Raw genomic sequence first — 111,894 nt, forward strand, 5'->3', positions numbered from 1 at the left:
GCAACTGCTCCTCACGACTCGAGGGACCGGCCTTACCGCCCTCGGCAACCCCGGCCCGGCCGCCCTCGAGGAACTGGGCCTTCCACCGCGACACCGACTGCTCCGAGACCTTGTTCCGCCGAGCGGCCTCGGCGATCGTCATCTCCCCGGACAGCACGCTCAGCACGATCCGGATCTTGTCCTCCACCGGGAACACCGGGGGACGGCTCATCGTCATACCTCCTGCTCAGGAACCTACATAACCCCTGAGCCACAAAGTCTGACGCGCGACACCAAGAACCAAGGAGTCCTCGTGTCCTCGACCCCCGAAGTGCTGTTCGTCTGCGTGCACAATGCGGGCCGATCCCAGATGGCCGCCGCGCTGCTGCACCACCGTGCCCAAGGTCGGGTCACCGTCCGTTCCGCCGGCTCGGCACCGGCCGAGACGATCAACCCGGCGGTGGTGCTCGCGATGGCCGAACTCGGCCTTGACCTCTCCCAGGAGTTCCCCAAGCCCCTGACGACCGAGGCGGTCGAGGCCGCCGACGTCGTGATCACGATGGGCTGCGGGGATGCCTGCCCGGTCTTCCCCGGCAAGCGCTACCTCGACTGGGAACTCGACGACCCCGCCGGGAAGTCGGTCGAGGAGGTCCGCGCCATCCGCGACGAGATCGACCGCCGCGTGACCAGCCTGCTCGCCGAACTGGCACCGGAGGCCGCGCGGTGACGAGCGAGATCCGCAACCTGATCATCGTCGGCTCCGGCCCGGCCGGATACACCGCCGCCGTGTATGCCGCTCGGGCCGAACTCGAACCGCTCGTGTTCGAGGGCACTCAGTTCGGTGGCGCGTTGATGACCACCACCGAGGTCGAGAACTACCCGGGCTTCCGTGACGGCATCATGGGTCCAGACCTCATGGAGCAGATGCGCAACCAAGCCCAGCGCTTCGGTGCCGAACTGAGAACCGAGGACGTCGAGAACATCGACCTCAGCGGCGAGACGAAAACGGTCCTCGCCAATGGCGTCGAGTACCGGGCCAAGGCCATCATCCTCGCGATGGGCGCCGCCGCCCGCTACGTCGGAGTGCCCGGCGAGGAACGACTGCTCGGGCGCGGCGTTTCTTCCTGCGCCACCTGTGACGGGTTCTTCTTCCGTGACCAGGACATCGCCGTCGTGGGTGGCGGGGACTCGGCGATGGAGGAAGCGACCTTCCTGACCCGCTTCGCCCGCTCGGTGACGATCATCCACCGCCGTGAGGAGTTCCGTGCCTCCAAGATCATGCTCGAACGCGCCCGCGCGAACGAGAAGATCAAGTGGCGCACCAACGCCGTCGTCACCGAGGTCGTCGGCGACACCGCGGTCACCGGGTTGAAGCTGCAGGACACAGTCACCGGTGCCGATTCCGAGCTTCCGGTCAGCGGCATGTTCGTCGCGATCGGGCATGACCCCCGCAGCGAACTGGTCCGCGACCAACTCGACGTCGACGACGAGAACTACGTCCTCGTACAACAGCCCACCACGCACACCGGAATCCCCGGCGTCTTCGCAGCGGGCGACCTGGTCGACAAGACCTACCGCCAGGCCATCACCGCGGCCGGCTCCGGCTGTGCGGCAGCCATCGACGCCGAACGCTGGCTCGCCGAAGAAGAAGCGACCAACGCTGCGCACATTGCGCCCGAGCACACAGGCGGCGGATACATCACCGAGGTCGGCGCCGCCGCGCGTTGACCTCCCGCCTCTCGTGGCCCTGATCCGGTCGGACCTTGATCCGTGCCGGGTCAGGGCCACGATTCGTCTATTCGGCTGTCGGTTTGCTGCCCTGCCAGCAATGAGGTTCCGCTGCTCGTGGATGACGTCGGTCGTTAGCGGACGGGCAGGAGCCGGGGGATGGCTCTGACGTAGATCACCATGCCGATGACCTCGACGAGGGTCTGGGTGACCACGACGACCGCGGCGATGGCGAGCCTGTCCGGCAGTGCCAGCGCCAGCGGAAGGACAACTAGGGAGTTGCGCGTCGCGCCGGTGAACACGATGGCGCGGCCGTCGGGTCTGTTCAGGCGGAATAGGCGGTTGACGGCGAGACCTACGAAGGCCATGACGAGCAGGAAGAGCACGTAGAAGGGGACCACCTGGGCAACCTTGCCCAGGTGGTTGCCCAGCTTCGGCACCTGGGAGGCGACAACGGTCAGCAGGGTCGCGGCCATGAGCGGCACCATCGCCGTGCCCATCGCGTCGGCGGCTTTCCGGCCGACCGAGCGGCGGGCGGCCCAGGCTTGGGTGAGCCAGGCCAGCGTCAGCGGAATGACGATCAGCACGAGGAACGCCTCGATGAACGGTCCGGGTTCGACGATGTCGGCCAGTTTCGAGCCCATGAACAGGTAGAGGTATCCCGGCAGGAGCACCATCTGGGCGAGCAGCAGCGGGGTGGCAGCCAGGAGCCGCTGACTGCTGCCGCCGGCCAGGGAACTGAACACGATCACGTAATCGACGCAGGGGGTGAGCAGCACCAACAGCACGCCCATCCGCACGGCTTGATCAGCAGGTAGGAAGGCAAACATCGCGGCGACGACCAGCGGCACGACGAGGAAGTTGACCACCAGCACGGCCGTAAGAAACCGGCCGGCCCGCAGCGAGCGACCCAGTTCGGCGACGGGCACCTGCAAGAACGTCACGTACAGCAGAGCCGCGAGCACTGGGTTGATCGCGTGTTCCAGGCCCGGCCCGACGGTTGGGAGGGTCAAGCCCACGAGCGCTCCGGTCGCCATCGCCGCCACGTAGACCGCGACCTGGTGGCGCTCCATCGCCGCGACCAGACCGTGTGCTTGCTCCGACACTGCGTTCTCTCCTGGCATATTCGGTCCTACCGGGGGGCCTGGACTGCATCTGGGTTCTGCTGTGTGTGAGCCCGCTGTCCTCCAGCCAGTCACAGCGTGCCGATGCGCCGCGCGATGGTCTCGACGTGGGGTGAGTGGGAATGCCGTGGCGATCAGGTAGCTGGGCCGAACAGTTCGGCCAGCAGGTCTGCCGCCTCGGCTGGCGCGCGGACCTCTAGGTGGAGGTCAGGGCCGTCGAGGTGGAGACGGAAGTCGAAGAAGGGGCAGCACTGCTGCTCGGCGACGGCTAGTTCGGCGATGCGCGCGATGCGTTCGGCGGGCAAGGTCATTCGGAGCCCGTCGGCGATTGGTGTGCGTGTAGCGCCGTCCAGGGCCGCGTGCCAGGTGGCGGCCCGTGCGGTCATGTCGTCTCCAGTGAGTGAGCAGGCTACGGGCGCGGTCTGCCATCGCTCGGTTTCCTGCTCGGGAGTACGCCGGTTGAAGGTGATCGCACCGCCTGTCGGCCCGGCGGGTCGGGGGCCGGTGAGGAACCCGCAGTGTGGATCGCATGGCTGGTCGCGGTCGGGCAGCGCGTCCAGGTGGTCCAGGGCGGCGTGCAGCGAGGCGGTGAAGACGGTCAGCTCGGCGACGCGCTGCTGAGCTTCGTCCAGACGCGCAGCGATCCGGGGCCGTAGATCAGCCTTGACCTCTTTGCAGGAGCCGGTCTCCCACACGGTGAGCATTTCGCTGATCTCCTCCAGCGGCAGCCCGAGGTGTTTGGCGGCGCCGATGAACGCCAGGCGTTCGACGGCGTCCTCGCCGTACAAGCGGTAGCCAGCCGGGGTCCTCTCGGCGGGCAACAGCCCTGCGCCTTCATAAAAACGCAGCGTGGTCGCCGGGACGCCGCAGCGCTCGGCGAGCTGAGAGATCCGCATCGTGCTCACGCTCTTGACGGTAAACCTTCAAGCCGACTCGAAGGTCAAGCGCGAGCGCTCGCCAGCCCCCTTCAGGCGATCGCGGCCCAAGGCGTTGGCCCGGCGCCTGCGGTCCGATAAGACCGCAGGCCAGGCGTCCGGTCGCGATCGGTTGATGGGCGTGACCCGGTCGGCTAGCTCCCTATTCCACCGCTGCCAGCGCCGCTCCGGGTTGGCGGTACTGGCGGATGTGGTGGGTGAGGGCGCGGGCTCGTGTTGAGCCGATGCTGAGCTTCCGGCGGAGAGTGTCGGCTGAGATCGGACGCTGGTGCAGGTTCCAGTGTTCGGCGTCGAGCCGGTATGCCTCCTCGCGCAGCGGATCATCATCCTCACCGTGCGGTACCTCTGAGCCAGCGTCGGCACTGTCGGCGCTGTGACCAGGCACGTTGTTCACCACTGTGCGCAGCGCTGGCACATCCTCAGCCTCGTCGGGAGCCTCCAGTGCCGGACTGTCCTTGCCCGAGTCCGCCGAATCCGGCTGCGCTGATCCGGCTTCGTCGGACTCGGGAACGGTCCCACTCGTCGTCTCCGCGCGGCGGCGCTTGAGTGCCTGGTTGAGGAGTTCGACTGACAGCAGCAGTGCCAGGGGTGGGCAGGCGGCTACGGCGATGGAGAAGGCGTTCAGCTCGGGTGCGGAGGCGATGTTGGCGCACAGCGACAACCCGATCCCGAGGGCAAACGAAAGCCACGCCTTCCACTGCCCGGTGGCGCAATGACGGTGACCAGCCTTCCACAGCTCGATAGTGGCCATCGTCAACAAGCCATCAACGATAAGCGGCCAGAGGGTGGCGGTGGTCTCGTCGGCGCCAAACCGCAGGGCGAACTCACGGCCGTGCCGATAGGAGACGTAGGCCGCCGCCACGGCCACCAGCAGCGTGCACGCGCACTGCAGACGTAGTGATCGATCGGGGGGAGGCTGGAATGTGGCTGGCTCGGTGCGCATCAGACCTCACCTGCCCGAGGCTGTCCCTGGGTGTCGCGCATCATGACGCCCCGTTCGTGGAGGCGTTGGCGGACGGTGCCGGCGGCGACGCCCATGCGGTCGCCGATCCGGGCCAGCGACCACCTCTGGTTGTAGAGCCGGACGGCGTCGTCGATCTGTTCCTCGGACAGGCCGCGGCGACGCATCGGGACACCGTGGCGATGCAGGATCGCGCTGACAGTGCGGCGCTCGATGCCGAACTGATCACCCAGCTCGTAGACGGTGGCGCCCGACTTGTAGCCCTCGATCAGTTGCTGCACCTGGTCGTCGGGGAGGCGCCGGGTGCGGCCGGGCTTTGCCCGCTTCGGTGTCGGTTGGGGCGGTGTAGCCAGGTCCGGCAGCTTCGTTCGCAGCGTTTCCAGGGCGCTGACCTGGGCCTTTGTGTTCGAGTAAGCTCCCCTAACCTCCACCCGAACAAGCCTGATGAACGAGGCCATCCGCGGTTCGCGGGTGGCCTTTTTCGTTCCTGGAGCCATCCGGTGCGATCTGCCGGCTGGGCGGCTCACTGATCATTCCGGCGCCACCCGAGCATCGACGTGGAAATCCAATTGACGTCCGTCGGGATGCGACGGTCGAATGACCGCGATGAGCACGACGCAGATGCACCCTGATCAGCTGTCCATCGACGAGGGGCTCGTCCAGCGCCTGATCGCCGCGCAGTTCCCGCAATGGGCGGACCTGTCCGTGGAGCGGGTTCCGTCCGGGGGCACGGTCAATGCTCTGTATCGGCTGGGCGACACCATGGTGGTGCGACTGCCGTTGGTGACGGATGCCGCGGCGGATCTGGCGCGGGAGCTGGAGTGGCTGCCGCGTCTTGCGCCCCACCTGCCCGTCACCATCCCGCACGTGCTGGCGGTCGGGGAACCGACCGACGACTATCCCGCGCAGTGGGCGGTGTACCGCTGGCTGGACGGAAAGAACCCCGACCCGGACGCGCTGAGCAAACCGGCACAGCTGGCCAGGGACCTGGGCGAGTTCGTCGTCGCCATGCGCAGTGTCACCCTGCCGGGCGCGCCGCGGGCCCACCGGGGCGGGCCACTCGCCTTGCTCGACGAAGAGACACGGTCGGCCATCGAGGAGCTTCGTGGTCTTCCAGAGGAAAGCATCGACTGCGATGCGGCGACCGCGGCCTGGGAGCAGGCGCTGCGCGCCCCGGAATGGGACGGCCCACCGGTGTGGCTGCACGCCGACCTGCTGCCGGCCAACGTGCTCATCGCCGACGGCCGGTTGACGGCCGTGATCGATTTCGGCACCACGGGGGCAGGCGACCCGGCCTGCGATCTCTTCCCGGCATGGACCCTGTTGCCCGCCGAGGCGCGGCAGACCTTTCGCCAGGTAGTGAACGTGGACGACGCCACCTGGACCAGAGGCCGCGGCCGGGCGCTCTCCCAAGCCTTGATCGCGCTGCCCTACTACCGCGTCACCAACCCGGCGATGGCGCACAACGCCCGTCACGTGATCCGAGCGGTGCTGGAAGAGCTCTGACAGCGCCCCGGACCGCCCACGACGGCGCCGACGACGAAGCCTTGCTGCCTCTGAAATTTCGCGCGGCTTGTGTGCGCATTTATTCGAGCCGAGGAAAAACGACAGGAAAGGCCCGACGAGGCCGGAACCCGAACACGGTGACCAGTCCGGCCACTCATCGGTCATACACAAAGTAGACGTCAGTCACCCTGAGTCGCCCATTGCGGTACTTCTCGGTGAGAGATCACCACAAAGCGCCGGAGGCCGGTAACTGTCGGCGGAAAAGCGGCGAATAAGTGGATGCGTCTCGATCCAGAGGAGAACCTGTTCCACGATGACCTATCCGCCGGGCCAGCACGGGCTGCCGCATCAGTCACACGGGCAGCCGAACCATCACCAATACGACCAGCAGAGCCAGCCACAGCAACCACCTGGATGGCAGCTACCACCTCCGCAGCAGCCACCCGGATGGCAGGCAGCACCCCCTCCGCCGCCGCAGCAATACGGATGGCAGCCCGCCCCACCACCAAGTCCGCAACCGGCCAACAAGGGCGGTAAAGCCGGAGGTGCCGTCGGCACGATCCTCGCCATCGTCGCGGCCGTCTGGCTCATCGGCCAAGCAGGCTCCGACTCCGACTCTTCATCGGCCGGCCCGGGCCAGGACACCGCCGCCGTCGACGAAGCATCCACGGACAGCTCCGGACCTGCTCCGAAAGGCAGCGCGGTCCGCGACGGCAAATTCGAGTTCACCGCACGCAAGGTCGACTGTGGCAAACGTCGAATCGGCTCCGAATACCTCGACAAGCGGGCACAGGGTCAGTTCTGTCTCGTGCATGTCAAGGTCGCCAACATCGGGTCGGAGCCACAGCTGTTCGACGACTCCAACCAGAAAGCTCTCGACGCTTCCGGTAACGAGTACGCCGCGGACACCGAAGCCGGGATCTACCTGGAGAATTCAGAAGCGTTTCTGAACGAGATCAACCCTGGGAACAGCGTGAACGGCATCCTGGTGTTCGACGTGCCAAAGGGCACGAAGCTGACTGCGATGGAGTTTCACGACTCGCCTTTCAGCGGCGGCGCGCAAGTATTGCTGCGCTAGCTGACCGGTATTCTGCGGAGATCCCGGAACCGGCCTTCGATCTGCGAACATCGCGAGTCGAGGGCCGGGCCTCTGCCCCGACGACCACGTCGTCTGAACGGCATCGCGCGTCGGCGAGGCGGCAGGATCTGGCGCCTCACCCCGGGAAACCCGGCTGGGCCCGGACACTCCCGCGCGTGAGAACTTTCAGCATCGTCGTGTCCCCGCGGCGAACGCCCTCTGACCGCGACCGGGTCAGAGGGCGTTCGTCGGGACGCTCAGCCGGCGTGCGAGTCCACCTTCGGCCGGGCGAACTTGCGCACCAGCCGCGCGATGAGCGGCCACAGCAAAATCGCCGCGATCACGCAATAGACCACGACGGAGAACGTGGTGTTCACCAGCCCACCGAGGTCACCGCCGGACAACTGCAACGCCCGCCGCAACTGGTTCTCCACGCTCGGGCCGAGGATCACCGCGATGATCGCGGGCAGCACCGGCAGCCCGAACCGGCGCATCATCAACCCGATCAGGCCGATGACCAGCAGCATCACCAGGTCCACCACGTCCGAGCTCACCGCGTAGGCACCCACACTGGCGAAGAACAGGATCCCGGCGTACAGGTACGGCCGCGGGATCCGCAGCAGCCTGGCCCACAGCGGCGCCAACGGCAGGTTCAGCAGCAGCAACAGCGTCAGCCCGATGAACAGGCTGGCGATCAACGCCCACACCAGCTCCGACTCCCGCTCGAACAACAGCGGACCGGGCTGGATGCCGTACTGCTGGAACGCGGCCAGCATCACCGCGGCCACCGCCGTGGTCGGCAGGCCGAGCGTGAGCATCGCGGTCAGTGTGCCCGCCGCCGACGCGCTGGCCGTCGACTCCGGGCCCGCCACACCTTCGATCGCGCCCTTGCCGAACTCGTCCTTGCGCCGCGACAGCCGCTTCTCCGTCACATACGACAGGAAGGTCGGGATCTCCGCCCCACCCGCGGGCACCGCACCGAACGGGAACCCGATCACCGGACCGCGCAGCCACGGTTTCCACGAGCGCCGCACGTCGTCCCGGTTCAGCCACGGCCGCCCCACCGGGATCGGCTTGCCCGCGGTGCGCCGCAGATTCGCGGCGACCCACAGCGCCTCCCCCACGGCGAACAACCCGACGGCCACGACCACGACGTCGATGCCGTCGACCAGATGCAGCGACCCGAACGTCAGGCGCTGCTGCCCGGTGACCGGGTCGAGCCCGATCAATCCGATCGTCAGCCCGATGGCCAGCGAGGCGAACCCGCGCACCCGGGACTTGCCCAGCACCGACGTCACGGCGATGAACGCCAGCAGCATCACCGCGACGAAGTCCGGCGCGCCGATGTTCACCGCGAAGTCGGCGACCAACGGCGCCAGCGCGACCAGCAAAATCGTTCCGACCATGCCGCCGACGAAATGTCCGATGGCCGCCGTGGCCAGCGCCTGCGCGCCGCGGCCTTTCTTCGCCATCGGATGGCCTTCGATGGCCGTCACCACCGCGGCCGTCTCCCCCGGCGTGTTCAACAGGATCGACGTGGTCGAACCGCCGAACATGCCGCCGTAGTAGATGCCGGCGAACATGATGAACGCGCCGGTCGCCTCGATGCTGTAGGTGATCGGCAGCAGCAGCGCCACCGCCATAGCGGGCCCGATGCCGGGCAGCACCCCGATCGCCGTGCCGAGCAGCACGCCCAGCGCGGCCAGCAGCAGGTGCTCGACAGTCAGCGCGGTGGCGAATCCGTCGAGCAGGTTGCTGAGCACGTCCACTCAGATCACCCCGTCCAGCGGCCCGAGCGGCAGCGGAACGCCCAGCGAGTAGGCGAACAGCAGGTAGGTCAGCACCGTGACGGCGACCGCGATCAGGCCGTCACGCAGGTACCGGCGGCTACCCAGCGCGTAGACCGAACCCCAGAAGAGCACGGTCCCGGACACCAGGAAACCCGCCGTGTCGATCAGCACGATGTTCGCGGCGAACGCGGCGGCCAGCAGCAACACCGTGCGCCACTCCGGTGGGACCGACAGGTCGATGTCCTCACCGGACTCGGCCTCTCCGCGGCCACCCCGCAGCACGTCGACGGCCAGCAACCCGGCGGTCACCAGCAGCAGTCCGCCCACGATGTAGGGCACGACGTCCGGCCCGATCGGCCCGAACTGCCCGATCGCCGGGGGCAGGCTCGCCGCTTCGACGATGACCAGGACGCCCAGCACCGCCAGGAATCCTGCGACCCCCAGCTCCGACTTCCCGGCCAGCCGTCCGGTCAGGTTCCGCGTACTCATGACGACGACAGCCCCAGATCGCTCAGCACCGTCTCGACCTGCTCGTTCTGTTCCTTCAGGAACGCGCCGAACTGCTCACCGATCTGGAACGCGTCGGTCCAGCCGTTGTTCTCCAGCGCCTGCTTCCACTCCTTCGAGTCGTGCATGCGCTGCACGGTGTCGATCAGCTTCTTGCGGTCGGAGTCGCTGATCCCCGGAGGCGCCACGATCCCGCGCCAGTTGGTGAACTGGACGTCCAGCCCCGCCTCCTTCAGCGTCGGCGCGTCGATGCCCTCGACTCGCTGGTCGCTGGTCACCGCCAGCACCCGCAGCTGACCGGCGTCGATCTGGTCGCGCCATTCGCTGACGCCGGACACACCGAAGGCGAGCTTGTCACCGAGGATGGCCGCGAGCAGGTCACCACCGCCGTCGTAGGAGACGAAGTTGACCTTCTTCGGCTGGACGCCAGCTCCCTTGGCGGTCAGCATGGCCGCCAGGTGGTCCGGCCCACCGCGCGACGAGCCACCGCCGACGGCCAGGCCGGCGGGATCGGCCTTCCAGTCCGCCAACAGCTGCTCGATGTTCTTGTACTTCGACTTGGCCGACACCGCGATGATGTCCGGCTCCTCGATGAGCTTGGCGATCGGCGTGGTGTCCTGCAGCGTGGCGGGCGACTTGTTGGTGAAGACGCTGCCGACCACGCCAAGCCCCATGGACATCAGCAGCTTGCCGTTGCCCTTCTCGCCGACCAGCCTGCCGAGACCGACCGTGCCACCCGCGCCGGGCAGGTTGAACACCTCGACGTTGCGCGCCAGCCCGGACTCCTCGAGCACCTTCGCGGCCGTGCGTGCGGTGATGTCGTACCCACCGCCGGGCGAGTTGGGCACCATGATCCGCATACCGGAGAGCTTGTCGCCGGACCCGGCGTTCGCTCCGCACCCGGCAAGCAGGAGCAGCGCCACGATCACGGCAGCCGCGCTGCGTACCTTGCCGCGCACCTTCATGTCATCCCTGCCTTTCGTCAGACTGCCTGGCATGGTGGGGGCTGACGCGATGTGTCGTCTGCGTTACGTCCGCTGCGGTCGTTGTGGTCGTTTTGTTCACAGCGCACTGTCTTCCGGGCTCGTTCCCGGCACGCCACACTGAAACATCCCCCTGATCGGCCAGGAGGTGCACGCGGGTGGGCAAGAAAGGCTCGCTCGGCCGAAAGGTGCTGGCGCTGCAGCTGCTCATCGTGCTCGGGCTGCTCGCGGCGGTGGTGGCGGTCAGCGTCGCGCAGTCGCGGGACACGTTCCGCCGGACCGAGGGCCGGAAACTGCTGAGCATCGCAGAAAGCGTGGCCGCCAACGCCTCCGTCGGGCAGACGTTGAGCGCTCCGGCGGCGGCGCAGGACGTCGCGCCGTTCGCGGAGAACGCGCGGGCGTTGTCCGGGGTGAGCGCGGTGGTCATCGCCGACCGCGACGGACGTGTGCTGACGTCCCCGGACCCTGACGCGGTGGGCCGCCCGCTCCCCCGCGGCGAGTCGACGGTGTTCGACGGCCGCGCGTGGGTCGGGGAGATCGACGGCGACATCGTCGCGCACGTCCCGGTGATCAACGACGATCAGCAGCTCGTCGGGTACGTGGCCGCCCACCAGGCGCAGCCTTCGGTGTGGCAGGCGATCACCGAGTCGCCCGCGGAGATGCTGGCCATGCTGGGGATCGCCACCGGCTTGGGTGCGGCCGCGTCGGTGTGGCTGGCGTGGTGGGTGAAGAAGCAGACGCTCGGCCTCGAGCCGGTGGAGATCGTCGGACTGGTCGAGCACCGTGAGGCGATGCTGCACGGCATCAAGGAGGGCGTGGTCGGCCTGGATCAGCAGCACCGGGTGACGTTGCTCAACGACCAGGCGGCCAAGCTGCTGTCGCTGACGTCCGAGGCGGTCGGCAGGCGGGTCGACGAACTGGGACTCAACGAACGGCTGGTCGACGTGCTCACCGGTCGCGCGGAAGGCGCCAACCAGATCGGTTTGCGGCGCGGGCGCGTGCTGGTCATGAACCGGATGCCGATCACCAGGGACGGCACGCAAATCGGCTCGGTGGTGACGTTGCGCGATCACACCGAGCTCGAGCAACTGCGCGATCAGCTCGACGCCACCCGCACCACGACGGAGACCCTGCGGGCGCAGGCGCACGAGTTCAGCAACACGCTGCACACCATCGCCGGGCTGATCGAACTGGGCGAGTACGACGACGTGAAACGGTTCGTGACGCGGGTGTCCGACGCGCGCGGGCAGCTGCAGTCCGAAGTCACCGGCAAGATACGCAACTCCGCGGTCGCCGCGTTGCTGGTCGCCAAGGCGAGCCAGGCGGCCGAGCACAACGTGGCACTCCGGCTTACCCCGGACAGTCGGCTGGACGAGGTCGACGAGCACCTCACCGCCGACCTGGTCACCGTGCTGGGCAATCTGATCGACAACGCGTTGGAGGTGCTGCGCGGACAGGCCGCCGCGGACCAGAGCATCGAGGTCGACCTCCGCACGGTCGCCGACGAGGTGGTGGTGACGGTGCGCGACAACGGTCCGGGCGTGGCGCCGGAGATCGCGCAGGAGGTGTTCCGGCACGGGTTCACCACCAACGTGGCCGAGCAGGACGGACAGCGTGGGCTCGGGTTGGCCATCACCCGGCAGACGTGCGTCCGCCGCGGCGGAAGGGTCGACGTCACCAACGCCGACGGGGCGGTGTTCACCGCCCAGCTCCCGATCCGCCCGGAGGTGCCGGCGTGATCGACGTGCTGGTGGTCGACGACGACTTCATGGTGGCCAAGGTGCACAGCGGCTACGTGCAGAAGACGCCTGGGTTCCGGGTGGTGGGGATGGCGCACACGGGCGCGGACGCCCTTCGTCAAGTGCGTTCGCTGCGGCCCGACCTGGTGCTGCTGGACATCTACCTGCCGGACATCGACGGCGTCAACGTGCTGCGCAACATCCGGGCCGACCCGTACCACGAGATCGACGTCATCGTGATCAGCGCGGCGACCGACGTCGAGACAGTCCGGCAAGCCATGCGCGGTGGCGTGCTGCACTACTTGATCAAGCCGTTCAACTACGGCGCTCTGTACGACCAGTTGCAGCACTTCGCGGCCATGCGGGCCAAGCTGGGCACGATGTCCGAAGCCACGCAGGCCGACGTCGACAAGGTGTTCGGCACCCGCCCGCCGGTCACCGCGAACCTGCCCAAGGGGTTCAGCGCCGAGACGTCCACGGTGGTCGAGCGCACGCTGCGGGAAGCGGACACCGACCTGTCCGCCACCGAGTGCGCCGAACGCACCGCGCTGTCACGGGTCAGCGCGCGGCGCTACCTGGAGCATTTCGTGGCCACCGGGCGCGCCGAGGTGCGGCTGCGGTACGGCGGCAGCGGACGCCCGGAGCGGCGCTACCGCTGGACCGGCTAGCCCAGGAAATACGTAGCGCGCTGTATGTCGCGCTGGCTACGTACCGGCGGAGGATGGCCTTATGCCGGAGGGGAGTCAGCGATGACGGCGCAACGCAGCGAAGCCACCGACGTGCTCGTTCCATTGACCAAGGCGACCGACCCTGACGTGGTCGGCACCAAGGCCGCAACACTGGCCGCGCTCAAGGCGGCCGGATTGCCGGTGCCGGACGGTGTGGTCATTCCGGCCGGGAGCGACGACGTTTCCACCAGCGCCCTGACCGAGGCGATCGGCCGTTGGGGGAACGTGCCGGTCGCGGTGCGTTCGTCCGGGGTCGCCGAGGACCTTCCTGATGCCTCCTACGCAGGCATGTACACGACCGTTTTGAACGTGCGGGGCGAGTCCGCACTGCACGCGGCGGTGGCCAAATGCCGGTCCTCGGCCAGCGCCCCCGGTGTGCTGTCGTATTCGGGCGATGTCGAGCCCGCGGGTGTGGCGGTGCTGATCCAGCCGATGGTGGACGCGGCAGCCGCCGGGGTGGCGTTCACCGCCGACCCGGTGAGTGGGGACCGCGACGTGGTGGTCATCGACGCGGTTCGCGGTCTGGGAGATCAGCTGGTGTCCGGCGCGGTCACGCCCGAGCGTTGGGAGGTCCGCACCCGGGCCGGCCGGAGGACGCCGGACGCCGACCAGGTGATCGACGCAGGTACCGCGGACGAGATCGCCGGCTTGGCGCGGCGCATCGCGGACGTGCAGGGCGGCCCGCAAGACGTGGAGTGGGCCCTGACCGCCGACGGCGAGCTGGTCGTCCTGCAGGCGCGGCCGATCACCTCGCTCGCCGACGAGGGCATCCCGGTGCCGATCGAGGTGCCGGAAGGCCGCTGGATCCACGAGGCCAGCCACGCTCCGTTGTCCGGCGTGCCCGTCGCGGTCGTGACCCTCGCGGCCGAAGCGTGGCAGGCGGCGGGAATGTCCCCGGAAGCGCTGACGATCGCGGACACGCCGGCGGCCATGGGGCCGGCCGCGCCCTACCCGGCGGCGATGGCGGACCGGATTCGTGGATCGGTCGAGTCCGACCCGACGCTCCTGCGAGCCGCCGCGGACAGGTTGCTCGAGCTGGGGTTCATCTACGAGGCTGCCGTCGCCTGTGTCGATCTCGCCGAACTGGATGCGACGCAGCCCGGCGAGATCGAGGACAGCCTGCGCGTCTTCGAACGGCTCGGGGCACAGCCTCAGGTCAACCGCGCCCGTAGACTGCTGCGTCGGCGTGGTCAGCGAGTGCCCGGCACCGCCAGGCAGCGTGGGACGCGGCCGCTCAGCGCGCGGGAAGAAGAGGTGGCGAGGTTGGCCGCGGCCGGGTTGTCCAATTCGGAGATCGCGCAGAAGCTCTACCTGAGCCCGCGCACGATCACCACGCACCTGCACAACATTTATCGACGGCTCGGGCTGACGTCGCGCATCGCGTTGGTTCGTTTTGTGCTGGAGGAATTGCCACCGGAAGGGGCGTAGTCCCGCAGGCGCTCCATGATCGCCGGGCAGTCCGACTTCTGCTGGTCGGTTAGGGCTTTTTGCGCAGACCACGCGTCGGTGACCCGGTACGGTCTGTGTTCATGGAAGAGGGCGTGCCGGTCGTCCGGGACCGTTGGGAGACGACCACCACAGCCAAAGCTGCCATCACCAGCGCGATGCAGCGACTTGACGCGACGTCCCTCTCCGGGCCGGAGCCCGAGCAGCACTGCCGGGCCGTGCTCGCGGAGCTGGCGGAGACCGTCGCGCCGATCAAGCAGCGGTGGGCCGAATTCGCGGTCGCTCAACTGCCGGAGTCCGGCGATCTGCACGCCGCGCTGGAAGCACTGGCCAAGGCGGAGAAGGTCGCGAACGGACCGGTCACTCCCGGCTCGGATGACGAGCCGGGCACGGTGGCCCAAGTCGTGGACCTGATTTCCGAAGCCCACGCGGCCGTGACGAACGCACTGCGGCACATCGGCCGGCCCGCCGAAGCGATCGACGACGATGCGTCATCACGACGGCTCGGAGCGGAGCTCGACGAGATGCTTGCCGAGCGAGCCTCGGGACCGTCCGGGCCGGAGAGTCCACCGTGGAGTCTTCCGCGCGGCGTGCCGCCTGGCCCGAAGATCGCCGAACCGCCGCCGATGTACGACCGGCCGCCGGGGCCGGGGTTCGACCACCCGCTTGCGGCTCCGGAGAGCCGGTCGGCCGGCCCTGCCCCGAAGCGCAAGCCTGCGCCACCCGGTCCACCGATGCTGTCGCAGCAGCCGAACTCAGCTCCGCCGCCGGGCCCTGCGGTCAGTTCGCCGGACCCGCAGGCCGCGCCGCTCCCACCCGGCCCGGTCATCAACCCACCTGCACCGCCGCACACCGACACCGCGGCACCCCCACCCGGCGCCGGCACTCGCCCGCCAGGCCCGCGAGCCCTGTCCGGCGCAGACGCCTCCCCCACGCCGAGCCCACCCGACACCGCATCACCACACCCGGTTCCTCGGCCGTACCCGGATCTCCGCTTGCCCTGGTACCGACGGCTTTTCCGCCGCACGCCGCGTAATCCGGGGGGCTCGGCATGACCGGCATCCTGCAGGGCGCTCTCGGGGGCGGGAGGGCGCTGCTGGTCGGCTGGATCCTGCCCAGCCTGATCAACGTGTTGATCTTCGCGTTCGTGCTGGCGCCCGGACTCGACGAACTCCGCCTCGACGGCAGGACGGCGGTCGTCGTCCTGGTCGCCACGGCGGTGCTCGGGCTCGTTCTGGCCGCCCTGCAAACCCCGCTCTACCGCATCCTCGAGGGCTACCTTCTCTGGCCCGAACGGCTCGTCCAGGCCGCCCGACGTCGTCACCTGGCCGAAAAGCACCTGCTGCAGAACCGCCTGGACGCCGTCGCACTGGTCGCCCGTGAACAAGCGGGCACGTTGACCGATGCCGAGCGAGCGGCACTGGCGGAATTCCGTGCACACCCCGTCACCAGCCATTACGTGGACAGGGACTTCCGTAAGGGCGCGGTGTGGATCGCTTTGCTCGACGAGCGACTGCACCGCTATCCGGTGGACGATCGCCAGGTCGCGGCGACCCGGCTCGGCAACGCGATCCGCCGGTTCGAGGAATACGGCTTCAACCGATTCCGCCTCGATTCGCAGGCGCTGTGGCACGAACTGAATGCCGCGGCCGGGGAGTCCGCCCGGAAACAAACCGACGACGCCCGCATGAGCGTGGACTTCTTCATCAGCCTGCTGTACGGCCATCTGCTCGTTGCCGGCGCGTTCGCTGTCTCGCTCGTCTTCGGCGCCGTCAGCCGCGCGTGGCTGGTGATCCCGGTCGTGCTGTTTCTGCTCGCGCTGTCCGCGCTCTGGTATCGCCTGGCCGTGGTGGCCACCGACGAATGGGCAGGAGCCGTCCGCGCCCTGGTCAACCTCGGCCGGGTCCCGCTGGCCACCTCGCTCGGCCTTGCCCTGCCGGACAAGCTGGACCAGGAACGGGCGATGTGGCGGCTGGTCAGCGAGCTGGTGAGCGACAAGTACCACGCCGGCCTGAGCGCGCTCGACCCCTACCGCGCGCCGCCGGAATTGCTCGCCAGGGCGTTCACCCCGGTCCACGACGGCCAGGGCGCGCCCTCGACCGAGAGCAATTAGCCGAGCGAGCGCACAGCGACGAGTTCGACCGGTCACGGTGAAGAGCGGCCGCCGCAGTGCCCGGGCAGCCAGAGCACTGCGGCCCGCCGCACCCGATCAGAACTTCATGTACGTGGTGCGAATCTGCGTGTACTCGAGCAACCCGTGCATCCCGTCCTCGCCACCGACCCCGGACTGCCGGCGCCCGGAGTGGAACGCCTGCACCGCCGAGCCGTGTGTGCGGTTGACGTACAGCGCCCCCGACTTGATCCGCCGGTTCACCTCGTTGATCACCGGGTAGCTCTGCGAGAACACGAACGCGGTCAGCCCTCGGTCGGTGTCGTTGGCCAGTTCGAGCGCCTGGTCGAGCGTGTCGACGGCGACCACCGGAAGGATCGGGCCGAACACTTCCTCCCGCATCACGCGCATGTCCGGCGAGGCCCCGCCAGCAGCATCGGTTTCTGCCAGTAGCCGCCGTTGGTCGGCATCGTCGCCTGGATCCGTCGGCGCCTACCCGTCAGGTGGTCGCACACCCGCGTACAGGTCGCCGATCCGTTCCCGGTCGATCGAGCTCATCGGGCCTTCCCAGACGATCTCGCCGCCGTTGAGCACATAGGCCCGCTCACACGTCCGCTCCACCACCGAGACGTTCTGCTCCACCAGCAGCACCGTGAAACCCCGGTCGTTCATCTCCCGGATGGCGGTGCACAGCTCGCTGATCAACTTGGGCGACAGGCCCGCGGTCGGTTCGTCCAGCAGCAAGATCTCGCAGCCGGCCATCAGCCCCCGGCCGACCGCCAGCATCTGCCGCTGACCACCGGACATGCCGGAGTTGAGAGAGCAGGCGGGCAACGTGATGGCGAGTGCGGCGACCGCGGCGATGCTCGCGGCGCGGCGGCTACGTCCGGTGGCTGGTCGCGGCATCAGACCTCCTTCGGTGAACCCTCCGTTGTGGTCTGGCCGCCTGGCTTCGGACGTGAGCGGACGCGCACCAAGCCAGAAACGGTCAGTCTTTGTCAGCCAGCTCGATCTCCCTGCGTGATCCGCCCGAACGGGCCGTGCGACGTCGACTTGTCGTCCCGGGCGCGGCCGGACTCCGGGTCGGTTCCGACCTCGGCGCGCCGGGAGCGCCCGCGTTGCTGACAGCGGCTGAGGTGTAGGCAATGTCAACGGATGGGCCACCACGGCGCTTGCCACTGTCGGGCACCGCGCGACTGCCGATCGCACGCGCCGACAGCGTGCGAAGCACGTGGAAGGCGCCGTTGGCTCCGTTTGTGGTCATCACCACACTCCCCTGCCGATAAGCGCAAATTGTGGCTCGGGGTGTTGAGAAAATCAATACCTGATGCGCTACGCGACCACTCCGCTGCCGACCGTGGTGAGCTGTCCGCCCGCCGAGGTGGTGTAAAGCCGCAGCGCACCGTCGGTTTCCGCGTCCGGGTCGGGCTCGGCCCAGACCGTCACGTCCTCGCCGACGAGGTCCATCCCGCGGTACGACACCGACAACTCGCGCACCGTGGCGCCTTCGCCTGCGAACTCCAGCGCGCCCCTGGCGAGCCAGGCCATCTTCAGCAGGCCGTGCACGATCGTGCCGGGCAAGCCGCTGGCCTTGGCGAACTCCAGGTCGTAGTGCGCCTCGTAGAGGTCCTCGGTCGCGACCGCGTAGCGCACCGTCTGTCGCGGGGTGGCCCTGGTGGTGAACACCTGCTTCGCGCCTTCCGGGACGCCCGCGGACGATCCACCACCGGACGAGGAGCCGGCGCCCTCGAGCGGATAGCGCCGAATCGGCGTGTAGCCCAGCCGCGCCACCTCTTCGTGGGTGTCGACCCGGCGGTAGACGGTCTCGACCGTGTAGACCTGCAACCGCCCGGTCCTGCCCTCCTTCACCTTCACGTCGGTCACCTCGGAGCGACGCTCCAGCCGGTCGCCGACGTGCACGTCGGCCAACCACTGCACGCTGTTGCCGCCGTTGAGCCGCGCGGGGGCGTCCGGAATGCCGAGCGCGAACGCGTCCACGTATTGCGCGCTGAGGAAGGACGGCGGAACGAGCGCACCCTCCGGGCCGTCCGGGCCGTCGAGCCGATAGTGCTTCGCGGTGAGCCCGGATGCGTCCAGCACGCGCTCCACGCGCCACTGGGCACACTCGAACGGCTCCCAGCCGATGCTGTTGCCGATCACCGCTGCCGGATCACTCATCGGACTCTCCCTCGTCGAGCCAGCTCGCCTGACGCAGCGCCCGCCGCACCTCCGGGGTGATCGGGTGCGCCATCTCTTCGCCGATGTGCGCGACCAACCCGGCCGCGCGGCTGATCATGGCCAACCCGCGATGCAACTGCCACGGCACGCCGACGGCCAGCAGGATCGCCGCCGAGGCCCCGGTGGCGTTGACCATCAGGTCGCGCCCGGTCACCTCCTTGGCCACCGCGCCGACCTCCTTCAGCCAGGCCGTCTCGGTGCCCGCGACACCCAGCTCGTCGGCGACCCGCAGCAGCCTCGAGGCCCGCGGATCGCCCGCGCGGTGCAGGTTGTGGCCGAAACCCGGGATCTTCTTGCCCGCGGCGAGGATGCGGTTCACCACGGTGCGCGCCGCCTCGTTCGCCGTCGCTCCGTCGGCGACGACTTCGGCGACCTCGTGCAGCATCTTGCCCGCCTGCTCCATCGAGCCCAGCAGTTCGCTACCCGCGCCGAGCAGGCCTGCGGCCACCGCGCCCTGGATCGCGTCCGGCGCCGCGTGGTAGGTCATCCGCGCCGCCAGCGCGCTCGGCTGCATGCCGTGGTCGATCAGGCTGACCAACACGGCGTCCACCGCGGCGACTTCCTTGTCGCCGGGTAGCTCGCCGGTGATGGCCAGCAGCAGGGCCTGGGTGTAGGTGAGGTGGCCGAGCAGGTCGTCCACCAGGTCGCGCCCGCGCAGGTGCACCCGCTGGGCGTTGGCGTGGCCGATCGACGTGGACAGCTGCAGCGGCTGCCCGTCGGGGCGGCCGGTGCGCGTGGACGAGTTGCGTTGTTCGTTCATGGCTTGTCCTCACCGAAGGCCAGCGCGTCGAGCACCACGAAACCGTCGGGGCCGACCCGCACCGGGTTACATTCGATTTCTCGGATCCCGCCCCGCCGGATCGCGGCGTCCAGCGCGGTGAGCACCTTGGCGGTGGCGACGGCGACGGTGCGGAGGTCCGCCGTCTCGGCCAGTCGCGCGGCGAGCTTGAGGCGGCGTAGTTCGTGCTCGACGTAGGCGGCGCCGAACGGCGGGACGAGCGTGCGAGCGTCGTCCACCTCGTTGGCCCACACCCCGCCCGCACCGATGACGGCTCGCGTGCCGAAGGTGCGATCGGACAGCACGCCCACGATCAGCTCGGCGCCGGGCGGCACCTGCTCGACGACCAGCGCCCTGGTCATCCCGAACTCGCTGACCATCTTGTCGTAGGCGGCTTCCAGTTGTGCCTGGTCCGCCAGACCGGTGACGACCGCACCGACCTTGGCGCGATGTGCCATGAACGGCTCCACGAGCTTCAGCACGCACGGATAGCCGACCTGCTCGGCAGCGGAAACCGCTTCGTCGCGACTGGTCACCGAGGCGCGCCGCGGGGTGGGGAGGCCGAGCTGGTCCAGCAGGGCCATCGTCGTCTCCTCGCCGAGCCCTGCTCCCGCGGGGATCTCCAGCGCCGCGGCGTCGACCTGCTCCGGGGGAGGACCGAAACCGGGGGCCTCGGTGATGGTCCGCCGCCCCTTCCTGGCCAGCCCGAGACCCCGTAGCACTCGCGCCGGATCCGCGGCGACGACGAGCCCCGCTTCGGCGGCCGCCACGCGAACCCGGTCGCTCACGCCCAGCCACGACAGCACGAGCGGTTTGCGGAGCTCTTTGCTGGTCCGCGCGAGGATCGAGGTCAGCTGGGGGCTGATGTCACCCATGCTGCCGAGGAACACCAACAGCGTGTCCACGGCCTCGCTGGCGTCGAGGATCCGCACGGTGTCGCCCAGCAGCTCGTGGTCGGTCAGCACCTGCGGCGTGAAGTCGACCGGGTTGACCAGGCCGGCGAACGACGGCAACCGCTCGGCCAGCGCCTTGGTCGTCTCCTCGGGCAGGTCGGCCAGCAGCACGCCGTGCCGCTCACACATGTCCGACTGGTAGACGGCCGAACCGCCCGAGTTCGTCGCCACCGCGATGCCCTCCGCGGGCGTGTTCAGCGTGAGCGCGCGGGCGACGTCCACGACGTCGTCCATGGTGTCGATCCGGACGACGCCGAAGCGGTCGAACAACGCGTCGAAAGCACTGTCGTCACCGGAGAACTGAGCGGTGTGCGAGGCAACCGAACGACTGCCCCGCTCGGAGGCGCCGACCTTGAGCATGAACACCGGTTTGCCCGCGTCCTGCAGCGCGGCGAGCGCCTCGGCCATGTCCGAGCCGTCGGCAATGCCTTCCATGTAGCCGATGACCGCCGACGTCGCGTCGTCCGTGGCCAGGTACCGCAGGTAGTCCGGGAACGTCGTGCCTGCTTCGTTGCCGGTGGCGATGATGTGCGAGAACCGGGCGCCCGTCCAGTACGCCTCGGTGAGCAGGTTGAACGCGGTACCGCCGCTTTGCGAGACCAGCGCGATGGATCCGGCCTCGATCGGCGGCATGGTCGCCAACGTCGTGGCGAACGTCCCGTAGGCGCGATTGGCGAACGAGGCGACGCCCAGGCTGTTCGGACCGACCAGCGCCATGCCCGCGTCACGGGCGATGTCGCGCATGCGCCGCTGGAGCCGGGCGCCCTCCTCGCCTGTCTCGGCGAAGCCGCCCGCGAACACCACGGCGGCTTTCGCGCCACGCTCGGCCGCCTGCTCGAGGGCGTCGACCGCCGCTTGCGCAGCCACCGCGATCACGTACATCTCGACACCGTCGGGCAACGAGGCGATGTCCGGGTAAGCGGTCGCGCCCTGGACGGTCCGGTACTTGGGGTTGACCGGGTAGACCGGGCCGGTGAAGCCACGCTCGGCGAGGATGCGCAGCGGACGGCCGCCGATGCGTTCCGGGTTGTCGGATGCACCAACCACCGCGATGCTGGCGGGGTCGAGCAGCGAGCGAACCGAGGTGTACCGGCTGGACTGCATGCGAACTCCGTTCCTGCTCCCAGATGCCGCCAGCCGCTGAAGCAGCGGGGCGGCGGTGATGGGAAGTATTCGCCACAGGTGTTGTTATTGTCAAGACTTGGTGTTGCGGCACCCCGGCGCGGTGATTCACTGAACTACTTCAAGACCAGCAGATCAAGTGCGCAGAGGACGGCGAATCATGGCGGAACAGGCGAACGGCCGCGGTGCCGACTCTGAGGACTTGGTCATCACCGAGCTGCTGTCGTACCGGCTGCACCGGGTGGCCAGCGCGTTCGCCAGAGGTGCCGCGCTGGCGTTCCGTCGCGAGTTCGACGTCAGCATCGGCGAGTGGCGCGCGCTCGCGCTGGTGGGCGGCGGGCGGGCCAACACCCTGAACCGGATCGCCAAGCTGGCGGGTATCGACCCGGCGCAGATGAGCCGGGTGGTGGCCAAGCTCGCCGAGCGCGGGCTGGTGACGCGCTCGTCCGGCCCGGGCAACAGCTCGGTGATCGCACTCACCGAGGAAGGGCAAGCCACCTACGACGGGCTGATCGCCGCGGCCCGGGCACGCAACGCGGCATTCCTGTCCGCACTGTCCCGCGAGCAGGTGCGGTACGTGGACGACGCGCTGGAGAAGCTGGCGACCGTAGCGATCGCCATGGAGCGCGCCGAACGCAGTCGCGCAGCACCCCGGACGGTTCTCACTCCGCCGGAGTCGTGACACAGCCCTGCTGAGCAGGGCGGAGCTGCACACACCACGGCGATCGGCGAACACCGCGCCCGGCTCCCCGCCGCAACGGCGACCGCACCAGGCGGCCGGCGCGCCGCAACGGCGACCGCACCGGGCGGCCGGACGGCCCGGGCAGTGCGCCTAGGCCCCGTCCTCAGCCCGCCGGATCCGTGAACGCCGCGGCCAGCTCGCCGTGCCCCATGGTGCGCAACACCTGCAGCACCCGGTCGCGTTCCATCGGGATCGGATTGCCCGGGCGCGGATAGTCGTTCACGCACGTCGCCGCGATCTCCTCGTAGCGCTCGTCCGGGATTCCCGCGTCGACCAGCGTCGTCGGCAGGCCGAGCCGCTCGGTCAGGCCGCGGATGACCTCGGCGGCGTCGAGCAGACCGGCGTCGGGACGGTTCGTGATCGTGCCGGCCACCAGCGACGCACGCTCGGGATCGACGCTCCGGTTGTATGCCAGGCACAACGGCAGTGCCAGCGCTCCGGTTGTATGCCAGGCACAACGGCAGTGCCAGCGCGCACGAGACGCCGTGCGCCATCGGCGTCGGTGATTCGTGGGCGAAGCAGTACGCGAGCGAGTGGCCGATGATGACGCCCGCGTTGAGCGACATGCCTGCCAGGTGCGACGCCCACAGCATGGTGGCCCTGGCATCGAGGTCACCGTTCACCGCGGGCTCGATCCACCTGGTGACCATGCCGATCGCCGCGGTCGCACACAGGTCCGACATCGGCGATCGCAGCGTGGACAGCAGCGACTCGGTCGCGTGCGACAACGCATCCATGCCGGTCTCCGCAAGCACCGCAGGCGGCAGGAAATCGAGCAGCGACGGATCCAGCACCGCGGCGTCCGGAACGTACTCCGGGCTGGCGGACGCTCGTTTGTGCCCGTCCACGGTCACCATGGCATACGGGGTGACCTCCGACCCGGTGCCGCACGTGGTGGGGATCAACACCAGCGGCGGTCGTGCGACCGGCCACGTGGTGGGTCCGACCGCGTCGGCGGAGCTGCCGGTGTTGCGCGTCAGGAACGCGATCAACTTGGCCGCGTCGAGGACCGAACCGCCGCCGACCCCGACCACGACGTCCGCGCTCGCCGAGCGCGCGATCGCCACCAGACGGTCGACCTCGACCGAATCCGGCTCGGGCCCGGACACCGCACCGAACACCACGTCGTAACCGGCGGCCGCGACCGCGCTGCGCAGCTCGCCGAACTCCGCCAGCTCACCGACGATGCGATCGGTCAGCAGGAACACCGTCGCGCCATCGGCGACCCGCAGTTCGTCACGCAGCAACGCGGGAACCTCACGCACCGCCCCGCGGCCCATGACGAGCTTTCCGGGAGTCCGGAACGTGCTGGTGCTCTTCGGATTCAGCCAGGTCATGTCGGGCATGGCTCAACTCCAGGTGATCACGGTCGACGGCAAGACCCGCTTCACGACGCGGCCGACAGCGTGCGATCGCTTGCCCGCACGGTCACCGCCGGCACGCAAGCTACCCTGACAGTAGGTTTTCTTACTGTCAAGTAAAGTCGTCTACCGGCAGGTAAGCTGCCCCGTGCGGCCCGGTGTCCGGTGGCCGGTTTTGTCGTCATACGCTCGTCGCGAAGCCCGAACCGACCGGCAAGTGGGTGAACCCGCGCCGCGGGAAGACCCACCCTGCCCCCGCGAGGATGAGATGCCGAGACACGTACTGAAGTTGAGCGACCTGGCCCCCGACGAGCTGCGGGAGATCCTGCAGCTGGCGCGCCGGATCAAGGAAAACCCTGCTCAGTATGAGTCGGCCGCGCACCGTCGCGGGCTGCTGTTGCTGTTCGAGAAGACCTCGACCCGTACCGCGCTGTCCTATCAGTCGGCCATCGCCCGCCTCGGCGGGTACTCGGTCGTGCTGGAGTGGCACAAGACGAACTACGCCATCACCTCGGTCGAGTACGAGACGCAGTACGTGTCGCGCAATTGCGACGTGATCATGGCGCGGGTGAAGTCCAACCGCACGCTCAAGACCATGGCCGACAACAGTCAGGTCCCGGTCATCAACGGCTGCGACGACCAGCACCACCCGTCGCAGGCGCTCGCCGACTTCCTGACCATCGCGGAAGTCAACGGCAAGCTCGAGGGCAGCACCTTGTGCTATGTCGGCGTGCACAACAACGTGGCGAACAGCCTGATCGAAGGCTGCGCAGCGCTGGGGGTCCGGCTGCTGCTGGTCACGCCGATGGCGAACGAACAGGCCGTCGCCGCGGGCGTCGAGGCGCGCGTTGCGGACAGCGGGCTGATCGAGCACCGGGACAGCCTGGCCGAGGCCGCGGCGGAAGCCGACTTCGTCTACACCGACACGTGGGTGGACATGGAGTTCTTCTCCGACCCGGCGTTCGAGGAGGAAAAGCGGCGGCGCGTCGAGCTGATGCAGCCGTTCCAGCTCAACCGGGAGAACCTGGGCGGTGCCCAGCCGTGGATCATGCACGACATGCCGATCCACGCGGGCTACGAGATCTCCGCGGACCTGGTGGACAGTGAGCGGTCGATCATCTACCAGCAGGCGGAGAACCGGATGTGGGCGCAGGCGGCGCTGTTGCTGCACCTGCTGGGCGGGAAGAGCTAGGCGACACGAAGAACAGGGGCGGACAGCGTGGTGCTGTCCGCCCCTGTTGTTGTCACCCCTGCTGATGGGTGTGCTTACGGGCAGTGGGTCTTGCGAGCCAGCGTGGTCTTGCCCCAATAGGTCGGGTTGCCGTCCTTGAATTTGGCCTTGACCGCGCTACCGTTCACCTTCTGCTCGTAGTGCAGGTGCGGGCCGGTGGAACCACCGGTGCTGCCGACCCGGCCGATGAACGTCTTCTCGGTGACCTTCTGGCCGACCTTGACGTTCTGCGCGCTCAGGTGCGCGTACAGGGTCTGCTTGCCGCCACCGTGGTCGATGACGATGTAGCGACCGTAGGAGGTGTTACCGAGGTTGGCCACCTTGGACACCGTGCCCGGAGCCGAGGCGTACACCTTCCACCCCTGGTCCTGCGGGTAGTGGTTGAAGTCCACCGAGTTCTGCGGGTTGTGGTTGGTGCGGGTGCCCGCTTCCCACTTCTCCCCGCATGGGAACGGCAGCCAGTAGCCGCTGGAGCCGGAGCCGCCACCACCGATGCGGTGGCTGGCGTTGTCGTTCTTCAGCGTCGCGTTCAGGTTGACCTTCTGGCCCGGCTTGATCTTCTGGCTGGCGCCGCCGTAGCCGCTGTTGTAGAACACCCACACGGTCTTGCCGGTGCGGTTCCACACCGAGGCGGCGTTGTTCTTGACGCACTTGCCCTTGCCGTTGCCCGCGCCCTTGAACTCGTAGCAGCTCGGCTGCTTGGCGCCCAGGTCCGGCACCGACTTGGTGTGGTCGGAGATCGAACCCTTGTTGTTGGAGTTGTAGTAGTAGCAGAACTCGCCCTTGTCACACTTGCCGTCCCGCTCGGCGGCCGATGCCGGCTGCGCGACGAGCGTCATGGTGACGGCGCTGGCGGCTACCGCGAACGCTCCCAGAGCGGCTGCCGACCGCCTGCGGCTCTTCCGGTCTCCACGGATGTTCATCGGATTTCCTTTCCCCTCGTGGGTGTCGTGTGGTTGCCGACGTCTTGTGCTCAGCGGTGTGCGCGCTGGTACTCCTCCCAGGTGGTCTTGGCGACCTTGGGCCCGTCGTCCGGCCCGTTGTTGGCCAGCCCGTTGCGGCCGAGGAAGTAGTCACCGACCTGTTCCTGCGCCTGCCGCGCCAGGTCCGTGTCGTTGATCGCAACCGCGTGGATGTGCAGCGGCCAGTCGCCTTGCGACGGCGTGCGCAGCCACGCGGCGAAACCGACCTTGCGCAGCGCCCGGACGGCCGCGGTCCGCTGCTTGGCGGTCAACTCCTCGGCGTCCAGGTCGACCGCACCGCCACCGTCGTGGGTGCCTGCCGAGGTCGGGTCGGCTCCCGGCGAGTACGAGCCCTGCTCGACGACGAACCGCACGCCGGACAGCCGCTGAGCTTCCTTGAGCATGGCCAGCGTCCGGGCGTTGAACGGCCAGTCCTGCCACTCCGTGCGCGCCCCCGGGCCGATCACCCGCGTGACGGTGAAGCGGCCCTTGCCCAAGGCGGCCAGCGAGGCCTTGCCGGGCATGCCGTTGGCGGCCAGCCCGGTGTAGCCGAGCGACTTCTGCCACTTGCTGTAGGCCGTCCTGGTCACGGTGCCGAAGTGGCCGTCGACGTACTCGGTGTCGAGCAGGCCTTCCGCCTGAAGTGCCTGCTCGACCAACCGCACGCTCTCGGCCGCGCCCGGCGTGACGTCGGTGTTGTCCTTGACCGGGTCGAGCTGGGCGGCCAGCACCAGCTTCTCCATGTTGACCTTGGGCACCGCGGCAACGCCCGTCTGGGGGAGGGCCGCCACGGCCGCGGTGGCCGCGGCGACCCCTGCCAGTCCGGCGATGAACCGGCGCCGGTGCATCTGTGCGGACATGCTCACCCTCACTTGACGTTGCTCAGCGTCATGTTGCTGTACCAGTGCTTGAGAATTCGCTGGTAGTTCCAACCGCGCTTGGCCTGGTCCTGCGAGCCGTGCTGGGACATCCAGTCACCGTCCACCCAGGCGCCGCACGCCGTGGTGGTCGCGCAGTAGTGCGCCTGCAGGATCTTGCCGCCGCGGGTCATCCGCTTGTTCCACGTGTCGTTGACGGCCTTGTTGGTGGCCGCGACGGCCGAATTCGGCTTGTAGACCTGGCTGTTGGTGTTGTCGTAGACGTCGAAGCACTCACCGGACTTGGTCTTGCGAGTGGAGTGCAGCGCCCAGTACCAACCGAAGTGCTTGACGGCCATCGCGCCTGCCCGCAGCGAGGCGGGCTTCCAGCTCGTGATCCACTCGTTCGGCAGGACGTTCTTGACGTAGTCCTTGAAGTTGACCCGGTCGACCCGGTTCAGCTTCACCCGGTACACCAGGATGTAGGTCGGCAGCTTGCTGTGCGTGCCGTCGGTCTTGCAGTCGGAGTTCGACTTGACGATGCGGTGCGAGGCGTTCTCGTTGTAGACCGTCGTCAGCTGGCCCTTGTAGCCGGGAGCGATCTTCTGCGCCTTACCGCCGAAGTTGCTGTTGTAGTACACGTACACGGTCCGCCCGGTGCGGTTCCACACCGACGCCGCGTTGTTCTTGATGCACTGGCCCTTGCCGTTGCCTGCGCCCTTGAACTCGTAGCAGCTCGGCTGCTTGGTGCCATAGTTGTCGATCGATTCCGTGAAGTCGGAAATCGAACCCTTGTTGTTGCTGTTGTAGAAGTAACAGAATTCGCCCTTGTCGCATTTGCCGTCACGGCCCGCCGCTTCGGCGCGCGGCGCGGAGGCGACCGAGGCAACGGTCATCCCGACCGCGACCGCGGCCAATGCGAGCAGCGCCGCGAGCACTGTTCGGAACCTGTTCATGTCAATCCCCTTCAATTTCTGAAGTTCTCGTTCGCAGCGCTGCCCCGGCCGTTGTTGACAGCGTTGGACTGTTCGGTCTAATCCGCGGTTCCACGCGGATTAGACCGACGTCGGTGGCCGCTGGTAACTATTTGCCGAGGCGAATGCTGCTGCCGCTCGGCCGGTTTCGGCCCCTCGTCGCGGGCGGGAAGCCGATCGCGAAGCGGCCGGAAGGACGCTCGTACGCCGCCACGGCAGATGCCGCGGTCGGCACGTCACCGCTCGCCGCGGCACACTCGCCGGAAGCGCTCTGACGAGCATCGGTCCTCCCACTTCCCGGTCTTGCTTTCCTGCCCGCCGCGAGGGAACCTGACCCCCCACCACTGCGGTGCGAAGCCAGAGTGGCGAATTTGTCGAGTGTCAGAGCCGCCTTGACCGCGAGTGTTGACTGTCAAGACCTGTCAAACCCGCTCTGACCAGGTCTTTTGTCGCGCATGTCAAACCTGTGTCACCCCACATTCGGGTGCACGTGGCTTTGACAATCCGAGCGTTTTCTGACGATTCCGCACCGCCGCCCCAACCTTTCCGGGCAAGCGCCGGGTCCGGATGAGCGTCATTCCCGGCGAGCAGGAGAGGCCTCATGCGGTTCGTGATCATGCGCGGCGCCATGGCCGTCGTGGCGGCCTGTTTCATCGGTTACGGCATCAGCCTGCTGACCGACGGAGTCGTGACGTGCCACGGCGAAGTGATGACGGAAGACGCGATCTGTCGCCAATCGATGCCCAAAGGACCAGAACTGGTCAACAATGTGCAGGAGCAAGCCGCCTTCAACGTACTCCAGGCTTGCTTGATGATCGGGCTCGGTGGCATGGTCGTGGTCGGCAACCTCCGCGAGATCCTGAACGGACCACCGCCGCAGAACCTGAACGAACCACTGCCGCGGAACCGGAAGAAATCCGCGGCTCGCTAGCTCGGACAAGCATCGGAACGCAGATTCCTTTGCCATTCGGCGTCGCCACTATCGCTGAGTTCGAACGAGATCGCCTCTTTCGCACTGCGGGTTCACGACAACCGCAGGGTCGTATCCGGGTCGCTACCGCCCGCAAGCGAGTCCGCCGAAGAAGTCCCGAGGATTTCGGTCCACTCCCCCCAACCTCCCGGGCCGGCCTCGGGTCTGCGTCGACGTCATCCCCGACAAGTGACTGGAGAAGCCCGATGTGGTCCGTGATCAAGTGGTTCGCCGGGGCGATCGTGGCCGGCCTCATCACCGTCTACGGCATCGCGATGCTCACCGACGAAGCCGTGACGTGCGGTGGCGAAGTGATGCACGAAGGGGACACCTGCTTCACCTCCACGCGCCGCTCGTCCTCCGTCAACGACTTCGACGAGCAGGCTGCGGCCAACGAACGACAAGCCTGGTTCATGATCGTCGTCGGCAGTATCGGCACGGTGGGTTCCTTGGCCGGCTGTGTGAGTGCGGGCCGTCGACGCTTCGCCGGCCGGGAGTCCGTTGCCCTTTAGCTCCGAACTTTGTCTGTGGTTGCCTGGTGGGGGCGAGACTTGCGACGTCGGCATGTCTCGCCCCCACGAACGACGTGCGCCGCATTTGAGCATGTCAAGAGCCGTGCTTGCCGGCCTTGGCGCCTGATGCTTGACTGACTCGCGGCGACATCGACCAGATCGACACTTGCGAGGACGGCGGTACATGGAGGGTTCGGCACCCGCGCGCACCACGAATGCCAAGGACTTGGTCATCACCGACCTGTTGTCGTACCGGCTGCACCGGGTCGCGAGCGCGTTCGAGCGTGGGGCCGCGTTGCAGTTTCGTCGCGAGTTCGACGTCAGCCTCGGCGAGTGGCGCGCGCTCGCGCTGGTGGCGGCGGGCAAGGCCAACACCCTCAACCGCATCGCGAAGATGGCCAACATCGACCCGGCGCAGATGAGCCGGGTGGTCTCCAAGCTGGTCGACCGCGGTTTCGTCACGCGCTCGTCCGGCCCCGGCAACAGCTCGCCGATCGCGTTGACCGAGCAGGGCCGGGCCACCTACGAAGGGTTGATCTCGGCGGCCCGCGCCCGGAATGCGGCATTCCTGTCGGTGCTGTCGCGCGAGGAGATCCAGCACCTGGACGCGGCACTGGAGAAGCTCGCCACGATCGCCATCGCGATGGAGAAAGCGGAGCGTACGCGCGCAGCCGGAGCGCGGGAGACGAACGCGTCCGCGAACTCGAACGGTTCGTAACCGCTCCGGCCGAGGGCGGCACGCACGGGCTGAACCCGCCGTGGCAGCTCGGCTACGTGCCGGCGGGTGTCCTCAGCGACGCGGGCTTGCCTTCCTGGCCGCGGCTCATCGCCGTGGCCGGCCGGCCGGTGCCGCGCGAGGCGGGCTGAGCCGGCCGGCCCGCCGGTGCCGCGCGAGACGTCCTACCTCACCCGGCGTCAGGCGACCTCTTTGCCGAGCAGCTCCTTGGCGATCACCATGCGCTGCACCTCCGAGGCGCCCTCCCCGATCCGGAACACCCGCAGGTCGCGGAAGATCCGCCCGATCACCGAGTCCGACGTGACCCCGTTGGCGCCGAAGATCTGCACCGCGCGGTCGGCCACGCGCCCGGCCATCTCACTGCTGAACAGTTTCGCCGCGCTGGCATTGGCCGGTGCCTGCGCACCGTGCTCGATGTCCTCGATGGTCGCCCGGATCAGCGCCCGCGCCGCGGCGATCTCGGTGACCGAGTCGGCCAGCATGAAGCGAATCGCCTGCCTGCTGGCCAGCGGCGCTCCGAACGTGGTGCGCGCCTTGGCGTGCTCAGCGGCCGCTTCCACCAGGTAGCTCGCCCCGCCCAGGCAAATGCTCGCCACGCTCAGTCGTCCTTCGTTGAGCGACGACAGCGCCACCTTCAACCCCTGACCGAGCTCACCGAGCAGGCTCTCCTGAGGCACGACGCAGTCGTCGAACCGCAACTCCGCGAGCGTCCACGCGGGCGAGCCGAATGCGTGGTCGATCCGGGTCACTTGAAAGCCCGGCGTGTCCCGGCCGACCAAGAACGCGGACAGCCCGCGACCCCGCTTCGCCGGGTCGGTCGACGCGATCACCAGGAACAGGTCCGCGGACTCGGCGCCGGAGATGAACTGCTTGCTGCCGTTGATCCGCCAGCCGTCCGCGGTGCGCTCCGCCCGCGTGGTGATGGCCGCCGCGTCCGAGCCCGCTTCCGCCTCGGTCAGCGCGAACGAGGTGCGCGACTGGCCGGTCGTCAGCGGTGGCAGGTACTTCTCCTTCTGCTCCGGCGTGCCGAACCGGTTGATGGCCGTCGGCGCCAGGCCGCCGGTCGACGACAACAGGATCGACAGCACCGGATGACTGCGGGACACCGCCTCCTGCGCAGCGCAGTACTCCGCCAGCCCCAGCCCGGCGCCGCCGAAATCGCCGGGCACGGTCAGACCCAGCAGGCCGTGCTCGGCGAACACCTCGACGATCTCGTCCGGCGTCCGCCCCTCGGCGTCCATCGTCCGCAGCCACTCGGGCTTGACCTTCTTCTCCATCAGGCCCCGGACGAACGCCCTGGTCTCCTCCATACGAGTCCGGACATCGGTGGTCTGCCCGCTCGTCACTGTCGTCGTCATCAACTCTCCTGCCGGACTAGTTCCCACTGGATCGGCTGTTTGGCCAGCCGTGCTTGCATCGCCGCGATCGCCTCGGGCGAGCTGCGGACGTCCACGACCCGGGAGGCGATCGACGGCAGATCGGCCTCGGACATCACGGCCCCGCGCGTGGCGGCCAGGAAGCGTTTCGTCTCCGCCAAGGCCCGCGGGCCGCCGAGGTGCAGCTGCGCGAGGTAGTTCTCGGCGACTCGGACGGCGTCAGTGCGATCGGTGGCGATGGCGTGCACCAACCCGAACCGGAGCGCGGTCTCGGCGTCGATCCGATCGCCCACCAGCAGCAACCGCTTCGCCGTCCGGTAGCCGACCGCTTCGATCAACAGTGGTGCGACCACGCCGGCGATCAAGCCGACTCGCACCTCCGGAACGGCGAACACGGCGCTTTCCACGGCGACCGCGACATCGCAGGCGGCCACCAACCCCAGACCGGCACCTGCGGCGACACCGTTGACCACCGCCACGGTCGGCTTGACGAGGTCACGCAACTGCTGCAGCACCCGCGCCCCGAGCAGCACCTGCTGCCGTGCCGTCACCGGGTCCGCGGAGGTGCTCACCATCGCGTTCAGGTTCATGCCCGCGCAGAACGCCGTCCCGCTTCCGGTCAGCGCGACCGCACGAATCGTGCTGTCCCGCTCCGCCTGCTGCAGCTCGTGCGCCATAGCGCGGTACACGTCGTCGTCCACCGCGTTGCGCACGCGCTCGCCGTCCAACGTCAACCACAAGGTCCCGGCGTCGCGGTACGTCCGCAGCGTGGTGGCTCGACCGTCGCTCGTCATGCTTATTACCCTGACAGTAGGTTTTTCTTACTGTCAAGTAAGACTATTTACTGTAGGGTAGGCCACACCCCGAGAGCGGATCCGCACATGCACCGGCGGGCCCGTCTACGCTGAAGCTGTCTTCGAGCAGGGCTGGACGTGAGGAAAGGCGTGACGAAATCGGCATTGGCGGCGTTCGACCGCGACCGCCAGCACCAGAACAAGCGAGAAGTGATCCTGCACGCGGCCGCGTCCCTGTTCCGGACCAAGGGGTTCGCGCACACCTCGCTCGAGGACATCGCGGCCGCGCTCGGCGTGACGAAGCCGACCATCTACTACTACTTCGCCAGCAAGCAGGAAATCCTCTACCGATGCCTGCTGGCCGTGTTCGATGCCGCCGACCAGGCGCTGACCGAGTCGATCGAGTCGGCCGAGACCGGGCGGGAAGCGCTGGAGACGTACTTCCACCGCTACCTGCTCATGCAGCTACAAGGATCGGTGCCAGCGGTTCCGCTCGACGACGCGAGAGCGTTGAGTGCGGACTACTTCGAGCACATCACCAAGCGCCGCAAGGAACGCCGGGACCGGCTGCGCGCGGTGGTCGCGGACGGCATCAAGGACGGCTCGATCGTCGACTGCGATCCCAAGGTCGTGGTCAGCACCTGGGCGGGCGCGACGACGTGGGTCGTGGACGCCTACAGCGGCAACCCGGAGGACGCAGCGCGTATCGCTGATGACGTGCGACGCATCTTCCTGTGGGGTCTGACGCCACCGGACGCCAGCGACGACTGACTTCGACGGGGTCGGTACGCCGCCTCGAAATGACCGGCCGAGACCTGGTCGAGCCGCCGTTCCATCGAGCTCATGCGCCCAGCTCCGGGCACTGCCACCTTCGGTGATACTTGCCACCAGCGGGCCTCGGCTAACTGAATAGCCACTAGAATCCCTCCCCAAGGAGGGGCAATGACTTCACTGTTGGCTCAACCCGACGACTGGACGGAACCCGGCGCGTATCCGGTGGTTCCCGGCGTGTATCGGGTGCCGTTGCCCCTGCCGATGGACGGCCTGACGGCGGTCAACGCCTATGTGATGGAAGGCCGCGACGGGCTCGTCGTGATCGACCCGGGCTGGGCGTCACCGGAGACCCAGCAGACCATGCAGGCCGCGCTGCGACAGCTCGGCCACAAGCCGTCCGACGTCCGGCTGTGTCTGGCCACGCACCACCACTGGGACCACTACACGCAGGCCTACCAGTGGCGCGACGAACTGCGGATCAACCTCTTGCTGGGATGGGAGGAGCGGCACAGCATCGAGTCGTTCTTCCGCAGCACCAGCCGGTTCCCCAACCACGCCCAGCGGCTCGTGCGCTGCGGCGCCGGTGACCTGGCGCAGCGCATCAGCGGGACGGCAGTGCCCGACGACGAAGCCGAGATGCCGTACGGGTTGCCCGACGAATGGCTGCACGACGGGGACGTCGTCGAACTCGCCGAGGGCACGTTGCAGGCGGTGCACACGCCGGGCCACACCCGCGGGCACATCGTCTTCCGGCACGACGAGGCGCAGGTCTTGTTCTCCGGCGACCACATCCTTCCGCGCATCACGCCGTCGCTCGGCTTCGAGTGGGCGCCGGAGGAGCAGCCACTGCGGTCGTTCCTGCGCTCGCTGAAGCTGATCCGGTCTCAGCCGGACGCGGCCCTGCTCCCGGCGCACGGCCCGGTGACGGAAAGCGCGCACCGCCGGGTCGACGAGCTGCTCGACCACCATCGCGAGCGGCTTGAGGTGGTGCTCAACGAGCTGCACGCCGGCGCGCGGACGGCGTACGATGTGGCGCGGGCGATGCCGTGGACGCGGAAGGGTCGGCGGCTCGAGGAGCTGGAGACCGAACATCAGATGTCCGCGGTGGTCGAGGTCGACGCTCACCTCGACGTGCTGAACCTGCTCGGCCGGGTCAAGGTCGAGGACCGCGACCGGACCCGACGGTACGTGCCGGTCAAGAAGTCGGCCTGAGGCGCGGCGGCCCGTCGACCCCGGCGCTGCCCTCCCCCCGGGTCAGCCGAAGCGTCCGGAGATGTAGTCCTCCGTCGCCTTGTTCGACGGCGCGGAGAAGATCGTCGCGGTGTCGCCGATCTCCACCAGGTGCCCTGGCTGACCGACACCGCGCAGGTTGAAGAACCCGGTGACGTCGCTGACCCTGGCCGCCTGCTGCATGTTGTGGGTGACGATGACGATCGTGTAGTCGGCCTTCAGCTCCCCGATGAGGTCCTCGATCTTCTGGGTGGAGATCGGGTCCAGCGCCGAGCACGGCTCGTCCATCAGCAGGATGTCCGGCTGCACCGCGATGGCGCGCGCGATGCACAGCCTTTGCTGCTGTCCGCCGGACAGGCCCGAGCCCGGCTTGTGCAGGCGGTCGGCGACCTCGTCCCACAGGTTCGCCTGGCGCAACGAGCGCTCCACGATGTCGTCGAGTTCGCTCTTGGGCATCCGCTTCGCGTTGAGTTTGATGCCGGCGGCGACGTTGTCGTAGATCGACATGGTCGGGAACGGGTTGGGCCGCTGGAACACCATGCCGATGTGGCTGCGCACGGTGACCGGGTCCACGTCCGGCGCATACAGGTCCTGGCCGTCCACCATGACCTTGCCTTCCACCCTGGCCCGGGGAATCAGCTCGTGCATGCGATTGAGCGAGCGCAGGAACGTGGACTTCCCGCACCCGGACGGCCCGATCAACGCGGTCACCGACCGCGGCTCGATCGACAGCGAGACGTCCTGCACGGCCAGGGTCTTGTCGTAGTAGATGTTCAAGTCGGCGACGTCGATGCGCTTAGCCACTGCAGTCCTTCCTCGTGGTGGTCACGCGCGGGATCTCGGGGCGAACAGTCGGGAGAAGAGCCGGGCGGCCAGATTCAGCAGCATGACGACGGCGATCAGCACCAACGCCGCGGTCCATGCCCGGTCGATCGCAGGCTCCGGCGGAATTCCGGGGCTGGAGAATTGCCGGTAGGCGAACACCGGAAGCGTGGCCATGCGATCGTCGAACGGATTCATGTTCACACCGGTGGTGATGCCGACGGTGACCAGTAGTGGTGCGGTTTCCCCGATCACCCGCGCAATGGCCAGCGTGACCCCGGTCGCGATACCGGCCATCGCCGTGGGCAGGACGACTTTGAGAATCGTCCGCCATTTCGGCACACCGAGCGCATAGGCCGCCTCGCGCAATTCGTTGGGCACCAGCCGGAGCATTTCCTCTGCCGACCGCACCACGATCGGAATCATCAGCACGCTCAACGCGACGGCACCCATCACACCCATGCGCACGCCCGGCCCGAAGAACAGCGCGAACAACGCGTAGGCGAACAGCCCCGCGACGATCGACGGGATACCGGTCATCACGTCGACGAAGAACGTGATCGCCCGGCCGAGCCTGCCCGTGGCGTACTCGACCAGGTAGATCGCACACAGCAGGCCGATGGGCACCGAGATCACAGTGGCCACGGCCGTGATCAACAACGTCCCCGTGATCGCGTGATAGACGCCGCCACCCTCGCCGACGATGCCGTGCATCGAGTAGGTGAAGAACTCCGCGTCCAGCCGGTTGACACCGTTGCTGATCACGGTGACCACCACGGAGATCAGCGGCGCCAACGCGAGCAGGAACGCCGAGGTCACGGCCGCGGCGACCACCCTGTCCTTGGCCTTGCGGGGCCCCTCGACGGCCAGCGACCAGGCAAAGATCGTGACGCCGTACAGCACCGCGGTGACCAGTGCCGCCAAGCCGGTCGCCACGCCGAAGCTGGTCAGGACCAGGCCGATGACGATCGCGGCGGCCAGCGTGATCCACGGCGCGCGTCGCGGCAGTGAGCCCTGGGTGAGCGGCCGGTCGGACAACGCGGCCTCAAGGTCTGTCCTGGTCGACGGATTCATCAGTTGGCTCCGGAGAAGTCGCGCCGCCGGTTGATCACGACCCTGGCCAGCATGTTCACCGCCAGCGTGACGGCGAACAGCACCAGACCGGAGGCGATGAGGGTGTTCACCGCGATGCCGGTGGATTCCGGGAAGTCGAGGGCGATGTTGGCCGCGATGGTCGACGGATTGCTCCGGCTGATCAGGTTGATGCTCACCCCGCCGGAGACGGACAGCACCATGGCCACGGCCATCGTCTCGCCCAGCGCGCGGCCCAGGCCGAGCATCGACGCGCCGATGATCGCCGACCGGCCGAACGGCAGCACGGTCATCCTGATCATTTCCCAGTGCGTCGCGCCCAGCGCCAGCGCCGCCTCCTCGTGCAGGCGCGGGGTCTGCAGAAACGCCTCACGGACGACCGCGGTGATGATCGGCAGCACCATGACGGCGAGCACCAGCGCGGCCACCAGCATCGTGCGCCCGGTCGACGACGGCGGCCCGGCGAACAACGGGATCCAGCCGAGGTTCTGGTACAGCCACGTGCTCGCCTCGACCGTGGCCGGCGCCAGGACCGCCAACCCCCACAGCCCGTAGACGATGCTGGGCACGGCGGCGAGCAGATCGATCAGATAACCCAGGCCCTGGGCCAGCCGCCGCGGCGCGTAGTGCGTGATGAACAAGGCGATGGCCACGGCCAGCGGCGCCGCGATCAGCAACGCCAGCACGGCGGAGAGCACCGTGCCGAACAGCAGTGGCCAGATGTAGACGGTGATGCCCTGGCCGCCGGGGATGTCCGCGGACGGCGCCACGACGGCGGGCCACGCCTCGACCAGCAAGAACGTGGCCACCCCCGCCAGGACGGCGAGGATCAATGCACCTGCGCCGGTGGACAGGCCTGCGAAGACCCGGTCGCCGGCGCGGACGCGGGAGCGCGAGGTTCGCTCGCTGACGGGCACCAGGAATCCTTTCTCACGGGCGGGGCGGGTGAGTTCGGGGCGGCGGAGTGGCCCGCGGGTCGGTGGCGGGTAAGTCACCGGCGGGTCTGCGGTACGGGCCGCGGACTCGTCACCGACAGGTCCGCGGACTCGTCACCGGCAGGTCCGCGGGCTCGTCACCGGCGGGCCCGCGGGCAAGTCACCGGCAGGTCCGCGGGCAGAGCACCGGGGGTCCGCGGGCGGGCCGGTCGCCCCCTGCTTTCGACCGGCCCGCCCGCAGACGTGGCTCAGCTCGCGGAGATGCCGTCGATCGCCGACTGCACCTGCGCGCGCAGTTCGTCGGATATCGGCGCGGATCCGGCGTTCTCCGCCGCGGTCTTCTGCCCCTCCTCGCTGACCACGTAGGACAGGTACGCCTTCACCAGTTCGGCTTTGGCCTTGTCGTCGTACTCGGCGCACGCCACCAGGTAGGAGACCAGGACGATCGGGTACGCGCCCGCGTCCTTGGTGTCCCTGGCGATGTCGAACGCGAAGCTGGTGTCACCACGGCCCTCGACTCGTTCGGACGCGTCCACGATCGCGGCGGCAGCCTCCGGCGAGTACTCGACGAATTCGTCCCCGACGCCGACCTTGGCGGTGTCGAGCTCGCCTGCCTGGCTGGCGTCGGCGTAGCCGATGGTGCCGTTGCCGCCCTGCACCGCCTTGACCACGCCGGCCGTCTGACCGGCAGCTTCGCCGCCGGCCACCGGCCAGTCACCGCTCGGCTCGTACGGCCAGTCCTCGCCCGCCGCGGCCTTGAGGTACTCCTGGAAGTTCTCCGTGGTACCGGACTCGTCGGACCGGTTCACCGGCGTGATGTCCAGCGCGGGAAGCTGCACGCCCGGGTTGTCCTTGGCGATCTCCGGGTCGTTCCACTTGGTGATCTTCTGGTTGAAGATCTTCGCGATGGTGCTCGGCCGCAGGTTCAGCTCGTCGACGCCCTCGACGTGGTAGATGATCGCGACCGGCGAGATGTAGGCCGGGATCTCCAGGACCTTGCCGCCGCAGCGCTTCTCGGCCGCGGCCAGCTCGTCGTCGTCCAGATACGCGTCGGTGCCGCCGAAGTCGGTGCCGCCCGCGACGAACTGCTCACGACCGCCACCGGAACCGACCGGGTCGTAGTTGACCGTCACGTCCGGGTTGGCCTTGGTGAACCCGGCGACCCACGCCTGCTGCGCGGCTTCCTGCGAACTGGCTCCCGCGCCGTTGATCGTTCCGGACAGTTCCGATTTCCCGCCGCCGGAGGAAGACGGCTCGTTCGCAGCACCGCATGCCGCCACCCCGACGACGAGCGCGATGACCGCAGGCAACACCATGGCGCGGCCCAGGCTGGTGCGATTCACGTTGACCTCTTTCGCAGATCGGGTCCGACAGACCGACACGACTCGGGTGTCGTGATGCCGAGATGTCATTGGTTCTGACAGCGCCGACGCTAGGGCCGCGAAATGAACGTGCCAGGACCGCAGAAATGAATGCTGGGTGAACGAAAGGGGACGGGAATCCTGCCGCGGCCGACTGGCACTTCGAGCTTACGAAGACGACTGCTCACGCACTATCCCCGGGCAGAAGGATTGTCGCCGACGGAAAGTAGCCGACGCGCGGATGAACGGGTGTCGGCGAGCTCAATCGGCCGGTATGCCGAACAAATACCCGTGCCCGCGAATGGCGCGGATCCACTCCCCTTCGGCCAGATCGGCCAGCCGTTTCCGCAGCCGCATGATGTGGACCGTGAGCGAATTGCTGCTCGGTGCCTGCGTTCCCCACAGGGCTTCGATCAGCTCGGTTCGGGGCACCACCTGGCCCGCTCGTTCGGCGAGGTAGCGCAGCAGCCGGTATTCCATCTGCGGCAGGGTGACGATCGTGCCGTCGATCCACATGCGCGGCAACGAGCCGTCGACGCGTAGCCTGCCGAGTTCGATCGGCGGCTGGATCGGGGCGTGCTCCGGTCCGGTCAGCCCGCTCAGCAGCGCGAACAGCTCCGTCGCTCGGTACGGCCTGCGGAGAACGACCGTCGCACCGGAGGCGGCGGCGCGCGCGGCGAACGTGTCCGCGCCATCGGCTCCGGCCACGATCGGCAGCGCGGGGTCGTCGGCGCGCACGATACGCAGGAAGTCGGTGGCGTCCAGCCGCCCGGCGACCGGGCCGAGCAGCACGACGTCCGGGTTCATCCGTCCGACGGCAAGCAGCGCGCGGGCGACGTCGTCGCAGGTGACGACGGTGATCGGCTGCCCGGCGAAGATCTCGGCAAGGTCGGCCCGCACGCGCGCACGTTGCTCCACCACGAGCACGACCAGCCGGTGCGTGCAGCGGGCACGCATCACCGGCGGCCGGGCCATCACCGCTTCGGCCATCAGCCCACCTCACTGTCTCGGTCCGGCCGACGGGACGACCCGCACCCTAGGAAGCCGTAGTAGCCGGCGGCCGGAGTCGAGGTGAACGGAAGGCAAAAACCTGGCGGCTGGTCACCGATGCCGCGCTGCACGTCGGCGGTGCGGTGTCACCGATCTACCGCGAACGCCGCCACCGCGGTCGGCTTGAAGCCTTTGACCAGCAGGTAGATGCCGACCGACAGTTCCCAGAAGAAGATCGGCGCAACCGCGACATCGGACAGGACCGTGCCGGGCTCGTTGACCCCGAGGATGGACAGCGACGCCGCCGTCGCCAACAGGGGGGCGCCGATGAGTCCCAGGGTCGGGATGATGCGCGGTACCAGATCGGCCCGGTACAGCACCGACGCGAACAGCGCGGCGTTGAGCGCCGGGATCAGGCCCGGGCCCAGAATCAGCGTCCAGTCATGGACGGCGAGCAGGGTTTGCCCGAGCGCTGCCGATGAAGCGTCCAGATCCTGCCGGACCACGACCAAGGACAGCAGGCTGAGAACACCGACGAGGATGACCGTCGCCTCGATGACCCGGGGCGTGACGAATCCCAGCGCCGCGGCTTCGCCGAAGCGGACACGGCATCGTCGCAGCACCGGGAACAGCACCACGGCCGTGCCGACACAGGCGAGTGCGTTGATCACGTCGAGGAAGGCGCCCCAGCGGATGCCGCTGTTCGTGCTCGCCGTCAGCGCGTCGGCCCCGTCGGCCATGAGGTCGCTGTAGAGGAACAGCGCGGGCGGGATGCCCGCGATGAACGTGACCAGATGCAGCGCACCGGCGACCCGGGCGGCGCTCCGCGCATCGCGCGCCGTCAGCCCCACAACGGTTTCGGTCCGGGCTCGTGCCATGCGTCTCCGATCGGGTCGTTGCCCTCGGAAGATGTTCGTCGCACCGTCGCGGCCCATTACTCGACCGCCCCCGACAGCCAGGTCCGGGCCGTCCAAACCACGGCCCCGCCGCCCAGCGCGAAGGACGGCCCTCTCCCGCCACATCCACGCAAACCACGGCCCCCACCGCCCGCGCGAAGGACAGCCCGGTCCCGCCGCCCAGCGCGAGGCCCGGCTGTCGGGCCAAGCCGCTCGACACGTGCTCAGCGCGGGCGGCCCGGCACCCCCGGCCTGGTCTGCCACGGCCGGGGCCCCTCGAGCGGCCGGTACTCGACCCCGAGCGCGTCCAGCCGGGGCAGGTGGTGCCGCACCAGTCTCCGTTCGAACTCGTCGTACTCCCGTTCCGGTGGCGACCACACCACCTCGGCGAACGCGGCCAGCCGTGGGAAGGCGGCGTAGTCGACCCGGCGCGGGTTGTCCAGGTGCTCGGTCCACACCTGCGCCTGCGCACCCAGCACCCGCTCACGGACCGTCTCCGGCATTCCGTCGGGAATCGGCTCGTACTGGTACACCTTCCGCAGCGGCACCAGGTACCCCACCGGGATCGGCTCGTCGGGACGGTCCGACTGCCGGTGATCGAGGTAGACGTGCTGCTCCGGGCACATCACCACGTCGTGCCCGGCCTGCGCCGCCGCGATCCCACCGTGCTCGCCGCGCCACGAGGCGACGATCGTGTCCGGAGGCAGCGGACCGGCGTCGACCGCCTCGTCCCAGGCCAGCGGTCGGCGTCCCAGACCCGCCACATGCCCGGCGATCTGCGCGATCCACCAGCCGTGCAAGTCGTCCGGCGACGACAACCCCAGTTCGGCGGCCCGCGCAGCGGCGTGTTCGCGCCACTCGACCGTCGGCACCTCGTCGCCGCCCACCGCGATCACCGGGCCGTCGAAGATGTCGACGAGGTGCTCGAACACACGGCGGTAGAAGGCCACCGTGGACTCCTCCGCGTTGAGCACGTGCTCGCTGATGCCCCATGCGGTCCGCACGGGGAGCGCTGCCCCGGTGTTGCCCAGCTCGGGGTAAGCGGCGATCGCGGCTTGGCTGTGCCCGGGGATGTCCACCTCGGGAACCACGGTGACCGCACGCTCGCGCGCGTACGCCACGATCTCGCGCAGGTCGCCGGTGGTGTAGTACCCGCCGTGCGGGCGTCCGTCGTGTTCCTCGGTGCCGTCCGGCGGCCGCCCGACCCACGAACCTTCCCGCCACCCACCGACCTCGGTCAGCCGCGGGTATTCCGGCACCTCGATCCGCCAGCCCTGGTCGTCGGTCAGGTGCAGGTGCAGCACGTTGAGCTTGTGCGCAGCCAGCAGATCGATGAACCGCAGCACGGCCGCCTTCGGCTGGAAATGCCGCGCCACGTCCAGCAGACATCCGCGCCAGGCGAACCGCGGATGATCCACGATCTCGCCGCACGGCAACACCCACCGTCCACTGTGGATGTTCGCGGCACGGAACGTCTCCGGTCCGGCGAGCTGCCGCAGGGTCTGCTCGGCGTGCTGCTTGCCCGCCTCGTCGGCGGCGACCGCGTGCACCCCGCTCGGCGCGATGCGGATGCGATACCCCTCGGCGGGCAGCCCGGCGGCCGGATCCACGACCACGGGCACCACGAGATCGTCCAGCTCGCACACGCCCGGCGCCGGGTCGACCCGGACCGGTCGCGGCACCAACCCATCCATCGGCGTCATCCCTTCACCGCCCCGGCGAGTCCGCTCACCAAGTGGCGCTGCACCAGCACGAAAAAGATCAACACCGGGATGGTCATCAGCGTCGAGCCGGCCATGATCGCGCCCCAGTCCTGCTCGTCCGGCTGGTAGAAGACCAACAGTGCCTGCGGCAGCGTGCGGTTGTCCGTGCTGGAGTAGATCAGCGTCTTGGCGAACAGGAAGTCGTTCCACGAGTGGATGAACGACAGCACGCTCGTCGCCACCAAACCGGGTGCGACCAGTGGAAACAGCACTCGCCACACGTACTGGAAGCGGCTGGCGCCATCCAGCGTCGCGGCCTCGTCGAGCTCGCGCGGCACCGCGGCGACGAAGCCGCGCAGCATCCAGATCGCGAACGGCAGGCTGAACGCCAGGTTGACCAGCACCAGCGGCGCGAGCTGGTTGAGCCCGAACGCCGGGGCCACCTCGCCGACGGACTGCACCAGGAAGAACAGCGGAATGGTCAGCGCCTCCACCGGCACCATCTGCGCCACCAGCAGCATCACCAGCAGCACGGTCCGCCCCTTGAACGCGAACCGGGTCAGCGCCACCGCGGACAGGAACGACAGCACGATCGACCCGCCGACCACCAGCAACGCCACCATCGCGCTGTTGAGGAAGTACCGGCCGAAGCCCTCCACGTCGAGCACGCGCCGGAACGCATCCAGCGTGGGTTCCAGCGTCCACGGGCGCGGCGAATCCGAGCGGATCTCCCCCTCGGGCTTCAACGCCGACAGCACCATCCAGTACAGCGGGACGGCGACCAGGATCGCCGCGATCACGCAGATCGCATCGGAGATCCGCGACTTCACGCCGACCACCCGGCCTTTTGCTGCGCGCGCAGGTACAGCACGGTGATCATCAGCAACAACGCGGTCATCACCACACCGATGGCGGCGCCCATGCCGTACTCCTCACCGGCGAACGCCTTCTGATACGCGTAGACGTTCAGCACCAGGTTCCGGCCCGCCACACCACCGCCGTTGGTCATCACGTAGATCTGGGTGAACACCTTGAAGTCCCAGATGATCGACTGGATCGTGGCGATCACGATGAGCGGTCGCAGCATCGGCAGGATGATCTGGGTCGCGATGCGCCGCCACGAGGCGCCGTCCAGCTGGGCGGCGTCGATCACCTCGGCCGGGATGCCCTTGATGCCCGCGTACATGGTCACCATGACGAACGGGAACGAACACCAGATGATCTCCAGCGCCACGACGGCGAACGCCGAGTACCGCTGGTACATCCACGAGTGACCCTCCATGCCGGTGAACCCGAGGCCGCTGAGCACCTCGTTGACCAGGCCGAGGTCGGCGTCGAACAGGAACAACCAGACGTAGGAACCCGCCATCGCCGGGGTGGCCCACGCGCCGAGCGCGGCCAGGAACAGCATCGCGCGCGGAATCGGCCGGGCCCGGCTGGCGACGACGGCCAGCGCGGTGCCGACCAGCAGGCTGCCCGCCACGCAGACGGCGGCGAAGACCACCGTGGCCAGCAGGACACTCCAGAACTGCGGGTCGCCCAGCAGCTCGCCGTAATTGTCCAGGCCGAGGAACCGCAGCGGCGCGGCACCGCTGGCCTGCGGCTGGTTGTAGTCGTACAGCGAGATCTGGACCAGCTGATACAGCGGATACGCCAGCACCGCCAACAGCAGCACCCCGGCAGGCAGCAGGTAACGCACCGCCGCGCGGCCGTCGCCGACCCGCTCGGTGGCCTTGCTCGTCACCGGGCCGGCGGGCCGCCGCTCACCGACGACCGTCATCAGCCACCGAAGGCCTTGTTCATCTCGGCGGCCGCCGCCTTGGTGGCTTCGTCGACGCTCTGCTCGCCGGTGGCGATCTGCTGGATCGCGGTCGGCAGGATGCCCTGCGCGTCGATCTTCGTCCACGCCGGGGTGGCCGGCACGAACTTCGTGCCCGCCTTGACCGAGGCGACGAACGGCTCGAGCGACTTGTCCGAGGCCACCAGCTTCGACTGGACATCGCCGAACGTCGGCAGCGTGCCCATCGCGTCGTACATCTTCTGCTGGTACTTCTTGCCGGCCAGCAGCTTGGCGAACTCGACCGCCAGCCCGTATTTCTTGCTGGCGCGGAAGACGCCGATGAGGTTGCCGCCGGCGAACGGCGGAGCGATCGAGCCGGTTTCCGTGCCGGGCAGTGGGACGACCTTGTACTTGCCCTTCACCGCCCCGGCGTCGATCGCGGGCAGGTTGAAGTCACCGCCGATGACCATGCCCGCCTTTCCCGCGGCGAACGCGGCAACCGCGTCGCTGCCGGTCATCTGCGCGCACGCCGACGGCGGGCAGATGTCGTCGGAGATCAGCTCGGCGTAGCGCTCGAGCCCTTCCTTGGCCTCCGGTGCGGTCAGCGTGGCCGTCCACTTGCCGTCCTTCTGCTCGGCGATGTCGCCGCCGTAGGCCCAGACGTAGGGCAGCGCGGAGTACAGCGACTTGCCGCCCGTGGCGATGCCGTACATCGTCGGCTTCGCCTTCCGGATCGCCCTGGCCACCTCGGCCACCTCCGGCAGCGTCGTCGGCGGCTCGAGGTCGAGCTCGTCGAACACGTCCGTGCGGTAGAACAGCGCGCGGGTGCCGGTGAACCACGGGATGCCGTACACCTTGCCGTCGACCTTGGCGGTGTCGAGCACGCTCGGCACCAGGTCCTTGGCCTCCGGCCACTTCGCCAGCTCGTCGGTCAGGTCGGCGAACCCGTTCGAGGCGACGTAGCCCGCCAGGTCGGTGTTGCCGAACTCGGCGACGTCCGGCGAGCTGTTGCTGTCGTTGAACGCGCCGTTGAACCGGTTGGCGCGGCCGTCGACCGGCAGGTACTCGACCTTGACCGTCACGCCGTCGTGGGCCGCCTCGAACTCCTTCTTCGCCTCCGCGACGACCTTCTCCTTCGGCTCGTCGTTGGGCTCGGCGAACAGCCACACCTGTAGTTCGCCCGTCTTCTCCCCCGCTCCTTGCGGCTGATCGTGGGAAGCCTGCGGTGGCGCGCAGCCGATGGCCAGCGCACCGACGAGGGCCAGCAGGGCCGCACGTTTCATCTCGAGCTCCTTTCGAACAGCACGAAACAGGCGGAATCGACGGCCGCGGTGCCCGCGGGTGCGGCGAGCCGGCCGGTGTTCGGGTCGCGGGGCAGCCAGGCGACGACGTGCTCCCGCTGGTTGGCCACGTAGATCCAGCGGCCAGTGGGGTCGATGGTCAGGTGCCGCGGCCACGAGCCGCCGCACGGTGTGGTGTCGACGAAGGCGAGGTCGCCGTCGTCGGTGATGTCGAACGTGGCGATGCTGTCGTGGCCGCGGTTGGACGCGTAGACGAAGCGCCCGTCCGCCGATACCTGCAGCTCGGCGGGATAGTTCTCCGGCGGCCGCGCATCCCCGAGGGTGGAGACGACCTGCCCGGCGGTGAACGTCCCGGCTCGGGCGTCCCACGCCGCCACGGTGATCTCCGAGCGGAGTTCGCCCAGGATGTAGGCGCGCTCGCCGTCGGGGTGGAAGGCCAGATGTCGCGGGCCGTACTTCTCGGGCATCCGCAGCTGGGAGTGCCTGTGCAGCTTCCCGGTGTCGGTGTCGAGGCCGTAGACGTACACCGAGTCGGCGCCGAGGTCGACCGCCACCACCCAGCGGCCGCTGGGATCGGGCAGCACCTGGTGCGCGTGCGGCTCCGGGCCGTCGTGGGTCTGGACGTCGGTGGCCTCGCCGATCCGGCCGTCGTCGAGCAGCGGGTGCACGACCACCGACCCGGATCCGTAGTTGGCGGTGAGCAGGAACTGCCCGTGCACGCTGGTATGGGTCGGGGCCTCCCCGTGCGTCGGCTGCGTGTTCCGCACCGCGCCGCTTGCCACGTCGACCGCGGCGATCCGGCCGTCCGTGAGTTCGTTGGTGACGTAGAGGACGTGGCCGTCATGGGAGAAGACGGACCAGGAGGCGTCCGGCAGCCCTGGGATCGTGTCGCCGACGTCGAGCCTGCCCGACACGGGATCGGCCACCGCGCGCTGCAACCCCGCGCCCGGACGGTCCCCGGACGTGAAACTGCCCAGGTAGACGGTGAGCTCGCGACGAGCGTTCGCGGCCCCACCGACCAGGGCAGCGCTCGCGGAAGCGCCCAGGAACGTTCGCCTGGCCATACCGTGCACACCATCCCCCTCAGACCACGGTGATCAGGATCGCCGCGATGACGAACGCCACCACGGACAAGATCGTTTCCAGCACTGTCCAGGACTTGAGCGTGTCCTTGACGGTGAGTCCGAAGTAGCGCGAGACGATCCAGAAACCGCCGTCGTTGACGTGCGAGGCGACGATCGAGCCGGCACAGATCGCGGCGACGATCAGGGCCAGCTGCGGCTGTGACATGTTCAGTTCCGCCACCGTCGGGCCGATGATGCCTGCGGTGGTGGCGATCGCGGCGGTGGCCGAGCCCTGGGCGATCCGCAGTCCGCAGCTGATCACGTACGCGGCGAAGATGACCGGCAGGCCCGCGGCGGCCAGCGTGTCGGCCAGCGCGGTGCCGATGCCGGTGGCCTTGAGCACCGTGCCGTAGAACGCGCCCGCGCCCACGACCAGCAGGATCATCGCCACCGGTCGCAGCGACACCGACGCGATCTCGGCGATCTGGTCCTTGGTCATCCCACGCCGGTGGCCGAGTAACCAGAACGCCAGCAGTACGGCGATGGTCAGCGCGATGGCGGGTGTCCCGACGAACGTGGCCATCCCGGCCGCGGTCGAGCCTTCCGGCAGCAGGATGCTGCCGAACGTGCCCGCCAGGATCAGCACCAGCGGGATGGCGATGATCGCCACGACCAGGCCGAGGCTCGGCTCGTCCGAGTCGCCGGACTCGCCGGTGTCGCCGGTCGCACCGTCACCGGTCCGGCCACCGGACGACCGCACCTTCTCCTTGACGAGCTGCGCAGCGGCCAGCATCTCCTCCGGGACGTCGACGTGGATGCGCTTGCCGATCCACGACGAGAACAACACGCCGCCGACATACCAGGCGGGGATCGCGCAAACCGCGCCCATCACGATGACCCAGCCGAGTTCGACTTCCAGCAGCCCCGCGGCGGCCACCGGCCCCGGGTGCGGCGGGAGGAACGCGTGCGTGACGGACAACCCGGCCAGCAGCGGCAGGCAGTACAGCAGGATCGACCTGCCGCCCTGCTTGGCCGCCACGTACACCAGTGGGGCCAGCACGAAGATGCCCACGTCGAAGAACACCGGGACGCCGAAGATCAGCCCGGCGAGCCCCATCGCCAACGGTGCCCGCTTCTCCCCGAGCAGCCGCAGCAGCTTCCCGGTGAGCACCTGGGCGCCGCCGGAGGCTTCGAGCATCGCGCCGAGGATCGTGCCGAGACCGATGATCGCGGCGATGTGTCCGAGGATCCCGGCGAAGCCGGACTCCAGCAGCGAATCACCCGAGTCCTGCGCGGAGCCGACGAGTTCGCCGACCGGCACGCCCGCGGCGAGTGCGGTGAGCACACCGATCACCAGCAACGCGATGAACGGCTCGAGCTTGAACCGCACGATGAACAGCAGTAACAAGGCGATGCCGGCCGCGGCGAGCAGCAGCAGTCCGCCCGTGGTGTCCTGTAACCAGCTCACCGCGTTCATGCCTCCGCCCCTCGATTGACCGCTGCCACGAATTCCGCTGCCCGCTCGCCTACTTCCGCCGGGCGCAACTGTCCACGGCCCACGACCGCCGACCCCGCGGTCACCGCGAGCGCGCCCGCCGCGAGGTAGTCGGCGGCGTTCTTGGCGCTGACCCCGCCACTGGCCACCAACGGCGCTTTCGGATACGGGCCCAGCAGGTCGGAGAAGTAGGCCGGGCCCATGCGTGCGGCCGGGAAGACCTTCACCGCGGTCGCGCCGGACTCCATCGCGTCGGCGACTTCGGTCGGCGTGAGCGCGCCGGGCACGAACGGCACGCCGAGCCGGGCCGCTTCCTCCGCCACGCGTGGCCGGAGCCCGGGCGCGAGCAGGTACTGCGCTCCTGCGTTGACGGCGTCGCGGGCCAGCTCGGGCGTCAGCACCGTGCCCGCGCCGACGATCGCACCGTCCACAGTGGACGCCTGTTCGATCACCCGCAGGCTTTCCGGGGTCATCAACGCGTACTCGACCAGGGGCAGACCGGCGTCGACCAGCGCGCGGGTCAGCCCAACGGGATCCGGCAGGTGGTCGGCCCGCACGATGCACAGCGCGCGGCGCTTGCCGAGTTCGGTGAGCAAGTCCATCAGTTCCTCCGGTTACGCAGCGAGTGCCCGGGCAGGGCTCCGGTCGGCCTGCCGTCGTCGATCACCGGCACGCCGTTGACCAGCACGTACGGGATGCCGCGCGCCGGGCTGCGAGGTTCGTCGAACGTGGCGGTGTCGGTGACCGTGTCGGGGTCGAACAGCACCAGGTCGGCGGCGTAGCCGGGCCGGACGAGCCCGCGGTCGGTCAGCCGCAGCCGCTTGGCCGCACGGCTCGTCAGATGCGCCACGCACTCCTCCAGGCCGAGCACGCCCAGCTCGCGCACGTAGCGGGCGAGGTAGCGCGGGAAGGTTCCCCACGCCCGCGGGTGCGGTTTGGCGCCGACCAGCAGGCCGTCACTGCCGCCGGTGTGCACCGGGTGGCGCATGATCGCCTGCACGTTGTCCTCGTGGCCGACGTGCATCAGGCACGACGTACCGAGGCGTTCGGAGATCAGGGTGCGGAAGTACAACTCGGCGGGCGGCACGCCGGCGATCCGAGCGGACTCGGCGACACTGCGGCCGAGCAGGTGCGCGTTCTCCTCGTTGCGCACGCCGTTGATCTCGATGGTCTCCCAGTCGACCGGCACACCGTGGCAGCCGTCGGAACCGACCTCCTCGATGTCGCGGCGGATACGTTCCCGGGTCTCCGGATCGGACAACCGGTCGAGCGTGGCCTCCAGCCCGCCCTCGGCGGCCCAGCTGGGCAGCAGCGCGGACAGATAGGTGGCGCCGGGCAGGTACGGGTAGGTGTCGAGCGAGATGTCCACGCCGTCGGCGATCGCGTCGTCCACCAGCGACAGCAACTCACCCGCGCGGCCGGCGTTGACCGGGAAGTTCATCGTGGCGTGTGCCAGGTGAAGAGGGCAGCCGGACCGCCGGGAGACCTCGATCATCTCGGCGTACGCCTCCAGCGCACCGGCGCCGTAGCTGCGGTGGTGCGGGCTGTAGTAGCCGCCACCGGATGCGACGACCTCGCACAGCGCGACCAACTCGTCGGTGTCGGCGTACGAGCCCGGCGTGTAGGTCAGCCCGGACGACATGCCCATGGCCCCCTCCGCCAGACCGGTCGCGACGAGCCGGCGCATCCGGTTCAGCTCGTCGCGGGTCGCGGGCCGGTCCTCCCAGCCGACGACCAGCATCCGGATCGTGCCTTGCGGTAGCAGGTACGCCGCGTTGACCGCGATGCCCCGGTCGAGCCGGTCCAGGTACTCGCCGACGGTGCGCCAGTTCCAGTCGAAGCCCGGCGGGTCGTCGTTCCAGCCGGCGAGCTGTGCGCGCAGGGCTTCCAGCACCCTGTCGTCGACCGGGGCGTAGGACAGTCCGTCCTGGCCGAGGACCTCGGTGGTCACCCCTTGCGACACCTTCGCCAGGTGGTCCGGGTCGGCGAGGATCTGGATGTCGGAGTGCGAGTGCATGTCGATGAAGCCCGGAGCCAGCACGAGACCGTCGGCGTCGACGACGCGCGTGCCGCTCAGCCGGGCGCGCTCGATGGCGGCGATCCTGCCGTCGGTGATCCCCACATCGGCGACGTAGCCCGGCTCGCCGCTGCCGTCCACCACCCGGGCACCGCGGAAAACGATGTCCATCGCCAGCCCTTTCAGAAGTACGTGCGGATCAGATCGATGACGGTTTCGCCGTCGCTGTCGACGACCGGGATCAGCTGCCACTTGTCGAACGTGGTGCACGGGTGCGACAGGCCGAGCCCGATCCAGTCGCCGACCCGGACCTGGTTCGCGGGCTTGAGGAACGCGTGCTGGTCGTTCACCGCGGTGATTGCGCAGTCGGACAACTCGGTGACCGCCCCGTCACGGCGGAGGAGCCGGGGTATCGGCAGACCCTCGTCGAACGGCACATCGCGCTTGCCCGCGGTGAGCAGCGCCAACTCGTCCGACGGACGCGAGGTGACTTGTGCCCAGGCGCGCAGCGCGGACCGGAAGCCCGGCATGCCCGCGATGCGCGGCTCGTGTCCCAGCGGGGAGATTTCGCGGTAGAAGCCGTCGTCGTGCGTGATGTAGGCGCCCGAGCGGAGCACCGGCAGCACGTCGATCGACCCCGGCCACGGCGCTGTCAGCGCGCCGGCAACCTGATCGAAATAGGCACTGCCGCCCACCGTCACGATCACTTGCGGGGTTTCGAACCGATCCGCCAGCGCGATGGTGAGTTCCCGGATGTCCGCCAGGTAGGCGTCGACCTTCGCGCGGGACTCCGGCGTGGCGTCGTGGGCCAGCGCTCCTTCGTAGCCGCCTACGCCGACCAGGCGCAGCCGCGGACTTTTCGCCGCCGCCTCGGCGACGTGCACGGCCGCGTCCAGACCGCGCGCTCCGGTTCGTCCGCCGTCGGCGCCGAGCTCGACCAGGACATCCACCCGCTCGCCTGCCTCGAGGGCGTCGGTCATGAGCTCGACGGCCGCCACCGAGTCGACCCAGCAACAGAACTCCAGGTTCGGATCGCGGCGGAGCTCCGCGGCCAGCCAGCGCAGCGCGGCACGATCGACCAGCTGATTGGCCAGCAGGATGCGTTGCACCCCGAAGGCGCGGTAGACCCTGGCCTGGCCGGCGTTCGCCGCGGTGATTCCCCACGCCCCGTGCTCGAGCTGCCGCGCGAACAACTGCGGCGCCATGGTCGTCTTGCCGTGCGGGGCCAGCGCCACGCCTTGCGCCGCACACCACCGCGCCATCGTGGTGAGGTTGTGCTCGACGGCTTCGTCGGACAGCACGAGCAACGGCCCGAGGAAGCCGTCGCGGAACAGGTTCGGCCGGCGACGCAGTGCCTCGTCGATGGTGTGGCCGACCAACGACTCCGGCATGCCCTTGAAGCGCCAGTCGATCACCTCGGTCCGGATCGCCGCGACGCGGTCGTGATCAATTCCTGCCGCTTGGCTCATCGCTTCCCGCCTCATTGCATATTTTGCAACGCCAGTTGCACAATGTGGTGTGGGATTGTGTACCATCCGGGCGACGGCAGGTCAACGGATCGGAGGGATATGGGTACCGAGGTGCTGTGCCTCGGCGAGTCGATGGCCCTGTTCGTGCCCGCCGAACCCGGCGCGATCGAGCAGGTACGCACCTGGACGCGGACGGTCGGCGGCGCGGAGTCGAACGTGGCCTGCCACCTCGCCGCCCTGGGACGGCGGACGAGCTGGGTCAGCGCGGTGGGCGACGACGCGTTCGGGCGTGCCGTGGTGGCAGAGATCGCCGCGGCCGGGGTCGACGTGTCGCAGGTCGAGGTGGACCCGCATCGCCCGACCGGCCTGTACGTCAAGGAGAGCAACGCCGCGGGCAGCGCCGTGCGGTACTACCGCGCCGGATCGGCCGCCTCGGCCATGGGTCCGGAGCTGCTGAACGAACTCCAGCTCGACGGCGTGCGGATCGTGCACGTCAGCGGCATCACGGCCGCACTGTCGGACAGCTGCCTCGAGTTGCTGCGCGCGCTCGCGGCCGCACCACGAAAGACGCACCGGTTGTCGTTCGACGTCAACTGGCGGGCCGCGCTGTGGGCGGGTCGCGACCCGTCGGTGCTCCGCGAGCTGGCCGACGCGGCCGACATCGTGCTGGTCGGCGACGACGAGGCCGACCAGGTGTGGGGCGAGTCGGCCCCGCACGCCATCCGTGAGCTGCTGCCCCGCCCTGAGTCACTGGTCGTCAAGCACGGCGAGCGTGGAGCGACCCTGATCGAACGCGATCGGGACACCGCAATCGATCGGCCTGCGATCTTCGAACCCGCATTGCAGGTCGACGTGGTCGAACCGGTCGGCGCCGGCGACGCGTTCGCCGCCGGCTTCCTGGCAGCCACGCTCGCCGGCGACGAACCGCAGCGCCGCCTGCGCGCCGGACACCTGCGCGCGGCGGGGGCCCTGCGCACTCACGGGGATCTGGGCGACCCCTTGCCTGCCGGACTGGTCGCGAAACTGCTGGACGCCGACGAACGAACCTGGGCCCAGACGCGGATCACCAGGAACGAAGGGCCGAGGATGGGTTCATGAGCCAGAGTCTGGATCGCGCCCTCACGCTGGTGGAGCACCTCGCGGGCGGCAGGAAAACGCTCGACGAGCTGGCCGAGGCGGTCGGCGTGCACAAGTCGACCGTGCTCCGCCTGCTACGCACCCTGGAAGCGCATCGGTTCGTGCAGCGCGAGGGCCCGCACCACTACCGGCTGGGCACGGCGTTGTTCGACCTGGCGCAGCAGTCGCTGGACGAACTGGACGTCCGGCGGTGCGCCGAGCCTGCACTCCGCGAACTGAATCAGCGCACCGGCCACACCGTGCACCTGGCCAGCTACGAGGACGGCGAGGCCGTCTACATCGACAAGTTCGAGAGCAAACACGCGGTGCGGATGTACTCACGGATCGGCAAGCGCGCTCCGCTGCACTGCACCGCGGTGGGCAAGGTGTTGGTCGCGGCGATGCCGCCGCAGCGCCGTCAGGCGATCGCGGAGAGCCTCGAGTACCAGAAGATGACCGAGAACACGATCACCTCGGCGGAGAGATACCTCGCCGAGCTGGAATTGGTCGCCGAACGCGGCTATGCGATCGACAACGCCGAACACGAGGACTTCATTCACTGCATCGCCGCGCCGATCAGCGGGCCGGGCGGGGTACTCGCGGCCGCGTCGTTGTCCGTGCCGACTTTCCTCGCCGACCTGGACACGTTGTTGTCGCTGTTGCCCGACCTGCTGACCGCGACGGAAAAAGCATCCATCGAGTGCGGCGCCCCGACGCCGAGAAAGGACAGCCGATGACCCGCATCGCCTATCACCCGGAAGGTGCCACGAAGCCGGCCGCTCCGCTCTCTCCGGCGGTCCGCAAGGGCAATTTCGTGCAGGTCTCCGGCCAGATCGCGGCCGACCCGGCCACCGGAGAGGTGGTCGGCTCGACCGTCACCGAACAGACCCGGCAGGCCATGCGCAACGTGCTCGCGGCGCTCGCGGCGGCAGGCGCGGACGAGACCGACGTGATCATGTTTCGGGTCTATCTGACCGACGTCGCCCATTTCGCCGAAATGAACGCGGTGTACGAGGAATTTCTTTCCGATCCGTATCCGGCACGGACAACCGTTTACGTAGGGTTGCCGAAGAACTTGCTGGTCGAGATCGATGCATTGGCCGTCGTCGACTGATTTCCGCCACCGCGGCATCACCGTCGGTAACCTTTTCGGGGTATTTGTGTTGCGTTCCCTTGATTCGCCACGAGCGCAGCTACGGTTATGGGGTGCCCCCTGACGCGTCCGGTGTCGACAACCGCGCCGAGCAACTCGCGGTCGTCGCCGACACGGCTCTGTCGCAGTTCGATCTGGAGCGCACACTGGGCGACCTGCTCGCCCGGGTGCGTGAGCTGCTGGCTGCCGACACGGCGGTCATCCTGCTCATGGACGACGACGCCGACGAATTGCGGGCAGCGGCCGCGGTCGGACTCGAGGAAGAGGTCCGGCAGGGCGTGCGGATACCGATCGGCGCCGGTTTCGCCGGACGGGTCGCGGCCGAGCGCAAACCGATCCATCTGCGGCACGTCGATCGGTCGAACGTGGTCAACCCGCTGCTGTGGGAAAAGGGCCTCACCTCGATGTTGGGCGTGCCGCTGCTGACGGACGACCGGATGGTCGGCGTGCTGCACGTCGGCTCGTTGGCGCAACGCGAGTTCAGCGACAACGACGTTCACGTGCTGCAGTTGGCGGCCGACTGGACCGCATTGACCACCCGCGCGCAGATGATGGCCATCGACCGGGCGGCCGCGGCGGCCCTGCAACGCAGCCTGCTGCCGCCTCGTCTTCCGCACGTTCCCGGATTCGAACTCGCCGCGCGCTACGTGCCGGGTTCCCGCACCGGGGTGGGCGGCGACTGGTACGACGTGTTCGGCCTGCTCGACGGCCGGTGGGGTGTAGCGATCGGTGACGTCGCCGGGCACGGGCTCGGCGCCGCGACGGTGATGGGCCGGGTGCGCAGCGCGTTGCGCGCCTACGCCATCGAGAGCGCCGACCCGGCCGACACGCTGGCCAGGCTCAGCCGCAACATCTTCCACTTCGAGTCCAGCGGGATGGCCACGGTCGGGTACGCAGTGCTGGACGCGGCGCACGGCCGGGTGTCGCTGTCCAGCGCGGGGCATCTGCCCCCACTGCTGGCCACGCCGCACGGGTCGACCGCGCCGGTGAAGATCGCGGTCGACCCGCCGCTGCACGCCGACTTGCGGCCGACCGCGCGACGCACCGTCACGGTGGATCTCGAACCCGGCGCCGTGCTGGTCAGCTTCACCGACGGCCTCATCGAGCGACGTGGTGAGTCGATCGACCACGGCATCCACCGGCTGTGCCAGCTGGTCACGCCGGATCACCCGGAAGCGGTGTGCGCGCGGATCATGGCGGATCTGGTGGGCAGCGAAACCCCGGACGACGACATCGCGGTGCTGGTTCTCCGCCGCATGCCGTAGGTCGGCCGATCCGCCGCACGGCGATCGCTCCCTGTGCGGCCGGCAAGGACCCGCACCCAGAGCCGACCCGAGCAGCCGCGTGGGTCCTCCCATCACACGTCGCAGATCAGCCGATCCGCCGCGCGGGTCCTCCCGTCACACTCGCTAGGTCAGCCGATCCGCCGTGCGGCGATCGCTCCGTGCGGCCGGGCGCCGGGATCCACCCTCCTGTCGCGGTCGGTGACCACGAACCCGGCGTCGCCGACCATGCGTTCAAGGGTGTCCACCGGCCAGAAATGAGCCGTGGTCACGGCGTGGTCGAACGCCTCGATCTCCGGCCCGGTGAAGAAGCCGAGCAGCAGCCCGCCGCCCGGTTCGATCACCCGCGCACATTCGGTGAGCACTCCCGGCACGGCGTCCGGCGGCAGGTGGATCAGCGAGTACCACGCGAGAATCCCGGCGACGCCGGCATCCTCGACGTCCAGGTTCTCGGCTCGCCCCGAGCGAAAGCTCACCTCGGGATAGCGCTGCCGGGCGTGGGCGACGAACTCCGGCGTGGGATCGATCCCGACGACGGTCATCCCCTGCTGGTGCAACCAGTTCGTCCAGTGCCCCGGCCCGCACCCGACGTCGAGAATCCGTCCTTCGGGAAGAGTCCGCGCCCACGCGCCGACGAAGCGGCGATCGGCTTCCGCCGTAGCACTCATGTCCCCCAGCAGTGCGATGTACTCGGCCGACCGCCGTCCGTACGCCTCCGGCACGCTACCCACCGGGCGATTATCGCAGCCTCATGACTTCCCGTAGTACTCCGCCACGGCGTCGAAGACAGCCTTGGGCTCCCACGCCATGTCCGGATACCGCTCACCCCGCCCGTTCTCCAGGACCTTGACCATGCTCAAGCTGGCCAGGTCCAGGTCCCGCTGCGGGTCGTCGGGGCGATGAGGGTAGGACTCCAGCGCGAACAGGTAGATGAACGCCCCCTCGGCCCCCGCCTCGTCGAAGATCTCGAGCATCTCCCGCACGTAGGCAGCCTGCCCCGCCTCGTCCCGGATGTACGAGCCGTTCAACGCGATCGGTTGCTCGTACTCGTCGACGTGCACGATCTCCATGCTGCGCGGCGCGACGTCACCGGCGCCCTTCCAGGTGGCCGCGCCGAACCCCGTCATCACCACCGGCTTGGGCTGCGCGACGAGCTGGCGGACGCCGTCGCGGAAGCGTTCGGCGACCTCGGCGGTGCGCATCATCTCGACCGCGACGATGTCGAACAACGACCAGTCGATCCGTTCGAACGGGATGCACGCATAGCTGACCGGCCCGCCGAAGCGCGCACGGACCACGGCCACCGCTTCGGCGAAGAACTCGTTGAGCCGCGCACTGACGTCGGCGAACCGCTGGCTCGCGTCCCCCGGTCGACCGATCAGCGCCGCGACCCGCTCGGCGGTGTTGTTGCCCTCGACGAAGCCGGGGTTCATGACGCTCATCTCGACGCCGGTCACGAACACGACCTCCGCGCCCTGTCGACGAATCCGCTCGGCGCGCACCGCGCAGTCGGCGAACAACGCGAGCATCTCCTCGCGGCTCAGCTCCAGCGGGTACGGCGAGAACCACACGACGAGGCCCAGCTCGGCCGCGATCTGCACGGCCAGCTCGAGCCGCTGCGGATCTCCGCCGACCAGGTGCACCGCGTTGCAGTGCAGGTCGTCGCTGATGATCTCGAGCTCGCGGCGGACCGTGGCCGGGTCGAAATGCTGCCGCGAGATGTGGCCGTTGCGGACGAAGCCGGTTTCGTAGGCGATCCCTTTGAGTCGCACGACTGATTCCTTTCTGCTTGCGGAAATCGCCGGCAACACTACGCACAAAGTTGCGTGCACGTAAGTTTGCGCATTCGCAAGATCCATGTAAGACTGGCCGCCGTGGCGAGTCGGTCCGGAGGTCTTCGGGAGCGCAAGAAGCAGGCCACGCGCAAAGCACTGCGTGAGGCGGCGCTGAAGCTGGCGCTGGAACGCGGTGTGGACCAGGTGCGGGTGGAAGAGATCGCCGACGCCGCCGGAGTCTCTCCGCGGACGTACAACAACTACTTCGCCAGTCGCGAGCAAGCGATCGTGGCCGCGGTGACCGCCGAACGAGAGCAACGGGTCGCGGAGGCGTTGACCAAGCAACCGCCGTCGGTCAACCTCGCCGACGCGGTCGTCACGGCCGTGGTCGAACACTTCACCGCACCATCCGACGAACACCGCGACGCGTTGATCATGATCACCAGCCATCCGGGCCTGCGGCGCGCCTACCTCGACTCCGCGACCTCGATCGAGCAGCCGCTGAGCACCGCGATCGCCACCCGGCTCGGCGCGACCGACCGCACACTGACCTCCGACGTGCTGGCCGCCGGTGTCGCGGCCGCCGTCCGGGTCGCGCTTCGGCGGTGGACACAACCCGCTCGCAGCAGCGCGTTGGTCGTGCCCACCGGCTCGCTGGCCGACCTGCTCACCGAGGCCTTGCAGCCGCTCGCCGCCGCATTCGCCGAAGCTGAACGATCCGCGGGGACAGCCTCCTCCGTGTGACGGGTACCGGGACTTCACCGAAACCATGCACCCTGCTGTCGCAGTATGGGTGTGATCGAGTTCGTCAGGGAGTGAACAGCCCATGCCCGCGCAGTCGCGTCGCCCGCCCAATCCGCTGACCGGTCCGCGTCGACCGTCGCTCAACGTGGTGCTCACCGCCGTCGTGGTGGTCCTCGCGGCCGTGATATTCGGCGGCATCCTGATCTTCGGCGGCGATGACGAGAAGCCGGCCGATCAGGCGGCCGTCTCCAAGACCCTCGTCCCCGACGACGCCAACGCCTTGACACAGGCACCGGCCGACGGACGGCAGGTCACGCTGGTGGAGTTCCTCGACTACCAGTGCCCGGCGTGCGCGGCGTTCTACCAGAACGTCACCAGCAAGATCGAGAAGGACTACGCCGACCGCATCACGTTCGTCACGCGGAACTTCCCGTTGGATTCGCACCCGCTGGCACAGCTGGCGGCCCGCGCGGCCGAGGCAGCGGCCAAGCAGGACAAGTACGTCGAGATGTACACGCAGCTGTATCAGAACTGGAACGACTGGGCGGTGCAGGGCGACTCGGTCCGCTCCGACGTTCGCGCGGCCACTCGCCAGTTCGAGGGCTACGCCAAGGCCATCGGACTGGACATCAAGCAGTTCCGAGCCGATATCGACTCCGCGGAAGTGCGCAAGAAGGTGCAGCGCGACATGGCGGACGGTGAGAAGCTCGGCGTCGACAGTACGCCGACGTTCTTCCTCAACGGGGAGCGCTTCGAACCCGAAGGCGACAGCTTCGCCGACGTCGAGCGTCAGCTGCGTGCCGAGCTGGACGAGGCGCTGGACCAATGACGACACAGAACGAAGCCCCGGCACGGGGCCTGGCCTGGCTGTACGTCGTCGCGGGCGCCATCGGTCTGCTGGCCGCGGTGGCGCTGACGCTGGAGAAGATCGCCACGCTGAGCAATCCGGACTACATCCCCACCTGCTCGTTCAATCCGGTGTTGTCCTGCGGCTCGGTGATGGAAAGCGCGCAGGCGTCGGTGTTCGGCTTCCCCAACCCGCTGCTGGGTATCGGCGGGTTCAGCGTGGTGGTCACGACCGGGATCGCGATGCTCGCCGGCTTCCGGCCACCGCGCTGGTACCAGCTCGGCATGGCCGCAGGCACCACGCTGGCCGTGCTGTTCATCCACTTCCTGATCGTCAGCAGTCTGTACGACATCGGCGCGCTGTGCCCGTACTGCATGGTCGTGTGGGCCGTGACGATCCCGCTGTTCTGGTACACCGCGCTGGCGACATGGCCGGCGCTGGCGCCGCTGCGCCGGGTACACAGCGCCATCCTGGCGTTGTGGTTCGTGGTGATCATCGCGCTGATCGTGCAGCGGTTCTGGTCGTACTGGACCAGCGTGCTCTGACCATCGGCGGCGCGCTCACGCCTGCCGCACCGGCTGCCGCAAGATCGTCCGCAGCTTGTTCGGCGCGGTCCGTCGCAGATCCGACAGATAGATCTCGTGGTGCTTGCCGGTCAGCGCCAGCCCCTGCGCCGGAATGACGTCGTGGTGCATCGTGGCCAGCGTCTCGGCCTCCTCGTCGAACGGGCCGAGGTGCAACGTCTGCACGCACCGCCCCTCTTCGAGCGTTTCCAACCGCACGTCATCCAGCCGAGGCGGCGCGCCTTTCGCGGCGACCTTCTCCTTCGCCGCCTCGACCATGTCGCCGGTGATCCACTCCGGCTGCATGATCATCACGGTGAAGTACCACTTCGACTTGTCCCTGGCTGAGGTGAAGCTGTCCATGTCGTCGGCCCACCACAAGCCCTCCAGCGGCATCACCACGTAGTCGCGGCCGAGCTCCAGTTTGCTGGCGAACTTCAGCTTGTACGCCAGCGGGAACAGCGTCTCGACCGCTTCCCGGAACGACGCGCTGGTATTCGGATCGCCGTACCCGTCGATCATCAAGTACTGCAGGGGCGGCACGTCGACAAGACGGAACTCACCGCTGCGCGCGCGATAGCAGTCAAGCTTCTTGTGGTCGACCTTCGGCACGCCCGGAATCTATCGCGGCGGACCGACAATCACTCCAATCCGAACACGCGGATGGCCTCTTCCCGGCGCCGCGGGACCAGCTCGGTGGGCAACTCGTCCTCCGGCACGTCGTACCCGCGCAACACGTGCCGGGCGACCACCTGGCGGTGCACCTCGTCCGGACCGTCGTAGAAGCGCGCGGCGCGAGCCCGGCGATACATGTCCTCCAGCGGCAGGTCGGACGAGTAGCCGAGCGACCCGTGTGCCTGCAACGCCCGGTCGATGACGTCGTGCAGCACCTTGGCGCCCCAGAACTTGATCGAGCTGATGTGCGTGCGGGCCGCCTTGACGCCCTGGGTGTCGATGATCCACGCCGCCTGCAACGTCATCAGCCGCAGCGCGTTCAGCTCGGTCCAGGAGTCGGCGATCCAGTTCTGGATCGTCTGCTTGTCGGCCAGCACCGAGCCGTGGGTGAACCGGTACTTCGCCCGCTCGCACAGCATGTCCAACGCGCGCTGGGCCTGGCCGACCCACCGCATGCAGTGGTGGATCCGCCCCGGGCCGAGACGGCTCTGCGCGATGGCGAACCCGGCGCCGCGCTCCCCCAGCATCGCCGACGCAGGCACTCGCACGTCGGTGAAGGTGACCTCGGCGTGGTTGTCCAGCCTGCCCGGCCGGGGACGCGGGTCCTCCATCGTGCCGAGGTCTCGCTCCACCACCAGCCCTGGCGTGCCGGCAGGAACAATGAACTGGGTCGCCCGCTCCCGTGGCGGCGCATCCGGATCGGTCACCGTCATGACGATGAAGAAGTCCGCCACCGAGGCGTTGGTGATGAACCATTTCTTGCCGTTGATCACCCAGTCGTCGCCGTCCTGCACCGCCCGAGTGCTCAGCAACGTGGGGTCGGCGCCCGCCCCTGGCTCGGTCATCACGTACGCCGAGCGCACCTGGCCGGCCAGCAACGGCTCCAGGTAGGTCTTGCGCTGCTCGGCGGTGCCGAAGCGGGCCAGGATCTCCGAGTTGCCCGAGTCCGGCGCCTGGTTGCCGAACACGTACGGCGCGATGCGGCTGCGGCCGATGATCTCGTGCATCAGCCCCAGCTTGACCTGGCCGAAGCCCTGCCCGCCGAGTTCCGGGTCCAGGTGCGCCGCCCACAGGCCGCGCTGCTTGACCTCCTGCTGCAGTGGCGCGATCGCGGCGCGGAACTCGTCGTCGTCCAGATCGACGGTCTCCAACAGCGACACCCGGTTGTCGACGAACTCCCGCATCCACTTCAGCTGCTCGGCGAACTCCGGCTCGGTGGAGAATTCCCAGGTCATGACGGCAGCAGCTCCTTAACACGGAATTTCTGGACCTTGCCGGACGTGGTGCGCGGCAACGGCTGTTCGGTCAACGTGATGCGCTTGGGGACCTTGTAGTTGGCCAGCTCGTCCTTCAGGTAGGCCAGCAGCTCCTCGGAGGTGACGGTGGCCCCGGCGCGCACCACGACGAGCGCGTCGCCGACCTCGCCCCAGTCCTTGTCCGGCTTGCCCACCACCGCGGCCTCCACGACGTCGTCGTGCTGCGCCAGCACGCGCTCCACCTCGGCCGGGTAGACGTTCAGGCCACCGGAGATGATCATGTCCTTGGCCCGGCCGGAGATGTAGATGTAACCCTCGTCGTCGTACTGCGCCAGGTCGCCGGTGTGCAGCCACCCGCCGGCCAGTGCCGTCTCCGTGGCGTCCGGCCGGTTGTAGTAGCCGACCATGTTCGCCGGGGACCGGCAGATGATCTCGCCGACCTCGCCGGGCGCGACGTCGTTGCCCTCGCCGTCCACGATCCGGATCTCCGCCGCGCTGCACGCCCGCCCGGCGGAGCCGATCTTGCGGATGGCGTCGGCCGCGGGCAGGAACGTCATCATGGTCGGGAACTCGCTCATCCCGTAGACCTGCAGGATCGCGCAGTTCGGCAGCTTGCGCGCCGCTTCCTCGATCGAGGTGACCGGGACCGGCTCGCCACCGCTGGCGATCAGCCGCAGCGACGACGTGTCGTAGTCGTCGAACGTCGGCTCGGCCAGCACGCGCTTGAGCACGGTCGGCACCAGCAGGACGGCGGTGACGCGCTCCCGCTGCACGGTCTCCAGCCACCGCGCTGGGCTGAACCCGGTGCTCGGGTTGAGCACGACCCGTCCGCCGCGCCACAGGGTGGCCAGCGCGATGTCGTGCAGGCCGGCCGCCCAGCACAGCGCGGGCACGATGAGATAGACGTCGTCGGCGGTGATCTCGTAGTCGACGATCTGGTGGAAGCTGTTCCACAGCACCGTCGAGTGCGTGTGCATGGCACCCTTCGGGGTCCCGGTGGTCCCGGAGGTGTACTGCAACAGGACGAGGTCGTCCGCCTTGGCTGCGTCGCGCGGAGCGGTCGCCGGATCGGCCTGCATCAGCTCCTCGTAGTCCAACGCGCCCTCGGCCGAGGTGTCGAGCACGATGGTGCGCCGCGAGTCGCTCAGTGGCGCCACGTCGGTCAGCGCCTTCTCGAACACCAGCCAACTGGCCCCGCAGTCGTCGAGGATGAACTCGACTTCCTTGTCCTTGAGCAGGTAGTTGATCGGCACGACCACCCCGCCCAGCTTGGCCACGGCGAAGAACAGCTCCAGCCATTCGAGCCGGTTGTACAGCAACACGCCGACCCGGTCACCGTGCTGGAAGCCGTGCGCGTGCAGCCCCGCGGCCAGCCGGTCGGAACGCTCGTCGAGTTCGTCGTAGGTCATCGTGACGCCCTCGAACGTCACGGCCGCCCTGCCCTCGTTGATGCTTCCCGCGGTGCGGTGCTTGCGCAGCACCTCCGCCAACGTGTAGGTGTCCATCCCTCGCTCCGATCTCGGCTCACCGAATCCGCTTCAACTGCAAGTCCAAATCGGCCCGCAGCACACCACGCACGTCTGCCAGCAGTGCGCTGTCGGCTTCGCCGCGCCAGATCTTGGTGATCAACTGTGCGCTGACGTCCAGCAAGCTCTTGCGATATTCGCGCAGGTCGGCCACCTCCGGCGGTGGGTCGACCGGCCATCGCCGCACTCCGTCGGCCAGTACCCGCACCGACTCGGTCAGCCACGAGTCGTCCTCACGGATCTGCCGCGCGAGCACGCCGAGGATGCCCATCGCCGCGATCACCGACGAGCGCGCCCGGTCGTCGGTCATCGTCGGCAGTACCGAAGTGGCCAGGTCCTTGCGGATCGCCAGGACCATCTGTGTCGGGGTGATCATGCGTATTCGAGGCAATCGGCGACCATGGCCCGCATGGTCGGCATCGTGTAGTACATCCGGGCCAGACGCAGGTCGCCGGTGTCCGCCACGGCCCTGCCCGCGTCCAGCCACATGATCGCGTGCCGCACCTGGTGGAACGTGATCCAGAAGTGCAACGCCTCCTTGGTCACCGTGCGCCCGGCGTACCGCTGGTAGCGGGCCAGGAAGTCCTCCAGGGGCAGCAGCATGCACACCAGGTCGCTGTCCATCCGGTTGGAGGGACAGCACACCCAGCCCAGGTCGTAGAGCGGATCGCCGAGCCGGGCGAACTCCCAGTCGATGACCGCGCTGATGCGCTCGTCGTCGAACAGCAGGTTGCCGGTGCGGTAATCGCCGTGGATCAGCGCGATCCGCTCGGTGGGCGGGATGTTGGCGCGCAGCCAACCGATCCCGTCGACGACGATCGGTTCCGGTTCGTCGGCCACCCGCCGCAGATAGTCCTCCAGCCGGTCGATCTCCGCTTCCGCGAACGCGGTGCCCGGCTCGGGCGCGGGCAGGAAACCGAGATCGGCGGTGGTCCGGTCGACGGCGTGGATCTCGGCAAGGATGCGGCAGAAGTCCTCACCGATCGGCCCTTGTCCGGCCTCGGCCAGGAACGCGCGCCCTTCCGGGGACCACTGCACCAGCGCAGCGCCCGGCACCCACGACACCACCGTGTAGGGCTGACCGAACACCGAGGCGTCCGGGTCGTACCACAGCGGAGTGGGCACCGGCACCGGCGTGTCGGTCAACGCCACCAGCAGCTGGTGCAAGCGCTGCGGGTCCACCTCGTGCCGCGCCATCGCGCCCGGCCGGAACAGCCGGACCACCAGTTTCCGCTCGCCTTCGCCCTCGACGTCCACGGTGACGATGGCGGTTTCGTCGGACAATCCTTCCCCGGCGATCTTGCGGTCGACCAACCGCACCGGCTTACCGAGTCGTTCGCCGAACCGCCGCTCGACCGCGTCGACAGGTGCGTGAAGTATTCCCATCACAACACCTCAGAAGATCGCCGCGTACATGATCTTTTCCTGGGTGGCCTCCTCGGCGCTGAACTCGGCGACCGCCCGGCCGAACCGGGTGACCAGGATGCGGTCGGACACCGACAGCACCTCGGGCAGATAGGACGAGATCACGATCACCGCTTTGCCCTCGTCGGCCAGCTGCCGGATGAGCTGGTGGATCTCCTCGATCGCGCCGACGTCCACACCGCGGGTCGGCTCGTCGAAGATCACCACTTCCGGATCGGCCACCAGCGACTTGCCCACCACGACCTTCTGCTGGTTGCCGCCGGACAGCTCGATGATCTTGGCGTCGGAGTTGATCGCCTTGATCCGCAGCTTCTGCGTCCACTCGCGGGCGATCTTCTCCCTGCTCCTGCGCGACAGCAGCCACCGCTTGCGGCCGCTGCGCGCCGCGAGGTGCCCGAGATACAGGTTCTCCGCGATCGTCATCGTCTCGAAGAACCCGTCCGCCTTGCGGTCCTCGGTGATGTAGACGATGCCGTCCTTGATGGCCTGCTTCGGCACCCGATAGCGCACCGGTTTGCCGTTCAGCAGCACGCGGCCGCCGTGGATCCGGTTCCGCTTCAGCGCGCCGGCGACGATCTTGGCCGTCTCCGTCCGCCCACTGCCGATCAGGCCGGCGATGCCGAGCACCTCGCCCGCGTAGGCGGAGAACGACATGTTGCGCACCACGTTGCCCATGATGAGGTTCTCCACCTCGAGCACCTTGCGCTTGCGCTGCGGCTTGTCGTCGCCGGTCGCCGCGCGCCGGTTGCTGCCGGTCAGCGCCCTGCCGACCATGTGCTTGACGATCTCGTCGCGGTTGGTCTCCTTGGCGTTGAGCGTGACCACCCGCTCGCCGTCCCGCAGCACGGTGACCCGGTCGGCGATCTTGAGCGACTCCTCCAGCATGTGCGACACGTAGATGACACCCATGCCCGCCGACCGCAGCTTCTCGATCACGTCGAACAGGTGCAGCGTCTCTTCCGGCGTCAACGACGCGGTCGGCTCGTCGAAGATGACGATGCGCGCGTTCGACCGCAAGGCACGGGCGATCTCCACCATCTGCTTCTGCGCCGCACCCAGCGTCGACACGTACGCCGTCGGGTCGACGTGGAAGTTCATCGACAGCAGCAGCGTCTGCGCGTTGATGTTGAGCGAGCGGAAGCGGGTCAGCAGCTTCTCGTGCCCGAGTTCGATGTTCTGCGCCGCGGTCATGGTCGGCACCAGGCTGGTTTCCTGATAGACCATGGCGACGCCGGCCTCGAGCGCGTCGTGCGGCCGCCGGAACGACACCTCCTTGCCCGCGATCTCCATCGTCCCGGACGTCGGCTGCACGGCACCGGCGAGGATCTTGCACAGCGTCGACTTGCCCGCGCCGTTCTCCCCGACCAGTGCGTGCACCTCACCGGCGTACAGGCTGAAGTCGATGTCCTTGATGGCGTGCACACCGCGGTACGCCTTGGTCATCCGGCGGATGTCGACGAGCTTGGCGTCTCGTTCCTCCGGCGCGATGTCGACCAGGTCGACCAGTGACTGGCTCATCGGTCGTTCACCTCCACCACGCAGTCGCCGCCGCGCACCGCGACCAGCACCCGATCACCGAACTGCCGCACCGACGTCACGCCGTGCCGGGTGCCGCCGCCCCTGCTGTGCAGGCTGCTGGACGGGTGGCCGTCGGCGTCGAGCCGCACCACCAGCCCGTACGACCGCGGCGGCGCCCACGGTTTGATCACCCCGAGCTTGCGGATCTGGCCGCCCTGCAGCGGCTCCAGGCCACTGTTCAGGCTGCGCAGGGCCGGCCTGATCCAGTAGTCCGGCTCGATGGTGCGCATCATTTCCCGCACGTAGTCGCGCTGCGTCAGGGTGAACTCGACCAGCTGGGTGCGCAGCGCGAACATGGCCAGCCAGAAACCGCCACCGGCCGCGGGCTCCAGCCTGCCGGGGTAACCGGGCAGGTTGCTCTTCAGCGGCGTGGGCTCTCCCTGACCGGTGAGCGAGATCGTGCTGATCCGGTGCGACCACGCTTGGCTGACCGCCGCCGACCCGTCCTCGGTGAGCGCGACCCCGCTGGCGTAGGCGAGCCCGTCGGCCAGCACCGTCGCCGTGCCGCCCGGCTCGAACCGCAGCAGCCTGCCCAGGCTGTTGCGCTCCATCAGGTCGTAGACCCACTTCTGCCCGAAGTGCTTGCTCGACCCGTCGGTGACCAGCACCGATCCGTCGTCGAGCACCGCGAAGTCGGTCGGGCAGTGCACCGGCAGCCCGCCCGCTTCGCTGAGCACCACCCGGGTGCGGCCCTCCTCGGTCATCGACGCCACACCGACACCGGCCACCGCGACCAGGATCTGCCCGTCCGGCAGCCGCGTCAGCGCTCCGGTCTCACCGTCGAACTCGGCGACCGTGACCGGGGAACCGCCGGCGGCGGGAACCCGCAGCACCGCGTTGCGACTGCTGATGTAGAGGCTGTCGCCGACCAGCAGGACGTCGTCCGGCTCGGGCAGCTCGACGACGTCGTCGGCGTTCTCCAACGCGTCGTTCGGGGTCAGCCCACCGTCCAGCGGCGGGATCGCCGTGCCACTGTGGCGGCCCGGGAACAAGAACTCCTTGACCAGCTGCAAAGCTTCGAATGCCATCGTCGGCTCCCTGTCAGCTCGCGGCCGTACCGGCGACGGATGGGGCACCGGCACCGACCGACTCGGCGGGAGAGTTGTCGAGCTTGATCCGGCCGACGCGGTTGTTCTCCAGGCCACCGATGTAGAGGTAGCCGTCGTGTTCCCGCATCGACGTGATCGTGGCGTGGGCCGTGCCGCCCGGATCCCACAACGTCTCGAGCACTTCGCCGCTCTCGGACACCTTCACCACGCACCCGTGGTTCATGCTCGGGTAGAGCCACTCGTCGCGCGGGATGCGTTTCATCATCCGGCGGCGGAACACCGGCATCCGCATGGCCAGGTCGTACGCGGGCGAGCGCATGCCGTTCAGCGCCACCCAGTACGTGCCGTCCGACGCGCGGTTGATGTTGTCCAGATAGCCGGGGAAGTTCTCCATGAACACTTCGATCCGGCCCTTGTTCGGCCCGTCGATCCAGTACCGCAGGATCCGGCACAGCCACGTCTGCGCGATCAGGAACGACTTGCCGTCGTGGCTGCAGCACACGCCGTTGGGGAAGACCAGGTCACGGATGACCGTCCTGGTCTTGCCGGTCTCCGGGTCGTAGCACAGGAGCCTGCCGTTCGGGCGGCCTTCGACGCCGTCGAGGATCCAGTCCGCCATCTCGAAGCGGGTCGTGCCCTCGCTGAAGTAGATCTTGCCGTCCGGGGCGATGTCCAGGTCGTCGGCCAGCCGCAGCCGGCTGTCGTCACGCAGCCGCGTCCACGTCCGGTTCGACTCGTCGGTCAGCTTGCGCACCTCGCCGTCCGGGGTGACCGCGTACAACCCCATGCCCGCGACGCAGACGACGAGGTTGTCGTCGGCGTCGAACGCCAGACCGAGCGGGTGGCCACCGATGCGGGCGAAGATCTCCGCGTTCTCGAAGTTCTCCCCGGAGAACCGCATGATCCAGCCCTGCCGGGTGCCGCAGTAGAGCCGTCCTTGCTTGTCGAGGATGACGTCCTCGGGGCCTTCCACCTTGCCGACACCGATGCTTTCCGCGCCGACCAGCCGGTCGTTCATCTCGAACGCGCTGCCGGAACCCGGGCGGCAGTCGGGCAGGTCGCCGTACTGCACGATGGTCGGGTTGACGTAGGTCTTCTGGATCGCCTTGCCGCGGTTCTTGCCCCACTTCAGGTCGAGGCCGACCGCGAGGATCAGCACGCCGGCCAGCACGGTCTGGAACACCTCGCCGCCGACGTTCATCAGCAGCAGGCCCTTGCCGAGCAGGCTGATGGTGGCGGCACCGATGAACGCCCGCCACACCGTGCCCTTACCGCCGGAGAGGCTGATGCCGCCCAGGATGACCGCGGTGAGCACGGTCAGCTCCATGCCCTCTCCGACCCGGGCACTGGCACTGGACAGTCGCGCGGCGTAGAAGATGCCGGCGAGCGCGCACAGCAGCCCGGAGAACACGTAGCTGAGCAGCAGCACCCGCTCGACGCGGATACCGGCGTGCCGGGCTGCACGCCTGCTGGCGCCGACCGCGGTGATGTGCCAGCCCAGCCGGGAGCGGCTGAGCACGATGTGCCCGATCAGCAGCACCACGACGAGCGTGATGAAGCTGAACGGAATCCCGGCGACCTTGCCGGTGCTGAACCACTCCCAGATCGGGTCGAGGACGAACGCGGTGGCGGTCTGCGCGGAGAAGTTCAGGTCCAGCAGGTTCAGCACACCGCGGAAAATGATCAAGGTGACCAACGTGGTCAAGAACGGCCGCGCCTTCAGGTAGGCGACGATGCTGCCGTTGATCGCGCCGAGCAACGCACCGATCAGCAGGCCGAGCCCGATCGCGGCGATCACCGGCAGGCCGCTGAGGGTGACCAGCAGCAGCACGACCATGTTGCACAGGCCGAACATCGACCCGACGGACAGGTCGATACCGCCGGAGATCAGCACCACCGCCATGCCGAGGCACACCAGGGCCAGTTCGGCCAGCTCGGCGGAGCTGGACAGCAGGTTCTGCTCGGTGGCGAAGCCGGGCGCGGCGATGGAGAAGAACACCACCACGCCGACCAGCAGCGCCAGCGGGATGGCCGGCTCCATCCAACGCTTGGCGAACAGCTCGGCGAACACCTGTTGCAGGGCGATACGCCTGCGCAGATGACGCAGCTTCATGCCGAGGGTCTCGTCGGCCGGCACGTTGCGTTCCGGGGGCCGCCGAGACGTCACGCGGCGCGGGGTCACGCTTTCGGTCATCGAACTCTCGCTCTCTGCTAGGCACCGGACACGGCGGCCTGGACAGCGGGGTTGTTGATCAGCGACGAGTGGGAAGGCTCCGGGGCGTCCGCGGGGACAGTCGGCAAACGGACGCCCCGGAGCAGGAGGGGGAGCGACGGATCAGGACACGGTCAGACCGTCGGTCTTGCCGTCGTAACACATGTTCTGCTTGTTCCAGTTGGAACGATCGATCTTCACCAGCGGGGTGTAGTCGGCGATCCGCGACGACCCCGGCGGCTTACCCGACTGCAGCAGCTGCTTGGCGATCGCCACGATGTCCGTGCCCTGCGTCGGCACCGAGTAGCCGTAGGACTGGAAGAACAGCTTGTCCCGCAGTGCCTCGCAGGTGATCGCGGAGTGGTCGGAGGTGAACACCTTGACCTTGTCGATCTTGCCCGCTTCCTTGATCGCGGTGGCCGCGCCGTACTGCATCTGGTCCCAGAAGCCCCAGCTCGCACACAGGTCCGGGTGCTGCTGAATCACCGTGGAGGTGATGTCGTGCGCCTTGGTCCGGTCCCAGTTCGCCGCCTGGGTGGAGACGATCTTGATCTCCTTGTGCTTGTCGAACACCGACTTGGCGCCGGCCATCACGTCGAGCGTGAAGCCGGAGGTCGCGTCACCCTGCACGATCTGCACCTTGTGCGAGGTGTTGGTGCCCGCGCCGCACTCCTTGACGATGTCGGTGGCGATCCGCCTGCCCAGGTCGATGGTGTCCGCGCCGACGAACGCGTCGGACTTGTAGTTGGACACCATGTTGATCTGGATGACGTAGATGCCCGCCTTCTCCGCCTGCTGGATCAGCTTGGCCAACACCTGCACGTCGAAGTTGTGCACCACCAGCACCGCGGGCTTGTCGTTGATCAGCGACTGCACCGCCTCGGCCTGGCGTGCGGTGTCCCAGTTCGGGTCGCGCAGCACGAACTTCATGCCGGCGGCCTCGAACCCGCGCTTCATCTGCCGCGCCCACTCCTCGGTCAGCGGCGTGCCGAGACCCACCGGGACGAAAGCCGCGGTCTTGCCCTTCAGGCTGCCGACGGCGTGCTCGCGAAGCTTCTCGGCGGAGACGGTGGGCGCCAGCCCTTCCCCGCCACCGTTGGCGTCCGACTCCGAGCCGCCGCCAGTCGAACACCCGGTCAGCGCGATCATCGTCGCGGCGGCCAGCGCGGCTGTCCGCCGTCCTATTCGGCGCATCAGGACCTCCCTGTCCTTTTCGTTTCCGGTGGATGAATGCGTGGTCGAGCTTCAATCGCCTTGGCGGACCGTTTCCTCGTCCCTGGGGTGCAGCCGGTTGTCCAACACCAGCGCGGCGAGCAGGATCAACCCCTTGACGATGTCCTTCTCGTGGGTGTTCATGTTCAAGATCGTCATTCCGTTGAGCATCACGCCGATCAGCGCGGTACCTGCGACGACGGACAGCACACCGCCGCGGCCGCCGACCAGGCTGATGCCGCCGACGACGACCACCAGCAGCACGTCGTAGATCAGTGAGCCGTCGATGATCTGCGTGTTGAAACCGCCGACCGATCCGGCCATCACCAGGCCACCGACCAGGCCGATGGCCCCGGTGATCATGTATTCGGTGACGGTCAGCGGGCGGACCGGAATGCCGGTCAGGCCGGCGGCGCCGCTGTTGTCACCGTGCGCGTAGATGAAGCGGCCGGTGCGGGTCCGGCTGAGCAGGAAGTGGGCCACCACGGCCACGACGACGAAGATGATGATCGGCGCGGGGATGCCGAACACCACGCCCTGACCGAGCCAGCGGACGAAGTCGCGGTCCGGCGGCAGCTCGACGATCAGGCCGTCCAGGATCACCGTGCGCGCCAGCCCGTAGATCAGCAGGCCGGAGGCCAGGGTGGCGAACAGCGGCGGGATTTCCACGAACGCGATCAAAAAGCCGTTGATCGCACCCATCAGCAGCACGATGCCGAGACCGACCAGCAGGGCCATCGGGGTACCGAGATCGGTGCGCATGAGCTGAATCGAGATCGCGGTGGCCACGCCCATCGAGGCGACCAGCGACAAGTCCATGCCGCGCGCGATCACCACGACCGCCATCGCGACGCTGAGGATGCCCAGTGACGAGACGCTGCGGAGCAGGTTCAGCAGGTTCTCCGCGGTGAAGAACCCGTTCAGCAGGAGGCTGAACACCACGAACAGCGACGCAACGACGAGCAAGATGATCTGCTCCTGCGACAGCCGAAGCTGACCACCGGGCCGCACCTTTGCCAGAACCGCTCCCATTTCGCTCTCCTAGGCGATCCACGGAGACTCGATTTGTACTGACCGAACGGTACACTACGACGACACTTCGTCAAGACCGGCGAGTTCACCCACATCGGTTACTGATGCCAAGGAGGCGGCTATGTCGCGCACCGAGGAACCCCCGCACCCCACCGGCCCGCTCCGCGGTGTGCGAGCGATCGAGCTGGCCGGCCTCGGCCCCGCACCGTTCGGCGCGATGTTGCTGGCCGACCTGGGCGCCGAGGTCATCCGTGTCGATCGTCCCGGCGAGCGAGCAGCGGGAAATCCCCTCGATCCGACCCACGACCTGCTGGCTCGCGGGCGGCGTTCGGTCGCGCTCGACCTGAAGAAGCCGGCCGCCGTGGAAGCGCTACTTCGCCTGGTCGAGGGCGCGGACGTGCTCATCGAGGGCTTCCGTCCCGGCGTCACGGAACGGCTGGGTATCGGCCCTGACGTGTGCTTGGCGCGCAACCCGCGACTGGTCTACGGGCGGATGACCGGCTGGGGCCAGTCCGGGCCGCTGGCAGCGCGCGCGGGCCACGACATCAACTACATCGCGGTGGCGGGCGGCCTCGATCCGATCGGCCACCAGGACGGGCCGCCCGTGCCCCCGGTCAACCTGCTCGGCGATTTCGGCGGCGGTGGAATGCTGCTTGCGCTGGGCGTCGTCGCCGCTGTGCTCCGGGCCCGGGAATCGGGATATGGCCAGGTCGTGGACGCTTCGATCGTCGACGGGACCGCGGTGTTGACGACCATCCTGCACGCGCTGCGCGCGCAGGGTGAGTGGGTGGACCGGCGCGGCTCGAACCTGCTCGACGGGGGCGCCCACTTCTACGGGGTCTACGCCTGCGCGGACGGTCGCTACCTGGCCGTCGGGGCGATCGAGCCGCAGTTCTACCAGCGGCTGCTCCAGCTGCTCGGACTGGCCGACGACCCGGATTTCGTCGCCGGGCACAGCGATCGGACGTACTGGCCGAAGCTGCGGAAACGGCTTGCCGACACATTCGCCACCCGGCCGCAGGCGGAGTGGCTCGAGCTGCTCGGCGACGAGGACACGTGTGTGGCTCCGGTGCTGTCGCTCGGCGAGTCCCCTGCCCACCCGCACAACCGTGAGCGAGGCACGTTCACCGAGGTCAACGGCATCGTGCAGCCAGCGGCCGCGCCTCGGTTCAGCATGGATCAGCCCGGGCCGCCGCAGCCGCCGCCACTGCCGGGCGAGCACAGCAGGGACGTCCTCGCCGAGGCCGGACTGAGCGCCGCGGAGATCGAGGCCGCACTCGCGGGGTGAGCCTGGAGACGGACGCGGCGGCCCGCCAGGAACCCCGGCGGCGTCCGCCCGTCCAGTCCTGGTGACGGCCGCGGAACGGTTCGACCTGGCCGTACGACGCCGCGAGCGGCTGCTGCGCCCGGCACCCTGTCTCACCGCCGAATTGGCGCGCCCCCGAGACCGTCGCTCACGAGCGCGCTCGACGTCACCGTCCCCCGTCATCTCACCGTGGGACAACTCACGGGTTGGACAGATCGGTCAGTATGTTGGCGTAGGGTGGTACTCGCGTTCCGGTCCGTCGGGACGGCTTTGGCGGAACGGCGGCGAAGGCGCACACGGCGTCGGTACCGTGGATCAAGGAAGCAGCGGCCAGCGGCCGTGCAATGCGGAAGGTGATGGGCACATGCCGAAACAGCAGGGGGTAGACACCGCCGAATCAACCGCCGCCGTCACTGCTGAGCCATCGTCGGATCGCGCCGAGTCCGGTGAGCCGGACGTGGAAAACGGAGCACCCCCGGAGGAGTCGACGCAGGAGCGGATCCTGCGCGTGGCCGCCGAGGTCTTCGCCCGCAAGGGTTACCACGGAACGGGGGTTGCCGAGCTGGGCGACGCGGCCGGCTTGAAGCGCGGCGCGCTCTACTACCACATAGGCTCGAAGGAAGACCTGCTTTACAACCTGTCCAAGCGGCACGTCGAGGAAGCGCTCGCCAGGGGCAAGCGCGTGGTCGAGTCGGATCTGCATCCCATCGACAAGTTGCGCGCGCTGGCCCGCGAGCACGTGCAGACCATCGCCGCCCGGCAGGACGAAGTGACCGTGGTGCTACGGGAGCAACACGCGCTGAGCGGCACGCGGGCACGGGCACTGTCGAAACTGCGCCACCAGCATCAGGACCTGTTCGCGCAGGTATTGCAGGAGGGCGTGGACGCCGGGGTCTTCCGGTCCGCGGACTCGGTGACCGTACTGGGGGTGCTCGGCCTGTTCAACTGGACCTACGTGTGGTTCGACCACGCCAAAGGCCCGCTGACCCCGGAGCAGGTCGCGGACAAGCTCACCGACCTGGTGCTGTACGGGCAGCTGGTGCCGCCGTCCCGCAAGTCGAACGGCAAGAGCGAGAGCGCCACGCGGTAGCCGAGACGACGCTGCGGGCCCGCGCGGCCGAGGTTCGGCGTGGGATGAGCCGGGCGCGGGCTCGTGTCTCGCGGTTCGGGCCGGCCGCGCCGACCAGGCCCGGCTCACGACTCGACTTGGCCCGGCCGCGCTGACCAGGTCCCGCTCACAACTCGACTCGAGCCGGCCGCGCAGACCCCGCCCGCGGAGCACGGAGTGGCAGCGCACGCCTCCGCCTGCCCCCCACGACTCGCCGGCCGACTCGGGCAGCGGTGACCGACGCGCCGGACCGCCCGCGTTCCTGCCCTAGCGGTAGCTGATCACCACGCGAACGGACCCACCCTTCTTGTCCCGGGTCTCGGCCAGCGCGGCCGCGAACCGCTCGGGCGGAAGGCTGTCGCTGACACCGCCGGAAAGATCCAGCCGTCCGGCGGCGACCAGCTGCGCAAGCTCGGCGATCTCCGCCGCGGTGGCACCGAAACTGCCGATCACCGACAGCTCTCGCGCCACCACGGTCTCCTGTCGCATCCGCAGGCCCAAGCGGTCCGGCGAGATGCCGACGACCACGCAACTCCCCTGCGGGCGCAAGCACCGCAGCGCGGTGTCCACCAACGACGGCGCGCCGACCATCTCGAACACCGCATCCACCCCGGCCTGTCCGTTCCGGACCTGGTCGACGAGCGTTTCGGCGCTCTCCAGCACGTCGTGCGCTCCGTGCTGCGTGGCGATCCGGCGCGCTTCGGGCCGGGGGTCGACGCCGATGACCTCGCATCCGACGACCTCGGCGAGCAACTGCACGGCGTGCATGCCGAGGCCGCCGAGGCCCAGCACCACTGCGCGATCGCCTGCGGCCACTCCGCTGCGACGGATCGCGTGCCACGGCGTTGCCACCGCGTCGGTGAGGATGGCACCGACTTCGCTGGTCACGGCGTCCGGCAGCGGCACGACACAGCCCGCAGGGACCACCAGCAGGTCGGCCTGGGCGCCGTCGCGATCCACGCCGAGCACGTCTCGCGTGGCACACGACTGCGCCTGCCCGGCGGCACACAGCTTGCAGTCGCCACAGCCGACGTAGGGCACGACGGCCACCCGGGTGCCTTCCTCGACGCTGCTCACCTCCGCACCACGGGCGACCACGCGACCAGCGGCTTCGTGGCCGAGCACCACCGGGTACCGCGCGGCCGTGCTGCCCTCCACCAGGTGCACATCGGACCCACAGACGCCGCAGGCGTCGATCGCGACCAGGACGTCGCCGGGGCCCGGCTCCGGGGCCGCCAGGTCGACCAGCTCATACCGTTCTGGGCCGTGCAAAACCACCGCGCGCATACCCGCAGCCTCTCCGTGCTTGACAACGCTTCGTCGAGATCGAATTATTGTACCGATCAGTCGGTACTGTTGGAGTGAATGTGTCTGAACGCCGTACAGCCCTGGTCACGGGCGGTTCGCGCGGCATCGGAGCCGCGATCACCCGCGCGCTCGCCAAGCGGGGACTGAACGTCGCGTGTACCTATCGGAACAGTCGCGAGGAAGCCGAGCGAATCTGCGCCGACTATCCGGACCAGGCTGTGGCGCTGTCGTTCGACCTGGGCAATGCCGAGTCGGCCACCCAGTTGGTGGAGTCGGTGCTCGCCACGTGGGGCCGGCTCGACACGGTCGTGCTGAACGCCGGGATGTGGCGCGGTGGCCGCATCGACTCGCTCGACCCGACCGAGTGGTGGCGCGTCCTCGAAGCCAACGTCGGTGGCAACGCGCAGCTCATTCGCGCCGTCCTGCCGGCGCTGCGCAAGGGAGAGAACGCCAGCGTCACGTTCGTCTCCTCGGTGGTCGGACTGCAAGGCTTCCCCGGCGACACCGCCTATGCCAGCGCCAAGTCGGCCCTGTTCGGTTTCGCCCGGTCGCTGGCCAAGGAAGTCGGCAAGGACGGCATCCGGGCCAACGTCGTCGCACCCGGGTTCGTGGAGACCGACATGACGGCGGACATCCCCGACGTGTCCCGCGAGCACATCGCCAAGCGCGCCGTCCTCCGTCGCTTCGGCACGACCGAGGAAATCGCGGCGGCCACCGCCTTCCTGGCCGAAGACGCGACCTACTGCACCGGCACGGTTCTCACCGTCGACGGCGGCTGGTCCCTGTGACGTAACGCCCCGCGACCGACGGCCGTACCTGCTTCGGCCGTCCGGCCGTGCGGCCGGTCGACCCGCAACCTCGCCGTTCGCTGAGCGACATACCTCGGGAGGGCCCACGGACGAGGAGTGAGGAAGACGCCATGACCGACACGGTCACCTTCGAGGAGATCAAGGCCAAACAGCAGAAGATCTGGAGCAGCGGGGACTACGGCAAGATCGCCTGGATCACCGTCCCGGTCGCCGAGACCCTGGCCGAAGTGGTCGACCTGCGTCCGGGCTCGCGCGTGCTCGACGTCGCGACCGGCACCGGGCACGTCGCGCTGGCGGCCGCCCGCAGGTTCTGCGACGTCTCGGGCATCGACTACGTGCCCGCCCTCGTCGATTCGGCGCATCGACGCGCGGCCGCCGAAGACCTGGACATCGACTTTCGCGAAGCGGACGCCGAAGACCTTCCGTTCGACGACGCCACGTTCGACTACACGTTGTCGGCAATCGGCGTCATGTTCACCGCCGACCACCAGCGCGCCGCCAACGAACTGGTCCGGGTCACCAGACCAGGCGGCCGCGTCGGCATCGCCAGCTGGACGGCGACCGGGTTCGTCGGGCAGTTGCTGAAGACCGTGGGCAAGCACGCCGCACCCCCGCCCGGATCACTGCCCCCGGTGCGCTGGGGCGATGAAGCCACCGTGCGGGAGATGCTCGGCGAGCACGTCTCCGACACCGCCTTCAGCAAGACCAGGGTCACGCAGCGATTCCTCAGCCCGGAGCACTTCGCGGACTTCTTCCTCACCCACTACGGCCCCACCCACATGGCGGCGGCCCGGCTGGACGACGACGGCCGCGCGGCCTTCCGGGCGGACATGATCGCCCTGGCCGCCGAGTCGAACAAGGCCACCGACGGCACGCTGGTCTCCGACTGGGAGTACTTGATCACGATCGCCACGAAGGCCTGAGCGCCGAGGCGGGTTTCACCGCTGTTCACGTGCGGGTAGGCGGGTGTAGTCCCGTTGCCTATTGCGCGCTGGAGTGATGATGTCCGCGTCCACGAGTGTCGAGCCGATCCACACCGACTTGCTGATCAACGGCGAGGAGGTGCACGCAGGCGACCGGCAACCGGTGCACAATCCCGCCGCGCCCGACGAGATCGTCGGCTACATCTCCGCCGCGACGGTCGACCAGGCCACCGCGGCCGTGGACGCCGCAGCCGGGGCGTGGCCGATGTGGAGCGCGATGGCGCCGACCAAGCGGGCCGAAGTCCTCACCACGGCACTGCGTGGGCTCGACCAGACCGAAGCGAGGGCCGCGCTGCTGACTCGCGAGAACGGCAAGATCCTGCAGGAAGCGAAGACCGAACTCGGCGTCTTCGTCTCGCGTTGCCAGCTTGCCGCGGCGTTGGCCGACCAGCTCGGTAGGACCGAGGACCTTCCGGTTCCGTCCGCGCCCGAGGCCGCCGAGGCGCCGACACCTTCGCTGCCGCCGTTCCGCTCGCGGGTCAACGCCTTACCGGTCGGGGTCACCACGATCATCGTGCCGTACAACTGGCCGCTGGCGATCTTGGCGGCGAGCCTCCCGTATGCGCTGGTCGCCGGCAACCCGGTGATCGTCAAGCCACCGCCGACCAGCCCACTGGCCGTGGTCGAGACACTGCGCCTGCTCGCCCGCGGCCTTCCTCCGGGCGTGCTGAACGTGGTGACCGGAGACAACGAGTCGGTCGCGCCGGTGATCGAGGACCGCCGGGTGCAGAAGATCGTCTTCACCGGAAGCACCTCCGCCGGGCAGTACATGATGACCACCGCGGCGAAGAACCTGACGCGAGTCACGCTGGAGCTGGGCGGCAACGACCCCGCCGTCGTCCTCGACGACGCCACGCTCGATCAGGACGCATTGCAGCGACTGGTCACCGGCTCCTTCCTGACCACGGGGCAGGTGTGCATGGGGATCAAACGCCTCTACGTGCACCGCAGCCGCTATGCCGAAGTGGTCGACGGGATGTCGGACATCCTGTCGCGCTACCGCATCGGCAACGGGCTGGACGCCGACATCTCCATGGGCCCGCTGAACAACGCACAACAGCGCGACAAGGTCCGCCAGTTGTGCGACGAGGCGCGGTCTGCCGGTCACGAGGTCCGCGAACTGGGCACGATCGATCCGGACGCCCAGAGCGCGGGCGGCTACTTCCTGCCTGCGACGGTGGTGCTCGACCCGGCTCCGGACAGCAAGATCGTCACCACCGAGCAGTTCGGGCCCGCATTGCCGATCGCTCCGTTCGACGACGAGAACGCGTTGATCGACCAGCTCAACGACGAGTGGGCCGGCTTGTGTTCGTCGGTGTGGTCCGCCGATCCCGAGCGCGCCGCCGACGCGGCCGACCGGTTACGCACCGGCACGGTGTGGATCAACAACCACAACGCCGTGGCGCAGGACGACCGGGCACCGTTCGGCGGCTTCCGGCAGAGCGGCATCGGCCGCGAACTCGGCGTCGACGGGCTGCTCGACTTCACCGAGCCGCACACAGTGACCTACTCCGTGCCAGGAGAGACCGGCGCGCAAAGCTGACTGCTGTCGGCCTGCCGCCGAACGGCGTAACGAGAGTTTGCCCGCCGCGCACGCCGCGCAAGCCGATCCGACGGTCACCGCGATCGTCGGCGGGACCGACGTGCAGCACGCTGTCGTCGCCGGTGCCGGAGCGCGGCCGGTGGACAGCAACGGCAACCCGTGGCATACAAGCCCGGCATGGACCGACGGCGTCGCCGGCCGGTCGACCTCGCACGGCCCGGAGTGGGTTTCGCCGCCCGCCGGTGGCGGTAACCCCGGCCATGGGTCGACACGAGGGTCACGAAGCCGACACGGGCGTGTCGGAACGGCACGTGCGGGATCTGCTCGAAGCCGGAAGTGCGAGCAGCAGGCTCCTGTTGGTCGAGGGTCAGGTTCGCCTCGACCGCGACGGCAGCGAGCAACCCGGCATCGTGATCGCCGAGTACGACGAAGTGGTGTCGCGGTTGGGCACCCGGCCCGATGCCGCGCAGCTGCAAGCGGAAGCCGCACAGTTGAACGTGCAACTCACCCAGCTCGGCGGCTGAGCGCACCGGCAACCCGCCCAGCTCGGCGACTGAGCTCAGTCCCGCGCGAAGTTCACCCCGAGCGTGCGGCCGGCCAGCTCGACCAGCAGCCGTTCCAGCGCCCGGATACCGAGCGTGCTGCGGTGGAAGGCGATGCAGTTCATCGTGCCGAACGCGGCCACCACGGTGGTCCGCGCTTCTCCTTCGGAGACGTCCGGGACGACCTGCTGCAGCGTGCTGGTCCACATCGCCAGGTAGTCGCGCAGCACCTGCCGGAAGCGGCGCCGTTCCTGGGGCGGCAGGATCGACTCCTCGCGCTGGTAGATCGGGATCATCGCCGGTTCCCGCAGGGCGATGCCCACGTGGAACCGCACCAAGGCCTCCAGCACGTCCCGCGGCGACCCGGCTCTCGACGCCTCCCGCATGCCCGCGGTCAGCTGGTCGCTCAGCCGATCGAACAGGCCGATGAGCAGGGCCTCCTTGCTCGGGAAGTGCCGGTAGATGCCGGTCGCGCTCAAATTGCACGCGGCAGCGACGTCACGCATGCCGACGGCGTCATAGCTACGCCTGGCGAACAGATCGAGCGCGGCGGACAGAATGGCTTCACGGCGTACCGGACCCGGCAAGCGCTTGCGCGGCACCGTGTCGGTCATGAACAAGCCTCCCGCTGACAGCACGACGAGCGTACGACCCTACGCTAGGCAATGATCACCGCTGGTCAGGCATCGCTCACGAACCGGCCGCCTCAGCACGCAGCTTCGCCTTGGCGATTTTGCCCGCGGGCGTCAGCGGAAGCTCGTCGGCGAACACGATGCGCCGCGGCACCTTGTAGTCGGCCAGTCGAGCCGCGCAGAACTCTCGCAATTCCTCCTCGGTCGCGGTGGTGCCGGGCTTGAGCACGATGTGGTACTGGCCGACCTCGCCGAGCACGGGGTCCGGGACGCCGATGCCTGCCACCATCGCCACCGCGGGATGCGCGGCGAGCACGTTCTCCACCTCGACCGGGTAGACGTTGTAGCCGCCCTGCACGAACATCTCCTTGCGCCTGCCGCGCAGGACGACGTGACCGTCCGGCTCGATGGTCACCATGTCACCGGTGGCCACCCACCCGTCGGGCAGGAACGTCGCGGCCGTCGCCTCGGGGTTGTCCCAGTAGCCCGCCGCCCGGCCCGGCCCGCGAACCTGCAGCTCGCCGTCGGTGCCCGGCTCCACCTCGCGACCGTCGGCGTCCACCGCGCGGAGCTCGACCCCCGGCAGCGCCACTCCGATCGAGCGCGCCACGGTTGCTTGGTCGTCGTCCGGCGGGGAGATGACGCACGCGCCGGAGACCTCGGACAGTCCGTACAGGTTGTGCAGCCGCGCGTTGGGGAACGCCTCGCAGATCGCCGCGCACAACGGCGGGTCGGCGTTCGCGCCACCGATCACCGCCAGCCGCAGCGAGCTGGTGTCGTGTCGTTGCCGCGACTCGTCCGCCAGCATCAACGTCCACATCGTCGGCACGCCTGCGAAGATCGTGGCGCGGTTGCTCGCGATGGCTTCCAGCGCCTTGCTCGGCGAGAACGCCGCTTGCAGCGCGACGGTCGACCGGGTCAGCAGGGCCGCCGTGATGGTGCACGTGATGCCGCCGACGTGGTTGAGCGGCATCACCGCGGCGTAGACGTCGTCGTGGCGGACCTGGAAGTGCTGCACCTGGGCCCTGGCGGCACCGATGATGCTGCCGTGGGTCAGCGTGGCGCCTTTCGGGGTGCCGGTGGTGCCCGACGTGTACAGGATCATCGCCGGATCGTCAGGCGCCACATCGGCCGGTTCGCCGTCGCCGTCGCTGCTGGTCAACCGACTCCAGTCGTCGCCTGCACCGAGGAAGAACACGTGCTCGAGGTTCGGCAGGCCGGGCTTGATCTTGTCGTAGATCGCGGTCAGGTCGGTGTCGCCGTCCGTCGCGGAGGACACCACCAGGCGCGCCCCGGACTGCGCCAGCATGAAGGAGAGCTCGTTCTCCCGGTACCGCACGTTCAGCGTCACGGTGATCGCGCCGATGCCGGCCGCGCCGAAGAAGAACTCCAGCCACTCGGCCTGGTTCGACGCCGCGATCGCGACGCGGTCACCACGCCCGATCCCCAGGTTGCGCAGCCCGGCGGCCACCCGCCTGCTGCGCTGCTCGAGCTCGGCGAACGAGATCTCGACCGGCCCGGACTCGGACCGGCATCGCAAGAACGGCTTGCCCGGATTCTCGGCCGCCGCACCGGCCACCAACGCGGGAAATGTCTGCGTCATCGCCACCCCTTCGCACGTCTACGCGAGCCGGGCAACCGGCCCTGCGCTGGTAGCCGCCGACCGTATTGACCGACCGCATAGCCGGTCAATCCCCTGGACAGCGGTAAGGCGGACGTCGGGGAACGCGGCATGCTCGGTCGGAACAGACGGCGCTACGGAGCGGACGCGAGGTCCTCGGCCACATCGTCGAAGCACTGCCGCACCGTGTGCGCGATGGCGCCGTCCGGGTCGGCCAGCTCGCCGACGGCGGACCGATCCACCAGCAGGCTGCCCAGGATCAGGTCGACGAACGTCGCACCGACCTGCTCGGCACTCTGCTCACCGTCCGGCCGGAACCACGTCCACGCCCAGTGGCTCGCCCCGAAGATCAACAGCGTGCGGACGTCCATGTCACCCGAGCGGAACACGCCCTCGGCGACGCCTCGCCGGATGACGTCCCGCACCAGCCCGAAATACTCGTCGCGCAGGCGTTCCCCGTCCGTGCCCGCGATCCGAGCGACCTCCCGCTGGAACGCGACGGTCGCATCGCGCTCGTGCACCTGGTACAGGATCGACGCGAACAGCAACCCGGCCAGCTGCCGCTGCGGCGTCTCCAGTCGCCGGCAGATCAGCCGTGCTTCCTCCAGCCGCGCCCGCATGTACTTCTCGTGCAGCGTGGCGAGCAGCCGATGCTTGGTGCCGTAGTGGTGGACGATCGTGCCTTTGGAAATGCCCAGTTCGTGGCCGATCTCGCTGAAATTCGCCGCGTCGTAGCCGCGCACCGCCACATTGCGGGTGAAAGCCGCCAGGATGTCGGATGCTCGACCCCGCCGCTTGGCGCCCCCTGCCGTCACCACACACTCCCCTACTTCGACCGATTCGGCCCCACATTCTCACGTGGCCTCACCGGACCTCGCCACGCAAACGTGGTGCGCAGACGAATCTAATGCCCTCGGCGAATCCACTCCTCGCGCTGCGGCGCCTCTGCCCCGATCGTGGTGCTGTCACCGTGCCCCGGGTGCACCACCGTCTCCGGCGGCATGCTCAGCAGCCGCTTGGTGATCGAGTCGATGATCGTCGGGAAGTCGCTGAACGACCGTCCCGTCGCGCCCGGGCCGCCCTTGAACAACGTGTCCCCGGTGAACACGACCCCGAGGTCGGGCACCGCGAAGCAACACGCACCCGGCGCATGCCCGGGCGTGTGCAGCACATCGATCGTGGTGCCGCCCAGCCGCATCCGGGCACCGTCCACCAAGTCGGCGTCCGGCTCGAGCTCGGGGTGGGTCAGCCGCCACAACGGCAGGTCGTCCGGATGCAGCCACAGCTCCGCGCCGGTACGTCCGGCCAGCTCCGGCGCCACCCGCACATGGTCGTCGTGCGCGTGCGTCAGCAGGATCGCCTCGACCGTGCGATCGCCGACCACCTGCATGATCGCGTCCACATCGTGTGGCGCATCGATCACCACACACCGCTCGTCGTCCCCGATCACCCAGATGTTGTTGTCGACGTCGAACGTCTGGCCGTCCAAGCTGAACGTGCCGGAGACGACGGCGTGATCGATTCGCGGGCTCACAGCACCACCACCGAACGCAACACGGACCCGGAATGCATCTTGCCGAACGCCTGCTCCACGTCGCCCAACCCGATCTTTTCGGTGACGAACGCGTCCAGGTTCAGCCGCCCCTGCAGGTACAGGTCGATCAGCATCGGGAAGTCGCGCGACGGCAGGCAGTCGCCGTACCACGACGACTTCGCCGCGCCGCCGCGCGAGAACACGTCGATCAGCGGCAGCTCGAACGTCATGTCCGGCGTCGGCACACCAACCAGGACGGCCGTGCCTGCCAGGTCGCGCGCGTAGAAGGCCTGCCGCCAGGTCTCCGGGGTCCCGACCGCGTCGATCACCACGTCGGCGCCGAAGCTGTCGGTCAGCTCCCGGATGGCCTCGACCGGGTCGGTCTCCTTCGCGTTGAGCGTGTGCGTGGCGCCGAGCGAGCGCGCCCACTCCAGCTTGGTGTCGTCGATGTCCACCGCGATGACCTTCGTGGCACCTGCCAGCACGGACCCGGCCACCGCGGCACTGCCGACCCCGCCACAGCCGATCACCGCCACCGAGTCGCCGCGGCTCACCCCGCCGGTGTTGATGGCCGCACCGATCCCGGCCATCACGCCACAGCCGAGCAGGCCGGCCACCGCGGGATCGGCCGCCGGATCGACCTTCGTGCACTGCCCGCTGTGCACCAGCGTCTTCTCGACGAAGGCCCCGATGCCCAGCGCGGGCGTCAACGGCGTGCCGTCCGCCAGCGTCATGGGCTGGGACGCGTTGTGCGTGTCGAAGCAGTAGTGCGGCTTGCCCTTGCGGCACGCCCGACACTCGCCGCACACCGCGCGCCAGTTCAGGATGACGAAGTCGCCCTCGGCGATCGTGCTGACGCCTTCACCGACCGACTCGACGATGCCCGCCGCTTCATGGCCGAGCAGGAACGGGAACTCGTCGTTGATCCCGCCTTCCCGGTAGTGCAGGTCGGTGTGGCACACCCCGCACGCCTGGATCCGCACCACGGCCTCACCCGGTCCGGGATCCGGCACCACGACGGTCTCCATCGTGACCGGCTCACCCTTGCGACGAGCGACGATGCCACGAACCTGTTGCGACATGGGCGGCCTCCCTCTCGGATCTGCTGACCCGGCGACGTGTCGATGATCACAGTCGGGTTGACCTTACGACGTCTCGCGCCACAACGGGATGCTCCGAAAGAGTCGCGCTGGGCGGGTGTGGCCGATGCCCGGCACCGGCCACACCCGCACCGCATCAGCTGGTCGGCGCCTCCTGGGTGGAGCGCTGCCGCAGCTTGAAGCGCTGAATCTTGCCGCTCGGCGTCTTCGGCAACGAGTCGACGACGTGCACCCGTCGCGGGTAGGCGTGCGCCGCGAATTCCTTCTTGACCAGCTGCTGCAGCTCGCTCACCAGCTCGTCGTCGGCTTGCCGCCCTTCGGCGAGCACCACGTACGCCTCGAGCACCTCGCCGCGCAGCTCGTCCGGTGCACCGACGACCGCGGCTTCCACCACCGCCGGGTGCGTAACCAGCACGCTTTCCACGTCGAACGGCCCGATCCGGTAGCCGGCCATGATGATCACGTCGTCGTCCCGCGACGAGAAGTACAGCCTGCCGTCGGCGTCCTGGGTGACCGTGTCACCGGTGAGGCACCAGCGGCCGTCGGCGGTGAACCGCTCGGCGGTGCGCTCGGGGGCGTTCACGTAGCCCGGGAACCACATCAGCGGGCTGTTGCCGGTGTCGATGGCCAGGCGACCGACCGTGCCGGGCGGCACCACCTCGTCGGATTCGTCGGCCAGCACCGCACACGACCAGCCGGGCAGCGGGTATCCCATGGAGCCCTCGACCACGTCAGCCCGCAGGTCGTCCCGCCACGAGTTGGCCACCACCATCCCGTGTTCGGTCTGCCCGTAGTGGTCGCGCACCTCGATGCCGAACGTCTCACGAGCCCAGCTGATCACTTCGGGGGTCAGCGGTTCACCCGCGGAGGAGGCACAGCGCAGCGGGATGGACACCGCACGGCCCGGCGGGTTGGCCCGCAGGGCCCGGTAGACGGTGGGCGCCGCGGCGAAGTTCGTCACCTGGAACCGCTCGAGCACGTCCCACGCCAGCGCAGGCGCGAAACCGGCGTGCAGCAACATGCTGGTCTGCCCGAGCGCCATCGGCCCGAGGATCGCGTAGTACAGGCCGTACGCCCAACCCGGGTCGGCGGCGTTGAAGAACACGTCGTCCGGGCGCAGGTCGATCGCGTCCAGCAGATACCTGGTCATCGAGGCCAGCGCCTTCACCGGGACCGGCACCGCCTTCGGCGTTCCGGTCGTGCCACTGGTGAACAACTGGATGAGCACGCCGTCGGCGCCCACGCGAGCCGACTCGGGCACCGGCCGCTGCTCGGCTTCCAGCTCCGACAGCAACGTCCAGCCGGGTGCCGCAGGCTGCTCGCCGCCGACCTGGACGACCTCCCACGGCTTGCCCTCCAGCGACAGCAGTTTGCTCGCCTGGTCCACGTCGGTGATGACCAGCTTGGCGTCGCTGCCCGTCAGCCGCAGCTCGATCGCCGGCGTGGCGAACGCGGTGAACAACGGGACGTGGATCGCCCCGAGCCGCCAGATGGCCAGCAGCACCGCAGGCAGGTCCACCGACTTGGCCATCAGCACACCGACCGCGTCGCCCTGCTTGATGCCCCGCTCGGCCAGCGCCGCGGCGAGCTGCTGCGAGCGCTTGCCGAGTTCGCCGTAGGTCAGCTCGGTCGTCGACAGGTCGGGTTCGATCACCCGGAACGCCACCGCGTCGCCGGGATGCCGGTCGCACAGCAGTTCCGCGGCGCACGCGTCCGCCGCCGTGTACTCCGCCGCCGGCTGCACGGTCACGTCGCCCGTCACATCAGTCACCGCCTTGGCCCCTTTCGCCCACGTCATCGTGTTCGTCGGATGCCTGGCAGCCTGACCGCACACGGCGCAGCGCACTACGTTCCTTTGTGGGTAACGGCCGGGCATGTGCGACCATGTCGCCATGTCGGGCATGGCCAGTACCTCGGAGAACGAGGTCGACCAGATGCTGCAGAGCGCCGTCCGGCAGATGCGCTCGGCGTGCGGTGTCGACCTGACGTTCGGCGGTCCCCGCAGTCTGAGCGCACCGAACGCCATCACGATCCGGCACTTGGACGGCAACCTCGCACAGAGCCTGCGGCACCTGCGGGTGCGCGCCGGTTCCGGGCTGGGCGGCAAGGCACTGGCGAGCGGCAAGCCCGCCATGGTGCGCGACTACTTCAACGCCGACGAGATCGTGCACACCTACGACCAGGCGGTCGCGCCCGAGAAGATCTACACCGCGCTGGCCATCCCGGTGATGCTCGACCGCGCCCCGGCCGGCCTGCTCTACCTCGCGCATCGCTCGACCGTGGTGCTCGGCGACCGGACGGTCGCGCGGGCGATGACCGTGGTGCGCCGGCTCGAGCGGGATCTGCTCGTCAACCAGGAGGTTCGGCGGCGGGTCGCCGAGCAGCTGACGCACACCCGGATGGAGTTGGTCGGCGAGCTGCGTGACGAACTCGAGTCCATCATCGACCTGGTGCACGACCCCGTGGCCCGCCGACGGTTGTCGAGCATGTCGGACCGGCTCCGGCGCCTGGCTCCCGACCGCGCAGCGTCCGCGGGCGGCCCGTTGTCGAAGCGGGAGGCGGACGTGCTCCGGCTCGTCGCGCTGGGTGCCAAGAACAACGACATCGCGGCGGACCTCGGCTTGCGGCCGAACACGGTGAAGGCGTACCTGCGCAGCATCAACCGCAAGCTCGGCGCGACCAACCGCACGCACGCGGTGCGGCTCGCCCGGCAAGCAGGCCTGCTCGATTAGTCAGCTCCGGACGATGACGTCGTCGACGGCCCGCCGTGGGGTGGGCGCGACGGGATAGCCGTAGCCGACGCGGAGCAGCGTGTGGATCTCGTGCGGTTTGAACAGCTCGGTCAGCTGCGCGCGGGTCTGCGGCACCTCGAACGGCTGGGTGAGGAACGACGAACTCAACCCCAGATCGCTCGCGGTGAGCAGCACCCGCTGCATCGCCATCCCGGCGATGACGTCCGCGTCGATGCCACGGCTGTAGGTGAGCACGGCGACCAGCAGCGGCTGTTGTTCGAACTCGCGGCGCGGTGGCGGGGCCGTCTCGCGCGGGAAGCTGCGCAGCTTCAACACCCGGTCGCCGTCCGGTTCCGGGCCGAACGCCGTCGCGGGCACACCGTCCCGTCGCTCCGACGGGCCGCCCGACCATCGCTGGGACTCCCACTGGTACCGCGGGTCGTTCTGCTGCACGGTGTCGGCCTGCCGGACCAAGTCGGCGATGATCCGGTAGCGCGGGGCCGTGCGCCCGCTCGCGTCGACCAGTTCCACCAGCGCGTTCTCCGCCCGCGCTGCCGCTTTCAGCCCGCTGCGCAGCGGCAGCTCCACCGGACGGTCCAAGAACGGCCGTCGGTTGGTGTGCCTGCGTTCGATGGCCCTGGCCAGCCGGTCCTCGGTGATCGTCTTCGGCTGGACGCCGCCGATGCGCACGGTGGCCAGCAGGTCGGGCCGGCCGGGATCCGGAGCGATCTCGACCAGTGCGGCCCGTCCGTGCGCCCGGATGCCGAGCCGCAGGTTGAACAGGGCCGCGCCGCACGACAAGCGGGCTTGCCGACCCTCGGGGTCGGAGGTGTGCAGCACGCGCTCCGGATCGAGGTAGAGGTCGATCCGGTTCTCGTCGACGACGAACCGCCACGGTTGCGTGTTGTAGGGCGACGGGGCCCGCACGGCCATGCCCAGCGCCTCGCTCAGTTCTGGTGCGAGAGGGCTCATCTCTGCCTCCACGACGTGCTACCCCGGCACTGTCGATGCTGCCGATGACCACCGGGACATCGGCACGGCTGGAAGTCACCGGTCAACGGGACCTTCGGCAACTTCCGGGTCGTTCGGTGCCGTCACCGACCTGGCCAGCGCGACCGGGCACGCCGCCTTGTGCAGCAGCGCATGACCCACCGAGCCGAGCGCGATACCGGCGAGCGCCCCCCTGCCACGCGTCCCGACCACGATCAGCTGCGCGTTGTGGCTGAGCTCGACCAGCAGCGGCTGCGGCCGCCCGGTGCGGACCGCGATCCGCACGGCGACCTTCGGGTACTTGTCGGTCCACGGACGCAGTTGCTCCGCGATCGCTGTGCGCACGCTTTCCTCCGCCGCTTCGCGCGCCTCCTCGCTGCGGTCGCCCCGGCCGGAACGGACGTGCACCACGAGCAGGTCGGAGTCGTGGATGGCGGCGGTCTCGAAGGCGAAGTCGACGGCAGGGTCGGACAGCGATGTGCCGTCCACGCCGACGACGATCGGCCGCTCGACCCTCTGCGGTTCGTCGTCGCCACGGACCACCACGACCGGGCATTTGCTGTGCGCTGCGGTGGCGAGCGCGACCGAGCCGATGAACAGCCCGGCGACGCCACCCAACCCACTCGAACCGACCACGACCAGCTGCGCGCGATGCGATGCCGCGATCAACGCCGGGGCTGCGGCTGTCACCTGCAGGTCGCGACTGACCTCGAGGCCCTCGGCCTGCTCGGTGGCTGCGCGTTCGGCGTCCAGCAGCGTCTGCCGAGCCTGGTCGAGCAGGGCGTTGTGGGCGTCCGGCGCCAACATGGCCTCGAACCGGTTCGGGCGCGGCAGCGCGCGGGCCATCAGCAAGCGCAACGGGACGTTGCGGCGTGCCGCCTCGGCAGCGGCCCAGCGCACTGCCTGTAGTGATGAGGCCGAGCCATCGACCCCCGCCACGATGGGTTTACTACCGTCCATACCGACCTCCTGCACTGTGCGGCCGACGTCCCGGCCGCCGCCCTCGCCCGTCGGCGGCCGCGCGTAGGCAGCGTGCCTGACACACGCGATCAACCGGGGCTCATGACCGGGTTCGCCACCCGGAGCCGGGCCGTTACCTTTCGCGCACAGCGCTCAGGGGGACTGTCTGGGACGCCACACCTTCGGCGACGCCGAGCGCGCGCAGCAACCCGGCACCTGACGTGCACAGTAGTCCAGGACATCGCCTACCGCGCGGCAGCCTTGCCCGCCACCGATCGCGCACGGCAGCACTGGCCCACTACCCGCGTGCACAGCACAACGCCGGCGCCGCTGGAAAGCGGCACCGGCGCTTGTTCGTCGCGGTGATCAGGCCGTGGTGTGGCCGCCCGCGTAGCGCGGACGCAGGGCCAGGGCGAGGCCGATCATGCCGACGCCCAACACCAGGTGCAGCCAGTTGTCCGCCGCGTTCAGCGGCACGAAGTTGGCCGCACTGGCTTCGTCGATGATCAGGCCGTACAGCACCAACCCGAGGTAGATGATCCCGCCGACCAGCAGGAACGCGTTCGCTCCCGCCGCCGAGCGCGCCAGAACCAGGCCGACCACACCGAAGGCCAGGTGAACCAGGTTGTGCAGCACGGACACGTTGAAGATGCCGAGCAACATGGCACCGGACTCGTGACCGGCGAAGGTCATCGTGTCGAAGTCGCTGGTGATGCCGGGGATGAACCCCAGGATGCCCACCAGCAGAAACACCGCCGCCACGACCATGGCGACGAGCCGCACGGGTTCTTGTTTCTCGCGTGGCGTGACGTTTTGAGGGGGAATGCGCTCTGCCATGGGTACCTCCGCAAATAGGCGCGCAACTAGTACGTCGACACGACGTGATCCGCGGTTACCCCGCTTCGGCCCGGTCGACACCCGCCGTAACACGTCCGTTTCCTGCGCGTCACATCCGCGTCAAGGTTCGTCGGTTGCGTCGGATGGGTACCCAACCGTGACGCGAGCTGGCGCGCCCGGCGGATACGGCCTTGTCGCGGTGGACAAGGCGAGCCGGGCCGGCTCGACGCGCACGCGAAACGAAAGGACGACCATGACTTCTCCGTCCCCGATCACCGGGCCGCTCAACGACGCCGACCAGGAGATCACCGGCAAGTACTTGCAGCAGATCCTGGTCGACCTCATTCAGCTGCACCTGCTGGCCAAGCAGGCGCACTGGACCGTGGTCGGCCGGTTCTTCCGCGACGTGCATCTGCACCTGGACGAGTTGGTGACGACGGCCCGCGAGTACGCCGATCAGGTTGCCGAGCGCGCCGCGACCCTGGGCGTGCCGCCGGACGGTCGCGCCCGCACGGTGGCGGAAAGCTCCGGCCTCGCCGACCTCGAGGCGCGCTGGACGACCGACAAGGAAGCGATCGAGATCGTCGTCTCCGCGCTGGGCACGGCGATCGGCCACGCCAGGGAGGCCATCGAGCCGCTGGACAAGGCGGATCCGGTGAGCCAGGACCTGGTCATCGAGATCACCTCGAAGCTGGAAGAAGCCCACTGGATGTGGCAGGCGAAGCTCGCCACGTCCTGACCCGGGCGAGCCCAGCCGCGGAGGTGCTCGCGTGACCACGTCGGCGAGCACCGACCGGCTGGCGCGGTATCGCGCCAAGCGCGATTTCGACCGGACGTCCGAACCGTCCGGTCGCTCGCGCGTGCCGTCCGGTGCCCCGAGTGCGCCACCGGACGGCACGCTGCGGTTCGTGGTGCAACGCCACCGAGCCGGCCGCCTGCACTACGACCTGCGCCTGGAGATGTCCGGTGTGCTGGCCAGCTGGGCCGTGCCGAAGGGCCCCACGCTGGACCCGAAGGCCCGCCACCTGGCCGTGCACGTCGAAGACCACCCGCTGGACTACTTCGATTTCGAAGGTGTCATCCCGCGCGGCGAGTACGGCGGCGGGGACGTCATCGTGTGGGACTGGGGAACCTGGCAGCTGGGCAAAGGCGACGATCCGCAGCAGGCGGTCGACGACGGCGACCTGCACTTCGACCTCAACGGGGAGAAGCTGCGCGGCCGATTCGTGCTCACCCGCCGGGAGGACAGCCAGTGGCTGTTGCTGCACAAGAACGACGAGTACGCCGAGCCCGGGTGGGACCCCGAGGAATGGCCGCGCTCGGTCAAGTCCGGCCACACCAACAGCGAGATCGCGCTCGCCCCGCCTGCCACGTGGAACAGTGACGCGTCCAGTGACGCGGCGGAACGACGGCTGACCGGCCCGGCGCGCGACGAATGGCAGGGGCCGGACGACAAGCAGCTCGACGCGCTCGCCGGCATGACCGGCGACGGCCAGTGGTCGATCGGCGGGCGCCGGGTACGGCTGTCCAATCTGGACAAGACGCTCTTCCCCGGCGCGCGTGCCACGGACCCGCTGACCAAGCGCGACGTGATCGCGTATTACGCCACGATGGCGCCGTACCTGCTGCCCTACCTGGCCGACCGGCCGGTGAACTTCCACCGGTTTCCCGACGGGCTCGCGCGGCAGGGCTTCTGGCACAAAGAGGTCCCCGGGCACGCGCCGCAGTGGTTGACCCGCTGGGATCATCCCGATCCGGAACCCGGCACCACGCAGACCTACCCGATCCTGGACAGCACGCCCGCGCTGGTGTGGGCGGCCAACTTCGCCGCGCTCGAACTCCACCCGTGGACGTCGACCGCCGCCGATCCACACCAGCCCAGCTGGGCCTTGATCGACATCGACCCCGGCGAGAGCACCGGCTTCGCCGACGTGCTCGTCCTGGCCCGGCTGTACCGGGCTGCGCTGGAACACCTGCGGGTGGCAGGCATGCCGAAGGTCACCGGACAACGCGGCGTGCAGATCTGGATCCCGGTGCGTGACGGGTACACGTTCGACCAGACTCGCGACTGGGTGCACGGCCTCTCCCGCGCGGTCGGCGCCACCGTGCCCGAGTTGATCAGCTGGGAGTGGGAACGCGGCAAACGCAAGGGTCTGGCGCGCTTGGACTACACGCAGAACGCGATCAATCGCACGTTGGTGGCGCCGTTCAGCCTTCGGCCACGTCCGGGCGCGCCGGTTTCGGTGCCGATCACCTGGGACGAACTGGACGACGACGACCTGGCGCCGGACGGCTGGACGGCGCACACGGTGATCGATCGGGTGCAGCAGGTCGGCGACCCGCTGGCGCCGCTCATCGGGTATCAGCAGGACCTGCCGAAGCTGTAGACCTCGCCTCCGACGTGCACGTTCGCGCGGTCGTCGTCGCCCGGATAACCAGCTCGGGGGTTTCTTCCCGGCAATCGTCAGGCACGCAGTAGACAAACTTGTCTGTCTCAGCCTATGGTGGGATCCGCCGGTTGAGAAGACAGCCGTTCATGACGACCTGAGGCTGCGTGCAGCTCGGCGGCCTCCAGCTGGAGGGACGCCATGACCACAACCAGCGCCACCGCACCGCGCACCAGCGTGATCACCGCACTCGGGGACTCACCGGCGATCAGTGCCGACGAGGCGGCCGAGCAGACCACGAGTCCGGCCCGGTCGACCCGCCGTGGCGAGTACGACGAGTACGAGCCGTTGTTCTGCCAGTTGCAGGACATGGCGGACGACGACCCGCGGCGCGAGCAGCTGCGGGAGCGGTTGATCGCCGCGCATCTCCCGGTGGCCGAGCACATCGCACAGGTCTACCGGCATCGCGGGGAGCCGAGCCAGGACTTGCGCCAGGTGGCCACGATCGGGCTGATCAACGCCGTCGACCGCTATCAGCCCGAGTACGGACGCGGCTTCCTGCCGTTCGCCATCCCGACGATTCGCGGCGAACTGCAGCGGCACTTCCGGGATTCGACGTGGGCGCTGCGGGTGCCGCGCAGGCTCAAGGAGCTGCGCCAGGCGCTGAACGAGGCCGCCACCGAGCTCACCGAGAACCTCGGTCGGTCCCCGCGGCCGAGCGAGCTGGCCGACCATCTCGGGCTGAGCACCGAGGAGGTCTACGAGGGCCTGTCGGCGTCCGCGGCCTACCGGCCCGAGTCACTGAACCGGTCCATGGGGCAGAGCGATTCCGATACCGAGCTCGGCGAGCTGATCGGCGAGTCCGACGGCGAGTTCACCACGGTGGAGAACGCGGCGGTGCTGCGCCGCGCCATGCGCCTGCTTCCGCCGCGCGAGCAGCGCATCGTCGCGCTGCGGTTCTTCCACGACATGACGCAGAGCCAGATCGCGCAGGCCGTCGGTGTCTCCCAGATGCACGTCAGCAGGCTGCTCGCCGCATCACTGGCCCAGCTGCGCGAGGCGCTCACCGACTCCTAGCACCGGCCCCTGTTCGCGGGGTCCCTCTTCCTTTCTCTCACTCACTCTTCTCAGGGACTTGTGATGACGACTGCGCCGATCCTTCCTGGGGTCGGCCCGCTGGGCGACGAACCCACTCCCTTCATGGTCGAACGGGGCCTGCGTGCCTACGTGCGCCTGGTTGCCGCGCTCGTGGGCGCGGGGCCGTCGGCGCAGTGGTGCGAGTGGGCCGATTCCGCCAACGCGTACATCGCACTCGAGGATCGGCTGCCGGACAGGCCGACCAGGGATCTGGCCCTGATGTGGGACGACGAGCGCGGCTGGGCGGTCGGCATGGAGACCGGGTCCGGCGAGGACCTGTTGATCCTGGCCTGGTACACCGAGGATCTGCTGCCACCGCCGGCCACGGTCGCGGAGTTCGTCCGGCACGTCGTGAGCGGGTATCCCGTCGACGCCGGTCTGGTCGGCAGTGTGCGCGGCGCCGAGCGTGGTGAGATCGCCGCGCGGCTCGCGGCGTACGCCTAGGACACGAACGCGAGCACCGCGACCAATCCGCACAGCGCGATGGCCACTCCGGTGATCAGTGCGGGCAGCCTGCCGTCGCTGAGCACCGCCAGGCCCCGCGGGGGTGCCGCGGAGGCTCGCCGCCAGGGACGGGCTCGGTAAGTCAGCCAGAAGACCAGCAGTGCGACTGGGACGACCGCCAGGCTCAACGCCACGATCACCGGCTGTTCCGCCACCACCCCAGCACGCATGATCAGCACGCTGACCAGCACGAACCCCAGTGCGCTGCGCCGCCAGGCAAGCGCTGTGCGCTCCTGCTGCAAACCGTCCGGCCGGTACCCCACGCTGGGTTACCCCCACACGCTCAGCACGGCCAGGCCCGCGGCCACCACGACCACGACGCCCACCACCACGATGCTGATCCGGCTGGACGGCAGGGGGCGCTGTTCTCGGAGAGCACGCTCGGTCTTCGACCACCCTCGCCACGCTTCGGCCGCACACGCCAGTCCGGTCAACGCCAGCAGGGCGGCCGCGATCTTCGGGATCGTGTCGTCGACGTCGAAGTCGATCAGGTGGACGGCCACCGAGCCGGCGAGCAGGCCGAGCGAAGTGCGGATCCAGGCGAGGAACGTTCGTTCGTTGGCCAACGAGAAACGCGGATCGGGTTCGTCACCGTGGCCGTACACCGAGCGCGGCCAGCGCCGATCCTCGGCCACCGAATCGTCAGCACTCATCGCCAGCAGTATGCCCGACGCCGTCCGTTGTGGCCGGTGACGTGCGTCAACCCCGCGTACCGTGAGCGTATGGCGAGCAAGCCGAAGTCACCGGCGGTCGAACTCGAGGTCGGCGACCACATCGTCCGACTGTCCAATCCGGACCGGGTCTACTTCCCGAAGACCGGAGCGACCAAGCTCGACCTGGCCAACTACTACATCAGCGTCGGCGACGGCATCGTGCGCGCCTTGCGCGAGCGGCCGTGCATGCTGCATCGCTTCCCGGACGGCGTGGCAGGCGAGAAGGTGCACCAGAAGCGCGTCCCGCACGGCGCGCCGGAGTGGCTCGAGACCGTCCGGCTGCACTTCCCCCGGTACAACCGGCACGCCGACGAACTGTGCGTGACCAAGCTGGCCGACGTGATTTGGGCGGTGCAGATGTCCACCGTCGAGTTCCATCCGTGGAACTCCCGGCGTGCCGACACCGAGAAGCCCGACGAGTGGCGGATCGACCTCGACCCGATGCCCGAGTGCCCGTTCGACACCGTACGGCGGGTCGCGGGATCCGCGCGCGAGGTGCTGGACGAGCTGGGCATCACCGGCTATCCGAAGACGTCCGGCGGTCATGGGCTGCACATCTACGTCCGCATCACGCCGGACTGGGAGTTCAGCGACGTTCGGCGGGCTGCGCACGCGTTCGCCAAAGAACTCGAGCGGCGGAATCCGGACGACGTGACGACGGCGTGGTGGCGCAAGGACCGCAGCCCCCGCGACCTGTTCGTGGACTTCAACCAGAACGCCCGCGACCACACCATGGCATGCGCGTACTCGGTCCGCGGAACCCCGGATGCGACGGTGTCCACCCCGTTCACCTGGGACGAACTGGACGACATCGACCCGCGGGACTGCACGATGGCGACCGTGCCGAAACGGTTCGCCGAACTCGGCGACGTGCACGAAGGCATCGACGACGAGGCGTTCTCGCTCGCGCCGCTGCTGGAGTGGGCCGAGCGTGACGAAGCGGAAGGCGACGGGCTCGGCGAGTGAACAACGCGCCGTTTCTTCCGGGGTGACCGGTGGCGCCCCGGCTGGTAGGTTCCCGCTTCGGCGAAGCGAGGGACCGACCGCAGGGAGGGCGTCGATGGCAACCGAGTCGCGACACGACGGGGACGACCAGCCGACCATCTCGAGGGCGACGCTGCTACGCGGCGGACTGGCGGCCACGGCCGCGGTCGCGGGCACCGCACTGATCGGTCAGGGCGCCGCGGCGGCCGACGAAGTCGGCGGGTCACCGGTGCAGAAGATCCGCAGGGTCTACCAGCGCGAGACGCGGCGCGCGGGCGGCCAGTGGCTGTCCTACGTCACGCTGCACAGCGGCGAGAACGAGCCGACCGTGGTGATCGACGAGAACCGCGACACCGAGATCCACGCCGCCAGCGTGAACAAGCTGGCCATGGCGCTGGCCGTGATGGACAAGGTGGACCGCGGTGAACTGGCGCTCGACCAGCGCCTGGAGCTCACCGCGAGCGACATCGAGAACGACCCCGACACCAGCGGAACCTGGCACCTGCAGAAGGTGTACGGCGACCGGCTGACGTTGGCCAACATCCTGGTCAACCTGCTCATCGCGTCGGAGAACTCCGCGCTGCCGCTGATCGCTCGGGTGTGCCCGCGCGACGAGCTGAACGGGATCCTGGCCGACAAGGGCTTCTCCGTCACCCGGGTGGCGGAGAACGAGGAGGACCCGGACCTGTTCTTCCACGGCAACACCACGCCCGCGGAGATGCACCGCCTGCTCACCGGGCTCGCCGGGCACACGCTGCTGTCTCCGGAATCGTGCGACTTCCTGCTGTCGATCATGCGGTGGACCGAGCCCGGCTACACCGACGGCATCCGGCGCGTGATGTCCTCGCAGGAGCGCATCCGGGTCGCGGCGAAATACGGCGCCTACGAGGACCGGCGCCACGAGGTCGGCGTCATCTACGACCACGACGGCGCGCCGACGTTGATCTTCTCGCTGTTCGCAGGTCAGCTCGGCGACACCGAGAACTACGGAGCCACCCACCCCGCGGTCCAGGCCCGTTCGGTCATCGGGCGCACGATGCTGGACGCCGTCGACGAGCTGTGAGCAGCTACGTCTCGTCACGGCCGCGCTGGGACGCGCGGTAGACCGGCCCGCGCAGCCGGTTGAGCCAGCCGACCGGCTGCAGCTGCGGCAACGAATTGCGTACCACGTCGAAGTGCGGGTCGTCGCCGACCGCCGCGGTCAACGTCAGCAGGCCGATGTCGACCCAGGGACCGCGCGGCTCGGCGACCAGGATCCGGAACACCAGCGGCGCGGCGTGCAGCAGTTCGTTGACGTCCGCCGGGACATCGTGCGAGCCGTGTTCGGCCTGGGCGCCGATGAGCATGCGTCGCTCGCCGATCCGGTACGGCAGCAGCGACGAGTAGAACGCATGCGTGAAGCTGCCACTGGGCACCAGCATGTGGCGCGCGACCGGGGGACGTTTGGCGGTCGCCAGCGCGACGTCCAGCGGCGTCTCGCCGACGCCGTGCACCCGGAACGCCAGGCCGAGGATGTCCGGGAACTGCCCGGGCGTGGATACGGCTTTGGACAGCCTGGCTTGCGCGCGGTAGGCGCACGCACCGATGGCTCCCTCGATGCGTGCGGGCCGCACGAGGTCGAACTCCGCCTCGAACGTCCGGCCGCGAGGGTGGAAGGCACGCGCGTGCCGTAGCTCCCCCGCGCGCCTGGCGGCGTGCATGGCGCCGCGCGTGAGCGGGCCGTTCAGCAACTTCTGCCGGGGCTTCTCCAGTAGTTGGGTCAGTCGCTGCGCTTGGGTCACTGTCACCAGCTCCAGTCGTCGGGCACTGCTGTGCGTACCCGACCGGCCCGCCGATGACACACGGGTCGGTTGCTCACCTCGCAGGACGGGTAGCCACTGGGATGACTTCCGAGGACGACCGTCCCCGCACTCGCGCCGATTACGAGCGCGGATTGCCCGACTACCACGACCCCACCGCCGGGTGGGCCGGTGCGGCGCCGACCTACAGCGCGTTGACATTGCGGCTGTGGCTGGCCGGCGTCGGCATCGTGCTGAGCATCGCGGTCGGCGTGCTGTGGATCGTCATCGCCGACATGATCTGGCCCGCCGTGTTGCTGTTCGCCCTTGCCGCGGTGCTGATCGTGGATCTGGTGTGGGTGGCGCACCGGAAACGACGCGGAGAGCCCGGCTGACGAGACCCGGGAGGGCATGCAGCCCTGTCAGCAGTGACGGGCTCCACCCTGCACGGCGGCGCCCTCGAGCTGCTGGACTCCCCTCCGGAGCTCTCTTCCGGCCCCGGTTACCGCCGGCCGACCCGGGCTCGCTCAGCCAATGGCCTGTGCCAGCAATCCGTCCACGAACGCGCGCAGGCTCTCTTCGTAGTGGTCGCCGGCCGACACTCGTTGCCAAAGTTCGTCGCCGATGGCGACCAGCTGTGGATGGGTCGCCGGGTCGAGGTCGCCGAGCGCGGCGAACCGGAAATCCTTCGGTCTGCGCGCGGTGCGGGTGCGCACCACGATCTCGCCGACCGTGAAGTACCACAGCGAGCGGAACACCCGCACGGCTTGCTCGTGCGTGCAGCCGTACTCGGTGGCCGCGGCGACGATGGTCTCCACCAGCGTGATCGCCCCGGGTCCGACGCGTGCCAGGAAGCCGTCGGTCGCCAGCACCTCGGCCGCCCACGGCGCGGCGGCCAGCGCGTCCCGCATCGTCGTCGCGGCCGCCACGATGCGGTCCCGCGGCTCGGTGGGCACGTCGCTGAGCGGATGTTGTTCGACCACGTCGTTGATCAGCAGGATCAGGAGATCTTCGCGATCCCGCACGTGGTGGTAGAGCGTCGTGGTGCCGATGCCCAGCTGCGCGGCCAACCGCCGCAGGGTCAGCTTCTCCCAGCCCTCGGTGTCGATGATCTTGCGAGCGGCCGCCACGATCTGCGCACGAGACGTCCTCGGCGGGCGGCCTGCCCGACGCGGAGTCGGCGAAGTGGTCATCGTCCCATCATGCTCGATCATGCTGCGTGGGTGGCGGCGAACGGGCCGCGTCCGGCGAGCCGCGACCTCACTCTTTCCAGCGAGTTCCTGATGGGTCGAGCGCGCCCGGGGTCCGCTTGTGCTATTTTCGGAACATGTTCGAAAATTCGAAGCCGGGCCGACCGGCCGAGCGCGGTGCCGCTGGGGGTGGCACCGCCGGCCACGGCGTCGGCCCGCGCCGCCTCGGTGGTGCCGCACGCCGTTCTCCCGGCAGCGGCACCACCTCCGGCCCGTCCCACGACACTTCCCCCGGGCTGTCCGACGGCACTCCCTCCGGCCTGTCTGACGGCACCACGTCCGGCCAGTCCGATGGCGCTCCCTCCGATTCGCCTCACGGCGCTTCCTCGAACCCGTCCCACGGTGTTCCCTCCGGCCCGACTGACAGCGCTCGCTCGGGCCTGTCGCGCGGCGCCACCCTCCTCGCGGTCGCGGTCGTGCAGTTCCTGGTGTCGCTGGATCTGTCGGTGGTCAACGTGGGCCTTCCGCGTATCGCGGCCGCGCTCGACTTCACCCCGGTCGGCCTCACGTGGGTCATTCACGCCTACGCGTTGACCTTCGGCGGCCTGCTTCTGCTCGGCGGCAAGGCAGCGGACCGCTACGGGCACAAGCGGGTGCTGCTGATCGGCCTCGTCACGTTCGGCGCGGCGTCGCTGCTCGGCGGCTTCGCCGAGGAGCCCGGGCATCTCATCGCCGCGCGAGCCGCCCAAGGCATCGGCGCAGCGGCGCTGGCGCCTGCCGCACTCGCCCTGCTCACCGCCACTTTCCCGACGGGCCGCGAGCGCGTCCGCGCCTTCGGCGTGTGGAGCGCGATGAACGCTGCCGGTGGTGCCTTCGGCGTGGTGGCAGGCGGCGTGCTGACCGAGTACGCGGGCTGGCAATGGGTGATGTGGGTGAACGTGCCGATGGTCGCGATCACCCTGCTGTTGGCCAACCGCATCGCGCCCGGCCCCAGTCCGAGCCGCTCCACCCGGCCCGACGTCGTCGGCGCCGTGCTCGCCACCGCGGGCATGACGCTGCTGGTCTACGGCATCGTGCGCACCGAGCACAACGGCTGGACGTCGGCGAGCACGCTCGTTCCGCTGACCGTCGCCGTCGTGCTGCTGTTGGCGTTCTTGCAGGTGGAGCGCACCACCGAGCGGGACCCGCTGGTTCGCCTCGGCCTGCTGACCAACCGGTCCGTCGCCGGCGCCAACCTGTTCAACCTGCTGCTCGGCGCGGCCATGGCCTCGGCGTTCTACTTCATCTCGCTCTACCTGCAGCGAGTGCTGCACCACGGACCTGCCCGGACCGGGCTGGAAGTCCTGCCGTTCGCGCTCGGGGTGATCGTCGGCTCGGTCGTGGCCATCAAGCTCGGCTACCGGTTCGCCCCTCGCCTGCTGCTCATCGGTGGCGGGGTGGTCACCGCGTCGGGCTTCGGCTGGTTCGGCCTCGTCGACGCCGACGGCACTTTCCTTGCCGACGTGCTCGGGCCGTCCGTGGTGACCAGCATCGGCTTCGGGATCTGCCTGGCCCCACTGGTCTCCACCGCGACCGCCGGTGTTGCCGCGCACGAGTCCGGCACGGCGTCCGGCCTGCTCAACAGCTCGCGGCAGCTCGGCGCCGCGCTGGGTCTGGCCGCGCTGGGCACCACGGCACACCACTTCTCCGATGCACCCACCCCGGCCGGGCTCAGCGGCGGTTACGCCCTCGGCCTGGCTCTCTGCGCCGCACTCCTGCTGGTGGCCGTGCTGATCGCCGGCACCGTGCTGCCCCGCACCACGAACACCTCCGCACCATCCGCACAACACGAAAGGAACACCTGATGTCGACCCGTAGTCCCGAGAAGAACGCGGTGTGGGCGATGTACGCCGGCATCGCGCTCACCGCGCTGGCCACGCTGGTCTCGTTCTCCAGCACGGGGACACTGGAGGCCCACATCAAGAAGGGGTACCCCGACTACACCGCCGAGCGCGTCGCGGAAACACTGGACGCGTACAACATGCTCTTCACGACCGTCGCGGTGCTGGCGGCCGCATGCTGGCTGTGGTCGATCTGGGTGGTCAAGAAGAACAAGAGCTGGGCCCGCTGGGCGATCTCGGCCTCGTTCCTGGCCGGCCTGACCGTCGCGCTTGCCATGGTGTTCATTCGCGACGAGTCCGGTGACGTCGGAGTGCCGACCGAACTGAGCCTGCTGTACCTGCTGCCCTGCGTCGCCGGGTTGGCGACCGTGGTCCTGGTGTGGCGCCGCGAGCCCAGCCGCGTCACGGCCTAGTCGCCGTCGACGGCCAACGCGATGATCATCGCCCGCCGTTTGCGCGGGTCATCCAGCTCGAGCGTGGTCACCTCGTGCATCTTGCGGAGCCGGTTCCGCACGGTGTTGGGGTGCACGCCGAGCTGTTTGGCCGTCACCGGCAGGTCGCCGCCGGTCTCCAGCCAGGTCCGCAACGTCGACACGAAGCGGGTGCCGTGCTCGGCGTCGTGTCTGCGCAGGTCACCGATGGGTCCGCGCTGCGGTCGCCGCCCCGCTTGCGAGACCGCACGCAGCCGGCGCAGCAAGATGTCGTCCCAGGACTCGTCATAAGCGACCGGCGGCGACCCCTCCGGTCGGGTGCCGTGCAGCGCCAGACATTCGTCCGCTTCCTGCCTGCTCGCCGACAGCTCCGCCACCGACGCGACGCCGCCGATACCAGCGGTCACGACGGCGTGCTCGGGAAGCGACCCGCGGATGTCGTCGATCCAGGTACGCGCCGCGGGCAGGCTGTCGCTGCCGAAGATCGTGTACAGGGTGTTGCCGATCAATGCGCTGCGGCCGGGTCGCGACCAGCCGAAACCGGTGGTGGCCCGTTCGAACGTCAACAGCAACGCCGCGTGCCGCTCCTCGCGCACGTGGGCCTGCATGGCGATCACCCTGGTCGCGGTGTGCTGCAACCCCAGCTGGCTGGCGACCGCGGCATCGGCGGTGCCCTCCAGCAGCCGGATCACCAGATCCGACTCGATCTGCCGCTCGAGGTCGGCGCTCGCCCGCGACCGCAGCAGGTGCAGGGCCACCGCCCGGGAGCCGTCGACCAGCGCGTCGTACTGCTCGCCGGTGATGGGCTCGGCGCACTCCACCCACACCGAACCGAGCATCTGCCGTCCGGCGCGTACCGCCACCACCATCCGGCCGCTCAGCCCCAGCGCGGGGTCCCCGGCCACGTAGAACGGTTCGTCGGAGGCGGCCAGGTTCGCGAACACTCCTTGCCGCTCGAACAGCGACCGCACGTCGTCGGGCACCCGCCGCCCCAGGATCGTCTCCAACCGGGCGCGGTCCGCTCCCTGCTGCAGGTCCGAGTAGGCCAGCACCCGCGACATCTGATCCTCGATGGTGACCGGTCCGCCGACCGCGTCGGCGATGTTGTCGGCCAGCGCGAACAGGTCCGTGGGGCCGCGACCGGACTCGGTCTCCCTGCCTTCCATGATCAAGCCGTAGACCACGCCGGTGATCTGGCTCCACGACACCTCGGAGTCCAGCGCCAGGACCGCCACCCCGTACTCCCGCACCAGCGCCTCGATCTCGTCGTGCCTGCCGACCCTGACCAGCGCCACCAAGGCGTGCGCGGTGGCGGCGAGCTCGACGGCACGCGCCGCGGAATCCACCCCGACCGCGATGTAGACGTCGCCGCTGTCCAGCCGGGGATCGGTCGCGTCGTGCACCACGATGCTGCGCAGTTCGCTGTCTCGGGATGCGGACGACGGATGGAAGCGCACGCCGTACCGCCCGAGCACGTTGACGAGGCGATCCAGCCGAACCATCCGCCCTCGCTCCCGTCGACGTTGTGGTGGGACAACAAGCCAAGCTAGTGAAACTGTGGTGAACGAACAAGCGAACCGGGCTTGTGGCGGGCATCATCAGGGCTACACCCCAACGCAAGCATTTCGCCCACGAGGCGCGGGAGGTACCCATGGCAGGCTTCGAGCGCATCGACGGCGGACCCCGTTCGGTCATCGTGGTGGGCGCGGGAATCGTCGGTCTGTCCACCGCCTGGTTCCTGCAAGAACGCGGCGTCGAAGTCACCGTCCTTGATCGCAAGGGCGTCGCCGCGGGTTCCTCCTGGGGTAACGCGGGCTGGATCGCCCCCGGCCTGGCCATCCCGCTCAACGAGCCGTCCGTGCTCCGCTACGGCCTGAAGTCGCTGGCCAACCCGAAAGCGCCGCTGCACATCCCGGTGACGTTCGACCCGGCGCTGTGGGCGTTTCTGACCCGGTTCGCGGCGAACTGTCACTGGGGCTCGTGGACCAGGGCCGTGCAGACCGGTCTGCCGCTCAACGAGGAGTCCATCGAGGCCTACGACGTCCTCACCGCCAACGGCGTCGCGGAGCCGACCAACCCCGGTCCGATCACCGCGGGCTTCACCTCGCCGCGCGCGGCCGTCGGTCTGCTGCACGAGTTGCGGCGCATGGCCGACGCCGGGCAGCATGTCCCGCACGCCGCGCTGGAGCGTGACCAACTGCGCGAGCTCGTGCCGCTGGCCTCGGACGCGCTGAACGCGGGCGTGCGGATCGACGAGCAGCGGTTCGTCAACCCGGGACGATTCGTGCACGCGCTGGCCGACTCGGTCACCTCGCGCGGCGGCACGATTTCCACCGTCGAGGTGGTCGACATCCAGGCCGCGGAGTCCGGGGTCACGGTGTACGGCCGCTCCGGCCAGACCTACCGGGCGGACGCCGCGGTGGTCGCGACCGGTGCGTGGTTGTCGGCCATGGCCCGCGAGTGGGGCGTCCGCGTCCCGGTGCGCGCCGGCCGCGGCTACTCGTTCACCGTGCCGGTCGACCGCGAGATCCCCGGCCCGATCTACCTGCCGGAGGTCCGGGTGGCCTGCACGCCGTACCAGGGCGCGCTGCGGGTCGCCGGGACGATGGAGTTCCGCAAGCCGGACGACCCGTTCGTGCCCGCGCGTCTGGAGGCCATCGTCGCCTCCACCCGGCCGTTGCTCGACGGTGTCCGCTGGGACGAGCGCACCGACGAATGGGTCGGCCCGCGCCCGGTGACGCCGGACGGCCGCCCGCTGATCGGTGCCACGCGGCAGCCGAACCTGTTCGTCGCGGGCGGGCACGGCATGTGGGGTCTGGCGCAGGGGCCGGTGACCGGTCGCCTGCTCGCGGAGCAGATCACCACGGGCAAGCAGCCGGCCGCGCTGATCGACTGCGACCCGCTGCGCTGACCGCCCCGGTTCACCGAGGGAGCAGGAGAATCCACACCTGCCCGTCGCCCAGCGGCAACGGTTGACCCGTCTTCGTGCGATAGACCGTCTCCCGGTCCGCGCTGGTTCGGGTCCAGGTGCCGGTGTACTCGCGGCCACCTCGCAGGACGGTGACCGGCCCGGACCCGACGGAGTCCACGACCGGCGACGGATTGCCCGCCGAGTCGACGATGTCGGCCCCGGTCACGATGGTCACCCGTTGCACGACGACGGTGTCGGCGCGCAGGCGTCCGCTCTCGGTGGACGTCAGCGGCTTGCCGTCCAGCGTCACGCGCCATGCCTTGTCCGCTGTCGACCACGTGAACCGGTACGACGCGGCCTCGAAATCGACTCGGTGCGACGTGATCTGCTTGCCGCCGGCGGGCGCGGGCCCGGTGTGCAGGGGCATGTCGACCGGCTCGGTCGCGGGCACCTGGCGCGGTTCGACGAACAGGTTGTGCGGCCGCGGTCCGTCGTTGTCCCGGTAGAACGCTTTGCCTGCGGTCTTCGGGGTGGCGTGCACCAGGTCGGCTTTGTCCAGCAACGGCTGCAGCTTGGGTGACGCGCCGCTGTAGGTCAGCACCGGCCGGTCGAGGTAGCGCAGCAGCTTGATGTCGGTTTCCCGAGCGCTGCGGATGGGGCCGATCACGCTGGGCCGCCTGCCCCAGTAGACGGCGGCGAATCTCGTGATGCCGCCTTCGACCGGCTCCACGTAGATCACGTCTGCCGACGACAGCCCGGTGTGTGGCCGTGCTTTCGCGGCGTTGTCGACCTTCACCACCAGTGCGGGGGGCAGCCCGCTCGGCTGCGCCGCCGCCGGTGGAACCATCAGCGTGCTCGCCACCGCGGCGGCCGCCGCCAGCACGGCGAGTTGGAACTTTCGCGACTCTCCCATGCCGGCAATGATCAGCGCGCCGCCGCGTTTTCGCTGGTTGTCGTCGCGTGATCGGGTGGCGCCTGCTGGTCGACACGGCAGGCAACTCCGCCTCAAGCTCCTGACCGCCACGGATCGGCCGGTCGCACGCCGGCAGTGACTTGTCGGCGGCCTGGCCGTCGCGTGGGCGGCGGTCTCACCTCAGCGGCCCGGCCGTCGCCGATCGACAAGCGCTAGCCGGTCGGCTTGGCCAGCAGTTCCACCTCGGCGACCTTGCCGTCGACGACGAACTCCAGCCGGTAGTGGCTGTACTCGCCGGGCTTGGCGACCTTGAACGGCCGGGTCTGCCTGCGCCAGGTGAACTTCTCGTTCGAGCGCTCGTCGATGACCGTCCAGTTCTCTCCGTCGCGCGAGCCCCGCAGCACCCACTTGCCCGGGTCCTGCCCGGTGCCCTTGGCCGAGGTGATCGTGTAGTACTCCACCACCTCGCCCGCTTCGGCCTGGTACGTGACCTCCTTGGCCGCACCCTCCGTGGTGGAGTCGTCGTCGGTCAGCGCGGACTCGTTCGGCAGGACGTCGGCCAGCGGCCGCGGCACCTCGTCCCCGGTGGTCAGCGACGGCGGCGCAGCGTCCGGGCCGGTCCCCCACTTGGACGGCTTCGGCCCCATGTCGAACTCCAGCACGCCACCCTTGGCCAGCAGCGAGTGCGGCAAGTACGTCTTGTCGTAGCGCTTGCCGTTGACCTTCAAACCCTGCACGTAGACGTTCTCCGGGCTGTTGTCCGGCGCCTTGATCACCAGCTTCTTGCCGTTCTCCAGGTGCACCGTGGCCTTGGTGAACAGCGGCGAGCCGATGGCGTAGTTCGGGCTGCCCATCTGCAGCGGGTAGAAGCCCAGCGCGCTGAACAGCCACCACGCCGAGTGCTCGCCGTTGTCCTCGTCGCCCGGGTAGCCCTGGCCGATCTCGCTGCCCAGATACAACCGGGAGGTGATCTCGCGGACCAGCTTCTGCGTCTTCGCTGGCCGGCCGGTGTAGTTGTACATGTACGGGATGTGGTGCGACGGCTGGTTCGAGTGGCCGTACTGCCCCATCCGCACATCGCGGGCTTCCACCATCTCGTGGATGATTCCGCCGTAGGAGCCGGGGAACTTGGCCGTCTCCGGCGTGCTGAAGAACTCGTCCAGCTTCGCGGCCAGCTTGTCCCGCCCGCCGTACAGGTTGGCCAGGCCCTGGCCGTCGTGCGGCACGGTGAAGGCCATGTTCCAGCCGTTGGTCTCGGTGTAGTCGTAGCCCCACTCGCGCGGGTCGTACTCGTCCGGCGACAGCCGCCAATTGCCCTTGGCGTCCTTGCCCTGGAAGAAGCCGATCCGCTCGTCGAACATGTGCACGTAGTTCAGCGCGCGGTTGCGGAAGTACTCGGCCTGCTCGGCGTAGGACTTCTTGTCCGCGCGGTCGGTGGCCTTGTCGGCCAGCAGCTGCGCCATGGTGGCCAGGCCGAAGTCGTTCAGGTAGCCCTCGAGCGCCCACGACATGCCCTCGTGCGTGGACGTGGGCGTGTAGCCGAGGAAGATCGACTTGTCGATGCCCTTGCGGCCGACATTGTCGTTCGGCGGGGTCACCGTCGCGTTGCGTAGCGCGGCCTCGTAGGCGCTGGTGACGTCGAAGTTCTGCACGCCCTTGGCATAGGCGTCGGCGAATGCGACGTCGGAACTGGTGCCGGTCATCAGGTTGGCGTAGCCGGGCGACGACCAGCGGGCGATCCAGCCGCCGTCGCGGTACTGCTGCACGAACCCGTCGATCATCTCGCCCGCTTGCTTGGGCGTCAGCAGCGCATATGCAGGCCAGGTCGTGCGGTAGGTGTCCCAGAACCCGTTGTTGACGTAGACCTTGCCGTCGACGATCTTCGAGCCGGTCTTGGTCGGCGTGTCCTCACCCACCTTGGGCACGAACGGGCTGGCGTAGGCGTACTTCGGCTTGCTCTTCGTACCAACGTTCTCGAACCCGGAGTTCGGGTACAAGAACAGCCGGTACAGGTTCGAGTAGAGCGTGATGAGCTGATCCTCGGTCGCGCCCTCGACCTCGATCACCTTGAGCTTCTGTTCCCAGGCCCGCTTGGCCCGGTCGCGGACCTTCTCCAACGTGTCGGACGGCGAGATCTCCTGCTCGAGGTTCTTGCGCGCCTGCTCGACGCTGATCAGCGACGTGGCGATGCGCATGGTGACCGTGCGAGCCTTGCCGAACTTGAAGTATCCGGTGACGTTCTTGCCGCCACCGCCGTCGAGCATGCCGCTGTCGGTCACCGGCTTGTCGAACGTGGCGTAGACGAACAGCCTGCCCGCGCCCTCCGACAGGTCGCTCTTGACGTCGGAGTAGCCGGTCACCGTGCGGTTCTTCGCGTCCAGTTGCAGACCGCCGTTGTCGTCGACGTTGTCGAAGATCAGGTTCGCCTCACCGGGGAAGCGGAACCGGAACAGCGCCGCGTGGTCGGTCGGCGCGATCTCGGTCTTGATGTCGTTGTCGAACTCCACGCCGTAGTAGTGCGCCTTGGCCACCTCGTTGTCGTGGCTGAACGCGAGCGCGCGCTTGTCCCGGTCGGCGTCCGGCTTGCCCTTGGCCGGCGAGGGCATCACCTGGAACGTCTGCCGGTCACCCATCCACGGGCTCGGCTCGTGGCTGGCCGTGAACGCCTGGATCTCCGGCTTGTTCTGCGCGTTGTTGTCCGTGTGGTAGTTGTACAGCCACCGGGTCGAGCTCGCGTCGGTCATCGGCGACCAGAAGTTGAAGCCGTGCGGCACCGCGGTGGCCGGGAAGTTGTTGCCCCGGGAGAAGCTGCCGGTCGAGTGCGTGCCCCTGGTGGTGATCACGTAGTCGGCCACGCTGTCGTAGTGCTTCTTCGGCTCTTTCGCGGTGATCTTGATGTCGTCGATCCAGCCGCGGAAGCCACCGTCGGAGGCGGACGGGTTGTCGTAGCCGACGAGGATCCGGTCGACGCGCTTGCCCGCGGCGACCTTGCCGATGTCGGCCACGATGTTGTTCCACTGGTCGGCGTAGAGCGTCTTGGCCTTGCCCTGCTGCTGCGGGTTGACCACCACACCGCGGCGATCGGTGCCCGAAAGGTCCGACAGATAGGTGCCGTCGGTGAAGGCAAGGTCGACTGCGACGAATGTGCTGGGGTAGCTCAGGTCGTCCAGCAGCTCGGGGAAGACGAGGTATGACAACGTTGTCTTCGGCGTGACCACGACGTCGACGTCGAAGATCTTGTTGTACGAGTAGGCGCGGCCGGAGCCGGTGTGCGAGCCGATGTAGCGCAGCGCGTGCTTGCCGGTGTAGCCGACCTTGGTCTTGGCCGCCGGAGCGCTCGTCGGGCCGTTGCCGACCGTGGTGCCCATGTTCGGCTTGGTCGGCTTGGCGTCCTTGCCTGCGAACTGCACCTCGGCCAGCTGCACGATGTCGCCGCCGCCGTTGCGCGTGATGTCCAGCCGGTAGTAGCGATAGGCGGCGCCCGGACTGACGGAGTATTCCTTGGTCTGGCCGCGGTCGGTGAAGCTCTCGCCCTCCCGAGTGTCGATGGTGGTCCAGTCCTTGCCGTCGGTGGAGCCGAGCAGCTTCCAGTCCCGCGGGTCCCGCTCGGGGTGGTCGTTACCCGAGGTCAGCGCGTACTTGGTGATCTCCGCCTGCCGGTCGAAGCGGAACTGTGCCCACCCGGTGGCGGCGAACACCAGCCACTTGCTCGCCGGGTCGAAGTCGACCAGGTTGTCCGCGACCTCGCCGCCGTCGGAGTTCTCGCCGCTGGCGGCGACCTCGACGATCCGGTCGGAGATGTCGCCGTCGATCCTGGTCGGGTCGGCGGAGTCGACCCCGCCGGTCTTCGGCTCACCGGCCACGGTCTCCGGGGTGTCGGTCCACGTCGGACGCGGATCGTCCGGCTCGAACGAGGAGAAGAACTCGGTCTTGCCGTGCGGGACCGCCGTCGCGGCCGGTGCGACCGGGGTGATCACCGCCGTCACCACCAACGCGCCGGTGGCGATGGCCCCCAGCCGAGTCGAAGTCGAACGCCACCAACCACGCGGACGCACCATCGCGTTGCCCTCCCCGCCGAGTGCCGCCGTTGCTTGACGATCAGTATGACAACGTTGTCAATCCCCTTCGGACAAATCGCCAAACCTTCACCGACCGAGCAGCCATTGTGTCAACAACACACGACGAGCGGCGGGTACCGCACCCTGCGGCAGCACCCCTAGCTTGCCGGGCGTCAGCCATTTCACCCCTGCTGAGAAATCGGCTTACGCGAAGCGAGGGAACATGCAACTCCGACGGCGATCAGCCCTGTTCACCGCCGCCGCGGCGGCCGCGGCACTGACGACCGTGGTCACCGCGCTGGCGGCCGTGGGCCCGAGCGCGCACGCGCAGCCCACCGACGACCCGTCCACCCGCATCATCGACGGCCGCTACGCCGAGAGCGGACCGTGGGCGGCCCGCCTGTTCACCGGCGGCCGGGAGAACTGCACGGCGACCATCATCAAGCCGACGTGGATCCTGACCGCGCAGCACTGCGTCACCAACGGCGACCTGACCTTCCGGATCGGCGACGTCGACCAGACCCAGGGCCAGGAAGCGGCCCAGGTGCCGGGCGGTATCCACGAACACCCGACGGCCGACCTGGCGCTGGTGGAGATCGACCGGCCGATCGACACCGAGTACGCGGTGCTGGGCGGCGACGGCGCGGTCAACCCCGGCGACACCGTTCAGGTCTACGGCTGGGGCGCCACGTGCACCGACCGGCCCGAGATCGAGTGCCAGTCGCAGCTGCTCAAGGTGGCCGACGTGAACGTGTCGCAGGTCGGCAATGGCTGCACCGACTATCGCGGCGGCGAGGCGGTCTGCGCTCGCCGTGGTGACGGCATCACGGCAGGCGGCGACTCCGGCGGCCCGATGATGGCAGGCAACGTGCAGGTCGGCGTGGCCTCCACCAGCGACCGGCAGACCGTCACGGCATACACGCACGTCGCTCCGTACCTCGACTGGGTCAACGAGGTCACGGGCGGCTGACCCGGTGCGCGATCCGCACCCGCAGGCCCCGCACGGTCACGTCTCCTCGCCGTGCGGGGCCTGCTACGCCCGGGTTGTGCCCGCCGCGTCGGCAGGTTTCCGCGCGTCCGGCCCTCGCCTGTGCACCCCGAGTTGTCCAGGAATTCGCCGCGAATCTGGCGTTCGGCCACCGGTTCGGTATAGGCATTCCAGCGTGCATCGACATCTCTGCGAAGGAGAAGCATCATGCGCGCTCGTAGGTTCGCAGCTCTGCTCGCCGTTCCGGTGGCGCTGACCACCTTGGCCGGCAGTGGGTCGGCCGCTCCTGCCGGCAGAGGTCTCGACGATCCTCTGGTCGAGGCGATCACGCAGCTGGACCGCAGTACGGCGTGGCAGCTCGTCGACCGGATCCCGCTGGACTTCGAGACCTATCACCCGCAGGGTTTCGCGGCGGTCGGCGACCGGTTGTTCCTGTCCAGCGTCGAGGTCATCGAACCTCCGGTGCAGTACCCCGAGCCGGACGAGAACGGCTACGACCGCTCGCCGGGCAAGGGCGTCGGGCACGTCTTCGTGCTCACCCGCGACGGCAAGCTGATCCGCGACATCAGGGTGGGTGAAGGGCCCGACGGCACGATCTACCACCCCGGCGGCATCGACTACGACGGCCGTGACCTGTGGGTGCCGGTTGCCGAATACCGGCCGAACAGCGACGCGATCGTGTACCGGATCGACCCGAACACGTTCGAGGTCACCGAGGAGTTCGGCTACCGAGACCACGTCGGCGGCGTCGTCGTCGACCGGAAGAGCCGCACCGTGCACGGCGTGACCTGGGGATCGCGGCGCCTGGTCCAGTGGGACCGGAAGGGGCATCTGCGCAAGGTTGCCACCAACGACAGCCACTTCATCGACTACCAGGACTGCGCGTACGTCGACAACGGCAAGCAGCTGTGCACCGGGATCACCGAATACCCGACCGCGGACGGGGGCAAGTTCGAGCTGGGCGGCTTGGCGCTGCTCGACCTGCGTACCAACGAGATCGTGCACGAGGTACCGGTGCCGGGCTTCTCCACCGCCGGTCACACCATCACCCGTAACCCGGTGCACCTCGAACGGGACGGCGACACGCTGCGGCTGATCGCCGCCCCGGACGACGGAGAGGAGCCCGCGGGCACCGAGCTGCTCGTCTACGAGGCGGATCTGTCGCAGTAAGCGCGATACGAGGCTCGGTCACTCCAGGCCTCCACCCGTGCCCCGCGCGCCTCAACCCCGCGTGGGGCATGGTGTCGGCCCGTGCGGGTACGGGTAACCGGGTCCCATGTCTGCACTGCAATCGGTCAAATCCTTCTTCCAGAAACTCACCCGCCCCTCCGGTGAGCCGCAGCCGAAACCCGAGGGCGACGCCCCGGGCGACTCCGCCGTGGCCAACACCCGGGAGACCGGTGGCGCGCCCGGCCGTCCCGGATCCGAGCAGAACACCACCGGGCCGGGCGAGAACGACACCTTCGTCGGCCGCGTCGGCGGGCAGGACGAGGGTTTCGCCGGCGAGACCGGGGCCGAACGGCGTAGTCGCGATTAGACCGTCCGCGAGCGGTCTACCAGGAGTTTTCTCACTCGCATCCGCGTAGTCGCACACTTATACTCGGTGGCCTCGAAAGGCGGTCGACCGTCGAGCCCACGGCGGAAGACCAGTGCTCGTCGGCTTGGGATGCACCAAGGCGGGTGCGGTCGTGCTGCGATACGTGCGCGATGCCTCGCGGTGTCTCCGACTGCCGAGCACACCGACGGTGCAGGCAGCGCGGGGGTGCGGCGCGTGAACGACCGGAACGGCCACTTCCATTTGGCTCAGCGGATGAGCCGGCTCGCGGTCGACTTGCAACAGATCGACGACGAGTCGGCGACGCTCGGCGCGATCGTGTCGGCCGCCGTGGACATGGTTCCCGGCGCCGCGTGGGCCGGGATCGCCCTGGTCGACGGCAAGCAGGTCACTCCGGCCGCCGCCAGCCACGAACTGGTCACCGAGCTGGACGAGCTGCAGGCCACGCTCGGCGAGGGGCCGGCGGTCACCGCTATTCACGACCATGCCGTCGTGCGGATCAACGACCTCGGCAAGCCGGATCAGCCGTGGCCGCACTTCGCGGAGAAGGCGCTGCAGCTCGGGGTGCACAGCATGCTGTCCATCCGGCTGTACGCCCGTAACCGCAACTTCGGCGCACTGACGCTCTACGGCGAGGTGTCCGACGAGTTCGACGAGGGTGCGGAGATCCTGGCGGACCTGCTCAGCGACCACGCCGCCGTGGCGCTGGCAGGCGTCTCCCGCGAGGAGCATCTGAGCTCGGCGTTGGTCAACCGGGACGTACTCGGGCAGGCCAAGGGAATCCTGATGGAGCGCAACCGGATCACCTCACAGCAGGCGTTCAACCTGCTGGTGCGCGCCTCGCAGGAGCTGAACATCAAGGTTGCCACGGTGGCCAGGATGCTGGTGGATCAGGCCGAGGACGGGGTGCAGAAGCCGCGCTGAGTCGACGGTGTCGGGGCTGCCGGCGGCTGACCGAGCCGCTCACCGCCGCCACCGGCCCCCGCCGCTCGCCGGTCGAACGCCGCAGCGCCACACACGAGGAACTGTCAGGTCGGCCGGGCGACCGCCGACCAAGCACCCGGTTCCGACCGCACGCCGAGCGCCCTTGCGCCACCAGCAACCGGCCCGCCCCAGCACTCGGTTCCGCCCAGCCACCGAGCACCGTCGCGCCTATTGCCCGACCCGCCCGTCGATGCACTCGCGCAGCAGGTCGACGTGCCCGAGGTGCCGCGAGTACTCCTCGATCATGCCGACCAGGACCTCCCGCAGAGAGATCGCGCCACCGCCGCTGCCGTGCTTGTTGTCCGGGTCGTCGGCGACGATGTCCAGGCTCGGCGCCGTGGCCACGAACTCGGTGGCGAAGTCCACTTCGGACCGCCAGATGGTCCACGCCTGCTCCACCAGCGTCGGATCGGCCACCGCGCCGTCGAAGTCGCCGTCCGGGTCGTCCAGGGACCCGAACCAGCGCGCCGCCTGCTGGCCGGCCATCAGCCTGCGGAACGTCGCCCGCTCGACGTCGGCCAAGTGCCGGACCAGCCCGAGCAGCGACATCGTCGACGGCGGCACGGCCCGCGGAGCCATCTGCTCCGCGGTCAGCCCGTCGCATTTCAGCTCGAGCGTCAACCGGCACTTACGCAGCGTCTCGGTGAGGGTGGTGCGTTCGTCCCCCAGCCGCGGCCCGTGCTCACGTGGATCGTCGTCTGATGGCCGGCCGTCCTCGGTGAACATGTCGGCGCGTCGGCGTGTGCCCATTTCGTCATTGTTGACCGGAAGATGTGATCAGCCAACGCTTTTCGCCGCTAGTCGGCGGGTTGGCACCGGGGGCACCAGTACGTGACGCGCGGCTCCGGCGCGCCGAACCAGGTCTGGCGAATGGTCGTACC

General features: G+C 68.9%; 109 protein-coding genes and 2 pseudogenes (1 of these 111 only partly in view). 45 read left to right on the forward strand and 66 right to left on the reverse strand.

The genetic code is table 11. From position 1 onward, the window contains the following. Positions 1–211 (reverse strand): helix-turn-helix domain-containing protein (locus tag YWM_RS0110795; protein ID WP_052344807.1); only part of this gene is annotated, 211 nt, incomplete at its 3' end. Positions 212–292: 81 nt separating this feature from the next. Between YWM_RS0110795 and YWM_RS0110800 the strand changes: the two genes are divergently transcribed. Next, positions 293–706, forward strand: coding sequence for an arsenate reductase ArsC (locus YWM_RS0110800; RefSeq protein WP_028850737.1), 414 nt, complete (start codon positions 293–295; stop codon positions 704–706). Beyond that, positions 703–1,707 carry a thioredoxin-disulfide reductase gene (gene trxB, locus YWM_RS0110805; protein ID WP_028850738.1) on the forward strand — a complete coding sequence of 335 codons (1,005 nt, stop codon included), beginning with the start codon at positions 703–705 and terminating at the stop codon, positions 1,705–1,707. The genes YWM_RS0110800 and trxB overlap by 4 nt, the downstream gene beginning before the upstream one ends. Positions 1,708–1,841: 134 nt before the next feature. Here the strand turns inward: trxB and YWM_RS0110810 are convergent, their stop codons facing one another. From YWM_RS0110810 to YWM_RS0110825, 4 genes are all read right to left on the reverse strand, one after another. After that, positions 1,842–2,780, reverse strand: coding sequence for an arsenic resistance protein (locus tag YWM_RS0110810; protein WP_211232484.1), 939 nt, complete (start codon positions 2,778–2,780; stop codon positions 1,842–1,844). A gap of 185 nt (positions 2,781–2,965) precedes the next feature. Further along, a complete protein-coding gene (locus tag YWM_RS0110815; RefSeq protein WP_043660677.1) occupies positions 2,966–3,727 on the reverse strand; it encodes a MerR family transcriptional regulator in 762 nt (253 codons plus the stop codon). Between the two features lie 181 nt (positions 3,728–3,908). Continuing rightward, entirely contained in the window at positions 3,909–4,709 is an 801-nt protein-coding gene (locus YWM_RS0110820) for a DUF2637 domain-containing protein (RefSeq protein ID WP_028850741.1), read from the reverse strand. Then, positions 4,709–5,185: a helix-turn-helix domain-containing protein gene (locus YWM_RS0110825; RefSeq protein WP_245566002.1), complete on the reverse strand. Its 477-nt coding sequence runs from the start codon at positions 5,183–5,185 to the stop codon at positions 4,709–4,711. Before YWM_RS0110825 ends, YWM_RS0110820 begins: the two co-directional genes overlap by 1 nt. Positions 5,186–5,333: 148 nt before the next feature. On the opposite strand from YWM_RS0110825, the gene YWM_RS0110830 reads away from it, so the two are divergent. Both YWM_RS0110830 and YWM_RS23145 read left to right on the forward strand, forming a co-directional pair. After that, positions 5,334–6,233: an aminoglycoside phosphotransferase family protein gene (locus YWM_RS0110830; RefSeq protein ID WP_028850743.1), complete on the forward strand. Its 900-nt coding sequence runs from the start codon at positions 5,334–5,336 to the stop codon at positions 6,231–6,233. Positions 6,234–6,546: 313 nt separating this feature from the next. Continuing rightward, complete coding sequence (locus YWM_RS23145; RefSeq protein WP_084612322.1) at positions 6,547–7,311, forward strand: DUF4352 domain-containing protein; 765 nt, start codon at positions 6,547–6,549, stop codon at positions 7,309–7,311. A gap of 257 nt (positions 7,312–7,568) precedes the next feature. Here YWM_RS23145 and YWM_RS0110840 read toward each other — a convergent pair whose 3' ends face one another. The 3 genes from YWM_RS0110840 to YWM_RS0110850 are packed head-to-tail and all read right to left on the reverse strand — an operon-like array spanning position 7,569 to position 10,573. Then, positions 7,569–9,074 carry a tripartite tricarboxylate transporter permease gene (locus YWM_RS0110840; protein ID WP_425426541.1) on the reverse strand — a complete coding sequence of 502 codons (1,506 nt, stop codon included), beginning with the start codon at positions 9,072–9,074 and terminating at the stop codon, positions 7,569–7,571. A 6-nt stretch (positions 9,075–9,080) separates the two neighbouring features. Then, on the reverse strand, positions 9,081–9,590 hold the full coding sequence (locus tag YWM_RS0110845) for a tripartite tricarboxylate transporter TctB family protein (protein WP_028850745.1): 510 nt from the start codon (positions 9,588–9,590) through the stop codon (positions 9,081–9,083). Beyond that, complete coding sequence (locus tag YWM_RS0110850) at positions 9,587–10,573, reverse strand: Bug family tripartite tricarboxylate transporter substrate binding protein (protein ID WP_028850746.1); 987 nt, start codon at positions 10,571–10,573, stop codon at positions 9,587–9,589. Before YWM_RS0110850 ends, YWM_RS0110845 begins: the two co-directional genes overlap by 4 nt. A gap of 176 nt (positions 10,574–10,749) precedes the next feature. Here YWM_RS0110850 and YWM_RS0110855 point away from each other — a divergent pair, with 176 nt between their 5' ends. From YWM_RS0110855 to YWM_RS23155, 5 genes are all read left to right on the forward strand, one after another. Continuing rightward, the gene (locus tag YWM_RS0110855; RefSeq protein ID WP_028850747.1) at positions 10,750–12,330 is read left to right on the forward strand and encodes a sensor histidine kinase; all 1,581 of its coding nucleotides are present in this window, start codon (positions 10,750–10,752) and stop codon (positions 12,328–12,330) included. After that, positions 12,327–12,998: a response regulator gene (locus YWM_RS0110860; RefSeq protein WP_028850748.1), complete on the forward strand. Its 672-nt coding sequence runs from the start codon at positions 12,327–12,329 to the stop codon at positions 12,996–12,998. Before YWM_RS0110855 ends, YWM_RS0110860 begins: the two co-directional genes overlap by 4 nt. A gap of 81 nt (positions 12,999–13,079) precedes the next feature. Then, positions 13,080–14,486 carry a helix-turn-helix domain-containing protein gene (locus YWM_RS25195; RefSeq protein WP_028850749.1) on the forward strand — a complete coding sequence of 469 codons (1,407 nt, stop codon included), beginning with the start codon at positions 13,080–13,082 and terminating at the stop codon, positions 14,484–14,486. A gap of 101 nt (positions 14,487–14,587) precedes the next feature. Next, entirely contained in the window at positions 14,588–15,559 is a 972-nt protein-coding gene (locus YWM_RS0110870) for a hypothetical protein (protein ID WP_156914742.1), read from the forward strand. Further along, the gene (locus YWM_RS23155; protein WP_052344773.1) at positions 15,556–16,617 is read left to right on the forward strand and encodes a hypothetical protein; all 1,062 of its coding nucleotides are present in this window, start codon (positions 15,556–15,558) and stop codon (positions 16,615–16,617) included. Before YWM_RS0110870 ends, YWM_RS23155 begins: the two co-directional genes overlap by 4 nt. A gap of 96 nt (positions 16,618–16,713) precedes the next feature. On the opposite strand, the gene YWM_RS0110880 is transcribed toward YWM_RS23155, so the two are convergent. The 5 genes from YWM_RS0110880 to YWM_RS0110900 form a co-directional block, all read right to left on the reverse strand. Then, positions 16,714–17,025: an aldehyde dehydrogenase family protein gene (locus YWM_RS0110880; protein ID WP_028850751.1), complete on the reverse strand. Its 312-nt coding sequence runs from the start codon at positions 17,023–17,025 to the stop codon at positions 16,714–16,716. 81 nt (positions 17,026–17,106) lie between these two features. After that, on the reverse strand, positions 17,107–17,520 hold the full coding sequence (locus YWM_RS23160; protein ID WP_052344774.1) for an ATP-binding cassette domain-containing protein: 414 nt from the start codon (positions 17,518–17,520) through the stop codon (positions 17,107–17,109). A 426-nt stretch (positions 17,521–17,946) separates the two neighbouring features. Continuing rightward, positions 17,947–18,792: a MaoC/PaaZ C-terminal domain-containing protein gene (locus YWM_RS25200; RefSeq protein ID WP_052344775.1), complete on the reverse strand. Its 846-nt coding sequence runs from the start codon at positions 18,790–18,792 to the stop codon at positions 17,947–17,949. Next, entirely contained in the window at positions 18,785–19,612 is an 828-nt protein-coding gene (locus YWM_RS0110895) for a citryl-CoA lyase (protein WP_052344776.1), read from the reverse strand. The genes YWM_RS25200 and YWM_RS0110895 overlap by 8 nt, the downstream gene beginning before the upstream one ends. Then, positions 19,609–21,687 carry an acetate--CoA ligase family protein gene (locus YWM_RS0110900; RefSeq protein WP_028850753.1) on the reverse strand — a complete coding sequence of 693 codons (2,079 nt, stop codon included), beginning with the start codon at positions 21,685–21,687 and terminating at the stop codon, positions 19,609–19,611. The genes YWM_RS0110895 and YWM_RS0110900 overlap by 4 nt, the downstream gene beginning before the upstream one ends. A 178-nt stretch (positions 21,688–21,865) precedes the next feature. Here YWM_RS0110900 and YWM_RS23170 point away from each other — a divergent pair, with 178 nt between their 5' ends. Continuing rightward, on the forward strand, positions 21,866–22,387 hold the full coding sequence (locus YWM_RS23170) for a MarR family winged helix-turn-helix transcriptional regulator (RefSeq protein ID WP_052344777.1): 522 nt from the start codon (positions 21,866–21,868) through the stop codon (positions 22,385–22,387). 163 nt (positions 22,388–22,550) lie between these two features. On the opposite strand, the gene YWM_RS27235 is transcribed toward YWM_RS23170, so the two are convergent. Next, complete coding sequence (locus YWM_RS27235; protein WP_156914743.1) at positions 22,551–23,054, reverse strand: dehydroquinate synthase/iron-containing alcohol dehydrogenase family protein; 504 nt, start codon at positions 23,052–23,054, stop codon at positions 22,551–22,553. After that, positions 22,942–23,793: pseudogene (locus tag YWM_RS27240) on the reverse strand (iron-containing alcohol dehydrogenase family protein); the annotation flags it as partial. The gene YWM_RS27235 and the pseudogene YWM_RS27240, both read right to left, overlap by 113 nt. Before the next feature lie 283 nt (positions 23,794–24,076). Between YWM_RS27240 and YWM_RS0110925 the strand changes: the two are divergent. Next, positions 24,077–25,000: a Rossmann-fold NAD(P)-binding domain-containing protein gene (locus YWM_RS0110925; protein WP_028850756.1), complete on the forward strand. Its 924-nt coding sequence runs from the start codon at positions 24,077–24,079 to the stop codon at positions 24,998–25,000. 74 nt (positions 25,001–25,074) lie between these two features. Here the strand turns inward: YWM_RS0110925 and YWM_RS0110930 are convergent, their stop codons facing one another. The 3 genes from YWM_RS0110930 to YWM_RS25670 are packed head-to-tail and all read right to left on the reverse strand — an operon-like array spanning position 25,075 to position 27,814. After that, positions 25,075–25,962: a peptidoglycan DD-metalloendopeptidase family protein gene (locus YWM_RS0110930; protein ID WP_028850757.1), complete on the reverse strand. Its 888-nt coding sequence runs from the start codon at positions 25,960–25,962 to the stop codon at positions 25,075–25,077. Between the two features lie 50 nt (positions 25,963–26,012). Next, positions 26,013–26,861 carry a peptidoglycan-binding domain-containing protein gene (locus tag YWM_RS0110935; RefSeq protein ID WP_028850758.1) on the reverse strand — a complete coding sequence of 283 codons (849 nt, stop codon included), beginning with the start codon at positions 26,859–26,861 and terminating at the stop codon, positions 26,013–26,015. 8 nt (positions 26,862–26,869) lie between these two features. Continuing rightward, entirely contained in the window at positions 26,870–27,814 is a 945-nt protein-coding gene (locus tag YWM_RS25670; RefSeq protein ID WP_084612325.1) for a peptidase inhibitor family I36 protein, read from the reverse strand. Between the two features lie 619 nt (positions 27,815–28,433). Between YWM_RS25670 and YWM_RS0110950 the strand changes: the two genes are divergently transcribed. The 3 genes from YWM_RS0110950 (at position 28,434) to YWM_RS23185 (ending at position 30,032) form a co-directional block, all read left to right on the forward strand. Further along, a complete protein-coding gene (locus YWM_RS0110950) occupies positions 28,434–28,763 on the forward strand; it encodes a hypothetical protein (protein ID WP_028850759.1) in 330 nt (109 codons plus the stop codon). A 245-nt stretch (positions 28,764–29,008) separates the two neighbouring features. Then, positions 29,009–29,314 carry a hypothetical protein gene (locus tag YWM_RS0110955; RefSeq protein WP_028850760.1) on the forward strand — a complete coding sequence of 102 codons (306 nt, stop codon included), beginning with the start codon at positions 29,009–29,011 and terminating at the stop codon, positions 29,312–29,314. Between the two features lie 184 nt (positions 29,315–29,498). Next, positions 29,499–30,032, forward strand: a complete 534-nt coding sequence (locus YWM_RS23185; protein ID WP_052344778.1) for a MarR family winged helix-turn-helix transcriptional regulator — start codon at positions 29,499–29,501, stop codon at positions 30,030–30,032. 197 nt (positions 30,033–30,229) lie between these two features. Here YWM_RS23185 and YWM_RS0110965 read toward each other — a convergent pair whose 3' ends face one another. After that, positions 30,230–31,408, reverse strand: coding sequence for an acyl-CoA dehydrogenase family protein (locus tag YWM_RS0110965; protein ID WP_043660647.1), 1,179 nt, complete (start codon positions 31,406–31,408; stop codon positions 30,230–30,232). Continuing rightward, positions 31,408–32,220, reverse strand: coding sequence for an enoyl-CoA hydratase/isomerase family protein (locus YWM_RS23190; RefSeq protein WP_052344779.1), 813 nt, complete (start codon positions 32,218–32,220; stop codon positions 31,408–31,410). The genes YWM_RS0110965 and YWM_RS23190 overlap by 1 nt, the downstream gene beginning before the upstream one ends. A gap of 150 nt (positions 32,221–32,370) precedes the next feature. Between YWM_RS23190 and YWM_RS23195 the strand changes: the two genes are divergently transcribed. Together YWM_RS23195 and YWM_RS0110980 are read left to right on the forward strand one after the other, a co-directional pair. After that, a complete protein-coding gene (locus YWM_RS23195; protein ID WP_052344780.1) occupies positions 32,371–32,991 on the forward strand; it encodes a TetR/AcrR family transcriptional regulator in 621 nt (206 codons plus the stop codon). A gap of 171 nt (positions 32,992–33,162) precedes the next feature. After that, positions 33,163–34,206, forward strand: coding sequence for an MBL fold metallo-hydrolase (locus tag YWM_RS0110980; protein WP_028850762.1), 1,044 nt, complete (start codon positions 33,163–33,165; stop codon positions 34,204–34,206). A 42-nt stretch (positions 34,207–34,248) separates the two neighbouring features. Here the strand turns inward: YWM_RS0110980 and pstB are convergent, their stop codons facing one another. From pstB to YWM_RS0111055, 15 genes are all read right to left on the reverse strand, one after another. Then, positions 34,249–35,028: a phosphate ABC transporter ATP-binding protein PstB gene (gene pstB, locus YWM_RS0110985; RefSeq protein WP_028850763.1), complete on the reverse strand. Its 780-nt coding sequence runs from the start codon at positions 35,026–35,028 to the stop codon at positions 34,249–34,251. A gap of 21 nt (positions 35,029–35,049) precedes the next feature. After that, complete coding sequence (gene pstA, locus YWM_RS0110990; protein ID WP_156914744.1) at positions 35,050–36,120, reverse strand: phosphate ABC transporter permease PstA; 1,071 nt, start codon at positions 36,118–36,120, stop codon at positions 35,050–35,052. Beyond that, positions 36,120–37,055, reverse strand: coding sequence for a phosphate ABC transporter permease subunit PstC (gene pstC, locus YWM_RS0110995; RefSeq protein ID WP_043660649.1), 936 nt, complete (start codon positions 37,053–37,055; stop codon positions 36,120–36,122). The genes pstA and pstC overlap by 1 nt, the downstream gene beginning before the upstream one ends. A 266-nt stretch (positions 37,056–37,321) precedes the next feature. Next, positions 37,322–38,416 carry a phosphate ABC transporter substrate-binding protein PstS gene (gene pstS, locus YWM_RS0111000; RefSeq protein ID WP_028850766.1) on the reverse strand — a complete coding sequence of 365 codons (1,095 nt, stop codon included), beginning with the start codon at positions 38,414–38,416 and terminating at the stop codon, positions 37,322–37,324. Positions 38,417–38,695: 279 nt separating this feature from the next. Then, positions 38,696–39,424 carry a response regulator transcription factor gene (locus YWM_RS0111005; protein WP_084612327.1) on the reverse strand — a complete coding sequence of 243 codons (729 nt, stop codon included), beginning with the start codon at positions 39,422–39,424 and terminating at the stop codon, positions 38,696–38,698. Positions 39,425–39,570: 146 nt separating this feature from the next. Continuing rightward, positions 39,571–40,302, reverse strand: coding sequence for a DUF4386 domain-containing protein (locus tag YWM_RS0111010; protein WP_084612328.1), 732 nt, complete (start codon positions 40,300–40,302; stop codon positions 39,571–39,573). 242 nt (positions 40,303–40,544) lie between these two features. After that, positions 40,545–42,023 (reverse strand): beta-N-acetylhexosaminidase, encoded by a 1,479-nt coding sequence (locus YWM_RS0111015; protein WP_028850769.1) that lies wholly within the window; start codon positions 42,021–42,023, stop codon positions 40,545–40,547. Beyond that, positions 42,020–42,853, reverse strand: coding sequence for a carbohydrate ABC transporter permease (locus YWM_RS0111020; RefSeq protein ID WP_245566003.1), 834 nt, complete (start codon positions 42,851–42,853; stop codon positions 42,020–42,022). The genes YWM_RS0111015 and YWM_RS0111020 overlap by 4 nt, the downstream gene beginning before the upstream one ends. Next, entirely contained in the window at positions 42,850–43,803 is a 954-nt protein-coding gene (locus YWM_RS0111025; RefSeq protein ID WP_052344781.1) for a carbohydrate ABC transporter permease, read from the reverse strand. The genes YWM_RS0111020 and YWM_RS0111025 overlap by 4 nt, the downstream gene beginning before the upstream one ends. Continuing rightward, positions 43,803–45,086, reverse strand: coding sequence for an extracellular solute-binding protein (locus YWM_RS0111030; protein ID WP_028850772.1), 1,284 nt, complete (start codon positions 45,084–45,086; stop codon positions 43,803–43,805). The genes YWM_RS0111025 and YWM_RS0111030 overlap by 1 nt, the downstream gene beginning before the upstream one ends. Beyond that, positions 45,083–46,168: a lactonase family protein gene (locus YWM_RS23200; RefSeq protein WP_052344782.1), complete on the reverse strand. Its 1,086-nt coding sequence runs from the start codon at positions 46,166–46,168 to the stop codon at positions 45,083–45,085. The genes YWM_RS0111030 and YWM_RS23200 overlap by 4 nt, the downstream gene beginning before the upstream one ends. Positions 46,169–46,187: 19 nt before the next feature. Beyond that, positions 46,188–47,645, reverse strand: a complete 1,458-nt coding sequence (locus tag YWM_RS0111040) for a GntP family permease (RefSeq protein WP_028850773.1) — start codon at positions 47,643–47,645, stop codon at positions 46,188–46,190. Beyond that, a complete protein-coding gene (locus YWM_RS0111045; RefSeq protein ID WP_028850774.1) occupies positions 47,642–48,265 on the reverse strand; it encodes a bifunctional 4-hydroxy-2-oxoglutarate aldolase/2-dehydro-3-deoxy-phosphogluconate aldolase in 624 nt (207 codons plus the stop codon). The genes YWM_RS0111040 and YWM_RS0111045 overlap by 4 nt, the downstream gene beginning before the upstream one ends. Beyond that, the gene (locus YWM_RS0111050) at positions 48,265–49,851 is read right to left on the reverse strand and encodes an N-acyl-D-amino-acid deacylase family protein (RefSeq protein ID WP_028850775.1); all 1,587 of its coding nucleotides are present in this window, start codon (positions 49,849–49,851) and stop codon (positions 48,265–48,267) included. The genes YWM_RS0111045 and YWM_RS0111050 overlap by 1 nt, the downstream gene beginning before the upstream one ends. 11 nt (positions 49,852–49,862) lie before the next feature. After that, positions 49,863–51,149, reverse strand: coding sequence for an amino acid deaminase (locus YWM_RS0111055; protein WP_043660651.1), 1,287 nt, complete (start codon positions 51,147–51,149; stop codon positions 49,863–49,865). Between the two features lie 99 nt (positions 51,150–51,248). On the opposite strand from YWM_RS0111055, the gene YWM_RS0111060 reads away from it, so the two are divergent. The 4 genes from YWM_RS0111060 (at position 51,249) to YWM_RS0111075 (ending at position 54,683) form a co-directional block, all read left to right on the forward strand. Continuing rightward, positions 51,249–52,247: a sugar kinase gene (locus YWM_RS0111060; protein ID WP_043660653.1), complete on the forward strand. Its 999-nt coding sequence runs from the start codon at positions 51,249–51,251 to the stop codon at positions 52,245–52,247. Beyond that, positions 52,244–53,002, forward strand: coding sequence for an IclR family transcriptional regulator (locus YWM_RS0111065; RefSeq protein ID WP_028850778.1), 759 nt, complete (start codon positions 52,244–52,246; stop codon positions 53,000–53,002). Before YWM_RS0111060 ends, YWM_RS0111065 begins: the two co-directional genes overlap by 4 nt. After that, positions 52,999–53,379: a RidA family protein gene (locus tag YWM_RS0111070; RefSeq protein ID WP_028850779.1), complete on the forward strand. Its 381-nt coding sequence runs from the start codon at positions 52,999–53,001 to the stop codon at positions 53,377–53,379. Before YWM_RS0111065 ends, YWM_RS0111070 begins: the two co-directional genes overlap by 4 nt. 92 nt (positions 53,380–53,471) lie before the next feature. Continuing rightward, a complete protein-coding gene (locus tag YWM_RS0111075) occupies positions 53,472–54,683 on the forward strand; it encodes a PP2C family protein-serine/threonine phosphatase (RefSeq protein WP_028850780.1) in 1,212 nt (403 codons plus the stop codon). Positions 54,684–54,832: 149 nt separating this feature from the next. Here YWM_RS0111075 and YWM_RS0111080 read toward each other — a convergent pair whose 3' ends face one another. Both YWM_RS0111080 and YWM_RS0111085 read right to left on the reverse strand, forming a co-directional pair. Beyond that, complete coding sequence (locus YWM_RS0111080) at positions 54,833–55,432, reverse strand: class I SAM-dependent methyltransferase (RefSeq protein WP_028850781.1); 600 nt, start codon at positions 55,430–55,432, stop codon at positions 54,833–54,835. A gap of 18 nt (positions 55,433–55,450) precedes the next feature. After that, positions 55,451–56,473, reverse strand: coding sequence for a hypothetical protein (locus YWM_RS0111085; protein WP_028850782.1), 1,023 nt, complete (start codon positions 56,471–56,473; stop codon positions 55,451–55,453). Positions 56,474–56,575: 102 nt separating this feature from the next. On the opposite strand from YWM_RS0111085, the gene YWM_RS0111090 reads away from it, so the two are divergent. The 3 genes from YWM_RS0111090 (at position 56,576) to YWM_RS0111100 (ending at position 58,612) form a co-directional block, all read left to right on the forward strand. Further along, entirely contained in the window at positions 56,576–57,220 is a 645-nt protein-coding gene (locus tag YWM_RS0111090; protein ID WP_028850783.1) for a TetR/AcrR family transcriptional regulator, read from the forward strand. Between the two features lie 82 nt (positions 57,221–57,302). Next, positions 57,303–58,049 carry a DsbA family protein gene (locus YWM_RS0111095; protein WP_028850784.1) on the forward strand — a complete coding sequence of 249 codons (747 nt, stop codon included), beginning with the start codon at positions 57,303–57,305 and terminating at the stop codon, positions 58,047–58,049. Next, positions 58,046–58,612, forward strand: coding sequence for a vitamin K epoxide reductase family protein (locus YWM_RS0111100; protein ID WP_043660655.1), 567 nt, complete (start codon positions 58,046–58,048; stop codon positions 58,610–58,612). Before YWM_RS0111095 ends, YWM_RS0111100 begins: the two co-directional genes overlap by 4 nt. A gap of 15 nt (positions 58,613–58,627) precedes the next feature. On the opposite strand, the gene YWM_RS0111105 is transcribed toward YWM_RS0111100, so the two are convergent. From YWM_RS0111105 to YWM_RS0111150, 10 genes are all read right to left on the reverse strand, one after another. After that, the gene (locus YWM_RS0111105; protein WP_043660657.1) at positions 58,628–59,251 is read right to left on the reverse strand and encodes a GyrI-like domain-containing protein; all 624 of its coding nucleotides are present in this window, start codon (positions 59,249–59,251) and stop codon (positions 58,628–58,630) included. 20 nt (positions 59,252–59,271) lie between these two features. Beyond that, positions 59,272–60,540: an acyl-CoA dehydrogenase family protein gene (locus tag YWM_RS0111110; protein WP_028850787.1), complete on the reverse strand. Its 1,269-nt coding sequence runs from the start codon at positions 60,538–60,540 to the stop codon at positions 59,272–59,274. Next, a complete protein-coding gene (locus YWM_RS0111115; RefSeq protein ID WP_028850788.1) occupies positions 60,537–62,066 on the reverse strand; it encodes a class I adenylate-forming enzyme family protein in 1,530 nt (509 codons plus the stop codon). Before YWM_RS0111115 ends, YWM_RS0111110 begins: the two co-directional genes overlap by 4 nt. Before the next feature lie 19 nt (positions 62,067–62,085). Further along, positions 62,086–62,463: a hypothetical protein gene (locus YWM_RS0111120; protein WP_028850789.1), complete on the reverse strand. Its 378-nt coding sequence runs from the start codon at positions 62,461–62,463 to the stop codon at positions 62,086–62,088. After that, positions 62,460–63,473: a phosphotransferase family protein gene (locus tag YWM_RS25215; protein WP_028850790.1), complete on the reverse strand. Its 1,014-nt coding sequence runs from the start codon at positions 63,471–63,473 to the stop codon at positions 62,460–62,462. Before YWM_RS25215 ends, YWM_RS0111120 begins: the two co-directional genes overlap by 4 nt. Positions 63,474–63,482: 9 nt before the next feature. After that, positions 63,483–65,030 (reverse strand): sugar ABC transporter ATP-binding protein, encoded by a 1,548-nt coding sequence (locus tag YWM_RS0111130; protein ID WP_052344783.1) that lies wholly within the window; start codon positions 65,028–65,030, stop codon positions 63,483–63,485. Beyond that, complete coding sequence (locus YWM_RS0111135; RefSeq protein WP_052344810.1) at positions 65,027–66,118, reverse strand: SMP-30/gluconolactonase/LRE family protein; 1,092 nt, start codon at positions 66,116–66,118, stop codon at positions 65,027–65,029. Before YWM_RS0111135 ends, YWM_RS0111130 begins: the two co-directional genes overlap by 4 nt. Before the next feature lie 13 nt (positions 66,119–66,131). After that, a complete protein-coding gene (locus YWM_RS23210) occupies positions 66,132–68,333 on the reverse strand; it encodes an ABC transporter permease (RefSeq protein WP_084612329.1) in 2,202 nt (733 codons plus the stop codon). 141 nt (positions 68,334–68,474) lie between these two features. Beyond that, positions 68,475–69,545 (reverse strand): sugar ABC transporter substrate-binding protein, encoded by a 1,071-nt coding sequence (locus YWM_RS0111145; protein ID WP_028850793.1) that lies wholly within the window; start codon positions 69,543–69,545, stop codon positions 68,475–68,477. Between the two features lie 51 nt (positions 69,546–69,596). After that, the gene (locus tag YWM_RS0111150) at positions 69,597–70,595 is read right to left on the reverse strand and encodes an ABC transporter permease (protein WP_052344785.1); all 999 of its coding nucleotides are present in this window, start codon (positions 70,593–70,595) and stop codon (positions 69,597–69,599) included. A 121-nt stretch (positions 70,596–70,716) separates the two neighbouring features. Between YWM_RS0111150 and YWM_RS0111155 the strand changes: the two genes are divergently transcribed. Together YWM_RS0111155 and YWM_RS23215 are read left to right on the forward strand one after the other, a co-directional pair. Further along, positions 70,717–71,883: a CaiB/BaiF CoA transferase family protein gene (locus YWM_RS0111155; protein WP_028850795.1), complete on the forward strand. Its 1,167-nt coding sequence runs from the start codon at positions 70,717–70,719 to the stop codon at positions 71,881–71,883. A 382-nt stretch (positions 71,884–72,265) separates the two neighbouring features. Then, on the forward strand, positions 72,266–72,991 hold the full coding sequence (locus YWM_RS23215) for a TetR/AcrR family transcriptional regulator (RefSeq protein ID WP_052344786.1): 726 nt from the start codon (positions 72,266–72,268) through the stop codon (positions 72,989–72,991). A 285-nt stretch (positions 72,992–73,276) separates the two neighbouring features. Here the strand turns inward: YWM_RS23215 and YWM_RS0111165 are convergent, their stop codons facing one another. Then, complete coding sequence (locus tag YWM_RS0111165; protein ID WP_028850796.1) at positions 73,277–74,296, reverse strand: zinc-dependent alcohol dehydrogenase; 1,020 nt, start codon at positions 74,294–74,296, stop codon at positions 73,277–73,279. Positions 74,297–74,376: 80 nt separating this feature from the next. On the opposite strand from YWM_RS0111165, the gene YWM_RS0111170 reads away from it, so the two are divergent. From YWM_RS0111170 to YWM_RS0111185, 5 genes and pseudogenes are all read left to right on the forward strand, one after another. Then, positions 74,377–75,105: an SDR family NAD(P)-dependent oxidoreductase gene (locus YWM_RS0111170; RefSeq protein WP_156914745.1), complete on the forward strand. Its 729-nt coding sequence runs from the start codon at positions 74,377–74,379 to the stop codon at positions 75,103–75,105. A gap of 131 nt (positions 75,106–75,236) precedes the next feature. Continuing rightward, a complete protein-coding gene (locus YWM_RS0111175) occupies positions 75,237–76,049 on the forward strand; it encodes a class I SAM-dependent methyltransferase (protein WP_028850798.1) in 813 nt (270 codons plus the stop codon). Between the two features lie 79 nt (positions 76,050–76,128). Beyond that, on the forward strand, positions 76,129–77,652 hold the full coding sequence (locus YWM_RS0111180) for an aldehyde dehydrogenase family protein (RefSeq protein WP_043660736.1): 1,524 nt from the start codon (positions 76,129–76,131) through the stop codon (positions 77,650–77,652). A gap of 52 nt (positions 77,653–77,704) precedes the next feature. Then, positions 77,705–77,815 (forward strand): annotated as a pseudogene (locus YWM_RS27110) (manganese catalase family protein); the annotation flags it as partial. A 133-nt stretch (positions 77,816–77,948) separates the two neighbouring features. Next, on the forward strand, positions 77,949–78,176 hold the full coding sequence (locus tag YWM_RS0111185) for a hypothetical protein (protein ID WP_169720982.1): 228 nt from the start codon (positions 77,949–77,951) through the stop codon (positions 78,174–78,176). Between the two features lie 35 nt (positions 78,177–78,211). On the opposite strand, the gene YWM_RS0111190 is transcribed toward YWM_RS0111185, so the two are convergent. The 6 genes from YWM_RS0111190 to YWM_RS0111215 all read right to left on the reverse strand — a co-directional run bounded on the left by YWM_RS0111190 (position 78,212) and on the right by YWM_RS0111215 (position 84,852). Then, entirely contained in the window at positions 78,212–78,808 is a 597-nt protein-coding gene (locus YWM_RS0111190; RefSeq protein WP_052344787.1) for a TetR/AcrR family transcriptional regulator, read from the reverse strand. A gap of 76 nt (positions 78,809–78,884) precedes the next feature. Continuing rightward, a complete protein-coding gene (locus YWM_RS0111195; RefSeq protein ID WP_028850802.1) occupies positions 78,885–80,429 on the reverse strand; it encodes a class I adenylate-forming enzyme family protein in 1,545 nt (514 codons plus the stop codon). 152 nt (positions 80,430–80,581) lie between these two features. Further along, positions 80,582–81,262: a TetR/AcrR family transcriptional regulator gene (locus YWM_RS0111200; protein ID WP_043660740.1), complete on the reverse strand. Its 681-nt coding sequence runs from the start codon at positions 81,260–81,262 to the stop codon at positions 80,582–80,584. An 89-nt stretch (positions 81,263–81,351) separates the two neighbouring features. Beyond that, complete coding sequence (locus YWM_RS0111205) at positions 81,352–81,981, reverse strand: MBL fold metallo-hydrolase (RefSeq protein WP_028850804.1); 630 nt, start codon at positions 81,979–81,981, stop codon at positions 81,352–81,354. Continuing rightward, entirely contained in the window at positions 81,978–83,063 is a 1,086-nt protein-coding gene (locus YWM_RS0111210; protein WP_028850805.1) for an S-(hydroxymethyl)mycothiol dehydrogenase, read from the reverse strand. Before YWM_RS0111210 ends, YWM_RS0111205 begins: the two co-directional genes overlap by 4 nt. 154 nt (positions 83,064–83,217) lie before the next feature. After that, entirely contained in the window at positions 83,218–84,852 is a 1,635-nt protein-coding gene (locus YWM_RS0111215) for an AMP-binding protein (protein WP_245566004.1), read from the reverse strand. Positions 84,853–84,982: 130 nt separating this feature from the next. Here YWM_RS0111215 and YWM_RS0111220 point away from each other — a divergent pair, with 130 nt between their 5' ends. Further along, on the forward strand, positions 84,983–85,813 hold the full coding sequence (locus YWM_RS0111220; protein WP_028850807.1) for a LuxR C-terminal-related transcriptional regulator: 831 nt from the start codon (positions 84,983–84,985) through the stop codon (positions 85,811–85,813). Here the strand turns inward: YWM_RS0111220 and YWM_RS0111225 are convergent, their stop codons facing one another. From YWM_RS0111225 to YWM_RS0111235, 3 genes are all read right to left on the reverse strand, one after another. After that, positions 85,814–86,785 carry an Acg family FMN-binding oxidoreductase gene (locus YWM_RS0111225; protein ID WP_028850808.1) on the reverse strand — a complete coding sequence of 324 codons (972 nt, stop codon included), beginning with the start codon at positions 86,783–86,785 and terminating at the stop codon, positions 85,814–85,816. A gap of 75 nt (positions 86,786–86,860) precedes the next feature. Continuing rightward, positions 86,861–87,763 carry a universal stress protein gene (locus YWM_RS0111230; RefSeq protein ID WP_043660744.1) on the reverse strand — a complete coding sequence of 301 codons (903 nt, stop codon included), beginning with the start codon at positions 87,761–87,763 and terminating at the stop codon, positions 86,861–86,863. Between the two features lie 366 nt (positions 87,764–88,129). Then, a complete protein-coding gene (locus tag YWM_RS0111235; protein ID WP_425426542.1) occupies positions 88,130–88,531 on the reverse strand; it encodes a DUF4383 domain-containing protein in 402 nt (133 codons plus the stop codon). A 322-nt stretch (positions 88,532–88,853) separates the two neighbouring features. Between YWM_RS0111235 and YWM_RS0111240 the strand changes: the two genes are divergently transcribed. The 4 genes from YWM_RS0111240 to YWM_RS26165 all read left to right on the forward strand — a co-directional run bounded on the left by YWM_RS0111240 (position 88,854) and on the right by YWM_RS26165 (position 92,568). Then, the gene (locus YWM_RS0111240) at positions 88,854–89,339 is read left to right on the forward strand and encodes a Dps family protein (protein WP_028850811.1); all 486 of its coding nucleotides are present in this window, start codon (positions 88,854–88,856) and stop codon (positions 89,337–89,339) included. A 31-nt stretch (positions 89,340–89,370) separates the two neighbouring features. Further along, positions 89,371–90,987 (forward strand): non-homologous end-joining DNA ligase LigD, encoded by a 1,617-nt coding sequence (locus tag YWM_RS0111245; RefSeq protein ID WP_043660659.1) that lies wholly within the window; start codon positions 89,371–89,373, stop codon positions 90,985–90,987. 201 nt (positions 90,988–91,188) lie between these two features. Further along, positions 91,189–92,064 carry a SigB/SigF/SigG family RNA polymerase sigma factor gene (locus tag YWM_RS0111250; protein WP_084612332.1) on the forward strand — a complete coding sequence of 292 codons (876 nt, stop codon included), beginning with the start codon at positions 91,189–91,191 and terminating at the stop codon, positions 92,062–92,064. 63 nt (positions 92,065–92,127) lie between these two features. After that, complete coding sequence (locus YWM_RS26165) at positions 92,128–92,568, forward strand: DUF6292 family protein (protein ID WP_156914746.1); 441 nt, start codon at positions 92,128–92,130, stop codon at positions 92,566–92,568. Here YWM_RS26165 and YWM_RS0111260 read toward each other — a convergent pair. Both YWM_RS0111260 and YWM_RS0111265 read right to left on the reverse strand, forming a co-directional pair. Then, complete coding sequence (locus YWM_RS0111260; RefSeq protein ID WP_028850815.1) at positions 92,565–92,891, reverse strand: DUF202 domain-containing protein; 327 nt, start codon at positions 92,889–92,891, stop codon at positions 92,565–92,567. The genes YWM_RS26165 and YWM_RS0111260 overlap by 4 nt on opposite strands. 6 nt (positions 92,892–92,897) lie before the next feature. Next, the gene (locus tag YWM_RS0111265; RefSeq protein WP_028850816.1) at positions 92,898–93,281 is read right to left on the reverse strand and encodes a YidH family protein; all 384 of its coding nucleotides are present in this window, start codon (positions 93,279–93,281) and stop codon (positions 92,898–92,900) included. A gap of 69 nt (positions 93,282–93,350) precedes the next feature. Here YWM_RS0111265 and ligD point away from each other — a divergent pair, with 69 nt between their 5' ends. Both ligD and YWM_RS23220 read left to right on the forward strand, forming a co-directional pair. After that, complete coding sequence (gene ligD, locus YWM_RS0111270) at positions 93,351–94,307, forward strand: non-homologous end-joining DNA ligase (protein ID WP_028850817.1); 957 nt, start codon at positions 93,351–93,353, stop codon at positions 94,305–94,307. Between the two features lie 94 nt (positions 94,308–94,401). Continuing rightward, on the forward strand, positions 94,402–95,388 hold the full coding sequence (locus YWM_RS23220) for a serine hydrolase (protein ID WP_084612334.1): 987 nt from the start codon (positions 94,402–94,404) through the stop codon (positions 95,386–95,388). Between the two features lie 4 nt (positions 95,389–95,392). Here YWM_RS23220 and YWM_RS25220 read toward each other — a convergent pair whose 3' ends face one another. Further along, positions 95,393–96,112: a hypothetical protein gene (locus YWM_RS25220; protein WP_156914747.1), complete on the reverse strand. Its 720-nt coding sequence runs from the start codon at positions 96,110–96,112 to the stop codon at positions 95,393–95,395. A gap of 95 nt (positions 96,113–96,207) precedes the next feature. On the opposite strand from YWM_RS25220, the gene YWM_RS0111285 reads away from it, so the two are divergent. Continuing rightward, the gene (locus YWM_RS0111285; RefSeq protein WP_028850818.1) at positions 96,208–96,498 is read left to right on the forward strand and encodes a hypothetical protein; all 291 of its coding nucleotides are present in this window, start codon (positions 96,208–96,210) and stop codon (positions 96,496–96,498) included. 132 nt (positions 96,499–96,630) lie between these two features. On the opposite strand, the gene YWM_RS0111290 is transcribed toward YWM_RS0111285, so the two are convergent. After that, a complete protein-coding gene (locus tag YWM_RS0111290; RefSeq protein WP_028850819.1) occupies positions 96,631–97,296 on the reverse strand; it encodes a TetR/AcrR family transcriptional regulator in 666 nt (221 codons plus the stop codon). 473 nt (positions 97,297–97,769) lie between these two features. Here YWM_RS0111290 and YWM_RS23230 point away from each other — a divergent pair, with 473 nt between their 5' ends. Both YWM_RS23230 and YWM_RS0111300 read left to right on the forward strand, forming a co-directional pair. Next, positions 97,770–99,137 carry an MFS transporter gene (locus YWM_RS23230; RefSeq protein WP_245566005.1) on the forward strand — a complete coding sequence of 456 codons (1,368 nt, stop codon included), beginning with the start codon at positions 97,770–97,772 and terminating at the stop codon, positions 99,135–99,137. After that, entirely contained in the window at positions 99,137–99,586 is a 450-nt protein-coding gene (locus tag YWM_RS0111300; protein ID WP_052344793.1) for a hypothetical protein, read from the forward strand. The genes YWM_RS23230 and YWM_RS0111300 overlap by 1 nt, the downstream gene beginning before the upstream one ends. Here the strand turns inward: YWM_RS0111300 and YWM_RS0111305 are convergent. Continuing rightward, positions 99,583–101,106, reverse strand: coding sequence for a PucR family transcriptional regulator (locus YWM_RS0111305; RefSeq protein WP_028850820.1), 1,524 nt, complete (start codon positions 101,104–101,106; stop codon positions 99,583–99,585). The two genes, YWM_RS0111300 and YWM_RS0111305, sit on opposite strands and share 4 nt — an antisense overlap. Positions 101,107–101,255: 149 nt before the next feature. On the opposite strand from YWM_RS0111305, the gene YWM_RS0111310 reads away from it, so the two are divergent. Beyond that, a complete protein-coding gene (locus YWM_RS0111310) occupies positions 101,256–102,515 on the forward strand; it encodes an NAD(P)/FAD-dependent oxidoreductase (RefSeq protein ID WP_028850821.1) in 1,260 nt (419 codons plus the stop codon). A gap of 10 nt (positions 102,516–102,525) precedes the next feature. On the opposite strand, the gene YWM_RS23235 is transcribed toward YWM_RS0111310, so the two are convergent. Further along, on the reverse strand, positions 102,526–103,428 hold the full coding sequence (locus YWM_RS23235; protein WP_043660665.1) for a DUF3048 domain-containing protein: 903 nt from the start codon (positions 103,426–103,428) through the stop codon (positions 102,526–102,528). A gap of 212 nt (positions 103,429–103,640) precedes the next feature. Continuing rightward, on the reverse strand, positions 103,641–107,486 hold the full coding sequence (locus YWM_RS23240) for a GH92 family glycosyl hydrolase (protein ID WP_084612335.1): 3,846 nt from the start codon (positions 107,484–107,486) through the stop codon (positions 103,641–103,643). Between the two features lie 223 nt (positions 107,487–107,709). On the opposite strand from YWM_RS23240, the gene YWM_RS0111325 reads away from it, so the two are divergent. The 4 genes from YWM_RS0111325 to YWM_RS23245 all read left to right on the forward strand — a co-directional run bounded on the left by YWM_RS0111325 (position 107,710) and on the right by YWM_RS23245 (position 110,953). Beyond that, positions 107,710–108,456, forward strand: coding sequence for a S1 family peptidase (locus tag YWM_RS0111325; RefSeq protein ID WP_052344794.1), 747 nt, complete (start codon positions 107,710–107,712; stop codon positions 108,454–108,456). A gap of 225 nt (positions 108,457–108,681) precedes the next feature. Beyond that, a complete protein-coding gene (locus YWM_RS0111330) occupies positions 108,682–109,644 on the forward strand; it encodes a DUF6454 family protein (RefSeq protein ID WP_028850823.1) in 963 nt (320 codons plus the stop codon). Positions 109,645–109,750: 106 nt separating this feature from the next. Then, entirely contained in the window at positions 109,751–110,011 is a 261-nt protein-coding gene (locus YWM_RS0111335; protein ID WP_028850824.1) for a hypothetical protein, read from the forward strand. A gap of 234 nt (positions 110,012–110,245) precedes the next feature. Then, positions 110,246–110,953, forward strand: coding sequence for a GAF and ANTAR domain-containing protein (locus YWM_RS23245; protein ID WP_043660763.1), 708 nt, complete (start codon positions 110,246–110,248; stop codon positions 110,951–110,953). A 228-nt stretch (positions 110,954–111,181) separates the two neighbouring features. On the opposite strand, the gene YWM_RS0111345 is transcribed toward YWM_RS23245, so the two are convergent. Together YWM_RS0111345 and YWM_RS0111350 are read right to left on the reverse strand one after the other, a co-directional pair. Continuing rightward, complete coding sequence (locus YWM_RS0111345; protein ID WP_043660668.1) at positions 111,182–111,763, reverse strand: DinB family protein; 582 nt, start codon at positions 111,761–111,763, stop codon at positions 111,182–111,184. A gap of 47 nt (positions 111,764–111,810) precedes the next feature. Next, positions 111,811–111,894: the 3' end of a DNA-formamidopyrimidine glycosylase family protein gene (locus YWM_RS0111350; RefSeq protein ID WP_028850826.1), read on the reverse strand. 702 nt of this gene lie beyond the right edge of the window; only the last 84 of its 786 coding nucleotides appear in the window; its start codon lies off the right edge, out of view; the stop codon is at positions 111,811–111,813.

Origin of the sequence: Thermocrispum municipale DSM 44069 (assembly GCF_000427825.1) — a bacterium.
Taxonomy (GTDB): domain Bacteria; phylum Actinomycetota; class Actinomycetes; order Mycobacteriales; family Pseudonocardiaceae; genus Thermocrispum; species Thermocrispum municipale.

What these genes read in the sequence shown, in the direction of transcription:
- YWM_RS0110810 (WP_211232484.1), bottom strand. Translation starts at nt 2,780, where the DNA reads ATGGAGCGCCACCAGGTCGCGGTCTACGTGGCGGCGATGGCGACCGGA.
- YWM_RS0110815 (WP_043660677.1), bottom strand. Translation starts at nt 3,727, where the DNA reads ATGCGGATCTCTCAGCTCGCCGAGCGCTGCGGCGTCCCGGCGACCACG.
- YWM_RS0110820 (WP_028850741.1), bottom strand. Translation starts at nt 4,709, where the DNA reads ATGCGCACCGAGCCAGCCACATTCCAGCCTCCCCCCGATCGATCACTA.
- YWM_RS0110825 (WP_245566002.1), bottom strand. Translation starts at nt 5,185, where the DNA reads ATGGCCTCGTTCATCAGGCTTGTTCGGGTGGAGGTTAGGGGAGCTTAC.
- YWM_RS0110830 (WP_028850743.1), top strand. Translation starts at nt 5,334, where the DNA reads ATGAGCACGACGCAGATGCACCCTGATCAGCTGTCCATCGACGAGGGG.
- YWM_RS23145 (WP_084612322.1), top strand. Translation starts at nt 6,547, where the DNA reads ATGACCTATCCGCCGGGCCAGCACGGGCTGCCGCATCAGTCACACGGG.
- YWM_RS0110845 (WP_028850745.1), bottom strand. Translation starts at nt 9,590, where the DNA reads ATGAGTACGCGGAACCTGACCGGACGGCTGGCCGGGAAGTCGGAGCTG.
- YWM_RS0110850 (WP_028850746.1), bottom strand. Translation starts at nt 10,573, where the DNA reads ATGAAGGTGCGCGGCAAGGTACGCAGCGCGGCTGCCGTGATCGTGGCG.
- YWM_RS25195 (WP_028850749.1), top strand. Translation starts at nt 13,080, where the DNA reads ATGACGGCGCAACGCAGCGAAGCCACCGACGTGCTCGTTCCATTGACC.
- YWM_RS0110870 (WP_156914742.1), top strand. Translation starts at nt 14,588, where the DNA reads ATGGAAGAGGGCGTGCCGGTCGTCCGGGACCGTTGGGAGACGACCACC.
- YWM_RS23155 (WP_052344773.1), top strand. Translation starts at nt 15,556, where the DNA reads ATGACCGGCATCCTGCAGGGCGCTCTCGGGGGCGGGAGGGCGCTGCTG.
- YWM_RS0110880 (WP_028850751.1), bottom strand. Translation starts at nt 17,025, where the DNA reads ATGCGCGTGATGCGGGAGGAAGTGTTCGGCCCGATCCTTCCGGTGGTC.
- YWM_RS23160 (WP_052344774.1), bottom strand. Translation starts at nt 17,520, where the DNA reads ATGCCGCGACCAGCCACCGGACGTAGCCGCCGCGCCGCGAGCATCGCC.
- YWM_RS25200 (WP_052344775.1), bottom strand. Translation starts at nt 18,792, where the DNA reads ATGAGTGATCCGGCAGCGGTGATCGGCAACAGCATCGGCTGGGAGCCG.
- YWM_RS0110895 (WP_052344776.1), bottom strand. Translation starts at nt 19,612, where the DNA reads ATGAACGAACAACGCAACTCGTCCACGCGCACCGGCCGCCCCGACGGG.
- YWM_RS0110900 (WP_028850753.1), bottom strand. Translation starts at nt 21,687, where the DNA reads ATGCAGTCCAGCCGGTACACCTCGGTTCGCTCGCTGCTCGACCCCGCC.
- YWM_RS23170 (WP_052344777.1), top strand. Translation starts at nt 21,866, where the DNA reads ATGGCGGAACAGGCGAACGGCCGCGGTGCCGACTCTGAGGACTTGGTC.
- YWM_RS27235 (WP_156914743.1), bottom strand. Translation starts at nt 23,054, where the DNA reads ATGCCAGGGCCACCATGCTGTGGGCGTCGCACCTGGCAGGCATGTCGC.
- YWM_RS0110925 (WP_028850756.1), top strand. Translation starts at nt 24,077, where the DNA reads ATGCCGAGACACGTACTGAAGTTGAGCGACCTGGCCCCCGACGAGCTG.
- YWM_RS0110930 (WP_028850757.1), bottom strand. Translation starts at nt 25,962, where the DNA reads ATGAACATCCGTGGAGACCGGAAGAGCCGCAGGCGGTCGGCAGCCGCT.
- YWM_RS0110935 (WP_028850758.1), bottom strand. Translation starts at nt 26,861, where the DNA reads ATGTCCGCACAGATGCACCGGCGCCGGTTCATCGCCGGACTGGCAGGG.
- YWM_RS25670 (WP_084612325.1), bottom strand. Translation starts at nt 27,814, where the DNA reads ATGAACAGGTTCCGAACAGTGCTCGCGGCGCTGCTCGCATTGGCCGCG.
- YWM_RS0110950 (WP_028850759.1), top strand. Translation starts at nt 28,434, where the DNA reads ATGCGGTTCGTGATCATGCGCGGCGCCATGGCCGTCGTGGCGGCCTGT.
- YWM_RS0110955 (WP_028850760.1), top strand. Translation starts at nt 29,009, where the DNA reads ATGTGGTCCGTGATCAAGTGGTTCGCCGGGGCGATCGTGGCCGGCCTC.
- YWM_RS23185 (WP_052344778.1), top strand. Translation starts at nt 29,499, where the DNA reads ATGGAGGGTTCGGCACCCGCGCGCACCACGAATGCCAAGGACTTGGTC.
- YWM_RS0110965 (WP_043660647.1), bottom strand. Translation starts at nt 31,408, where the DNA reads ATGACGACGACAGTGACGAGCGGGCAGACCACCGATGTCCGGACTCGT.
- YWM_RS23190 (WP_052344779.1), bottom strand. Translation starts at nt 32,220, where the DNA reads ATGACGAGCGACGGTCGAGCCACCACGCTGCGGACGTACCGCGACGCC.
- YWM_RS0110980 (WP_028850762.1), top strand. Translation starts at nt 33,163, where the DNA reads ATGACTTCACTGTTGGCTCAACCCGACGACTGGACGGAACCCGGCGCG.
- pstA (WP_156914744.1), bottom strand. Translation starts at nt 36,120, where the DNA reads ATGAATCCGTCGACCAGGACAGACCTTGAGGCCGCGTTGTCCGACCGG.
- YWM_RS0111005 (WP_084612327.1), bottom strand. Translation starts at nt 39,424, where the DNA reads ATGGCCGAAGCGGTGATGGCCCGGCCGCCGGTGATGCGTGCCCGCTGC.
- YWM_RS0111010 (WP_084612328.1), bottom strand. Translation starts at nt 40,302, where the DNA reads ATGGCACGAGCCCGGACCGAAACCGTTGTGGGGCTGACGGCGCGCGAT.
- YWM_RS0111015 (WP_028850769.1), bottom strand. Translation starts at nt 42,023, where the DNA reads ATGACGCCGATGGATGGGTTGGTGCCGCGACCGGTCCGGGTCGACCCG.
- YWM_RS0111025 (WP_052344781.1), bottom strand. Translation starts at nt 43,803, where the DNA reads ATGACGGTCGTCGGTGAGCGGCGGCCCGCCGGCCCGGTGACGAGCAAG.
- YWM_RS0111030 (WP_028850772.1), bottom strand. Translation starts at nt 45,086, where the DNA reads ATGAAACGTGCGGCCCTGCTGGCCCTCGTCGGTGCGCTGGCCATCGGC.
- YWM_RS23200 (WP_052344782.1), bottom strand. Translation starts at nt 46,168, where the DNA reads ATGGCCAGGCGAACGTTCCTGGGCGCTTCCGCGAGCGCTGCCCTGGTC.
- YWM_RS0111040 (WP_028850773.1), bottom strand. Translation starts at nt 47,645, where the DNA reads ATGAACGCGGTGAGCTGGTTACAGGACACCACGGGCGGACTGCTGCTG.
- YWM_RS0111045 (WP_028850774.1), bottom strand. Translation starts at nt 48,265, where the DNA reads ATGGACTTGCTCACCGAACTCGGCAAGCGCCGCGCGCTGTGCATCGTG.
- YWM_RS0111050 (WP_028850775.1), bottom strand. Translation starts at nt 49,851, where the DNA reads ATGGACATCGTTTTCCGCGGTGCCCGGGTGGTGGACGGCAGCGGCGAG.
- YWM_RS0111055 (WP_043660651.1), bottom strand. Translation starts at nt 51,149, where the DNA reads ATGAGCCAAGCGGCAGGAATTGATCACGACCGCGTCGCGGCGATCCGG.
- YWM_RS0111060 (WP_043660653.1), top strand. Translation starts at nt 51,249, where the DNA reads ATGGGTACCGAGGTGCTGTGCCTCGGCGAGTCGATGGCCCTGTTCGTG.
- YWM_RS0111065 (WP_028850778.1), top strand. Translation starts at nt 52,244, where the DNA reads ATGAGCCAGAGTCTGGATCGCGCCCTCACGCTGGTGGAGCACCTCGCG.
- YWM_RS0111070 (WP_028850779.1), top strand. Translation starts at nt 52,999, where the DNA reads ATGACCCGCATCGCCTATCACCCGGAAGGTGCCACGAAGCCGGCCGCT.
- YWM_RS0111095 (WP_028850784.1), top strand. Translation starts at nt 57,303, where the DNA reads ATGCCCGCGCAGTCGCGTCGCCCGCCCAATCCGCTGACCGGTCCGCGT.
- YWM_RS0111100 (WP_043660655.1), top strand. Translation starts at nt 58,046, where the DNA reads ATGACGACACAGAACGAAGCCCCGGCACGGGGCCTGGCCTGGCTGTAC.
- YWM_RS0111110 (WP_028850787.1), bottom strand. Translation starts at nt 60,540, where the DNA reads ATGACCTGGGAATTCTCCACCGAGCCGGAGTTCGCCGAGCAGCTGAAG.
- YWM_RS0111115 (WP_028850788.1), bottom strand. Translation starts at nt 62,066, where the DNA reads ATGGACACCTACACGTTGGCGGAGGTGCTGCGCAAGCACCGCACCGCG.
- YWM_RS0111120 (WP_028850789.1), bottom strand. Translation starts at nt 62,463, where the DNA reads ATGATCACCCCGACACAGATGGTCCTGGCGATCCGCAAGGACCTGGCC.
- YWM_RS25215 (WP_028850790.1), bottom strand. Translation starts at nt 63,473, where the DNA reads ATGGGAATACTTCACGCACCTGTCGACGCGGTCGAGCGGCGGTTCGGC.
- YWM_RS0111130 (WP_052344783.1), bottom strand. Translation starts at nt 65,030, where the DNA reads ATGAGCCAGTCACTGGTCGACCTGGTCGACATCGCGCCGGAGGAACGA.
- YWM_RS0111135 (WP_052344810.1), bottom strand. Translation starts at nt 66,118, where the DNA reads ATGGCATTCGAAGCTTTGCAGCTGGTCAAGGAGTTCTTGTTCCCGGGC.
- YWM_RS23210 (WP_084612329.1), bottom strand. Translation starts at nt 68,333, where the DNA reads ATGACCGAAAGCGTGACCCCGCGCCGCGTGACGTCTCGGCGGCCCCCG.
- YWM_RS0111145 (WP_028850793.1), bottom strand. Translation starts at nt 69,545, where the DNA reads ATGCGCCGAATAGGACGGCGGACAGCCGCGCTGGCCGCCGCGACGATG.
- YWM_RS0111150 (WP_052344785.1), bottom strand. Translation starts at nt 70,595, where the DNA reads ATGGGAGCGGTTCTGGCAAAGGTGCGGCCCGGTGGTCAGCTTCGGCTG.
- YWM_RS0111155 (WP_028850795.1), top strand. Translation starts at nt 70,717, where the DNA reads ATGTCGCGCACCGAGGAACCCCCGCACCCCACCGGCCCGCTCCGCGGT.
- YWM_RS23215 (WP_052344786.1), top strand. Translation starts at nt 72,266, where the DNA reads ATGCCGAAACAGCAGGGGGTAGACACCGCCGAATCAACCGCCGCCGTC.
- YWM_RS0111165 (WP_028850796.1), bottom strand. Translation starts at nt 74,296, where the DNA reads ATGCGCGCGGTGGTTTTGCACGGCCCAGAACGGTATGAGCTGGTCGAC.
- YWM_RS0111175 (WP_028850798.1), top strand. Translation starts at nt 75,237, where the DNA reads ATGACCGACACGGTCACCTTCGAGGAGATCAAGGCCAAACAGCAGAAG.
- YWM_RS0111180 (WP_043660736.1), top strand. Translation starts at nt 76,129, where the DNA reads ATGTCCGCGTCCACGAGTGTCGAGCCGATCCACACCGACTTGCTGATC.
- YWM_RS0111190 (WP_052344787.1), bottom strand. Translation starts at nt 78,808, where the DNA reads ATGACCGACACGGTGCCGCGCAAGCGCTTGCCGGGTCCGGTACGCCGT.
- YWM_RS0111195 (WP_028850802.1), bottom strand. Translation starts at nt 80,429, where the DNA reads ATGACGCAGACATTTCCCGCGTTGGTGGCCGGTGCGGCGGCCGAGAAT.
- YWM_RS0111210 (WP_028850805.1), bottom strand. Translation starts at nt 83,063, where the DNA reads ATGTCGCAACAGGTTCGTGGCATCGTCGCTCGTCGCAAGGGTGAGCCG.
- YWM_RS0111220 (WP_028850807.1), top strand. Translation starts at nt 84,983, where the DNA reads ATGGCCAGTACCTCGGAGAACGAGGTCGACCAGATGCTGCAGAGCGCC.
- YWM_RS0111225 (WP_028850808.1), bottom strand. Translation starts at nt 86,785, where the DNA reads ATGAGCCCTCTCGCACCAGAACTGAGCGAGGCGCTGGGCATGGCCGTG.
- YWM_RS0111230 (WP_043660744.1), bottom strand. Translation starts at nt 87,763, where the DNA reads ATGGACGGTAGTAAACCCATCGTGGCGGGGGTCGATGGCTCGGCCTCA.
- YWM_RS0111235 (WP_425426542.1), bottom strand. Translation starts at nt 88,531, where the DNA reads ATGGTCGTGGCGGCGGTGTTTCTGCTGGTGGGCATCCTGGGGTTCATC.
- YWM_RS0111240 (WP_028850811.1), top strand. Translation starts at nt 88,854, where the DNA reads ATGACTTCTCCGTCCCCGATCACCGGGCCGCTCAACGACGCCGACCAG.
- YWM_RS0111250 (WP_084612332.1), top strand. Translation starts at nt 91,189, where the DNA reads ATGACCACAACCAGCGCCACCGCACCGCGCACCAGCGTGATCACCGCA.
- YWM_RS26165 (WP_156914746.1), top strand. Translation starts at nt 92,128, where the DNA reads ATGACGACTGCGCCGATCCTTCCTGGGGTCGGCCCGCTGGGCGACGAA.
- YWM_RS0111265 (WP_028850816.1), bottom strand. Translation starts at nt 93,281, where the DNA reads ATGAGTGCTGACGATTCGGTGGCCGAGGATCGGCGCTGGCCGCGCTCG.
- ligD (WP_028850817.1), top strand. Translation starts at nt 93,351, where the DNA reads ATGGCGAGCAAGCCGAAGTCACCGGCGGTCGAACTCGAGGTCGGCGAC.
- YWM_RS23220 (WP_084612334.1), top strand. Translation starts at nt 94,402, where the DNA reads ATGGCAACCGAGTCGCGACACGACGGGGACGACCAGCCGACCATCTCG.
- YWM_RS0111285 (WP_028850818.1), top strand. Translation starts at nt 96,208, where the DNA reads ATGACTTCCGAGGACGACCGTCCCCGCACTCGCGCCGATTACGAGCGC.
- YWM_RS0111290 (WP_028850819.1), bottom strand. Translation starts at nt 97,296, where the DNA reads ATGACCACTTCGCCGACTCCGCGTCGGGCAGGCCGCCCGCCGAGGACG.
- YWM_RS0111300 (WP_052344793.1), top strand. Translation starts at nt 99,137, where the DNA reads ATGTCGACCCGTAGTCCCGAGAAGAACGCGGTGTGGGCGATGTACGCC.
- YWM_RS0111305 (WP_028850820.1), bottom strand. Translation starts at nt 101,106, where the DNA reads ATGGTTCGGCTGGATCGCCTCGTCAACGTGCTCGGGCGGTACGGCGTG.
- YWM_RS0111310 (WP_028850821.1), top strand. Translation starts at nt 101,256, where the DNA reads ATGGCAGGCTTCGAGCGCATCGACGGCGGACCCCGTTCGGTCATCGTG.
- YWM_RS23235 (WP_043660665.1), bottom strand. Translation starts at nt 103,428, where the DNA reads ATGGGAGAGTCGCGAAAGTTCCAACTCGCCGTGCTGGCGGCGGCCGCC.
- YWM_RS23240 (WP_084612335.1), bottom strand. Translation starts at nt 107,486, where the DNA reads ATGGTGCGTCCGCGTGGTTGGTGGCGTTCGACTTCGACTCGGCTGGGG.
- YWM_RS0111325 (WP_052344794.1), top strand. Translation starts at nt 107,710, where the DNA reads ATGCAACTCCGACGGCGATCAGCCCTGTTCACCGCCGCCGCGGCGGCC.
- YWM_RS0111330 (WP_028850823.1), top strand. Translation starts at nt 108,682, where the DNA reads ATGCGCGCTCGTAGGTTCGCAGCTCTGCTCGCCGTTCCGGTGGCGCTG.
- YWM_RS0111335 (WP_028850824.1), top strand. Translation starts at nt 109,751, where the DNA reads ATGTCTGCACTGCAATCGGTCAAATCCTTCTTCCAGAAACTCACCCGC.
- YWM_RS0111345 (WP_043660668.1), bottom strand. Translation starts at nt 111,763, where the DNA reads ATGGGCACACGCCGACGCGCCGACATGTTCACCGAGGACGGCCGGCCA.